The sequence below is a fragment of the Reyranella humidisoli genome (assembly GCF_019039055.1).
Taxonomy (GTDB): Bacteria; Pseudomonadota; Alphaproteobacteria; order Reyranellales; family Reyranellaceae; genus Reyranella; species Reyranella humidisoli.
Genome location: NZ_JAHOPB010000001.1, coordinates 1,339,249 through 1,452,621 on the forward strand (window position 1 = coordinate 1,339,249; position 113,373 = coordinate 1,452,621).

The 113,373-nt window shown below is 66.9% G+C and carries 101 protein-coding genes (2 of these 101 cut by a window edge); 46 read left to right on the plus strand and 55 right to left on the minus strand.

The window, feature by feature from the left end; translation table 11 throughout:
• A protein-coding gene (locus KQ910_RS06550) for an amidase (RefSeq protein WP_216957661.1) crosses the window boundary here: on the minus strand, positions 1-422 show its 5' portion. Its footprint begins 976 nt before the window's first position; the window shows 422 of its 1,398 coding nt (coding positions 1-422); the start codon lies at positions 420-422; the stop codon falls past the left edge of the window.
• A gap of 9 nt (positions 423-431) precedes the next feature.
• Positions 432-626 carry a hypothetical protein gene (locus KQ910_RS06555; protein ID WP_216957662.1) on the minus strand — a complete coding sequence of 65 codons (195 nt, stop codon included), beginning with the start codon at positions 624-626 and terminating at the stop codon, positions 432-434.
• Between the two features lie 148 nt (positions 627-774).
• Here KQ910_RS06555 and KQ910_RS06560 point away from each other — a divergent pair, with 148 nt between their 5' ends.
• Genes KQ910_RS06560 through KQ910_RS06580 form a run of 5 tightly spaced genes read left to right on the plus strand, consistent with a single transcriptional unit; the run spans position 775 to position 6,281 of the window.
• A complete protein-coding gene (locus KQ910_RS06560; protein ID WP_216957663.1) occupies positions 775-2,379 on the plus strand; it encodes an ABC transporter substrate-binding protein in 1,605 nt (534 codons plus the stop codon).
• A gap of 31 nt (positions 2,380-2,410) precedes the next feature.
• The gene (locus KQ910_RS06565; protein WP_216957664.1) at positions 2,411-3,364 is read left to right on the plus strand and encodes an ABC transporter permease; all 954 of its coding nucleotides are present in this window, start codon (positions 2,411-2,413) and stop codon (positions 3,362-3,364) included.
• A 4-nt stretch (positions 3,365-3,368) separates the two neighbouring features.
• Positions 3,369-4,277, plus strand: coding sequence for an ABC transporter permease (locus KQ910_RS06570; protein ID WP_216957665.1), 909 nt, complete (start codon positions 3,369-3,371; stop codon positions 4,275-4,277).
• Between the two features lies 1 nt (position 4,278).
• Positions 4,279-5,313 (plus strand): ABC transporter ATP-binding protein, encoded by a 1,035-nt coding sequence (locus KQ910_RS06575; RefSeq protein ID WP_216957666.1) that lies wholly within the window; start codon positions 4,279-4,281, stop codon positions 5,311-5,313.
• Entirely contained in the window at positions 5,310-6,281 is a 972-nt protein-coding gene (locus tag KQ910_RS06580; protein ID WP_216957667.1) for an ABC transporter ATP-binding protein, read from the plus strand. The genes KQ910_RS06575 and KQ910_RS06580 overlap by 4 nt, the downstream gene beginning before the upstream one ends.
• A 288-nt stretch (positions 6,282-6,569) precedes the next feature.
• Here KQ910_RS06580 and dnaJ read toward each other — a convergent pair whose 3' ends face one another.
• The 5 genes from dnaJ to pip form a co-directional block, all read right to left on the minus strand.
• On the minus strand, positions 6,570-7,691 hold the full coding sequence (gene dnaJ, locus KQ910_RS06585; RefSeq protein WP_216957668.1) for a molecular chaperone DnaJ: 1,122 nt from the start codon (positions 7,689-7,691) through the stop codon (positions 6,570-6,572).
• A gap of 89 nt (positions 7,692-7,780) precedes the next feature.
• On the minus strand, positions 7,781-9,718 hold the full coding sequence (dnaK, locus tag KQ910_RS06590) for a molecular chaperone DnaK (protein ID WP_216957669.1): 1,938 nt from the start codon (positions 9,716-9,718) through the stop codon (positions 7,781-7,783).
• A 220-nt stretch (positions 9,719-9,938) separates the two neighbouring features.
• On the minus strand, positions 9,939-10,541 hold the full coding sequence (locus tag KQ910_RS06595) for a nucleotide exchange factor GrpE (RefSeq protein WP_216957670.1): 603 nt from the start codon (positions 10,539-10,541) through the stop codon (positions 9,939-9,941).
• Between the two features lie 94 nt (positions 10,542-10,635).
• A complete protein-coding gene (locus KQ910_RS06600; protein WP_216957671.1) occupies positions 10,636-11,691 on the minus strand; it encodes a TauD/TfdA family dioxygenase in 1,056 nt (351 codons plus the stop codon).
• A gap of 27 nt (positions 11,692-11,718) precedes the next feature.
• Positions 11,719-12,729, minus strand: a complete 1,011-nt coding sequence (gene pip, locus KQ910_RS06605; protein ID WP_216957672.1) for a prolyl aminopeptidase — start codon at positions 12,727-12,729, stop codon at positions 11,719-11,721.
• A 123-nt stretch (positions 12,730-12,852) separates the two neighbouring features.
• Between pip and KQ910_RS06610 the strand changes: the two genes are divergently transcribed.
• Positions 12,853-14,262, plus strand: coding sequence for a M48 family metalloprotease (locus KQ910_RS06610; RefSeq protein ID WP_216957673.1), 1,410 nt, complete (start codon positions 12,853-12,855; stop codon positions 14,260-14,262).
• Position 14,263: 1 nt separating this feature from the next.
• On the opposite strand, the gene KQ910_RS06615 is transcribed toward KQ910_RS06610, so the two are convergent.
• From KQ910_RS06615 to KQ910_RS06640, 6 genes are all read right to left on the minus strand, one after another.
• Positions 14,264-15,073, minus strand: a complete 810-nt coding sequence (locus KQ910_RS06615; protein WP_216957674.1) for a hypothetical protein — start codon at positions 15,071-15,073, stop codon at positions 14,264-14,266.
• 107 nt (positions 15,074-15,180) lie between these two features.
• Positions 15,181-15,708: a CarD family transcriptional regulator gene (locus KQ910_RS06620; protein WP_068199172.1), complete on the minus strand. Its 528-nt coding sequence runs from the start codon at positions 15,706-15,708 to the stop codon at positions 15,181-15,183.
• Between the two features lie 288 nt (positions 15,709-15,996).
• Positions 15,997-16,332 carry a ferredoxin FdxA gene (gene fdxA, locus KQ910_RS06625; protein ID WP_216957675.1) on the minus strand — a complete coding sequence of 112 codons (336 nt, stop codon included), beginning with the start codon at positions 16,330-16,332 and terminating at the stop codon, positions 15,997-15,999.
• A gap of 91 nt (positions 16,333-16,423) precedes the next feature.
• On the minus strand, positions 16,424-16,678 hold the full coding sequence (locus KQ910_RS06630) for an RNA-binding S4 domain-containing protein (RefSeq protein WP_216957676.1): 255 nt from the start codon (positions 16,676-16,678) through the stop codon (positions 16,424-16,426).
• Positions 16,679-16,702: 24 nt separating this feature from the next.
• Positions 16,703-19,993 carry a helicase-related protein gene (locus tag KQ910_RS06635; RefSeq protein ID WP_216957677.1) on the minus strand — a complete coding sequence of 1,097 codons (3,291 nt, stop codon included), beginning with the start codon at positions 19,991-19,993 and terminating at the stop codon, positions 16,703-16,705.
• Positions 19,994-20,051: 58 nt separating this feature from the next.
• Positions 20,052-20,810: a DUF1223 domain-containing protein gene (locus KQ910_RS06640; RefSeq protein ID WP_216957678.1), complete on the minus strand. Its 759-nt coding sequence runs from the start codon at positions 20,808-20,810 to the stop codon at positions 20,052-20,054.
• Positions 20,811-21,067: 257 nt separating this feature from the next.
• Here KQ910_RS06640 and KQ910_RS06645 point away from each other — a divergent pair, with 257 nt between their 5' ends.
• Genes KQ910_RS06645 through KQ910_RS06655 form a run of 3 tightly spaced genes read left to right on the plus strand, consistent with a single transcriptional unit; the run spans position 21,068 to position 23,711 of the window.
• The gene (locus tag KQ910_RS06645; protein WP_216963645.1) at positions 21,068-21,811 is read left to right on the plus strand and encodes a metal ABC transporter ATP-binding protein; all 744 of its coding nucleotides are present in this window, start codon (positions 21,068-21,070) and stop codon (positions 21,809-21,811) included.
• Between the two features lie 16 nt (positions 21,812-21,827).
• Positions 21,828-22,697 (plus strand): metal ABC transporter permease, encoded by an 870-nt coding sequence (locus tag KQ910_RS06650; RefSeq protein WP_216957679.1) that lies wholly within the window; start codon positions 21,828-21,830, stop codon positions 22,695-22,697.
• A gap of 39 nt (positions 22,698-22,736) precedes the next feature.
• Positions 22,737-23,711, plus strand: a complete 975-nt coding sequence (locus KQ910_RS06655; protein WP_216957680.1) for an alpha/beta fold hydrolase — start codon at positions 22,737-22,739, stop codon at positions 23,709-23,711.
• A 19-nt stretch (positions 23,712-23,730) separates the two neighbouring features.
• Here the strand turns inward: KQ910_RS06655 and KQ910_RS06660 are convergent, their stop codons facing one another.
• The gene (locus KQ910_RS06660) at positions 23,731-28,554 is read right to left on the minus strand and encodes an NAD-glutamate dehydrogenase (protein WP_216957681.1); all 4,824 of its coding nucleotides are present in this window, start codon (positions 28,552-28,554) and stop codon (positions 23,731-23,733) included.
• A gap of 449 nt (positions 28,555-29,003) precedes the next feature.
• On the opposite strand from KQ910_RS06660, the gene KQ910_RS06665 reads away from it, so the two are divergent.
• Together KQ910_RS06665 and KQ910_RS06670 are read left to right on the plus strand one after the other, a co-directional pair.
• Complete coding sequence (locus KQ910_RS06665; RefSeq protein ID WP_369408291.1) at positions 29,004-30,869, plus strand: ribonucleoside-diphosphate reductase subunit alpha; 1,866 nt, start codon at positions 29,004-29,006, stop codon at positions 30,867-30,869.
• A gap of 105 nt (positions 30,870-30,974) precedes the next feature.
• The gene (locus KQ910_RS06670; RefSeq protein ID WP_216957683.1) at positions 30,975-31,937 is read left to right on the plus strand and encodes a ribonucleotide-diphosphate reductase subunit beta; all 963 of its coding nucleotides are present in this window, start codon (positions 30,975-30,977) and stop codon (positions 31,935-31,937) included.
• Between the two features lie 187 nt (positions 31,938-32,124).
• Here KQ910_RS06670 and KQ910_RS06675 read toward each other — a convergent pair whose 3' ends face one another.
• Entirely contained in the window at positions 32,125-32,862 is a 738-nt protein-coding gene (locus KQ910_RS06675; RefSeq protein ID WP_216957684.1) for a pyridoxamine 5'-phosphate oxidase family protein, read from the minus strand.
• Between the two features lie 104 nt (positions 32,863-32,966).
• Here KQ910_RS06675 and pdxR point away from each other — a divergent pair, with 104 nt between their 5' ends.
• Positions 32,967-34,508, plus strand: a complete 1,542-nt coding sequence (gene pdxR / locus KQ910_RS06680) for a MocR-like pyridoxine biosynthesis transcription factor PdxR (RefSeq protein ID WP_229600345.1) — start codon at positions 32,967-32,969, stop codon at positions 34,506-34,508.
• 6 nt (positions 34,509-34,514) lie between these two features.
• Here pdxR and KQ910_RS06685 read toward each other — a convergent pair whose 3' ends face one another.
• The 6 genes from KQ910_RS06685 to KQ910_RS06710 form a co-directional block, all read right to left on the minus strand.
• Positions 34,515-35,600, minus strand: a complete 1,086-nt coding sequence (locus KQ910_RS06685; protein ID WP_216957685.1) for an ABC transporter ATP-binding protein — start codon at positions 35,598-35,600, stop codon at positions 34,515-34,517.
• Complete coding sequence (locus KQ910_RS06690; protein ID WP_216957686.1) at positions 35,597-36,583, minus strand: ABC transporter ATP-binding protein; 987 nt, start codon at positions 36,581-36,583, stop codon at positions 35,597-35,599. Before KQ910_RS06690 ends, KQ910_RS06685 begins: the two co-directional genes overlap by 4 nt.
• Positions 36,583-38,154 carry an ABC transporter substrate-binding protein gene (locus KQ910_RS06695; RefSeq protein WP_216957687.1) on the minus strand — a complete coding sequence of 524 codons (1,572 nt, stop codon included), beginning with the start codon at positions 38,152-38,154 and terminating at the stop codon, positions 36,583-36,585. The genes KQ910_RS06690 and KQ910_RS06695 overlap by 1 nt, the downstream gene beginning before the upstream one ends.
• 65 nt (positions 38,155-38,219) lie before the next feature.
• Positions 38,220-39,107 carry an ABC transporter permease gene (locus tag KQ910_RS06700; RefSeq protein ID WP_216957688.1) on the minus strand — a complete coding sequence of 296 codons (888 nt, stop codon included), beginning with the start codon at positions 39,105-39,107 and terminating at the stop codon, positions 38,220-38,222.
• Entirely contained in the window at positions 39,104-40,042 is a 939-nt protein-coding gene (locus KQ910_RS06705) for an ABC transporter permease (protein ID WP_216957689.1), read from the minus strand. Before KQ910_RS06705 ends, KQ910_RS06700 begins: the two co-directional genes overlap by 4 nt.
• Before the next feature lie 143 nt (positions 40,043-40,185).
• Positions 40,186-40,920 carry an SDR family oxidoreductase gene (locus KQ910_RS06710; RefSeq protein ID WP_216957690.1) on the minus strand — a complete coding sequence of 245 codons (735 nt, stop codon included), beginning with the start codon at positions 40,918-40,920 and terminating at the stop codon, positions 40,186-40,188.
• A 25-nt stretch (positions 40,921-40,945) separates the two neighbouring features.
• Between KQ910_RS06710 and ubiE the strand changes: the two genes are divergently transcribed.
• The 10 genes from ubiE (at position 40,946) to rho (ending at position 49,674) form a co-directional block, all read left to right on the plus strand.
• Positions 40,946-41,743 carry a bifunctional demethylmenaquinone methyltransferase/2-methoxy-6-polyprenyl-1,4-benzoquinol methylase UbiE gene (gene ubiE / locus KQ910_RS06715; protein ID WP_216957691.1) on the plus strand — a complete coding sequence of 266 codons (798 nt, stop codon included), beginning with the start codon at positions 40,946-40,948 and terminating at the stop codon, positions 41,741-41,743.
• Positions 41,744-43,267, plus strand: coding sequence for a 2-polyprenylphenol 6-hydroxylase (gene ubiB, locus KQ910_RS06720; RefSeq protein WP_216957692.1), 1,524 nt, complete (start codon positions 41,744-41,746; stop codon positions 43,265-43,267).
• Between the two features lie 3 nt (positions 43,268-43,270).
• Positions 43,271-44,011 (plus strand): sulfite exporter TauE/SafE family protein, encoded by a 741-nt coding sequence (locus KQ910_RS06725; RefSeq protein ID WP_216957693.1) that lies wholly within the window; start codon positions 43,271-43,273, stop codon positions 44,009-44,011.
• A gap of 13 nt (positions 44,012-44,024) precedes the next feature.
• Complete coding sequence (gene coaBC / locus KQ910_RS06730; RefSeq protein ID WP_216957694.1) at positions 44,025-45,251, plus strand: bifunctional phosphopantothenoylcysteine decarboxylase/phosphopantothenate--cysteine ligase CoaBC; 1,227 nt, start codon at positions 44,025-44,027, stop codon at positions 45,249-45,251.
• 37 nt (positions 45,252-45,288) lie between these two features.
• On the plus strand, positions 45,289-45,771 hold the full coding sequence (dut, locus tag KQ910_RS06735; RefSeq protein WP_216957695.1) for a dUTP diphosphatase: 483 nt from the start codon (positions 45,289-45,291) through the stop codon (positions 45,769-45,771).
• 16 nt (positions 45,772-45,787) lie between these two features.
• Positions 45,788-46,249 (plus strand): RrF2 family transcriptional regulator, encoded by a 462-nt coding sequence (locus KQ910_RS06740; protein ID WP_216957696.1) that lies wholly within the window; start codon positions 45,788-45,790, stop codon positions 46,247-46,249.
• Between the two features lie 36 nt (positions 46,250-46,285).
• Complete coding sequence (locus tag KQ910_RS06745; RefSeq protein ID WP_068195818.1) at positions 46,286-46,720, plus strand: carboxymuconolactone decarboxylase family protein; 435 nt, start codon at positions 46,286-46,288, stop codon at positions 46,718-46,720.
• Positions 46,721-46,723: 3 nt separating this feature from the next.
• Positions 46,724-47,197 carry a GNAT family N-acetyltransferase gene (locus KQ910_RS06750; protein WP_216957697.1) on the plus strand — a complete coding sequence of 158 codons (474 nt, stop codon included), beginning with the start codon at positions 46,724-46,726 and terminating at the stop codon, positions 47,195-47,197.
• Positions 47,194-48,108 (plus strand): NAD(P)-dependent oxidoreductase, encoded by a 915-nt coding sequence (locus KQ910_RS06755; protein WP_216957698.1) that lies wholly within the window; start codon positions 47,194-47,196, stop codon positions 48,106-48,108. Before KQ910_RS06750 ends, KQ910_RS06755 begins: the two co-directional genes overlap by 4 nt.
• Positions 48,109-48,294: 186 nt before the next feature.
• Positions 48,295-49,674, plus strand: a complete 1,380-nt coding sequence (gene rho / locus KQ910_RS26680; protein WP_229600346.1) for a transcription termination factor Rho — start codon at positions 48,295-48,297, stop codon at positions 49,672-49,674.
• Positions 49,675-49,818: 144 nt separating this feature from the next.
• On the opposite strand, the gene KQ910_RS06770 is transcribed toward rho, so the two are convergent.
• Genes KQ910_RS06770 through KQ910_RS06790 form a run of 5 tightly spaced genes read right to left on the minus strand, consistent with a single transcriptional unit; the run spans position 49,819 to position 54,076 of the window.
• On the minus strand, positions 49,819-51,027 hold the full coding sequence (locus KQ910_RS06770) for an MFS transporter (protein WP_216957699.1): 1,209 nt from the start codon (positions 51,025-51,027) through the stop codon (positions 49,819-49,821).
• Positions 51,024-51,443, minus strand: coding sequence for a PaaI family thioesterase (locus KQ910_RS06775; protein ID WP_216957700.1), 420 nt, complete (start codon positions 51,441-51,443; stop codon positions 51,024-51,026). Before KQ910_RS06775 ends, KQ910_RS06770 begins: the two co-directional genes overlap by 4 nt.
• Before the next feature lie 2 nt (positions 51,444-51,445).
• Positions 51,446-52,336, minus strand: a complete 891-nt coding sequence (locus KQ910_RS06780) for a shikimate dehydrogenase (protein ID WP_216957701.1) — start codon at positions 52,334-52,336, stop codon at positions 51,446-51,448.
• Positions 52,333-52,932: a Maf family protein gene (locus KQ910_RS06785; RefSeq protein ID WP_216957702.1), complete on the minus strand. Its 600-nt coding sequence runs from the start codon at positions 52,930-52,932 to the stop codon at positions 52,333-52,335. The genes KQ910_RS06780 and KQ910_RS06785 overlap by 4 nt, the downstream gene beginning before the upstream one ends.
• A gap of 4 nt (positions 52,933-52,936) precedes the next feature.
• Positions 52,937-54,076: a PQQ-dependent sugar dehydrogenase gene (locus KQ910_RS06790; protein ID WP_216957703.1), complete on the minus strand. Its 1,140-nt coding sequence runs from the start codon at positions 54,074-54,076 to the stop codon at positions 52,937-52,939.
• 114 nt (positions 54,077-54,190) lie between these two features.
• On the opposite strand from KQ910_RS06790, the gene KQ910_RS06795 reads away from it, so the two are divergent.
• From KQ910_RS06795 to dnaQ, 3 genes are all read left to right on the plus strand, one after another.
• On the plus strand, positions 54,191-55,168 hold the full coding sequence (locus KQ910_RS06795) for a quinone oxidoreductase family protein (RefSeq protein WP_216957704.1): 978 nt from the start codon (positions 54,191-54,193) through the stop codon (positions 55,166-55,168).
• Between the two features lie 156 nt (positions 55,169-55,324).
• Positions 55,325-55,987 (plus strand): dephospho-CoA kinase, encoded by a 663-nt coding sequence (coaE, locus tag KQ910_RS06800; protein ID WP_216957705.1) that lies wholly within the window; start codon positions 55,325-55,327, stop codon positions 55,985-55,987.
• A gap of 26 nt (positions 55,988-56,013) precedes the next feature.
• Entirely contained in the window at positions 56,014-56,697 is a 684-nt protein-coding gene (dnaQ, locus tag KQ910_RS06805) for a DNA polymerase III subunit epsilon (protein ID WP_216957706.1), read from the plus strand.
• Positions 56,698-57,010: 313 nt separating this feature from the next.
• On the opposite strand, the gene secB is transcribed toward dnaQ, so the two are convergent.
• Positions 57,011-57,532, minus strand: a complete 522-nt coding sequence (secB, locus tag KQ910_RS06810; RefSeq protein WP_216957707.1) for a protein-export chaperone SecB — start codon at positions 57,530-57,532, stop codon at positions 57,011-57,013.
• Positions 57,533-57,706: 174 nt separating this feature from the next.
• Between secB and KQ910_RS06815 the strand changes: the two genes are divergently transcribed.
• Both KQ910_RS06815 and gtdA read left to right on the plus strand, forming a co-directional pair.
• Positions 57,707-58,525 carry a gamma-glutamyl-gamma-aminobutyrate hydrolase family protein gene (locus KQ910_RS06815; protein ID WP_216957708.1) on the plus strand — a complete coding sequence of 273 codons (819 nt, stop codon included), beginning with the start codon at positions 57,707-57,709 and terminating at the stop codon, positions 58,523-58,525.
• A 4-nt stretch (positions 58,526-58,529) separates the two neighbouring features.
• Positions 58,530-59,573 (plus strand): gentisate 1,2-dioxygenase, encoded by a 1,044-nt coding sequence (gene gtdA / locus KQ910_RS06820; protein WP_216957709.1) that lies wholly within the window; start codon positions 58,530-58,532, stop codon positions 59,571-59,573.
• A 30-nt stretch (positions 59,574-59,603) separates the two neighbouring features.
• Here the strand turns inward: gtdA and KQ910_RS06825 are convergent, their stop codons facing one another.
• Together KQ910_RS06825 and KQ910_RS06830 are read right to left on the minus strand one after the other, a co-directional pair.
• The gene (locus tag KQ910_RS06825; RefSeq protein WP_216957710.1) at positions 59,604-60,449 is read right to left on the minus strand and encodes a class I SAM-dependent methyltransferase; all 846 of its coding nucleotides are present in this window, start codon (positions 60,447-60,449) and stop codon (positions 59,604-59,606) included.
• A 415-nt stretch (positions 60,450-60,864) separates the two neighbouring features.
• Positions 60,865-61,677, minus strand: coding sequence for a LytTR family DNA-binding domain-containing protein (locus KQ910_RS06830; RefSeq protein WP_216957711.1), 813 nt, complete (start codon positions 61,675-61,677; stop codon positions 60,865-60,867).
• A 119-nt stretch (positions 61,678-61,796) separates the two neighbouring features.
• Here KQ910_RS06830 and KQ910_RS06835 point away from each other — a divergent pair, with 119 nt between their 5' ends.
• Positions 61,797-63,275, plus strand: a complete 1,479-nt coding sequence (locus KQ910_RS06835; protein WP_216957712.1) for an alpha/beta fold hydrolase — start codon at positions 61,797-61,799, stop codon at positions 63,273-63,275.
• 15 nt (positions 63,276-63,290) lie between these two features.
• On the opposite strand, the gene KQ910_RS26685 is transcribed toward KQ910_RS06835, so the two are convergent.
• From KQ910_RS26685 to KQ910_RS06855, 4 genes are all read right to left on the minus strand, one after another.
• Positions 63,291-63,644 carry a hypothetical protein gene (locus KQ910_RS26685; protein ID WP_229600812.1) on the minus strand — a complete coding sequence of 118 codons (354 nt, stop codon included), beginning with the start codon at positions 63,642-63,644 and terminating at the stop codon, positions 63,291-63,293.
• 117 nt (positions 63,645-63,761) lie between these two features.
• Positions 63,762-64,151, minus strand: coding sequence for a hypothetical protein (locus tag KQ910_RS06845; protein WP_216957713.1), 390 nt, complete (start codon positions 64,149-64,151; stop codon positions 63,762-63,764).
• Between the two features lie 9 nt (positions 64,152-64,160).
• Entirely contained in the window at positions 64,161-64,856 is a 696-nt protein-coding gene (locus KQ910_RS06850) for an EI24 domain-containing protein (RefSeq protein ID WP_216957714.1), read from the minus strand.
• Between the two features lie 9 nt (positions 64,857-64,865).
• On the minus strand, positions 64,866-66,017 hold the full coding sequence (locus KQ910_RS06855; RefSeq protein WP_216957715.1) for a CaiB/BaiF CoA transferase family protein: 1,152 nt from the start codon (positions 66,015-66,017) through the stop codon (positions 64,866-64,868).
• Positions 66,018-66,142: 125 nt separating this feature from the next.
• Here KQ910_RS06855 and KQ910_RS06860 point away from each other — a divergent pair, with 125 nt between their 5' ends.
• Genes KQ910_RS06860 through KQ910_RS06870 form a run of 3 tightly spaced genes read left to right on the plus strand, consistent with a single transcriptional unit; the run spans position 66,143 to position 69,512 of the window.
• Positions 66,143-67,825 carry an NHL repeat-containing protein gene (locus KQ910_RS06860; protein WP_216957716.1) on the plus strand — a complete coding sequence of 561 codons (1,683 nt, stop codon included), beginning with the start codon at positions 66,143-66,145 and terminating at the stop codon, positions 67,823-67,825.
• 10 nt (positions 67,826-67,835) lie between these two features.
• On the plus strand, positions 67,836-68,726 hold the full coding sequence (locus tag KQ910_RS06865) for an MBL fold metallo-hydrolase (protein ID WP_216957717.1): 891 nt from the start codon (positions 67,836-67,838) through the stop codon (positions 68,724-68,726).
• A gap of 12 nt (positions 68,727-68,738) precedes the next feature.
• Positions 68,739-69,512, plus strand: coding sequence for a short-chain dehydrogenase/reductase (locus tag KQ910_RS06870; RefSeq protein WP_216957718.1), 774 nt, complete (start codon positions 68,739-68,741; stop codon positions 69,510-69,512).
• A 9-nt stretch (positions 69,513-69,521) separates the two neighbouring features.
• Here the strand turns inward: KQ910_RS06870 and KQ910_RS06875 are convergent, their stop codons facing one another.
• Positions 69,522-69,875, minus strand: a complete 354-nt coding sequence (locus tag KQ910_RS06875) for a hypothetical protein (RefSeq protein WP_216957719.1) — start codon at positions 69,873-69,875, stop codon at positions 69,522-69,524.
• Positions 69,876-70,103: 228 nt separating this feature from the next.
• Between KQ910_RS06875 and KQ910_RS06880 the strand changes: the two genes are divergently transcribed.
• Positions 70,104-78,659: a GH36-type glycosyl hydrolase domain-containing protein gene (locus KQ910_RS06880; RefSeq protein ID WP_229600347.1), complete on the plus strand. Its 8,556-nt coding sequence runs from the start codon at positions 70,104-70,106 to the stop codon at positions 78,657-78,659.
• Between the two features lie 3 nt (positions 78,660-78,662).
• Here KQ910_RS06880 and KQ910_RS26925 read toward each other — a convergent pair whose 3' ends face one another.
• Positions 78,663-78,797, minus strand: a complete 135-nt coding sequence (locus tag KQ910_RS26925) for a hypothetical protein (RefSeq protein WP_255560184.1) — start codon at positions 78,795-78,797, stop codon at positions 78,663-78,665.
• 104 nt (positions 78,798-78,901) lie between these two features.
• A complete protein-coding gene (locus KQ910_RS27350) occupies positions 78,902-79,135 on the minus strand; it encodes a DUF3309 family protein (protein WP_216957721.1) in 234 nt (77 codons plus the stop codon).
• 152 nt (positions 79,136-79,287) lie between these two features.
• On the opposite strand from KQ910_RS27350, the gene recQ reads away from it, so the two are divergent.
• Positions 79,288-81,108 (plus strand): DNA helicase RecQ, encoded by a 1,821-nt coding sequence (gene recQ, locus KQ910_RS06890; protein ID WP_216957722.1) that lies wholly within the window; start codon positions 79,288-79,290, stop codon positions 81,106-81,108.
• Positions 81,109-81,280: 172 nt separating this feature from the next.
• On the opposite strand, the gene KQ910_RS06895 is transcribed toward recQ, so the two are convergent.
• The 8 genes from KQ910_RS06895 to KQ910_RS06930 all read right to left on the minus strand — a co-directional run bounded on the left by KQ910_RS06895 (position 81,281) and on the right by KQ910_RS06930 (position 87,481).
• Positions 81,281-81,670, minus strand: a complete 390-nt coding sequence (locus tag KQ910_RS06895) for a DoxX family protein (protein ID WP_216957723.1) — start codon at positions 81,668-81,670, stop codon at positions 81,281-81,283.
• The gene (locus tag KQ910_RS06900; RefSeq protein WP_229600348.1) at positions 81,667-82,083 is read right to left on the minus strand and encodes a VOC family protein; all 417 of its coding nucleotides are present in this window, start codon (positions 82,081-82,083) and stop codon (positions 81,667-81,669) included. Before KQ910_RS06900 ends, KQ910_RS06895 begins: the two co-directional genes overlap by 4 nt.
• A gap of 77 nt (positions 82,084-82,160) precedes the next feature.
• Positions 82,161-83,405, minus strand: coding sequence for an RNA polymerase sigma factor (locus tag KQ910_RS06905; RefSeq protein WP_216957725.1), 1,245 nt, complete (start codon positions 83,403-83,405; stop codon positions 82,161-82,163).
• Entirely contained in the window at positions 83,402-83,791 is a 390-nt protein-coding gene (locus tag KQ910_RS06910; protein WP_216957726.1) for a YciI family protein, read from the minus strand. The genes KQ910_RS06905 and KQ910_RS06910 overlap by 4 nt, the downstream gene beginning before the upstream one ends.
• A gap of 75 nt (positions 83,792-83,866) precedes the next feature.
• A complete protein-coding gene (locus KQ910_RS06915) occupies positions 83,867-84,724 on the minus strand; it encodes a metallophosphoesterase (protein WP_216957727.1) in 858 nt (285 codons plus the stop codon).
• Positions 84,725-84,741: 17 nt separating this feature from the next.
• Positions 84,742-85,545, minus strand: a complete 804-nt coding sequence (locus KQ910_RS06920; protein ID WP_216957728.1) for a mechanosensitive ion channel family protein — start codon at positions 85,543-85,545, stop codon at positions 84,742-84,744.
• A gap of 60 nt (positions 85,546-85,605) precedes the next feature.
• Entirely contained in the window at positions 85,606-86,826 is a 1,221-nt protein-coding gene (locus KQ910_RS06925; RefSeq protein ID WP_216957729.1) for a polyhydroxyalkanoate depolymerase, read from the minus strand.
• 76 nt (positions 86,827-86,902) lie between these two features.
• Complete coding sequence (locus KQ910_RS06930) at positions 86,903-87,481, minus strand: SCO family protein (protein ID WP_216957730.1); 579 nt, start codon at positions 87,479-87,481, stop codon at positions 86,903-86,905.
• Between the two features lie 66 nt (positions 87,482-87,547).
• Between KQ910_RS06930 and KQ910_RS06935 the strand changes: the two genes are divergently transcribed.
• Both KQ910_RS06935 and KQ910_RS06940 read left to right on the plus strand, forming a co-directional pair.
• On the plus strand, positions 87,548-88,738 hold the full coding sequence (locus tag KQ910_RS06935) for an NAD(P)/FAD-dependent oxidoreductase (RefSeq protein WP_216957731.1): 1,191 nt from the start codon (positions 87,548-87,550) through the stop codon (positions 88,736-88,738).
• A gap of 10 nt (positions 88,739-88,748) precedes the next feature.
• Entirely contained in the window at positions 88,749-89,384 is a 636-nt protein-coding gene (locus KQ910_RS06940; protein WP_216957732.1) for a flavin reductase family protein, read from the plus strand.
• A 162-nt stretch (positions 89,385-89,546) separates the two neighbouring features.
• On the opposite strand, the gene KQ910_RS06945 is transcribed toward KQ910_RS06940, so the two are convergent.
• The 6 genes from KQ910_RS06945 to acnA form a co-directional block, all read right to left on the minus strand.
• Complete coding sequence (locus tag KQ910_RS06945) at positions 89,547-90,902, minus strand: amidase (protein WP_216957733.1); 1,356 nt, start codon at positions 90,900-90,902, stop codon at positions 89,547-89,549.
• An 8-nt stretch (positions 90,903-90,910) separates the two neighbouring features.
• Positions 90,911-92,848 (minus strand): acetate--CoA ligase, encoded by a 1,938-nt coding sequence (acs, locus tag KQ910_RS06950; RefSeq protein ID WP_216957734.1) that lies wholly within the window; start codon positions 92,846-92,848, stop codon positions 90,911-90,913.
• 87 nt (positions 92,849-92,935) lie between these two features.
• Positions 92,936-93,607 carry a nitroreductase gene (locus KQ910_RS06955; protein WP_216957735.1) on the minus strand — a complete coding sequence of 224 codons (672 nt, stop codon included), beginning with the start codon at positions 93,605-93,607 and terminating at the stop codon, positions 92,936-92,938.
• 6 nt (positions 93,608-93,613) lie between these two features.
• Complete coding sequence (locus KQ910_RS06960) at positions 93,614-94,735, minus strand: alpha/beta fold hydrolase (protein ID WP_216957736.1); 1,122 nt, start codon at positions 94,733-94,735, stop codon at positions 93,614-93,616.
• Positions 94,735-95,289: a DinB family protein gene (locus KQ910_RS06965; RefSeq protein ID WP_216957737.1), complete on the minus strand. Its 555-nt coding sequence runs from the start codon at positions 95,287-95,289 to the stop codon at positions 94,735-94,737. Before KQ910_RS06965 ends, KQ910_RS06960 begins: the two co-directional genes overlap by 1 nt.
• Positions 95,290-95,309: 20 nt before the next feature.
• Positions 95,310-97,997, minus strand: a complete 2,688-nt coding sequence (gene acnA / locus KQ910_RS06970) for an aconitate hydratase AcnA (protein ID WP_216957738.1) — start codon at positions 97,995-97,997, stop codon at positions 95,310-95,312.
• A 123-nt stretch (positions 97,998-98,120) separates the two neighbouring features.
• Between acnA and KQ910_RS06975 the strand changes: the two genes are divergently transcribed.
• A complete protein-coding gene (locus KQ910_RS06975) occupies positions 98,121-99,119 on the plus strand; it encodes a tetratricopeptide repeat protein (protein ID WP_216957739.1) in 999 nt (332 codons plus the stop codon).
• Here KQ910_RS06975 and KQ910_RS06980 read toward each other — a convergent pair whose 3' ends face one another.
• Positions 99,120-99,917 carry an alpha/beta fold hydrolase gene (locus tag KQ910_RS06980; RefSeq protein ID WP_216957740.1) on the minus strand — a complete coding sequence of 266 codons (798 nt, stop codon included), beginning with the start codon at positions 99,915-99,917 and terminating at the stop codon, positions 99,120-99,122.
• A gap of 223 nt (positions 99,918-100,140) precedes the next feature.
• Here KQ910_RS06980 and KQ910_RS06985 point away from each other — a divergent pair, with 223 nt between their 5' ends.
• Entirely contained in the window at positions 100,141-100,824 is a 684-nt protein-coding gene (locus KQ910_RS06985) for a response regulator (RefSeq protein WP_216957741.1), read from the plus strand.
• The gene (locus KQ910_RS06990) at positions 100,821-102,173 is read left to right on the plus strand and encodes a sensor histidine kinase (RefSeq protein WP_229600349.1); all 1,353 of its coding nucleotides are present in this window, start codon (positions 100,821-100,823) and stop codon (positions 102,171-102,173) included. Before KQ910_RS06985 ends, KQ910_RS06990 begins: the two co-directional genes overlap by 4 nt.
• Positions 102,174-102,188: 15 nt before the next feature.
• On the opposite strand, the gene KQ910_RS06995 is transcribed toward KQ910_RS06990, so the two are convergent.
• Positions 102,189-102,662: a carboxymuconolactone decarboxylase family protein gene (locus KQ910_RS06995; RefSeq protein WP_216957742.1), complete on the minus strand. Its 474-nt coding sequence runs from the start codon at positions 102,660-102,662 to the stop codon at positions 102,189-102,191.
• 102 nt (positions 102,663-102,764) lie between these two features.
• Between KQ910_RS06995 and KQ910_RS07000 the strand changes: the two genes are divergently transcribed.
• Positions 102,765-103,559 (plus strand): SDR family NAD(P)-dependent oxidoreductase, encoded by a 795-nt coding sequence (locus KQ910_RS07000; protein WP_216957743.1) that lies wholly within the window; start codon positions 102,765-102,767, stop codon positions 103,557-103,559.
• 3 nt (positions 103,560-103,562) lie between these two features.
• Here the strand turns inward: KQ910_RS07000 and KQ910_RS07005 are convergent, their stop codons facing one another.
• Positions 103,563-104,567 (minus strand): Bug family tripartite tricarboxylate transporter substrate binding protein, encoded by a 1,005-nt coding sequence (locus KQ910_RS07005; protein WP_216957744.1) that lies wholly within the window; start codon positions 104,565-104,567, stop codon positions 103,563-103,565.
• 166 nt (positions 104,568-104,733) lie between these two features.
• Between KQ910_RS07005 and KQ910_RS07010 the strand changes: the two genes are divergently transcribed.
• The 7 genes from KQ910_RS07010 (at position 104,734) to KQ910_RS07040 (ending at position 112,527) form a co-directional block, all read left to right on the plus strand.
• Positions 104,734-105,603: a protein-L-isoaspartate O-methyltransferase family protein gene (locus KQ910_RS07010; RefSeq protein WP_216957745.1), complete on the plus strand. Its 870-nt coding sequence runs from the start codon at positions 104,734-104,736 to the stop codon at positions 105,601-105,603.
• Positions 105,604-105,818: 215 nt separating this feature from the next.
• Entirely contained in the window at positions 105,819-108,479 is a 2,661-nt protein-coding gene (locus tag KQ910_RS07015; protein ID WP_229600350.1) for a spermidine synthase family protein, read from the plus strand.
• Positions 108,476-109,540 (plus strand): alpha/beta hydrolase, encoded by a 1,065-nt coding sequence (locus KQ910_RS07020; RefSeq protein ID WP_369408292.1) that lies wholly within the window; start codon positions 108,476-108,478, stop codon positions 109,538-109,540. Before KQ910_RS07015 ends, KQ910_RS07020 begins: the two co-directional genes overlap by 4 nt.
• A complete protein-coding gene (locus KQ910_RS07025) occupies positions 109,537-110,085 on the plus strand; it encodes an HD domain-containing protein (protein WP_216957746.1) in 549 nt (182 codons plus the stop codon). Before KQ910_RS07020 ends, KQ910_RS07025 begins: the two co-directional genes overlap by 4 nt.
• Positions 110,086-110,221: 136 nt before the next feature.
• Positions 110,222-111,145 (plus strand): serine/threonine dehydratase, encoded by a 924-nt coding sequence (locus KQ910_RS07030; protein ID WP_216957747.1) that lies wholly within the window; start codon positions 110,222-110,224, stop codon positions 111,143-111,145.
• Between the two features lie 302 nt (positions 111,146-111,447).
• Entirely contained in the window at positions 111,448-112,044 is a 597-nt protein-coding gene (locus KQ910_RS07035) for a hypothetical protein (protein ID WP_216957748.1), read from the plus strand.
• Positions 112,045-112,125: 81 nt separating this feature from the next.
• Positions 112,126-112,527 carry a hypothetical protein gene (locus KQ910_RS07040; RefSeq protein WP_216957749.1) on the plus strand — a complete coding sequence of 134 codons (402 nt, stop codon included), beginning with the start codon at positions 112,126-112,128 and terminating at the stop codon, positions 112,525-112,527.
• Positions 112,528-112,535: 8 nt separating this feature from the next.
• Here the strand turns inward: KQ910_RS07040 and KQ910_RS07045 are convergent, their stop codons facing one another.
• A complete protein-coding gene (locus KQ910_RS07045; protein WP_216957750.1) occupies positions 112,536-113,090 on the minus strand; it encodes a hypothetical protein in 555 nt (184 codons plus the stop codon).
• Between the two features lie 19 nt (positions 113,091-113,109).
• Positions 113,110-113,373 carry the final stretch of an ABC transporter ATP-binding protein gene (locus KQ910_RS07050; RefSeq protein ID WP_216957751.1) on the minus strand. Its footprint extends 678 nt past the window's final position, so the window shows 264 of its 942 coding nt (coding positions 679-942); the start codon falls outside the window, past its right edge; it ends in the stop codon at positions 113,110-113,112.

Sequence of the window (113,373 nt, forward strand, 5' to 3'; positions counted from 1 at the left end):
GGCGGAAACGGCTGGTCCGGCGTCATCGCGCCGTTGGCGAACTCGTGGGTGCCGAGTTTGCCCAGGATCACGGCGCCGCCGGCCTTCAGGCGCCGCACGGTCTCCGCATCGATCGCCGGCACATAGTCGATCCTGAGATGCGAGTGGCCGGTCGTCTTGATGCCGGCCGTCTCGTAGATGTCCTTCAGGCCGATCGGGATGCCGTGCATCGGCCCGCGCCGCAGGCCGCCGCTCATCTCCATGTCGGCCTGGCGCGCGGCATTGAGCGCGATGTCCGCCGTCACGGTGACGTAGCTCGAGAGGTTGCGATCGACGGTGGCGATGCGCGCGAGGAAGGCCTCGGTGAGCCTGGTGGAAGTGAGATCGCCGCGTGCCATCAGGCGACCTGCCTCGGCAATACGGAGCGTCGTGAGATCGGTCATGGGACCCTCCTACTCGTCGGCCCGGAAGATCTGCGGCGGCTCGGCTGCCCAGGCCCAGCGCTGGGGGATGCGATCCATCAGGCCGAGCAGCCCGACATAGCCCTTGTGCAGATGCCCGATGTCTTCCTCGGTCAGGGTGAGACCGGTCAGCGCGGCGCGTGCCCGAAACTCCTCGAGCGTTGGCGCCTTGATCGACGATGTCATGAGAATCCTCCGCCCGGCCGAACATGCAATCGACATGCCGCGTGATTCGCGGTGGCCGGCATCGCGTTGGCTTGGCGCTTGCATGATGGAAGGCGCGAGCGTCTCCCGGTGGGGTTGTCGACGCGATCGCCGAACTCAGGAGCGATGAATGTTCAAAGGCCTTCGTATCGCCGTTGCCGGCTTCGGCGTTCTCGCAGCGACCGCGTTGCCTGCCTTCGCACAAGGCACTCTGCGCATCGGCATGACAGCCGCCGACATTCCCCTGACCACAGGGCAGCCCGACCAGGGCTTCGAGGGTTTCCGCTTCGCCGGCTATACGATCTATGACGCACTCGTGAACTGGGACCTGTCGAAGGCCGACACGATCGCCGACATCCGCCCGGGTCTTGCGCTGTCCTGGGCGCCGGTCGAGGGCGAGCCGACCAAGTGGGTCTTCAAGCTGCGCGAGGGCGTGAAGTTCCACGACGGATCGGACTTCGACGCCGATGCGGTGATCTGGAACCTCGACAAGGTCCTGAACGACAAGTCGCCCCAGTTCGACAGCAAGCAGCTCGCCCAGGTGCGCGCGCGCATCCCGACGCTGGTCGGCTACAAGAAGATCGACAAGAACACGGTCGAGCTCACCACCCGGATCGTGAACTCGCTGTTCCCGTACGACATGTCCTACGTCTTCTATTCCAGCCCGGCGAACTGGGAGAAGCAGGGCAAGGACTGGAACAAGGTCGCGCTGAACCCGTCGGGCACCGGCCCGTTCAAGGTCGACCGCGTCGTGCCGCGCGAGCGCCTGGAACTCTCGCGCAACGCCGAATACTGGGAAAAGGCGCGCGTGCCGAAGGTCGACAAGGTGATCCTGTTCCCGATGCCGGAGGCCGCGACCCGCACGGCCGCCCTCCTGGCGGGCCAGGTCGACTGGATCGAAGTGCCGGCGCCCGACGCCATCCCGCGCCTCAAGCAGGGTGGCATGACCATCGTCACCAACAAGTATCCGCACAACTGGGCCTATCAGCCCAGCATGGTCGAGGGCTCGCCGTGGACCGACATCCGGGTGCGCAAGGCGGCCAACCTCGCGATCGATCGCGCCGGAATCAACAAGCTGCTGGGCGGCCTGATGATCGAGTCCAAGGGCCATGTCTATCCGGGCCATCCGTGGTTCGGCTCGCCCTCCTTCGACATCAAGTACGATCCGGCGGCGGCCAAGAAGCTGCTGGCTGAAGCGGGCTACAGCGCGACCAAAAAGCCGAAGATCAAGATCGCGATCTCGACCTCGGGTTCGGGCCAGATGCTGCCGTTGCCGATGAACGAATACGTGCAGGAGAACCTGAACGCCGTGGGCTTCGACGCGACATTCGAGGTCATGGAATGGAATGCGCTGGTGACCTTCGCTTTCCAGCCGGTGACGGGCGACAACGCCAAGAAGGCCGGCGTGAACGGCATCAACATCAGCCGCGCCACGGTCGATCCCTACTCGGCTTTCACGCGCCTGATGAACAGCAACTTCGTGCCGCCGGTTGGCGCCAACTGGGGCGTGCTGAAGGACGAGAAGCTCGATGCCATGATCAACAAGGCGCACACCAGCTTCGACAAGGCCGAGCAGACCAAGGCCCTGTCCGAGGTCCACACCTACATCGTCGACCAGTCCTACTGGGTCTGGATCGCGCACGACCTCAACCCGCGTGCGATGAGCCCCAAGGTGAAGGGCTTCGTGCAGGCGCAGAGCTGGTTCCAGGACCTGACGCCGGTCGAAATCAAGTAGCGCAACACGCATCAAAGAGAGGCGGGCCGCAATGCTCCTCTACGCCCTACGCCGCCTGATCTACCTCGTCCCTGTCGCCTTCGGCGTGTCACTGCTCGTCTTCGCGCTGGTGCACCTGGCGCCGGGCGATCCGATCTCCGCGATCGTGCCGCCGGATGCGCCCAAGGAAGTGGTCGACAAGCTCAAGGAGTATTACGGCTTCGACAAGCCGCTGCCGGTGCAATACCTGCGCTGGCTCGGCGTGACGCTGACCGGCGACCTCGGCACCTCGATCGGGACCGGCCGGTCGGTCGCGGCCGAGGTCGGCAGCGCCTTCGGCAACACGATCATCCTGGCGATCGCCGCCACGCTGTTCGCCTTCACGCTGGCCGTGATCCTGGGGACCGCGGCGGCCTATGCGAAGTCGCGCATCGTCGACCGGCTGGTGACGCTGATCTCGCTGATCGGCGTCAGCGTGCCCCACTTCTGGCTGGCCATCGTGCTGGTCATCATCTTCGCGGTGGAACTGGGCGTGCTGCCGCCCATGGGCATCGGGCCGGAAAACTCCACCGGCTGGACGTTCGACCGGGCGCACCTCGCGCACATGGTGCTGCCGACCATCGCACTCTCCGTGATCCCGCTCGGCGTCGTCACCCGCACGGTGCGATCGACCGTGAAGGAAACGCTCAGCATGGAGTTCGTGACGGCGCTGCAGGCCAAGGGCATGCGGGACAGCCGGATCCTGCTCCATGTGCTGAAGAACGCCGCGCCGACCTGCCTCGCCGTGATGGGCCTGCAGGCCGGCAACCTGATCGGCGGTTCCATCCTGATCGAGACGGTGTTCGCCTGGCCAGGTACCGGCTTCCTGCTGAACAGCGCCATCTTCCGCCGCGACCTGCCGATCCTGCAGGGCACGACCCTCGTGCTCGCCGGCTTCTTCATGTTGCTCAACCTGACCGTGGACATCATCCAGACCATGGTCGATCCGCGCATCAAGCGAGGCTGAACCCATGGCCCTGCAAAGTCCCTCGCTCGACGTCGGCGGCGCCGTCCTGATGGCGCCGAAGCCCACCGCCGGTGGTCGCGGCTACTGGCAATCGGTCGGGCGGCGCCTGCGCCGCGACCCGGTCACGCTGATCTGCGCGGCGATCCTGATCCTGCTGGTGCTGGCCTCGATCGCCGCGCCCTACCTCTATCTCGCAGACCCCTACAAGACGTCGATGATCCGCCGTCTCTATCCGCTCGGCTCGCCCAATCACTGGCTGGGCACCGACGAGCTGGGACGCGACATGTTCGCCCGCCTGATCTATGGCGGCCGCCTGTCGCTGTTCATGGGCGTGACACCGGTCGTCTTTGCGCTGCTGATCGGTGGCTCGCTGGGCATCCTGGCAGGCTTCGTCGGCGGCAAGACCAACATGGCGATCATGCGCATCATGGACGTGTTCTATGCCTTCCCGTCGGTGCTGCTGGCGATCTCGCTGTCGGGCGCACTGGGCGCCGGCACCGAGAACACGCTGCTGTCGCTTACCCTCGTGTTCATTCCGCCGATCTGCCGCGTCTCGGAGAGTGTCACCACCCAGGTGCGCGGCTTCGACTTCGTCGACGCGGCCAAGGCCAGCGGTGCCTCGGCCTTCACCATCGTGCGCGTCCATGTGCTGGGCAACGTGCTGGGACCGATCCTGGTCTATGCGACCTCGCTGATCAGCGTGGCGATCATCCTGGCCGCAGGCCTGAGCTTCCTCGGTCTCGGCGTCAAGCCGCCGGAGCCGGAATGGGGCCTGATGCTGAATACGCTGCGGCAGGCGATCTACGTCAACCCGGTCCTCGCGGCCCTGCCGGGCGTGATGATCTTCATCACCTCGATCTGCTTCAACCTGATGAGCGATGGCCTGCGGGCGGCCATGGATGTGAAGGCCTGACATGGACACGCTGCTTCCCATCCAGGACCGCGGCGGCCCCGCCCAGCCGCTGCTGCTCGCCACCGGCCTGCGCAAGCACTTCCCCGTCGCGGGCGGCCTGCTCGGCCGCACGACCAAGGTCGTGCGTGCCGTCGACGATCTCACCCTGTCGGTTGCCAAGGGCGAGACTCTGGGTGTCGTGGGCGAGTCGGGCTGCGGCAAGTCGACGGTGGCGCGGCTCCTCATCCGCCTCATCAAGCCGGACAAGGGCACGATGGTGCTCGACGGCGATCCGGTCGACGAGCCGCACGGCATCACCGTGAACGAACTGCGCCGCCAGGTGCAGATGGTGTTCCAGGATTCCTACGCCTCGCTCAACCCGCGCCTCACCATCGCCGAGACTCTGGCCTTTGCACCGCGCGCCCACGGCCTGCCCGCGGCCGAAGCGCGCGAGCGCGTGCGCGACCTTCTAAGCAAGGTGGGCCTCGATCCGGCAAACTACGCCACGCGCTATCCGCACGAATTGTCGGGCGGCCAGCGCCAGAGGGTGAACATCGCGCGTGCCCTCGCGCTCCGGCCGCGCCTGATCATCCTCGACGAGGCGGTATCGGCGCTCGACAAGTCGGTCGAGGCGCAGGTGTTGAACATGCTGGTCGACCTCAAGACCGAGCTCGACCTCACCTACGTTTTCATCAGCCACGATCTCAACGTCGTGCAGTATCTCAGCGACCGCGTGCTGGTCATGTATCTCGGCAAGATCGTCGAACTGGGTCCGGTCGAGGCGATCTACGGCAATCCGCAGCATCCCTACACACGCGCGCTCCTTTCGGCGCGGCCATCGATGGACCCGCGCAAGCGGACCCACGAGGCGCCCATCCAGGGCGATCCGCCCAATCCGATCGATCCACCCTCGGGTTGCCGCTTCCGCACGCGCTGCCCCTTCGCCGAAGACGTCTGTGCCCGCCTGGAACCACCGCTGGCCGATGCCGGCGCCCAGGCCGTGGCCTGCCACATGCGCGTGCCCGGTTCGGGACATTCCAAGGCGGTGGCCGCATGACCGACCAGACCAACCTCCTCGAGGTCCGCGACCTCCACGTCACCTTCGTCACGCCAGACCGCACGGTGCACGCCGTCAACGGCGTCAGCTTCGATCTCGCGCGCGGCGAGACGCTCGGCATCCTGGGCGAATCCGGCTCAGGAAAAAGCGTCACCCTGCGCTCGATCCTGCGGCTCCATCCCGAGCATCGCACACGCTGGTCCGGCAGCATCAAGCTGCAGGGCGACGAGGTGCTCGAGATGGGATCCAAGGCGCTGTCCGACCTGCGCGGCCAGCGTGTCTCGATGATCTTCCAGGAGCCGGCGACGGCGTTCGATCCGGTCTTCACCATCGGCCAGCAGATTGCCGAGACGGTGCGCCGCCATACCGGCAAGAGCGAAACCGAGGCCATGAAGCGGGCCAAGGACCTGCTGGAAATGGTGCGCATCCCCTCTCCGGCGCAACGGCTCAAGGCCTATCCGCACGAGATGTCGGGCGGCATGCGCCAGCGCGCCATGATCGCGCTCGCGCTCTCCTGCAATCCCACCCTGCTGCTGGCCGACGAGCCGACCACGGCGCTCGACGCCACGGTGCAGATCCAGGTGCTGCTGCTGATCCGCGAGCTGCAGCGCGAGTTCAACCTCGGCGTCATCTTCGTCACCCACGATATCGGCGTGGCCGTCGAGGTCTCCGACCGGATCGGCGTCATGTATGCCGGCAAGCTGGTGGAGATGGCGCCGGTCGAGCGCATGGTCGACGCGCCGCAACATCCCTACAGCCGCGGCCTGCTGGCTTCGACCGTCCATGACGGCATGCGCGGCCAGCGTCTCGAATCCATCCCGGGCGCGCCGCCCGATCTCGCGGAAGTCCCGTCCGGCTGCAGCTTCGCGCCGCGCTGCAAGTTCGTCCGTCCCGATTGCACGACGGCGGTCCCGTCGCTGCGCGACGTCGAAGCCGCGCACGCGGTGCGCTGCGTGCTGGCGGCGTAGAGTCTTTCCGGCGAATTTGAATCAGTCGAGCAATTGCCTCACCCTGAGCAGCATCGCGCAGCGATGCGTCTCGATCGCGCGGGGTAACCCCCGCGCTTTGGTGGGGGCGCGCAACCAGCCAGTTGCCCATCCTTCGAGACGCGCCGCTTCGCGGCGCTCCTCAGGATGAGGTAGGTGCTTGAATCGATTCAATTCATTTCCGGCCAGCCTCTCAGGATGAGGTGGGGCGGGTGAACTTGAAGCGGAAAGACTCTACCGGTAGCCCAGTGAGCCTGAATGTCGGCGGCCTCAGCCGCCGAACATCTCCTTCACCTTGCTGAAGAAGCCTTCGGATTCGGGGCTGGTCTTGCCGGCCTTCTCGAATTCCTTGAGCAGTTCCTTCTGCTTGGAGGTGAGGTTGGTGGGAGTCTCGACGTTGATCTCGATGTACATGTCGCCGTGCTGGCTGGAGCGCATGATCGGCATGCCCTTGCCGCGCATGCGGAACTGGTGCCCGTTCTGTGCCCCGGCGGGAATGTTGACGCGGGCCATCTTGCCGTCGAGCGTCGGCACTTCGATGTTGCCGCCCAGCGTGGCCTGCACCATCGAGATCGGCACTCGGCAATGCACGTCGGCGCCCTCGCGCTCGAAGAGCTGGTGGCGGCGCACCGACAGAAACACGTAGAGATCGCCGGCCGGACCGCCGCGCGCACCGGCCTCGCCTTCGCCGCTGAGGCGAATGCGCGTGCCGTCCTCGACGCCGGCCGGGATGTTGACCTTGAGGGTCTTCTCGCGACGGACGCGGCCCTGGCCCGCGCAGCTCTTGCACGGCTTGTCGATCACCTGGCCTGCGCCGTGGCAGGTATGGCAGGCGCGTTCGACGGTGAAGAAGCCCTGCTGCGCCCGGACCCGGCCGCGGCCCTGGCAGGTCGGACACTGGTGCGGCTTGGAGCCGGCCTCGGCGCCGCTGCCGTGGCAGACTTCGCAGGAGACCGAACTCGGCACGCGCACCGTGGCTTCGGTGCCGCCATAGGCCTGTTCGAGCGTGATCTCGAGATTGAAGCGCAGGTCCTGGCCGCGCATGTCGGCGCGTCCGCCGCGCCCGCGCTGGCCGCCGGCGCCGAACATCTCCTCGAAGATGTCGCCGAACACCGAACCGAAATCGAAACCCTGTCCGCCCTGGAACGGACCGCCCGGACCCGCGCCGCCCTCGAAGGCGGCGGCGCCGTAGCGGTCGTAGGCCGCACGCTTCTCCGGATCCTTCAGGATGTCGTAGGCGTGGTTGATTTCCTTGAACTTCCGTTCCGCTTCCTTGTCGCCGGGATTGCGGTCGGGATGGTGCTGCATGGCGAGCTTGCGGTACGCCTTCTTGATGTCGTCGGCACCGGTCGTGCGCTCAACTCCAAGCAGCTCGTAAAAGTCTTGCGACATAGCGGTTTACGCAGCCCCCACTGGCCCCTTGCAGATCGGCCTCCCGCTCGCGCGAGAGGCCGTCGTCCCATCTAGCCGGGTGTCCCCGATCAGGATCCCGTCTTCTTGTTCTTGTCGGTGACGTCCTCGAACTCGGCGTCGACGACCTTCTCGCCCTTGGCGTCGGTCGCGCCGCCGCCGGGCGCACCGCCCGCGGCCCCTGCACCGGCCTGCGCCTCGGCCTGCTGGGCCTTGTACATGGCCTCGCCGAGCTTCATCGCCGCCTGGGTCAGGTCGTTGGTCTTGCCCTTGATCGCCTCGACGTCCTCGCCCGCCAGAGCGGTCTTGAGGCCCTCGAGCGCACCTTCGATCTCGGCCTTCTCGGCGGGGCTCACCTTCTCGCCGTACTCCGCCAGGTGCTTGGTCGTGGAGTGGACCAGCGCCTCGCCCTGGTTGCGGGCGTCGATCAGCTCGCGCTTCTTCTTGTCCTCCTCGGCATGCAGCTCGGCATCCTTAACCATCTTCTGGATGTCGGCCTCGCTGAGGCCGCCCGAAGCCTGGATGCGGATCTGCTGCTCCTTGCCGGTGGCCTTGTCCTTGGCCGAGACCTGCACGATGCCGTTGGCGTCGATGTCGAACGTGACTTCGACCTGAGGCACGCCGCGCGGTGCCGGCGGGATGCCGACCAGGTCGAACTGGCCCAGCATCTTGTTCTGGGCGGCGATCTCGCGCTCGCCCTGGAACACGCGGATGGTCACCGCGGTCTGGTTGTCGTCGGCCGTCGAGAAGGTCTGGCTCTTCTTGGTCGGGATGGTCGTGTTGCGCTCGATGAGGCGCGTGAACACGCCGCCCAGCGTCTCGATGCCGAGCGACAGCGGCGTCACGTCGAGCAGCAGGACGTCCTTGACCTCGCCCTTCAGCACGGCCGCCTGGACTGCCGCGCCGACCGCGACGACTTCGTCGGGATTGACGTTGCGGGCCGGCTCCTTGCCGAAGAACTGCTTAACGACCTCGATGACCTTCGGCATGCGCGTCATGCCGCCGACCAGGATGACCTCGTCGATCTGGCCGGCCTGCAGGCCGGAGTCCTTGAGCGCCGCCTTGCAGGGCTCGAGCGTCCGCTGCACCAGGTCGTCGACCAAGGCCTCGAGCTTGGCGCGCGAGAGCTTGATGACGAGGTGCTTCGGGCCCGACGCATCGGCCGTGATGAACGGCAGGTTGATCTCGGTCTCCTTGGAATTGGAGAGCTCGATCTTGGCCTTCTCGGCCGCTTCCTTCAGGCGCTGCAGGGCCAGCTTGTCGTTGCGCAGGTCGATGCCCTGCTCCTTTTTGAACTCGTCGGCCAGGTAGCTGATGATGCGCTGGTCGAAGTCCTCGCCACCCAGGAAGGTGTCGCCGTTGGTCGCCTTCACCTCGAACACGCCGTCGCCGATCTCGAGGATCGACACGTCGAAGGTGCCGCCGCCCAGATCGTAGACTGCGATCGTGCCCGTCTTGCGCTTGTCCATGCCGTAGGCAAGGGCAGCCGCCGTCGGCTCGTTGATGATGCGCAGCACTTCAAGGCCGGCGATGCGGCCGGCGTCCTTGGTGGCCTGGCGCTGGGCGTCGTTGAAGTAGGCCGGGACGGTGATGACCGCCTGGTCGACCTTCTCGCCGAGATAGGCCTCGGCGGTCTCCTTCATCTTGCCCAGGATGAACGCCGAGATCTGGCTCGGGCTGTACTGTTCGCCGTTCACCTCGACCCACGCGTCGCCGCTCGGCGCCTTGTCGATCTTGAAGGGGACCAGCGTCTTCTCCTTCGCGACCATCGGATCGTCGAAGCGGCGCCCGATCAGGCGCTTCACGGAATAAAGGGTCTTCAGCGGATTGGTGACCGCCTGACGCTTGGCCGACTGACCGACCAGGCGCTCGCCGCCGTCGGTGAAGGCGACCATGGACGGCGTGGTGCGCGCGCCCTCGGAATTCTCGATGACCTTGGTGTCGCCGCCTTCCATGACCGCGACGCACGAGTTGGTCGTACCCAAGTCGATGCCAATGACTTTCGCCATGATTCTACTCTCTTCCCTCGGCAGGCCGTTTCGGACCCAAAGGCGTCCGATCAGCCCCCGTAATATGGTTACCTGCCGGAAAAACCGGATCAGGACAGGGGCTATATAGGTCCTGTCCGGCCGCCTGCAATGGACTTAAGGACCAAAATCTCCGCTGGAAAGTGCCGTCTGACGCACTACCAGCGATTCAGCCGGAAAGGCCGGTGCGACCGGCCCGACCCTAGTTTTCGTTGCCAGCCGAAGGGCTGGAGGCGGGGCCGCCCTTGGACACCGCGACCATGGCGGCACGCAAGAGGCGGCCGGCGATCAGGTATCCCGGGATCAGTTCCTGCACGACGGTGCCGGACGGAACGTCGGGGTTCTCGATCTCCATCATGGCCTGATGGAACTCGGCGTTGAACGGCTTGCCCAGGCTCTCGATGCGGGTGACGCCATGGCGCTCCAGCACCGACTGCAGCTCGCGATCGGTGGCCTGGATGCCGACGATCACGTTGCGCAGGGCCGGGTCCAGGGAGTCGAGGTCCGCCGGCAGCGCCGACAAGGCGCGGCCGAAATTGTCGGCCACGGAAAGCACATCGCGGGCGAAGCGCTCGTTCCCGAACTTGCGCTCCTTCTCGACGTCCTGCTGGGCGCGGCGGCGCACGTTCTGCGCCTCGGCCAGGGCCCGGAGCTGCTTGTCCTGGAGATCGGCCTTCTCGGCCTGGAGCTGCTCGACGAGACGCTGCCATTCGGCGGCGCTTTCGGGCCGCGGCGGAATGTCGATATCGTCGGGGTCGACCGGCCCATCCGCCGGCGTGCCGCCCGCGGTTGGATCGCTGGCCATGTGTTGTCCCTTTTGTTGGTCTGTTGAAGCGACCTTCACTTAGGGATGACCCCGGCCCGGGTCAACTGCACGCGGCCGATCGTCCGGACGCGGATCAGACGGCCTGCAACGGAGCCTGAAGCCGGGTGCCGCGAACGATGATGCCGCCCCGGTCTCCGATGGTCACCGTGCCGTAGCGCTGGGCGAAAATCTCCGGCAGCGGCCGGGCGCGCTCGGCGGCCAGCCACAGTCGCAGAAGATGGCGACGGCGCTCCGGCTCGGGCCAGTCCTCGAATCCGGTGCGGTCGTGCAGCATCGTGTGGTTGTGAACGAGCTGCACGTCGCCCGGCTTGAACTCCATGAACGTATTCAGCGCCGGGTCGTTGGCCAGCGAGTCGAACATGTCGAGCGCCTCGACGAGTTCCGGCGTGTGGCGCGGCGCTTCGGGAAACCGCTGGGCCGAGTCGATGTACTGGCGCTGGTAGATCGCGGTCAGGTAGCCCTGGTGCCAGTTGAACACCGGAATCTCGAAGAACGGCTTCTGGCCCTCCGGCACTTCGCCGCGCCGGTCGGTGGCGATCGGCTGGAACAGCAGCTTCAGCAGGTCGGGTCGCCGCCGGCGCATCTCGTTGAAGATCGTGGTGGAGCTCACCAGCGCCGAGAGGCCGCCGGACTTCGCGGTCTTGAGGCAGAGCAGGCCGACGATGTCGCAGGAATCGGTGTGATAGGTCTGGCGCTCGTGCGTCTGGTAGATGCGGACGTTGGGATCGTTCACGTCCATGCCGAGATCCTGGACGTGGCCCAGCACATGGCCCTTGCCGTTCTGCGAGCGCGCGCTGCCGAGATGGGCGCCCAGCCCGAAGAAGGCCGTGGCCGCTTCGCGCATCGACCAGCGTTCGACCGGCAGGCCGCGCAGAAGCAGAAAGCCACGCCCGTTCAGCACCTCGTCGTCGATCCGCGCCCTCAGCCGGGCGCCGAGCGTCGGCAGGGGGAAATCCCGCGGCTTCAGCACGGCGATGTCGGCATCGCGCGCCACGAGCGCCCGCGTGGCGGCCTCTATTTCGGCCACCTCGGGGGCACCGAGCGGCATCATCCAGTCGTCGCGCTTGGCGATCTCCGGTCCATACCATGCGGCGGCGCCGGTCTGTTCCGGTGGCAGTTCGAACGACATGATGGGGTTTCCTCGTTTTCTTTTGGCTCAAGCGTCCCAGGGGAACCTTGGGGCGAAGAGTTCGGTGTCGCTGGTCGAGAGCCGGTAGCTCTCGGTGGCGTTGACGAGCGCGGCGCGGATGCCCGGTTCCAGCGCGCTGTGGCCGGCATCGGGCACCACGACGTAGCGCGCCTCGGGCCAGGCGCGGGCCAGCGCATCGGCGGTCACCGGCGGACACACGATGTCGTAGCGGCCCTGCACGATCGTGCCGGGCAGATGGCGGATGCGGCCGAGATCGGCCCAGGGCCAGCCTTCCGGCAGGAAGGTGCCGTTGGCGAAGTAGTGAGCCTCGATGCGCGACAGCGCCAGCGCGAAGCCGCCATGGTCCGTATCGAACGGCGCCCGCACCGTCGGATAGAGCGTCGAGCAGGCCGCCTCGTAGCGGCTCCAGGCGCGTGCCGCCGGCCGATGCAGGTCGGGATTGCGGTCGATCAGCCGCCGGTAATAGTTGCCCAGCAGGTCGCTGCGTTCTTCTTCCGGCAGGTGCCCGGCGAAGTCGCGCCACGCCTCGGGGAAGATCGTGCGCATGCCATGGAGGAACCAGTCGATCTCGGGCCGTGCGCCGAGGAAGATGCCGCGCAGGATGAACCCCGTCGCGCGCTCGGGATGGGCGAGCCCGTAGGCGAGCGCGAGCGTGCTGCCCCAGGAGCCGCCGAACAGCAGCCAGCCCGGGATGCCGAGATGCTTCCTGAGCTTCTCCATGTCGGCCACGAGCGCGGTCGTGGTGTTGTCGTGCAGTTCGCCGAGCGGCACGGAGCGGCCGCAGCCGCGCTGGTCGAACACCACGATGCGATAGAATTGCGGGTCGAAGAAGCGGCGATGCACGGGTGCGGAGCCGGCGCCGGGTCCCCCATGCAGGAACACGACGGGGACGCCCTCGGGATTGCCGCTCTGTTCCCAATAGATCGTGTGACGACCGTCGACCGCCAGCATGCCGCTGGCATAGGGCGATATCTCGGGAAACAGATCGGAGCGAAGCGGGGTTTCAGAACGCGGCATGCGATTGTCCTTTGGCATCACTGCCATAGCGACGCGAGTCATGCCAGCCTTGCAATGCCAGCCTTGCAATGATTGCCGCGTCCGCGCCCGAGCGTCTAAGGTCGAGACGTCCCAGGAGGATTCGTGGAATTTCGCCGCATTCTGGCACTGGTCGCGGTGCTGGCCGCAGCCGTCGCCTGCACGCCGCCCGCAGAACCGCCGGCATCGACCACGGGCGGGCGCGGCGCCACCGCCCTGCCTCGCGACATCGAGAAGCTCGTCGGGCCGGCCGACCGCGATGCCGCCCTGCAATCCTACGTCGATCGGGTGGGGCAACGGATCGTCACAGCGGCAGGCCTCTCGGGGGGCTATCGCTTCCTGGTCCTGGATTCACCGGTCGCCAATGCCCACGCCGTGCAGTCCTATGTCTTCGTCACGCGCGGACTCCTCGCGCTCCTCGAGAACGAGGCCGAACTGGCCGCCGCGGTCGGCCACGAACTCGGTCATCTGGTCCAGCGTCATGCGGCCCAGCGCGCCCGGGTCCGCCAGGGGGTGCTCGACGCCGCCGTCCAGGCCGCTGCCACCAGCGGTTCGGTCAATGTCGGCCGTTCGGTCGCCCAGGACGGGCTTCTGGCGCTGCGGCGATATTCGCGCGAGCAGGAGCTGGAAGCCGACCGGCTTGCGCTGGGCTACATCGTAAAGGCCGGCTATCCCGGCAGCGCGATGGCATCCCTGATCGACCGCCTGCGACGCCAGTCGGCGCTCGAGGCCCAGATCATGGGCGAGTCCCCGGATATCGGCGACAGGCCGAGCGCGTCGTCGACCCACCCCGCGCCGATGGAGCGCACGTCGGCCATCGAAGCGCTGCCGCTGGCGAAGGCCCCGGGTGACTCGAACCAGAAAGGCTATTTCGCCGCCATCAACGGCATGTCGGTCGACGACCCGCCGAGCGAAGGATTCATCCGCGGCCGGTCGTTCCTGCATCCTGTGCTGAGGATCGCTTTCACGGCACCGCCCGGGTTCCGCCTGTTCAACGAAAGCGACGGCGTGCTCGCGGTCAATCGGGAGCGTTCGCTGATGGGCTTCTCCTGCCTGTCGACGCCGGTGACGGGGCCGCTCGACGACTGGATGCGCAACAGGCTGAAGCCCACGCCGACCGACATCCAGACCTTGGAGATCAACGGTGCAGAGGCGGCGATCGGCGCCCGGCCGCGCGGCTCCGATACCGGTCTCGGCCAGGCGCGCTACGTCGCGGTTCGACAGGGCGGCCGGGTCTGCAACTTCGCGATGGTGAGCGAGGGTGTGGATCAGGACCGCCAGATCGCGGCCATGATTGCGTCGGCGCGCACCTTCCGGACCCTTTCGGCGGCCGAGGCGGCGGCGCTGCAGCCCTACCGGCTGCGCATCGTCTCGCCGGCCGGGTCGACGCCAGCGTCGCTCGCCGCCTACATGCCCTATCCCGATCTCAAGATGGAACGCCTGCTGGTCCTCAACGCCGCGCAATCGCCGGCCGAACTCGGCAGCCGGGCGCAGATCAAGGTCATCGAGCCCTAGCTCAGGGCTCCATCCTGTCGATCACCGCGCCGTCGGCGTCGATCGCCACGGCGGCCGGCGTCTCGCGCGTGACGGTGAGGATCCGGCCCTCGTCCCGGGCGGCGTTCCTCGAAGGCCCGCTGCCGCGCACGACCCGCACGATGTCGGGCCAGCCGCCGTCGGTCGCCTTGCCCAGCGCCTCGTCGAGCTGCGTGTCCGTTTGCGCGTTCCACCAGAAAGCGTCGGCCTGCTCTCCCAGCGGACGGCCCGGATCGACGCCGTTGGCGGCGAAGACCACGCGGCCGTCGGCGCTGAGCGCGGCCCGCGACAGGGCGTTCAGGAGATCGCCGTGGCCCGGCTGGTGGGTCTGCCGTTCGCGCAACCCCGTGGTCCACCGGGCGATCGCGAGGGGCCCGTTGCGGCAGGCGATGCGTCCCTCGGCGATCGAATAGCCGTAGGCTTCGATGACGGCTGCGAGGCCGCGCGCCAGCATCCAGTCGAGCACGTCGAGGGGTGACAGGGCGAACTGGAGCTGCAGCACCTTGTGCCAGATCTCCTCCTGGGCGCCGCGCAGGAAGACGAAATCCTCGACCTCGGCGCCGGGGCGGGCGAGCAGGCGCCGGCGCAGCAGCAGCATGAGATCGATCGTGCGGGGGGTATTGCCGGCCGCGCCCAGCATGTTGCCGAGAACGACCAGCCGGTCGCCCGGCGTCCATCGCTGCATCAGCGCGCCGCCCAGCCGTTCGAGGGCGGCATCGTCGCCGGCCAGGGCGCCGAGCGCCCATGTGGTGCCGCCGTCACGCAGACGGGCGATCGAGGCGACTTTGCTCATGGGTCTGATGGGTCGGGCTCGGGCCGGATGCTGGAGGTGCGGACATGAAAAAGGCGGCGCGACAGAGGTGTCGCGCCGCCTTTTATCTCATTCCGTGCCAGAACCGGCTAGGCGACCTTCTGCAGAACGCTGTTGAGCTTCTGGGTCGCCAGCTCCTTGTCGATCCGCTCGACGGCGGCGAGTTCGCGCGCCAGCCGGTCCAGCGCCGCTTCGTAGATCTGGCGTTCGCTGTAGGACTGGTCGGGCTGGCCGGCATTGCGGTGCAGGTCGCGCACGACTTCGGCGATCGACACCGGGTCGCCGGAGTTGATCTTGGCTTCGTATTCCTGGGCGCGGCGGTTCCACATCGCGCGGCTGACGCGGCTGCGGCCCTTCAGGGTGACAAGCGCGCTTTCCATGATCTTGCGCGAGCTGAGCTTGCGCAGGCCGGAAATCTTCGCCTTGGCCACCGGAACGCGCAGCATCATGCGCTCCTGCTCGAACGAGATGACGAACAGGTCGAGCTTGTGACCTGCGATCTCTTTCGCCTCGATATCAATCACGCGGCCGACGCCATGCGTCGGGTACACCACGAAATCGCCCTTCTCGAAGGCATATTCCTTCGGCTTGGCGGGCGCCTTCTTCGGCTTGGCCATATCGTCTAGTCCCTTCACAACAGCCCCGCTTTCTGCGATACCGCGACCCACCGCATACGCTCCCCTGCGTATTCGGCCCGGCATCGCAAGCATCGGTAAGTTTCTTTCGGATACCGATACGGATACCGAGCCAGCGGCGGACCGGACCCCGGACCGCTTCCAGCCACTGGGTTATACCAGAAATTCCACGCGGAGTCGCGCCCGATGTTGCATTTGAGCAACGGTCTGGCTATGCAATAACTGCATGGCTATTGCAAAAGGTACAATAAAAGACTTGCGAGAGTAGTCTCAGCGCGCGGCGGGCTTGTCGCTGAAATACTTCTCGAACTTGTCCTTCTCGTCCTTGAACTGCTCGGCATCGCCCGGGGCCTCGCCCTTGCGGGTGATGTTCGGCCATGTGACCGACAGGGTACGGTTCAGCTCAAGCCACTTCTCCAGGCCCTTCTCGGTGTCGGGCAGGATGGCATTGGGCGGGCACTCGGGTTCGCACACGCCGCAGTCGATGCATTCGTCCGGATTGATGACCAGCATGTTCTCGCCCTCGTAGAAGCAATCCACGGGGCAGACTTCAACGCAATCCATGTACTTGCACTTGATGCAAGCTTCGGTAACGACATAGGTCATAAAGGCTCCAGAAACGAGCGGCGGCTGCTTAACGCGCGAACTCCGGTGACGCAAGGCATACGACGGAATGGCCGCAATCTAGCGGCCCTTTTCACGGCGAGTCGATCTCCTCATACAACGTGCGTGCCTCTGGCGCAGGGCCGCGCCGTTCGCCGAGCGCGATGACGCGCACGACCTTGACGTTGGGACCCAGCGCGAAGGTAAGGACCATGCCAGGACTGACCGCCGCATGCGCCTTGTCGACGGCGCGGCCGTCGATCCGGCAGCGGGACTTCTCGACGTAGCGGGCGGCCAAGGTGCGTGTCTTGAAGAAACGCGCATGCCAGAGCCACTTGTCGAGCCGCATCGCGCGTCAGGACCTCAAGAGCGGCTACTTCTTCCCGCCGAGCTTGAGCTCGAGCAGCTTGGCGAATGGCGAATCCGCCGTCGAATCGCCCTTCGTCTCGGTCGTCGCGTAGAGACGCAGCGCCGGACCGCCATTGTCGCGTCGCGGTGGGCGCGGCCCGCGCCGATCATCGCGTCCCTTGTTGTCGTGAGGCGGACGCCCGTCCTTGCGATCCTGTCTCGGCCCGTCAGGACGTGGTCCATCGGAACGCGGCCCGTCGCTGCGTGGGCCGCCGCCGGGGCGGGGTCCGCTGCGGGGGCCGTCGTCCCTGCCGCGTGGCGGGCGGGGCGTGTCGGAAAAGAACTGACGCTCGTTCGGCCGCTCCGGCCGGTCGCGGCGGCGCTGGTCACGCTCCTCGCGCTGTTGCTTCTGCTGCAGTCGCTGGCGCTCGCGCTGCTCCTCGCGCTCACGCACGAAGCGCGGCTTGATCGAGAAGGCGTGGAGCGGGCCGTTTTCCTCGGACGGCGGATGGACGCGATAGCCCAAGCCACGCAGCACGTTGGCCATCTCGGGCTCGGAGCAGCCGACCAGCGACATCATCTGCGGCGTCGCGCGGAACCAGCCCGGCGGTAACGGCCGTGGCTCCTTCTTCGCGGGCTTGGCGTCTTCCGACGCGGCGCCGGTATCCGAGGCGGATGGCGCCGTCTCGGACGCTGTATCCGGGGCAGGCGGCTCAGAAACGGACGGATCGGCCACTTCCTCTGCCGGAGCGGCTTCGGCAGCCGGGGCAGACTCCTCCGCCGGCGCTTCGGCGACCGGTTCCGGGGAAACCGTGTCGGCAACAGCAGCCGGGGCTTCCACCTCGGTCTCCGGTGCGGTCGCGGTCTCCGCCTCCGCGGCGGCTTCCGGCTCGTTTTCGCCGAAGGCGGCCGCGACGATCGCCCATTCGCTGATCTCGTCGGCGGTCGCGGCTGCGGGGATCGCCGGTGCCTCACCGGCGGCCGGCCGCTTCTCCCGCTTCTCGGGTTTTTCCGGCTGTTGCGCGCGGCGCGCCGATTCGCGGCTGTCGCGCACGGCGCCGCGGGCCATCGCGGCCAGGCGCTCCACCATGTCGGCCCGGATCGCGTGGTCGCCCAGCGGCAGATAGCCGATGGCACCGTAGAAATCGCGCTCGGCATCGCGCGGCAGGTCCATCGACGTGCGGCCCTCGGCTGGCAGCGGCGGGATGGTTTCGCGATTCTTGGCGATCATCCAGAGGCCGGCGCGCAGGCGAATCGGCACCGGCTTCAGCATGCTCGGGAAATAGAGCGAGAAGACGCCGACGCGAACGCCCAGGCGCGCCAGGGCCTTGCGGTCTTCCTCGCTGAGCTGGGCGAGCTGCTCCTCGACGGGTCGGCGGGGCAGCACGCCCAGACCCTCGCAGAGCTGGAAGATCACGCCGCGGGCGCCGGCCGGCAGTTCGGCGGTGGCGCGCGCGTCCATCAATTCGCTGAGGCCGAGGCGGATTCGCGTCTCGACCCAGGTCGCGGCGCGCTTGCGCACTTCCTCTCGCTGCGGGCCATCGAGCAGGTCGGAGGCGATGGCCTCGACCTTGGGCGCCAGCACGTCGCCGGACGGCAACAGGCGCGCGACGGGGCCGCCGCCCCAGCAGACCCGGAGCAGGCCGTCGAAGACGATCTCGCCATCGGGACTGTTCACGAAAGCCTGCAGGCGATCGGGCAGATCCTGGCGCAGCGCGCGCAGGGCCGCGCTCAGCACCGCCTTCTGGTCGGTCTGTCCTTCGGTTGCATCCGGCACAAAACGAAAGCCCTCGATGCGTCCGAGATGCTCGCCTTCAACGATGACTTCGCCGGCTGCGGCGATTGTCGAATTCATTTCACCCTCATCGCGCAATCTTCGTACAAGCAAAGCCGCGCGTCTATCGACAAACCGTTGCGTCAGCCGCTGATGCAGAACGTCGGAAAGCCTGTCCTCGATGGCGCGGGCGCGTTCCTGCCAGTGGACGGCGCGCTGAATCCAGTCGGGACGATGCGAAATATAGGTCCAGGTGCGAACGTGCGCGATGCGTGCCATCAACGTGTCGATGTCGCCGTCAAAGTGCTCCAGGCGCTTCACATGGCTCTCGATCCAGTCTTCGGGCAACCGCTCGCCGCCCTGCGTCAGGTGGCCGAAAATCTGGCCCAGCAGAGTCGTGTGCTCTTCCGTCATCGTCTTGCGGAAATCGGGAACCTGGCAGACCTCCCACAGCAGCCTGACGCGCTTGGACGAGTGAAGGCGCGGCAAAAAAGCCGACTGTGCCGCCAGGGTCTGCAGAGCGAGCTGGTCGTCCTGCTCGCGTACGCGCTGGAGCGCGGCATGCGGCGGGCTGGCGTTCAACGTGGCGATCAGCGACGGCACCGAGCGGAAGTCGAGATCGGTATTGCGCCATTGCAGGTCGCGCAGCGGATCGAAGCGGTGGTTCTCGATCGCCTCTACGACGTCCGGCTCTAGGCCGCTGATGCCGGCCGTCGTGCCGAAGGTGCCGTCGTTCATGTGGCGTCCGGCGCGGCCGGCGATCTGCGCCAGTTCGCCGGTGCGCAGCGGGCGGGAGCTTCGGCCGTCGTATTTGCGCAGGGAAGCGAACCACACATGGTTCACGTCCATGTTGAGGCCCATGCCGATCGCGTCGGTCGCCACGAGGTAATCCACCTCGCCCGACTGGAACATGTCGACCTGCGCGTTGCGCGTGCGCGGGCTCATCGCCCCCATGACGACCGCCGTGCCGCCGCGCTGTCGGCGGATCAGTTCGGCGATCTCGTAGACTTCGTTCGCGGAGAAGCCGACGACCGCGGAGCGGCGCGGCAGGCGCGTCGCCTTCTTCGGGCCGACATAGGTGAGGTTGGAGAAGCGCGGGCGTGCGACGACGTCGATGTCCGGCAGCAACCGGTTCAGCACCGGGCGGATCGTGTCCGCCCCCAGCAGCATGGTCTCGTTCAGCCCGCGCGCATGCAGCAGCCGGTCGGTGAAGAAATGGCCGCGCTCCGGATCGGACGCCATCTGCACTTCGTCGACCGCAAGGAAGGAGACCGGCCGGTCGACCGGCATCGACTCGACGGTACAGACGAAATAGCGCGCGCTCGCGGGCGCGATCTTCTCCTCGCCGGTGATCAGCGCGACCTGGGCGGCGCCCTTCAGCTTGACGATGCGGTCGTAGTTCTCGCGCGCCAGCAGGCGCAGCGGGAAGCCGATCATGCCCGAATCGTGCCCGAGCATGCGCTCGATCGCGAGGTAGGTCTTGCCGGTGTTGGTGGGACCGAGGACGGCGGTCAGGCGGCCGGAGGCGCCGGAAAGCGACATGGTCGGCACCTTCGCTTGCAGCCGCGGCGGAAGCAAGGCGATCGGCCGGCGCCTGAACTCAGCCCGAGTAGGCGGGTTCCAGCTTGTTGCAGCCGATCATCGGACCGTGGTCGGTCTCCTGCACCAGCACGGCCATGCCCTGGGTGGGTCCGATGCGGGCGCCGGGGATCGTCCAGCTCCTGGCCGTACCGTCCCAGCGATCGACCAGCTCGATGTGGCGCACGGTGTTGAAGTTCTCAATCATGCGGCCCTGGTTCTCGCCGCTTTTCACCGGTGTCGTATGCCGGCGATCGTAGATCGCCAGCGTTACGTCGGCGACGCGACCGCCGAGCGGGAAGGCGTCGAGTTTGATCGAAAGCGGGCCGCCGAGGGACCGCGAAAGGTCGGGGGTCGCGCGTCGCGTCGCGCGGGCTTGGGCGCGGGCCAGCAGCGCCTCGATCGGCGCCCGATCGCGCCCGGTATCGTGGCCTATTCCCTCGACCACCATCTCGGGCGTGTAGACGTAGCGTTGTTTCAGGGTCCGCGCATAGGCGCGCTGGCGCTCCGTGGTCTCGCGCGACGCGAACGGATCCCGCCAGCCGATATAGTCCCAATAGTCGACATGGAAGGCGAGGGCCACGATGTCCGGCCGCTTCGAAAGGCGGCCGAGATGGGCATCCGCCGGTGGACAGGAGTTGCAGCCTTGCGAGGTGAAGAGTTCGACCGCCCAGGGACCTTCGGTGGCGGGTCGCGCCGAGACCTCGCGCGACAGGCCGGCCGCAACGGCAGCGGCGCCGATCAGCACCGATCTGCGGCCGGGAGAGGAGGCAATCGACATGATGGACAGGATGCGCGCGCCGGCCCTCGCCTGCCAATCAACAATCGGTCACTGACCGGTGACGTACTGATCACGTCGCGCGGTTCGCCTCGTCTGGACTCGACAAGGGTAATATTATAACAATCTATTCCCATGCCCCACCCTCGTTCTCCCGGCACGACCCTGCTGGCCATGAGCGCGCCGGCTCGCGTTTCAGCCGCGCTCGGCCTTTCGGCCCTGCTGTGGCTCTGCGCCTGGTGGGCGCTGTGATGAGCGACATGACGGCCGCGCTTCGCTTGACCAACCTGACCGTCAGCTACGACCGCCATCCGGCCGTCCATCACGTGTCGGCGGAGATCCCGGCCGGCGAGATGACCGCCATCGTCGGCCCCAACGGCGCCGGCAAGAGCACGCTGCTGAAAGCCCTGCTGGGCCTGGCGCCGCGGATCGAGGGCCGCATCGAGTGCACGGCCAAGCGCATCGCTTATCTGCCGCAGCAGGCGGAGATCGACCGCTCCTTCCCGATCTCGGTGCTCGACACGGTGCTGCTCGGCCGATGGTCGCGCTTCGGCGGCTTTGGTGCCGCCAAGCATGTCGACCTGCACGATGCCCATCATGCCATCGAGGCGGTTGGGCTCGGCGGCTTCGAGCGCCGTCCGATCGACACGCTCTCGGTCGGCCAGTTCCAGCGCGTGCTGTTCGCGCGCCTGCTTCTGCAAGACGCTGATCTTGTCCTGCTCGACGAGCCGTTCGCCGCGATCGACAGCAAGACCGTTGCCGACCTGATGGTGGTGATCCGCCGCTGGCGGGAAGAGAAGCGTACCGTCGTGGCAGTGCTGCACGATTTCGACCAGGTGCGACGCGACTTCCCGCATGCGCTGCTGCTGGCGCGCGAACTGGTCGACGTCGGTCCGACCTCGCGCGTGCTCTCGTCGGAGAACCTGCTGCGTGCCCGCGCCATGGCGGAAGCCTGGGACGAGCATGCCGGCGCCTGCGAAGTGCCGATGCGGCTCAGCGCCTGATCGAAGGCTGCGTCCGATGTTGTACGAGTATGTGATCGCGCCCTTCGCCGATTTCGGCTTCATGCGCCGCGCGCTGGTAGCGAGCCTGGCGTTGTCGGTCGGCGGTTCGGCGATCGGCGTGTTCCTGATCCTGCGCCGCATGAGCCTGATGGGCGATGCGCTGGCACATTCGCTGCTGCCCGGTGCGGCCATGGGCTTCCTGATCGGCGGCCTCTCTCTGCCGGCAATGAGTCTCGGCGGCTTCATCGCCGGCGTTGCGACGGCGCTCCTGTCGGGCGTGATCGCGCGCTTCTCCAGCATGCGCGAGGATGCGAGCTTCGCCGCCGCCTATCTCACAGCGATGGCGCTGGGCGTGCTCATCGTCTCGCTGCGCGGGTCGGCGGTCGACCTGATGAACATATTGTTCGGCGCGATCCTGGCGGTCGACGACGGCGCGCTGATCCTCGTCGTGTCGACGGCGACGGCGACGCTGGTCGGGCTTGCCGCCATCTATCGCCCGCTGGTCGTGGAGTGCTTCAACCCCGGTTTCCTCGCCGCCATGGGCGTGCGTGGCTCGCTTTATCACTACCTCTTCCTGTCGCTCGCCGTGCTGAACATGGTGGCGGGCTTCCAGGCGCTGGGCACCCTGATGGCGCTGGGCCTCATCCTGTTGCCGGCCGTTGCCTCGTCCTTCTGGGCGCGCGAAGTCTGGTCGATGAGCCTGGTCGCCGCGCCAATGGCCTTCGCGTCGGCGGCGGTCGGTCTCCTCGTTTCGTTCCATGCCGGTCTGCCGTCGGGTCCGGTGATCGTGCTGTTCGCCAGCTGCTTCTTCCTGCTGTCGCTGCTGTTCGGCACGCGCGCCTCGGTGCGGGCGCGCCTGTCGCGACCGGTTCACTTGCGCGGGTAACGCGGCAGGCTAGGGTGACCTCCGCGGAGGAAACCTGAAATGACCAACTCACCGGTGCCGGGCGTCACGCTCAAGACGACGACGGCCAACAACATCCACATGCGTTACGCCGAGGCCGGCAGCGGACCGCTCGTCCTGTTCTGCCACGGCTGGCCCGAGAGCTGGTATTCGTGGCGCCATCAGCTCCAGGCGGTGAGCCAGGCCGGCTTCCGCGCCGTCGCGCCCGACATGCGCGGATATGGCGGAACGCAATCGCCCGAACCGATCGACCAGTACACGCTCTATCATCTGGTGGGCGACATGGCCGAGCTGGTGAAGGCGCTGGGCGAGACGAAGGCGGTCATCGTGGGGCACGACTGGGGCGCGCCCGTCGCCTGGCATGCCGCCCTCTGGCGGCCCGATCTCTTCACTGCGGTCTCGGCCATGAGCGTGCCCTACGCGCCGCCGGGCTATGTCGACATCCTGTCGGCGCTGGAGAAGCTCGGCATCGACAATTTCTATCTTCAGTACTTCCAGAAGCCGGGCGTGGCCGAGGCCGAGCTGCAGCAGGACATTCGCGGTGCCCTGCGCAAGCTCTACTATACGGCCGGCGGCGAGATGACGGAGAAGGACAAAGGCTTCGGCCGTCTGACCGGCGGCACGCTCCTGGCCAATACCGTCGATCCCGAGAAACTGCCCGCCTGGCAGAGCGACGCCGATCTCGATTACTACGCCGCTGAGTTCGCGCGTGCTGGCTTCCGCGGCGGGCTCAACTGGTACCGCAACCTGCGGCGCAACTGGGAGCTCAGCGGTCCCTGGCGCGGCCAGCCGATCCGCCAGCCCTCGCAGTTCATCGCCGGCAGCCGCGACGGCGTGCTGCGCTTTCCTGCGGCCAAGAGCCAGCTCGAAGCCTATCCGAAGACCCTGCCCGGCCTGCGCGGCAGCCACATCCTCGACGGCGCCGGCCACTGGGTGCAGCAGGAGCGTGCCGCCGAGGTGAACCGCCTGCTGATCGAATTTCTGAAGGGCCTTTAAGTCGAGCGACGCGCCGCCGCTAGACCAGCGTACGCAGTTCGGCGGTGGCGACCGACAGCATGGCGAGGTCGATCGTTCCCGCCGCGGCAAGGTCCTCCTTCAGCAGCCGGTCGACCCGTTCCAGCGCCAGCTTGCGCGGTTCGCTCCAGGCGGCGAGAGCCGCTTCGGGATTGCAGTCGTTGCCGCCACCGGCCCGCAGGGCCGACCGCAGCAGGTCGGCGTGCAGGGCGGCCAGTTCATCCTGCAAGGCGAGCGCGGCCTGCGAGGGCCACAACCCATCGCGCGGCAGCTTCTGCGCGGCATTGGCCAGCAGAGCGAGCGACAGCCGCTCGCCCAGCTTGAAGTAGAGCCTTGCCGCGTTGCCGATGGAGCAGCCGTTGGCTTCGGCGGCCAAGGCGAGATCGCCGGCCGCGGACAGCGTCTCGAGCGCCGCGGCGCGGCGGGCGAGATCGGCCGGCGCGCCCATCGCCTCGAAGGCGGCGGAGCGTTCGCCCAGCGCCGCGCCTTCGGCTTCGCCAATCAGGTCCGCGCGCAGGTCGCCCAGTTCGGCGACGGCTCGGCCGAGCTGCGCGGTCGCGGCGGTCGTGTCGAGCGGCTGTGGCAGGCGGCGCAGGGTCCACTGGACGGTGCGCACGACGAAGCGCTGCGAGGCGACCAGCATGCGAAGCTGCGCCTCGGCCCTGAGCTGCCCGTCGAGTGCCTCGATGTCGACCCACAGGTCGCGCAGCTTCCAGGCGTCGCGCACGACGGTGAAGGCCTGGGCGATGGGAGCGGCCGTGGCGCCGGTCCGCTGCGCGACGGTGTGCACGAAGGTCGGGCCGCAGCGGTTGACCAGCGAGTTCACGACCTGAAGCGCTGTGATCTCGCGGCGCAGGCGATGTCCCCGGAGGGCGGCCGCATGCTTCTCCTGCAGCGGCGCCGGGAAGTAGCGCAGCAGTTCCTCCTCCAGGCGCGGATCGTCGGGCAGGTCGGACGCCAGGATCTCCTCGTGGAGGTCGATCTTGGCGTAGGCCAGCAGCACGCACAGTTCAGGACGCGTCAGCGGCTGGCGATTCTGCGCGCGCACGCGCATCGCCGCCGAGTCGGGCAGGTATTCGACGGCACGGTCGAGCCGGCCCTTGCGCTCCAGCGCGCGCATGAAGCGTTCGAGGCGGTCATGCTCCTCGGCCGCCTGGCCCTCGGCGACGCTGATCGCCTGGCTCTGCTGGTAGTTGTGTCGCAGCACCAGGGTCGCGACTTCGTCGGTCATGGAGAAGAGCAGCGGATCGCGCGCCTCGACCGTGAGCGCCCCCGAGGCGATGGCGCCGCCGGTCGCGATCTTGATGTTGACCTCGTGGTCCGACGTGTCGACGCCTGCCGAGTTGTCGAGCGCGTCGGTGTTGATCCTGCGCCCCCCGAGGGCGGCTTCGACGCGACCGCGCTGCGTGAAGCCGAGATTGGCGCCCTCGCCGATCACGCGCGCGCGCACCTGCGCGGCATCGATGCGGACGGAATCGTTGGCGCGGTCGCCGGCATCGGCGTTGGTCTCGCTCGACGCCTTCACATAGGTGCCGATGCCGCCGAAATAGAGCAGGTCGACCGGCGCCGTCAGGATGGCGCGCAGCAGGTCGAGTGGCGCCATGGCCGGCGCCTCGATGCCCAGCACCGCGCGCGCCTCGGGCGACAGCGTCACCGACTTGGCCGCCCGGTCGATGATCGCCCCGCCGGCCGACAGCAGGCTCTGGTCGTAGTCCATCCATGACGAGCGCGGCAGGGCGAACAGCCGCTGCCGCTCGGCGAAGCTGGTCGCCGGATCGGGCGAAGGATCGATGAAGATGTGGCGATGGTCGAACGCCGCCACCAGCTTGATGTGCGGCGACAGCAGCATGCCGTTGCCGAACACGTCGCCCGACATGTCGCCGACGCCTGCGACGGTGAACGGCGTCTCCTGGATGTCCTGGCCAAGCTCGCGGAAGTGGCGCTTCACCGATTCCCAAGCGCCGCGCGCGGTGATGCCCATCTTCTTGTGGTCGTAGCCGGCCGAGCCGCCCGAGGCGAAGGCATCGTCGAGCCAGAAGCCGTAGTCGCGGGCCAACGCATTGGCGATGTCTGAGAAGGTGGCCGTGCCCTTGTCGGCGGCAACCACGAGATAGGGGTCGTCGGCGTCGTGGCGCACCACGTCGGCCGGCGGCACCACGCTGCCACCCGCATAATTGTCGGTGATGTCGAGCAGGCCGCGGATCAGGGTCTGGTAGCAGGCGATGCCTTCGGCCTGGATCTGCTCGCGGGTGCCGCCTGCGGGGGGCTGCTTCACGTAGAAGCCGCCCTTCGATCCCACCGGCACGATGACGGCGTTCTTCACCATCTGCGTCTTCATCAGGCCGAGGATCTCGGTGCGGAAGTCCTCGCGCCGGTCGGACCAGCGGATTCCGCCGCGCGCGACGCGTCCGCCGCGCAGGTGGATGCCCTCCATGCGCGGGCTGTAGACGAAGATCTCGACCAGTGGCCGCGGCGCCGGCAGTTCGTCGATCGCACGGCTGTCGATCTTGAAGGAGATCCAGTCCTTCGTGCCGCCCGACTGCCAGTAATTGGTGCGCAGCGTGCAGAGCACGGCATTGTGGAAGCGCCGCAGGATGCGGTCCTCGTCGAGCGTGCCGACCGCTTCGAGCGCGGTCGCGAACTCCGTCTCGATCGCGGCGATCCTGTTGCCGCGGTCATCGGCAGCGGCATCGCCCAGCGACGGATCGAAACGCGCCCTGAAGAGGTCGACCACCAGGCGCGCCACCTTCGGGTAGGCGGCGAGCGCACGCTCCATATATTCCTGGCTGAACGGGATGCCGGCCTGTCGCAGATACTTCGCATAGGCGCGCACGATGGCGACCTCGCGCCAGGCCAGTCCGGCGCCGAGCACGAGCCTGTTCAGCCCGTCGTTTTCGAGCGTGCCCGCGCGCAGCTTCTCGATCGCCTCGACGAAGCGCGGTCCTGCGGCGTCGAGATCGACGGGCGACTTGTCCGCGGTTTCCACGCGCAGCACCTGCATGGCCACGCCATGGCTCTGATCGTCGCCGCCCTCCTTGCGCAGCAGGAACGGCGCCTCGCTGATGACGCGCAGGCCGAGGTTTTCGGCGAGCGGCAGGATGTCGGACAGCGCGATCGGCTTGCGCGGATGGAACAGGCGGAGCGCAAAGCGATGTGCCGGCATGCCGCTCCGTCGCCCGACCTGCACGCCGAACCCGGCGCCGTCCACGATCGTCTGCAGCAACTCGATGTCGATGAGAGCCTGTGCCGCGTCGAAGGTCTCCCGATAGACGGCGGGAAACCAGTCGCGCCAGCGACGGGCGGCGGCACGGCCCTCGGCTTCGCCGAATTTGGCCTGAAGGGCGGCGCGCAACCGGTCGTTCCACGAGGTCGCCGCGTCCATCAACGCGCGTTCGAGCTCGACGAGATCGGGGCCCGCCTGCTCCGGCGCGTGGAGCTTCAGCGTATAGAGCGACTGGACCAGCGCGGAATTGCTGCCGACCGAGGAGGCGACAGAAGTGACGTGGCCGTTCCAGGTCTTCTCGAGGATGGCGGCGAAGCGGGCCGAGAGCGTCTCGTCGAAGCGCTCGCGCGGCACGAAGACCAGCGCGGTGGCGAAGCGGCCGACCGTGTCCAGGCGCGAGAACAGCGCGACGCGCCGTCTTTCCTGAAGCTGCAGGATGCCGAGCACATGGTCGTAGAGCGTATTCTCGTCGACCTGGAACAGCTCGTCTCGCGGATAGGCATCGAGGATCGCCAGCAGCGTCTTGCCGTCATGTCCGTGGCGATCGAAGCCCGACCGTCGCAACAGGCTCTCGATCCGGCCGCGCAGCAGCGGCACGTCGTGAACCGGCGCGTGATAGGCCGCGGAGGTGAAGAGGCCGACCAGCCGGTGTTCGCCGGTGACGCGACCGTCGGCGTCGCAGGTCTTCACGATCACGCAATCCATCGCGCCGCTGCGATGGACCAGCGATTGCCGGTCGGTCTTCACGACCAGGATGTTGTGCGGTCCACGCGCGAAGCGGGCCATCGCCTCGCCGCTGCCGACGCCGGGCTCGAACAGGCGCACCTCGTCGCGGCGCAGGATGCCCAGCGCCGATCCCGGCACGATCTCGTAGCGCAGGCCGGCGGGCTGGCTCGCATCCTCGACATAGCGGTAGCGGCGATGACCGAGGAAGGTGAAATGGTTGGCCTCGAGCCAGCGCAGGAAATCCTCGTACTCGGCCAGGTTCGGCGCGTGGCCGGGCGCGAGGTCGAGGATGGCGTCGAGGCAGGCGCGGCGCATCGCACGCCAGTCGTCGACCGCGACGCGCACCTCGGCCAGCACGCGGGTCAGCGCCGCGGCGATCTCGTCCAGCAGCACCGGATCGGTCTGGCGATCGATCTCGATGTGCATCATCGATTCGGCGCGCGCGCGTTCGCCGGTTTCGAGCGCGATGCCCACCAGGTCGCCGTCGAGATCGCGTCGCGCCGCCAACACCGGATGAGCGAGCAGGTGGACGGAAATCTCCCGGCGATTGAATTCGTTGGTGATCGAATCGACCAGAAACGGCATGTCGTCGTTCACGATCTGCACGATCGTGTGACGGCTCTCGAAGCCGTGGTCGTCGAGTGCCGGATTGAAGATCCTTATCTTGGCGACGCCGGGCAGGCGGCGGCGCGCGAACGACAGGAGCGAGACCGCCGCCGCGGCCCGCTGCTCTACCGGCGCGGCCGCCAGATCCTTGTCGGATACGCGGCTGAACAGGCGGCGTGCGAATTGTGCGGCTTCCTCGCCGCCGGGCTGAAGGGCGGCGGCGCAGATGGCGTCCAGCCCATAGACACGCGGCGTCGACGAATTGGCCATATTTTGTGCATTCCTCGCGAATCCGGGACGGATGTTACGCCTGACCATGACATTCTGACGACGGAGTCTTGGCGAAGCCGAGAATGCCCACCGAATCGCGGCTTTGGCGAGGTGGTCCCGCGCGGGCGAGCCGATTCGCTGCGGTTTCTGTCCTGGGCCCACGGAATCCGCGGGGAAGCGCGTTTTGTTCTCATGCTATGCTGCACATGCGAAGGTGAAAAACAGGTGCTTGAAACAGAATTTCAAACCGATTTTTCGCCCGATCTTTCAAGAGGTTAACCAACCATTCTTGAGATTCACATACGGGGAATAAATTTCGCAATGACAGGGTCGGCGCCACGCGTACTATCTATGGATAGTGGGGAGAGACGAACCGCTCCCTACATCTAGGTGTCTTCCACAGAGTGTTCTATCCACAACTGTGGACAAAAAGAAAAAGGGGACCGCAAGTGTTTGATGTCGTTCAAGTTCGAAGCGGTGCGCGGGTTGTTACCGATTCATCGCGGGATGCCCGCCTGACCGTTTTCGGCAAGGCCACACTGAACGACCGGTATCTGCTGCCGGGCGAAAACTACCAGGACATGTTTGCGCGAGTCGCCTCGGCCTATGCCGACGACGACGCCCATGCCCAGCGTCTCTACGACTACATCAGCAATCTCTGGTTCATGCCGGCCACGCCCGTGCTGAGCAACGGCGGAACCAGCCGCGGCCTGCCGATCTCGTGCTTCCTCAACGAGGCGAATGACAGCCTCGAGGGCATCGTCGGGCTGTGGAACGAGAACGTGTGGCTGGCGTCGCGCGGCGGCGGAATCGGCTCCTACTGGGGCAATCTCCGTTCGATCGGCGAAAAGGTCGGCATGAACGGCAAGACCTCGGGTGTGGTCCCGTTCATCCGCGTGATGGACTCGCTCACGCTCGCAATCAGCCAGGGCTCGCTGCGCCGCGGATCGGCCGCCGTCTACCTCCCGGTGAACCATCCCGAGATCGAGGAGTTCATCGAGATCCGCCGCCCGACCGGCGGCGACCCCAACCGCAAGGCGCTGAACCTGCATCACGGCCTGCTGATCTCCGACGCCTTCATGCGCGCGGTGGAGAACGACGAGGAGTGGGCGCTGGTCAGCCCGAAGGACGGCGCCGTCCAGCGCACTGTCTCGGCGCGCGCTCTGTGGATCCGCATCCTGACGGCCCGCGTCGAGACCGGCGAGCCGTACCTCGTGTTCGTCGATCACGTGAACAACGCCCGGCCCGAGCACCACAAGCTCGCCGGCCTCGAGGTCAAGACCTCGAACCTGTGCAGCGAGATCACGCTGCCCACCGGCATCGACCATCACGGCAAGCAGCGCACTGCCGTCTGCTGCCTGTCGTCGCTCAACCTCGAGACCTATCTCGAGTGGCACGAGCATCCGCACTTCATCGAAGACGTGATGCGCTTCCTCGACAACGTGCTGCAGGGCTTCATCGACACCGCCGGCTCCGACTTCGCGCGCGCGACCTATGCCGCGATGCGCGAGCGTTCGGTCGGCCTCGGCGTGATGGGTTTCCACTCCTTCCTGCAGGCCAACGGCATCCCGCTCGAATCGGTGATGGCCAAGGTGTGGAACAAGAAGATGTTCAAGCACATCCGCGCCCATTGCGACGAGGCGTCGATGACGCTCGGCAAGGAGCGCGGCGCGTGCCCGGATGCCGCCGACTTCGGCTTCCAGGACCGCTTCTCCAACAAGCTCGCGATCGCGCCGACCGCGTCGATCTCGATCATCTGTGGCGGCGCCTCGCCCGGCATCGAGCCGTCGGCGGCCAACGTCTACAACCACAAGACCCTCTCGGGCTCCTTCGTGGTGCGCAACCCGTACCTCGAGAAGGTTCTGGCCCAGAAGGGCAAGAACGACGAGGACACCTGGACGGCGATCATGACCGACCAGGGTTCGGTGCGTAATCTCGACTGCCTCGACGATCACGAGAAGGCGGTGTTCAAGACCGCGTTCGAGATCGACCAGCGCTGGCTGGTCGAGCATGCCGCCGACCGCACGCCCTATATCTGCCAGAGCCAGTCGCTGAACATCTTCCTGCCGGCCGACGTGCACAAGCGCGACCTGCACCAGATCCACATGATGGCGTGGAAGCGCGGCGTGAAGAGCCTCTACTACTGCCGCTCCCTTTCCATCCAGCGCGCCGAGAGCGTCGCGGGCGAAGCCCTCGCCGCACCGCTCGGCGACCATGCCCTTACGGCGCCCAAGACCGATGCTCCCTCTCCTCTGTTCCCCGGAACGCCGCCGGCACAGAGCAATGACTACGAAGAATGTCTTAGCTGCCAGTAAACGAGCGTTGTCCCCCTGTCGCGTTCCCGGCGTTCGGGACCGCGGCAGGGGATTTTAATTTCAAGCGACCCCATTCATTCGCCCGACATATTGGACGCCCGCGCCATGTCACTCCTCGACGCCAAGCCGATCTACAAGCCGTTCCACTATCCCTGGGCCTACGACGCCTGGCTGACGCAGCAGCGCATCCACTGGCTGCCCGAGGAAGTGCCGCTGGCCGACGACGTGAAGGACTGGCGCAACAAGCTGACCGACAGCGAACGTCACCTGCTGACGCAGATCTTCCGCTTCTTCACCCAGGCCGACGTCGAGGTGAACAACTGCTACATGCGGCACTACAGCCGCGTCTTCAAGCCGACCGAAGTGCAGATGATGCTGGCCGCCTTCTCGGCGATGGAGACGGTGCACGTCGCCGCCTACAGCCACCTGCTCGACACGATCGGCATGCCCGAGACCGAGTACTCCGTCTTCCTCACCGTCAAGGAGATGAAGGACAAGTACGACTATATGCAGGGCTTCAACGTCGACTCGAAGGCCGACATCGCCAAGACGCTGGCCGTGTTCGGCGCTTTCACCGAGGGCCTGCAGCTGTTCGCCAGCTTCGCGATGCTGATGAACTTCCCGCGCTTCAACAAGATGAAGGGCATGGGCCAGATCGTGACCTGGTCGGTGCGCGACGAGACGCTGCACTGCAATTCGATGGTCAAGCTGTTCCGGACCTTCATCCAGGAGAACCCCGAGATCTGGACCGAGGAGCTGCAGCGCGAGATCTACGTCGCCTGCTCGACCATCGTCGACCACGAGGACGCCTTCATCGACCTCGCCTTCGAACTGGGCGGCATCGAGGGCATGACCGCCGTCGACGTGAAGCGCTACATCCGCTACATCGCCGACCGCCGCCTGACCCAGCTCAGCCTCCAGCCCATCTATCGCGCGGATGCCAAGAATCCGCTGCCGTGGATGGACCAGATGCTCAACGCCATCGAGCACACCAACTTCTTCGAGAACCGCTCGACCGAATACTCGAAGGCTTCGACGCGCGGCACCTGGGACGAGGCGTTCAGCTAGCGCCTGGATGTGATCACTGACCTACCCATTCGGGTGGGGGTTGTCGTCGCCATGCGCGACGGAGGGGCCATGACCCCATCGCCCTCGAAGACGAGGGCACTTCCCCTTTGCGGGCTCCGCAAAGGGGAAGGAACCGAAGTGATCCTTCAACGGCCGCCTGAAAGACAACAGGCCGCCCCCGCGCGGCTCAGCCTTCGCCGAAGGTCCGCTTGTAGGTCCTGGTCATCACCTCGTCGAAGCGCGAGCCGGGAACGAAGTCGGACATCTCGTCCGGCCGCGTGAGACCGGGGAGCTGGCGCGCGCAGTCCGAAGGCTCGCCGAGCACCTGCGTGATCGGATAGAGCGCCGACCAGGCGGGGACGCCCTCGTAGTCTTCCTCTTCGTCGGCGACATGCTTGTCGCGGATCTTGCCCGAGGCCGTCTCGATCTCCATGCCGATCATGGTCGTGGCCTTGAACTCCTGCTTGTTCGGCTGGCGAATGAGCTTGGAGCGGCCGGGATAGATGCGGTCGATGAAGCGGTCCATCAGCTTCAGCTTCTCGTCCGGATCGTCGATCACATGCGCCTTACCGAAGGCCATGACGGCACGGTAGTTCACCGAATGATGGAAGCCCGAGCGCGCCATCACCAGCGAGTCGAGATGCGTGACCGTGAGGCAGACGTCGACGCCTTCCTTCTGGCTGCGGATCATGCGGCTGGCCGACGAGCCGTGCCAGTAGAGGTGACTGCCCTCGCGCCAGAAGCCGGTTGGCGTGCAGTAGGGGCGGCCGTCGATCACGTAGGCGATGTGGCAGACCAGGGCGGCATCCAGAATCGCATGGATGCTCTCCTTGTCGTAGCGGCCACGATCGTGGACGCGCTTCACCTTGTTCACGTTGGTGACGGGGTAGCTGTCGGGAGGATTGACCGAATCGGGAGGGCTCATGGCTTGACCTTTGGCGCACCGGGAAGGGGGTTGCTTGCCGGAAGACCATCGTCGGGATACGGATCAGGTGAAAGAGCCAGTTTGGCGGAAAGAGACTGGACCAGTTGAACCCCCGACCGACGTCCCGTTCCCGGCGTGCTCCGCCGCTCGGCCTTGCGCTCGATCCGACGTCGGCCGAGCCGCTGCATCGCCAGATCGGCGAGCAGATGCGGCGCGCGATCCTCGATGGACGGTTGAAACCCGGAACGCGGCTGCCCTCGTCGCGCCTGATGGCCCAGGACCTCGACTGCGCGCGCGGCACGGTGGTGCTGGCCTTCGATCAGCTCGTCGCCGAGGGCTATGTCGTGAGCCAGGCCGGCTCGGCCATGTCGGTCGCGGCCGACCTGCCCGACGAGATGCTGACCGTGCCGCGGTCCGGCACGCCACCGCAGGGCAAGACTGTCGCCAGGCCCGCCGTGGCGCGTCGGGCGCGGGCCCTGCTGGCGGAGAGTCCAGCGCCCGTTTCCGCCGGGCCGCCTCTGGCCTTTCCCACCGGACAGCCGGATCGCGAGGCGTTTCCCTTCGCGCTGTGGGCCAAGCTGCTGGAGCGCGAGTGGCGGCGGCCCGGCGTCGAGGCTGCGAGCGCCGTCCATCCGTTCGGCCATACCGGTCTGCGCGAGGCGATTGCGGCCTATCTTGGCGTGGCGCGCGGCTTCACCTGCGATCCGGGCTCGGTCGTCGTTACGACGGGCATCCGTCACGGGCTCGCGCTGTTCGCGGAAGTCGTGCTCGATGCCGGCGACACCGCCTGGGTCGAGGAGCCGGGCTTCATCGGCGTGCGCGACGCGCTGGCGACGTCGGGCGTGCGCGCCGCGCCGGTCGCCATCGACGGATCGGGCTTCTCGCTGGAGACGGCGCTGGCCCAGGTCCCCGAAGCGCGCCTGGCTGTCGTGGCGCCGGCCCATCACTTTCCGCTCGGGACCGTGCTCAGCCTGCAGCGGCGCCTTGAATTGCTGAGCTGGGCCGAGCGCACCAAAGGCTGGATCGCCGAGGACGATTTCGACGGCGAGTATCGCTACAGCGGCCGCCCCCTGCCGCCGCTGCGTTCGCTGGACCGGGCTGGCCGCGTCGCCTACTTCAGCAGCTTCTCCAAGCTGCTCTTCCCGGCGCTGCGTCTCAGTTTCCTCGTCCTGCCGGCCTCGCTGGTCGAGGCCACCGAACGGATCATGGACCGCGTGTCGGTCCGCGCGCCGCTGCTGGGCCAGGGCGCGCTGGCGCGCTTCATCGCCGAGGGCCATTTCGCCACCCATCTGCGCCGCACGCGCCAGCTCTATGCCGGCCGCCACGAGGCCTTGCTCGATGCAGCCGCGCGCCATCTCGACGGCCTGCTCATCGTGGCGCCCGATCCCGGAGGCATGCACCTGATCGCCAGCCCGACTCCCCGGCTCGGGCCGCGCTTCGACGATGTCGTGGTGACGGCGGCCGCGGCGGCCGCGGGCCTGATCGTCCAGCCGCTCTCCGTCTGCTATGCCGGCCCGGCGCGGCGGCACGGGCTGATCCTGGGCTATGCGGGAACGCCCGAGGCGGAGATCGATCGTGCGGTCCTGAAGCTGCGGGACGTGGTGCTCGGCGCGACCGGCCAACCGAGGCGTGGCCAGCGGCGCTGAGCATCGTCAGCCGGTGCGCGCCGCCTTTGCGGCCTCGAAGGCGGCGAGGCGTTCGGGGAGCTTGCCGAGCGAGGTGCTTGCCATCGAGGCGGCCGCGGGTTTCGGCAGCGTCTCGTAGAAATGGCAGGCGACGCGATGGCCGTTACCGGCGTCGCGCAGCTCGGGCTGCTCCTGGCGGCAGCGCGGCTGGGCGTGGATGCAGCGCGTGTGGAAGCGGCAGCCCGGCGGCGGGGCAAAGGGGCTGGGCACGTCGCCGGCCAGCAGCACGCGCTCCTTGCGCACGCTGGGGTCGGGGCGCGGGATCGCCGACAGCAGGGCCTGCGTATAGGGATGTAGCGGCCGGTCGTAGAGGTCGCGCTTGTTGGCGATCTCGACCAGCTGGCCGAGATACATCACCGCGACCCGATCGCTGATGTGCTTCACCACCGCGAGGTCGTGGGCGATGAAGAGGTAGGAGAGGCCGAAACGCTGCTGCAGGTTCTGCAGCAGGTTGACGATCTGCGCCTGGATCGACACGTCGAGCGCGGAGACCGGCTCGTCGCAGACGATCAGGTCGGGATTGACCGCCAGCGCGCGGGCGATGCCGATGCGCTGGCGCTGGCCACCCGAGAACTGGTGCGGATAGCGCCTTGCGTGCTCGGGCAGGAGGCCCACCACGTCGAGCAGGTCTTTCACGCGCGTCGCGCGCTCGGCCTCGGTGTGGAGGTCGTGCACCGCCATCGGCTCGGCCAGGATCTCGCCCACCGTCATGCGCGGGTTGAGCGACGCATAGGGGTCCTGGAAGATGATCTGCATGTGGCGGCGCAGGCGGCGCAGAGCGTTCTTGTCGAGGTCGGCAATCTCCTCGCCCTTGAAACGCACCGAGCCCGCGGTCGGGTCCATCAGGCGCAGCACGAGGCGGCCGGTCGTCGACTTGCCGCAGCCCGATTCGCCCACCAGCGCCAGGGTCTCGCCGCGCGCGATCTCGAAACTCACGCCCTCGACGGCGCGCACCATGCCGATCACCTTGCGGCGGATCAGGCCACGGCTCACCGGGAAGTGCTTCACCAGCCCGTCGACCTGCAGGACGGGTGTTGCTTCGGTGGCGCTCATGCCGCCCTCGCCAGTTCCACGGGCGCCTTCCAGCAGGCCACGCGATGCTCCGGTCCGAGGTCGCGCAACGGCGGCGGCTCGACATGGCAGCGCGGATCGGCGAAGGGGCAGCGCGGCGCGAAGCGGCAGCCCTTGGGCTGGTTGTTGGGGCTGGGCACCGAACCTTCGATGGTCGACAGGCGTTCGCGGTCGACCTCGATGCGCGGGATCGAGCCCAGCAGGCCGATCGTGTAGGGGTGCTGCGGATCGGCGAACAGGGCGTCGACCGGCGCGCTCTCGACGATCTTGCCGGCGTACATCACCACCACCTCGTCGGCGATCTCGGCGATGACGCCGAGATCGTGGGTGATGATCAGCATCGCCATGCCGAGCCGGCGCTGCAGGTCCTGCAGCAGGTCGAGGATCTGGGCCTGGATGGTGACGTCGAGCGCCGTCGTCGGCTCGTCAGCGATCAGCAGCGCGGGCTCGCAGGAAAGCGCCATCGCGATCATGACCCTCTGGCGCATGCCGCCGGAGAGCAGGTGCGGATAGTCGTCTACGCGCTGTTTGGCCGAGGGGATGCGCACCAGCTCGAGCATTTCGATCGCGCGGGCCTTGGCGGCCTGCGGCGACAACTGTGTATGCGCCATGATGGCTTCGACGATCTGCTGGCCGATCGTGTGGACCGGATTGAGCGAGGTCATCGGTTCCTGGAAGATCATCGACATCTTGCCGCCGCGCAGGCGCCGGCGTTCGTCGGCGGAGAGGCCGAGAACATCCCGGCCTTCGAACAGGATCGCGTCGGCCTCGACCTGGCCCGGTGGGCTCGCCACCAGGCCCATGACGGAGAGCGAGGTCACGCTCTTGCCGCAGCCGGATTCGCCGACCAGCCCGACGGTGCGGCCGCGCCCGACGGAGAAGTCGATGCCGTCGACCGCGCGGAAGAGGCCGCGGTCGGTGTGGAAATGGGTCCGGAGACCGCGGACCTCGAGGAGCTTTTCCATCAGAAGGAGTAATCCAGGCCCTTGTAGAAGGTGTTCTGGTAGAGCATGTGCGGCCGCACGCCCTTCAGCTTCTTGAGGCTGGTCGTGTACATCGCGATGTTCATGACCGGCATCCAGAGGTGCTCCTCGGTCACCCGCTGCTGGGCGAGCGCATAGTACTTGGCGCGGTCGGCTTCGGAGATCGAGGCGCGGCCCATCTTCAGGTACTCGTCGGTCTTGGCGTCGTTCCAGTTCATGCGGTTGGGCGCCGGGATGTTCTTGGAATCGAAGTAGAAATTCAGCAGGTCGCCCGACGAGATATAGGGGAAGGTCACCGTCCACAGCTCGAAGTCCTGCTTGCCCATCTCGGCCGGCGCGATGGTCGAGTCGTAGCCCACGATCTTCCAGTCGATGCCGATCTTGCGCATGTAGCCCTGGATCGCCTCGGAAACGCGCGGGAAGTAGGCGACCTGGGTGAACAGGACCCGCGGCGCCAGCTTGACGCCGTCCTTCTCGCGGATGCCGTCGGCGCCGACCTTCCAGCCGGCCTCGTCGAGCAGCTTCTTCGCCCGCTCGACATCCTCCTTGATGAGACTCTTGGTCGAGTCGGCGAAGTCTAGCGCTTTGGGATCGATGAAGGTGTAGGCCGGCTCGGCGTTGCCCAGCATGATGCCCTTGACGATGTCGGCGCGGTTGATGGCGATGTTCATCGCCTCGCGCACGCGCTTGTCGGCCACCATCGGGCGCGTCGTCTTGTAGCCGTAGTACATCAGCTGGAAGTTCGGCTTCGCCTCCTGGACGTTGAGGTTGGGCGACGCCTTCACCTGCTGGATGAACTGCAGCGGGATCTGGTGCGTGACGTCGAACTGCCCGCCCATCATCGCGGCCACGCGGCTGGAATCCTCAGGGACTATCTTGATGCTGAGCTTCTCGAACTTCACCGGCCCCTTGTTGGCGTACATCGACGGCCCCCATTTGTAGGCGTCGTGTCGCTTCAGCACGATCTCGGTGCGTGGCTGCCAGCTCTCGAAGCACCAGGGCCCGGTGCCGTCGATCGCCTTGACGCCGTAGTCCTTGCCCAGCGCCTCCACGCTCTCCTTGTTGTGAATCGCCGTCGTAAACATGGTGAGCTGCAGCAGCAGGTCGGCGAAGGGCTCGTTCAGCTCGTACTCGACCGTGTAGGGATCGGGTGCGCGCAGCTCCTTGATGTTGCCGGCCCGCCAGGCAAGTGGCGCCTTGAGTTCGGGGCTCTTCAGCCGCTTGAAGCTGTAGATGACGTCCTCGGCGGTGAACTTCTTGCCGCTGCAGAAGCTGACGTCGTCGCGCAGCTTGAAGGTGTAGAGCTTGCCGTCGGGACTCACCGTCCACGACTTGGCGAGATAGGGGATCGCCGTCTTGCCGTCCCAGTCCATCGCCACCAGCGTGTCCTGGAACATGTTCACGATGTCGGAGGTCGGCGACCACGTCGTGCGCTGGCCGTCGTAGTGCGGTGCATCGAGCGACTTCATCATCCGCAAGGTCTGCGCCTCCGCCACCGGGGAGAGGCCCATCACGCCAAGCAACGCCGTTACGCCCTTCAGGAACTTACGCATCGCTTCCTCGCCTTGTTGTTGTTCAGTGCGTCACGTCGGGACCCTTGTCGAAGGAGTGTGCAGGATCAGCTCTGCAGTCTTGGATCGAGGACGTCGCGCAGGGCGTCGCCCAGAAGATTGGCGGCCAGCACGATCACGAAGATCATGAAGCTGGGGATCGTCGCGATGTGCGGCGCCATGAACAGGAAGTCGCGGCCTTGCGCCGCCATCATCCCGAGCTCGGCGGTCGGCGGCTGGGCGCCCATGCCGAGGAAGCCCAGCGCCGAGCCGATCAGGATGATCTGGCCGAAGCGCAGCGTCAGGAATACGAAGATCGTCGAGATGCAGTTGAGCGTGAGGTAGCGCCAGATCAGCGTGCGGTCGGAGACGCCGACGGCGCGGCCGGCTTCCATGAACTCCTGGCTCATGATGCCGATCGCCGCGCCGCGCGCCACGCGCGCCACGTCCGGCACGGTCGCCACCACCAGCGCAATCACCACGGCCGTGAGGCCGGCGCCGAAGATCGCCGCCACGGCGAGGCCGATCAGGATCGCCGGGAAAGCCAGCATCACGTCGACCAGGCGCATGATCCAGCCGTCGAGGCGGCGATAGTAGGCCGCCAGGATGCCGAGAAAGCCGCCCAGGAAGCCGCCGACGATGACGCCGACCAGGCCGAGCATCAGCGTGTTGCGCGCGCCGTAAATGACGCGGCTCAGTATGTCGCGGCCGGTATTGTCGGTGCCGAACCAGTGCTCGGCGCTGGGCGGCTGCATCACCTTGGTGAGATCGGTGAGGTAGGGATCGTAGGGCGCAACCAGCGGCGCGAAGACGGCGGCGAAGCCGATCGTGGCCAGCAGCAGGGCGGCCACCATGGCGACCTTGTCGCGCATCAACCGGCGCAAGACGCCGGACCGGGAGAAGAGGCCGTTCTCTTCGGTGCGGGCGGGGGCGGCGTTGAGGGCTTCGACGCTCATGACCGCTGCATCCTCGGATCGAGATAGACGTACAGGACGTCGACGATCAGGTTGATCGACAGGAAGGCGATCGCGAGAATCATGATCGCGCCCTGCGCCGTCGGGAAATCGCTCGAGACGATGGCGCCGACCGCCAGGCGTCCGACGCCCGGCCACGAGAACATCGTCTCGGTCACGACGGCGCCGCCCAACAGGAACGCCGCCTGCAGGCCGATCAGCGTGACCACCGGGATCATCGCGTTGCGCAGCGCGTGGTGCACGATCACCACCGTCTCGCGTAGGCCCTTGGCGCGCGCGGTGCGGACATAGTCGGCGCCCAGCACCTCGAGCACGGCGGTGCGCGTCAGCCGCGCAATCGGACCGATCAGCACGCTGCCCAGCGTGAGCGCCGGCAGCACGAGGCTCGGCAGGCCGCCGTCCCAGATCGGGCCGGTGCGGCCGGTGAAGGGGAACAGGCCCCACTGGAAGCCCATGTACTGGATCAGGACCAGGCCGATGAAGAAGACCGGCATCGACACGCCGGCGACGGAAACGGCCATGATCGCGCGGTCGACCAGCGTGCCGCGCCGCACGGCGGCGAGCGTGCCCAGCGTCAGGCCGAAGGGAATGGCGATCAGCATGCCGCCCAGCATCAGCTCGACCGTCGGGCCGATGGTCAGCGCCAGCTCCTCGCTCACCATCTTGTTGGAGATGATGGAGCGGCCGAGATCGCCGCGCAGGACGCGGCCGATATACTCGGCAAACTGGACCGGGATCGGGCGGTCGAGGCCGAGCTCCAGGCGGATCGCTGCGATGGTCTCGGCCTTCGCGTCGGGCCCGGCGATGATCATCGCCGGGTCGGCGGGCACCACCTGCAGCAGACAGAAGCACAGGAAGAGAACCCCGAGCAGCGCGGGAAACGAGATCAGCAGGCGGTGGACGATCTGTCTTCCCATGCGCCGTCCTCGGACTGGTTCGGCCAAGGCGAAGCGCGCCGGTTTCCCGACGTGTCTCGACGTTTCTCCCTGGCAGCCGCTGCTTCGGTCAGACCAGCGCGGCGTTTATTATGCAGGGATAGTGCATGCGAAATTTGCCGATGTCACGCCCAGCCTCCGGCGTGAGGAAGAACGTGTCCGGTAATGAAGCCGGCGCCATCGGAGCAGAGAAAGCAGATCGTCGCGCCGAGTTCGTCCGACTTGCCGAGACGGCCGAGCGGAATCTGCGCCGTCATCTTGGCCATCGCCTCGCGGTTGGCGAGCAGCGCCGGCGGGAAGTAGTCGGGGTTCTCGACGTAGTTCGAGCCGACCGCATTCACGGTGATGCCGTCGCGTCCCAGTTCCTTGGCGAGCGAGGAGACGAGGCCGTTCCCCGCCGCGCGCGCGGAGACATAGGGCGCATAGTTCGCGATGCCGCGCAGCGGCGCCGCCGAGGAGACGAACACGATGCGGCCGGACTTGCGCTTGCGCATCGACGGCGCGACGAGCTGCGTCAGCCGGAACGGCGCCACGGCCATGACTTCGAGCGCGTCGCGGAAATCCTCGATCCGCGCCTCGCCGAGGGGTGCGCGCAGGGCCGGGTAGGCGTCGTTGTTGACCAGCGCGTCGATATGACCGTGTCGCTTCACCGCCAGCTCGACCATCGCCGCCGGCTCGACGGCCGACAGCGCATGGGCGCCGGGAAACTGCGATTCGTACTTGTGGCGTGCGCTCGGCGTGTCGAACGACGGATCGTGCGCCAGCACGGTCGCACCCTGGGCCAGCGCGACCCTTGTGGTGCCGTGCCCTGCGAATTTCTCGACGTTGGTGATCAGGATGACCCGGTCTTTCAGCAGCATGGCGATTCCTCTAGGTTGCGGCCCCATGGACCCAGCCGTTCCCGACGATCCTAGCGCAGCCCGCCCCGAGGGACAGGCCCCGGACGGTCGAGCGTCCTTCGGATTCCGCGACGTGCCGGCGGCGGAGAAGGCCGGCATGGTGCGCGAGGTCTTCGCCAGCGTGGCCCCGCGCTACGACCTGATGAACGACCTGATGTCGGGCGGCGTGCACCGGCTCTGGAAGAACACCATGGTCGACGTGGTGAACCCGCGTCCGGCTGAGAAGCTGCTGGATGTGGCCGGCGGTACCGGCGACATCGCCTTCCGCCTGCTGCGCCGCCAGGGCGATCGTCCCGACGTCACCATCTGCGACATCAATCCCGCAATGCTCGAGGTCGGCCGTGACCGCGCCGTCGATCGTGGGCTGCTGCACGGGCTCACCTGGGCGACCGGCGATGCCGAGCACCTGCCGTTCCCCGATCGCTCGTTCGACGCCTATACGATTGCCTTCGGACTGCGAAACGTCACCGACATCGATCAGGCGCTGCGCGACGCCCATCGCGTGCTGAAGCCGGGCGGCCGCTTCTACTGTCTCGAATTCAGCAAGGTCACCTCGGCGCCGGTCGGCCGCGTCTACGACGCCTATTCCGAACGCGCACTGCCGTTCTTCGGCAGGGTCATCGCCCGGGACGCCGACTCATACCGTTATCTGCACGAAAGCATCCGCCGCTTCCCGCCGCAGCGCGAGCTGGCGGCGCGCATGCGGGCCGCCGGGTTCGCCAACGTCTCGTGGCGCGACATGTCGCTGGGAGTCGTGGCGCTGCACCAGGGCTGGCGTATCTAGATGTTCCGCGCACTTCGAAACGGTTGGCGCCTGCTGCGCATGGCGGTGAGCTTCGCGCGTCACGATGCGCTGTTTCCGCTCGAGTCGCTGGGCATCGCGCCGGCGCTGATCGCCTGGGCGCGCCTGTTCGCGCCGCGCGGCGACACGCGCCGTCCGGGCGAACGGCTGGCGGCGGCACTGCAGGACATGGGCCCGTCCTTCATCAAGCTCGGCCAGGCGCTGTCGACCCGCGCCGATCTGTTGAGCGAGGAAGTGGCGGCCGATCTCGCGCGCCTGCAGGACCATATCCCGGCCTTCCCCGGCGCCGAGGCGCGACGGATCATCGAAAGCGAGCTGGGCCAGCCGCTCGCCGCCGTCTTCTCCAGTTTCGACGACGTGCCGGTGGCGGCCGCCTCGATCGCTCAGGTCCACTTCGCGGTCACGACCGACGGCCGCGACGTCGCCGTGAAAGTGCTGCGGCCCGGCATCGGGAAGGCCTTCGAGCAGGATCTCGACCTTTTCTACTGGATGGCCGAACTGGTCGAGCGCACCCAGCCGCGCTTCCGCCGCCTGAAGCCGGTCGAATCGGTGCGCGCCTTCGCCGACGTGGTGCGGGTCGAGATGGACCTGCGCATGGAAGCGGCGGCCGCCGAGGAGCTGGGCGAGAATTTCGCCGACGATCCCAACTACCGCGCGCCCCGGATCGACTGGGACCGCACCGCCGAACGCGTGATGACGCAGGAGCGCGTCGACGGCATCCCGATCGGCGACCGCGACGCCATCATCGCCGCCGGCCACGATCCGCACGAGATCATGCGCAAGTGCGCCGAGGCCTTCTTCTACCAGGTGTTCCGCGACGGCTTCTTCCATGCCGACATGCATGGCGGCAACGCCTTCGTCGATCGCCAGGGCACCATCGTGCCGGTCGACTTCGGCATCATGGGCCGCGTCGACGAGGATACGCGCGGCTATCTCGCCGAGTTGCTGGTGGCCTTCCTGCGCCGCGACTACCACGCCGTCGCCGAGGTCCAGTTCCGGGCGGGCTACGTCCCGCCCGACCAATCGCTCGAAACCTTCGCCCAGGCCTGCCGGTCGATCGGCGAGCCGATCTTCGGCAAACCCAGCCACCAGATCTCGATCGCCCGCCTGCTGGCCCAGATGCTGCGTGTCACCGAACAGTTCGAGATGAGCGCACAGCCGCAGCTCCTGCTGCTGCAGAAGACTATGCTGATGGCCGAGGGCATGGGCACCAAGCTCAATCCCAACGTCAACATCTGGGAACTGGCGCGGCCGCTGATCGAGGACTGGATGGTCACGCATTTCGGTCCGCGTGCCACGGTGAGCCGCGCCGCCCAGGACCTTGCGCAGGGTCTGCGCCGATTGCCGCGCCTGATCGACAGCCTGCACGTCGTGGCCGAGCACGAACGGCGCAAGGCCGAGCGCGACGCCGAACAGCCGACACAAGCCAGCCGGTTCAGGGCGCGCTTCGCGGAGGTCGTCGCCATACTCGCCCTGATCGCGGCCATCGCGGCGTGGTGGCACTGACCCGTGACGACCGACCAGATCGTCATCGGCCTCGCGATCTTCCTGCTCGCCGGCACCGTCAAGGGCCTGGTGGGGCTCGGCCTGCCGGCTATTTCGATCGCCTTGACGTCGCTGTTCCTGCCGCTGTCGGAGGCGATCGCGCTGATCGCCCTGCCGACCATCGTCACCAACGTCTGGCAGGCGGCGGTCGGCGGCCATTTCTGGCACATCGTGCGCCGCCAGTGGCCGCTCATGCTGCCGCTCACGGTCGTGCTCTATCTCACGGTCTGGCTGATCGGCCAGAAGGGCCCCGACTGGGCCTTCGTCGTGCTCGGCACCGTGCTGATCATCTACGCCGCCCTCGGCCTTTTCCGCATCCGGCTCACCATCCATGCCGATCTCGAGAAGCCGCTGGCACCGGTCATCGGCGTGGTCTCGGGCTTCGTGGCGGGGCTGGTCGGGGTGCCGATCGTCCCCCTGATGCCCTATCTCCAGGGCCTCGACATCAAGCCGGTCGAGCTGGTCCAGACGCTGGGCGTCGTCCTGTGTGCCACGTCGCTCACCCTGACGGCGTCGCTGCTGTTCTTCGGCGTGCTCGACGGGCCGCGCGCCATGGTCTCGGGTGCCGCGGTCCTGCCGGCCCTCGGCGGCATGTGGCTCGGCCAGCGCATCCGCTCGCGCCTTTCGGTCGAGCAGTTCCGCCTGGCCGTGTTCTGGGCGCTGCTGGCCACCGGCCTCTATACTGTCGCCACCCGCCTCTTGTGATAGGCTCAAGGCCATGTTGCACGGCAAGCGTATCCTGCTGATCGTCGCGGGCGGAATCGCGGCCTTCAAGTCGGCGGAACTGATCCGGCTCCTGCGCGGGCGCGGCGCCTCGGTGCGTTGCGTTCTCACGGAAGCGGGCGCGAAGTTCGTGACGCCACTCACCTTGCAGGCTTTGTCCGAGGACCGCGTCTACGGCGACATGTTCTCGCTGACCGACGAGAGCGAGATGGGCCACATCCAGCTTTCGCGCGATGCCGACCTGCTGGTTGTGGCACCGGCCACCGCCAACATGCTGGCCCGCATGGCGGGTGGCCTGGCCGACGATCTTGCCTCGACCGTCCTGCTCGCAACGGACAAGCCGGTGCTCGCGGCGCCCGCGATGAACGTGCGCATGTGGACCCACGCCGCGACCGTGGCCAACGTCGAGACGCTGAAGAAGCGCGGCGTCAGCTTCGTCGGACCCAACGACGGCGCCATGGCCTGCAACGAGCACGGCCCCGGCCGCATGTCGGAGCCGGCCGAGATCGTGGCCGCCATCGAATCTCTGCTGGTGCGCGACCGGCCCCTCGCTGGCAAACGCGCGCTGGTGACCTCCGGCCCGACGCGCGAGGCGCTCGACCCGGTGCGCTTCATTTCCAACCATTCCTCGGGCAAGCAGGGCCACGCCATCGCCGCCGCGCTGGCTGAACTCGGCGCCGACGTGACGCTGGTGAGCGGGCCGGTCGCCGTGCCCGATCCGCACGGCGTGAAGGTCGTGAAGATCGAATCGGCCGACCAGATGCTGGCCGCCTGTCTTGACGCCGGCGCCCTCGACATCGCCGTCTGTGCCGCCGCCGTCGCCGACTGGAAGGCGGCCCGGCCGGCCACCGGCAAGATCAAGAAGAAGGCGGGCGCCCCGCCGCCGGCCCTCGAACTGGCGCCCAATCCCGACATCCTGGCGACGCTGTCCAAGGCCGGCCCCAAGCGGCCGGCGCTGGTGGTGGGCTTTGCCGCCGAGACCGAGAACGTGGTGGCCAACGCGATCGACAAGCGCATCCGCAAGGGCTGTGACTGGATCGTCGCCAACGACGTGTCGCCGGCCACCGGCACCTTCGGCGGCGAACGCAACACGGTTCACCTGATTACCGCCGCCGGCACCGAGGACTGGCCGCCGCTGGGCAAGGGCGATGTCGCGGGCCGCCTTGCCGGCCGTATCGCACTTCATCTGGCGGAAGCGGCCAGGAAGCAGGCGGCGGAGTGATCGGGTCCAGCGCAGGCGGGCATTTGACGGGGGAACGATGAAGGGCGTCGAGAGCATCGAGATCGAGGTGGTGCGGTTGCCGCATGGTCGCGACCTGCAGCTTCCCGACTACGCGACGGCCTCGGCCGCCGGCGCCGACCTGCTGGCCGCCATCGACCAGGACATCGAGCTCGGGCCGCTGGAGCGGAAGATCGTGCCGACCGGCATCTCGATCGCGCTGCCGGTGGGATTCGAGGCCCAGATCCGGCCGCGTTCCGGGCTGGCGGCCAAGCATGGCGTGACGGTCGCCAATGCCCCCGGCACAATCGATGCCGACTATCGCGGCGAGGTCGGCGTGATCCTGATCAATCTGGGCAAGGAGCCTTTCCGCATCGAACGCGGCATGCGAATTGCACAGATGGTCGTTGCACGCCATGCCCGTGCCGTCTGGCGAGAGGTCCCGGCCCTCGACGAGACGGCCCGCGGCGCGGGCGGCTTCGGATCGACAGGGGTCGTGACCGGCTCGAGCAAGAGAGCCTGACAGGGACGAGAACGGGATGCCTCGCCTCAGCAAGAAGACGATGTTCGCGATCGAGGCGGTCCTCGACGTGGCCTTCCACGTCGGCGAGCACCCGGTGCGCAGCGGTGACATCACCGAGCGCCAGCGTATTCCCAAGCGCTATCTCGAGCAGGTTCTTCAGCATCTGGTGCGGGCCGGCATCCTGGCCGGCAAGCGCGGTCCCCGCGGCGGTTATCGCCTGGGACGGGACAGATCGACCATCACCCTGGGGGAAGTCGTGAGGGTGGTGCGCAATCTCGAAGTCGAGACCGAGCCCAGCGATCCCTCGATCGGCTCGCCGCTGGCCCACGAGGTCGTGTGGCCGCTGTGGGAGAAGCTGCGCGAGGAGATGATGGCGCAACTCGACCGCGTGACCATCGAGGATCTCTGCCAGCAGGCCCGCTCGAAGGGGCTCAACGTTTCGGAAACGGCACAGCACGCAGGCCACGCGACGATCTGATATACAGCTCCCCGGTTTCATCCGGAGGAGCAAGACATGGCCAAGAAGACCGCCGTTGCGAAGGCTAAGAAAGCCAAGCCGCTGCCGCGCAACAAGAAGCTCTACGACGAAGGCATGAAGATGCGCAAAGCCGTGCTTGGCGCGGCCTACGTCGACAATTCGCTGGCCGGCGCGGCCAACGACGAATTCATGATGGCCTTCCAGGACATCACCACCGAATATTGCTGGGGCTATGCCTGGACGCGGCCGGGCCTGTCCAAGAAGAACCGCTCGATGCTGAATCTCGCCATGCTGGCGGCACTCAATCGCGGCCCCGAGCTCAAGCTCCACATCAACGGCGCGCTGAACAACGGCCTCACCAAGGACGAGATCAAGGAGATCTTCCTCCAGGTCGCGATCTATTGTGGCATCCCCGCCAGCCTCGACGCCTTCAAGACCGCCAGCGGCGTGTTCAAGGACCGCGGCATCTGAGCCATGGCCGAGGTCCGGCCGGCACGGGCCGGTGAGGCGGCCAGCCTCACCGCGCTCTGCCTGCGTTCGAAGGCACACTGGGGCTACGACGCGGAGTTCATGCGGCTCAGCGCTCGCACGCTGAAGGTGCACGAGACCGACATCGCCGCCGGCCGCGTGCTGGTCGCGGCGGACGGCGGCGACCGGCCTCGCGGCGTGGCCTGCGTCCAGGGGGAAGGCGAAGTCGTCGATCTCGCCGACATGTTCGTCGACCCGCCGGCCATCGGCAGCGGCGCCGGCCGACTGTTGTTCGACGCTTCTGTCGTGCTGGCGCGGGGGCTCGGTGCCCGGCGCATGACCATCCTGGCCGACCCGAACGCTGCTCCGTTCTATGAGCGGATGGGCGCGCGCTTCCTGCGAAACGCGCCGTCCGACGCCATTCCCGGGCGGCGGCTGCCGCTCTATGAATACGATCTCACTGCAAGGGTTGAACCATGACGACGACGCTCGCGCCTCCCGCCACCATCGCTTTCATCGGTCTCGGCATGATGGGCCGCCCGATGGCGAAACGCCTGATCGAGGCGGGCTTCACGCTGCGCGTGTTCGACGTCTCGCAGAAGGCGGTCTCCGATTTCGTCGGCGCCCATCCCTCGGCGCTGGCCACCGCCTCGGCGAAGGCCGTGGCCCAGGGTGCCGCGGCGCTGATCACCATGCTGCCCGACGGCAAGATTGTGCGGCAGGCCGTGCTCGAAGGCCAGGATCCCGCGATCGAGGGGCTGGAGGCTGGCGCGGTTGTCATGGACATGAGTTCGTCCAATCCGGTCGACACGCAGAAGCTGGCGCGCGACCTCGCGGCGCGCGGTGTCGCGCTGCTCGATGCGCCGGTGTCGGGTGGCGTGAAGCGTGCCATCGACGGCTCTCTCAGCATCATGGTGGGCGGCGCGGCCGCTGACCTCGAACGCACGCGCCCCGTGTTCGGCGCCATGGGCAAGACCATCACGTTGTGCGGTCCCGCCGGCGCCGGGCATGCTCTGAAGGCGCTCAACAACTATCTCTCGGCCGCCGGCCTCGTCGCCATGTGCGAGGCGCTGGTCGTCGGCGAGGCGTTCGGCCTCGACCCCGGCACGATGGTCGATGTGTTCAACACCTCGACCGGCAAGAGCAACGCCACAGAGGTCAAGGGTCGGCAGTTCGTCGTGCCGCGCAACTTCTCGGCCGGTTTCACGACGGCGCTGATGGCCAAGGACCTGCGCACCGCGGGCGACGTGGCCAGGCATCTCAAACTCAAGATGCCGCACCTCGAGCAGGCGGTGTCGTACTGGACGGCGGCCGACGGCAAGCTGGGCAAGGGCGCCGATCACACCGAGATCTTCCGCTACGCCGAGATGCTGGCCGAGCAGGACGACTGAGGCTGCCGGCCCTTTGACAGGGCGGGGGCCTGCCCCTATAAAATTGCCGCACGGGACCCTTGGCGTCGTCTCCCCGGCGGCAACTCGATAGGGCCCATCCAGTACGATACAGCGCTGTTTTCCAAGGCTCGACCGACCCGGTCGGGTCAAGCGCGTGCGTCATTTCCCCCACAAGATCGAAGACCCATGAATCTCCAGGACCTCAAGAAGAAGAAGCCTCCCGAACTCCTCGCATTCGCCGAAGAGCAGGGCGTCGAGGGTGCGGCGATGATGCGCCGCCAGGAGCTGATGTTCGCCATCCTCCAGAAGATCGCCGCCGCCGACCAGGCGATCTTCGGCGTCGGCACCATCGAGGTGATCCCCGACGGCTTCGGTTATCTCCGCTCGATGGAAGCCAACTACCTGCCTGGCGCCGACGACATCTACGTCAGCCCCCAGCAGGTCCGTAAGTTCGGCCTGCGCACCGGCGATACGGTCGAAGGCGAGATCCGCGCGCCCAAGGACGGCGAGCGCTATTTCGCCATGGTGCAGATCAACAAGATCAACTTCGACGATCCCGACGCGCTGCGCCACCGCATCAACTTCGACTCGCTGACGCCGCTCTATCCCGACGAGAAGCTGAAGCTCGAACTCGACGGCGGTGCCGCCGCCATGGCGCCGGTCGTCACCGAGGAAGCGGTGGGCGGTTCGAAGGCGACTTCGTCGGGCCGCGTCGGCACGCGCCGCACCGGCACGCTGACCAAGAAGGCCGGCACGACGGCGCAGCAGCAGCTCGACATCTCGACCCGCGTGATCGACCTGATCGCGCCGATCGGCAAGGGCCAGCGCGCCCTGATCGTGTCGCCGCCGCGTACCGGCAAGACGGTGCTGCTGCAGAACATTGCGCACGCCATCACGGCCAACAATCCCGAGGTCTTCCTCATGGTGCTGCTCGTCGACGAGCGCCCCGAGGAAGTGACCGACATGCAGCGCACCGTGAAGGGCGAGGTCGTGAGCTCGACCTTCGACGAACCGGCCAGCCGCCACGTCGCCGTCGCCGAAATGGTGATCGAGAAGGCCAAGCGCCTGGTCGAGCACAAGAAGGACGTGGTGATCCTGCTGGATTCCATCACGAGGCTGGGTCGCGCCTACAACACCGTGGTGCCGAGTTCCGGCAAGGTGCTGACCGGCGGTGTCGACGCCAATGCGCTGCAGCGCCCGAAGCGCTTCTTCGGCGCGGCCCGCAACGTCGAGGAAGGCGGCTCGCTGACCATCATCGCGACCGCCCTGATCGACACCGGCAGCCGCATGGACGAAGTGATCTTCGAGGAGTTCAAGGGCACCGGTAACTCGGAAATCATCCTGGACCGCAAGGTCTCCGACAAGCGCACCTTCCCCGCGATCGACATCACCAAGTCGGGCACCCGCAAGGAAGAGCTGCTGGTCGATCGCGCGACGCTGTCGAAGATGTGGGTGCTGCGCCGCATCCTCATGCCGATGGGTGCGGTGGATGCCATCGAGTTCCTGCTCGACAAGCTGCGGACCTCGAAGACCAACCAGGATTTCTTCGGGTCGATGAATCAGTAACGCGCCTTCAGAGGCGCGGGTGGGCGGCAGCGCTTGTAACCAAGCGCGAGTCAGGCGCTGTAAACAGCGCCGACCCACACGGCCCAGAACGGACAAGAACTCAAAAGAGCGCCGCACCCCGGCGCTCTTATCTTTTGGGAAGACCTACGGCAGATCCCGAGCCTCCCGGCTCATGGCAAACCACGCCCAGGCAACCGCCTGAATCACCAGCAGCGCCACCGTCACGACCTGATACGCCTCGGCGCGTGCCAGCCCCTGCGTCGTCTCCATCCAGGCCAGTGCCGGCCCGATCGCCGCCTGCACCACGAAGGCGATCAGCATGCAGATGAGGTTGAGCGTGGTGTTCACCCGGCCGGCCAGTCCGGGGGCGAAGGCCCGCGTCACAAGCGCGTAGCAGACGACCGTCATGCCACCGAACATCACGTAGGTGAACCACAGGAGCTTGGGTATCGCCGTGACGTTGAGCGCGATCGGCACGTGGATGGCGAGGAACAGCAACCCGTAGACCAGCAGCACGCGGCCGCCGCGCACGCCGCGCCTGTGCAGCAGGTCGACGATCATGCCGCTGAAGAAGTAGCCCGGCACGATGGCGATGGAGAGGGCGAACAGTGCGACGCCCACCGAGGGCTCGTCGAGATGCGCCACGTCGCGCAGCCAGCCCGCGGCCCAGAAGCTGGTGTAACAGACCCAGACGCCCAGCGAGAAGGTGGGAGCGAGGCCCGCGCGCCAGAAGAGCGGCGCCCGCAGGACGCCCATCAGGCCGCGCAGCTCGTCCGCCAGCCGGCCCTTGCCGCCGCGTTCGTAGGCGGGTGCGGCAAGGAGCTGGTAAATCGCCACCGCGACCGTGATGCCGGCGAGGCCCAGGAAGACCTGTCGCCAGTCGAAGTCGACCAGCAGCCATTGCGCCGGCCGTGTCGCCATGGCGGCGCCCAGTCCGCCGAACGTCATCATGACGGCGTTGACCAGCGGCAGCCGACCGAGCGGCCAGTAGAGGACGTTGGCCTTGAACCCGCACATCAGGGCGACCGAGAGGCCGAGCCCGATCAGGGCGCGGCCGATACCCAACGTGACGACATCGTGCCCCAGTGCGAAGACGGCGGCGCCCAGCGCCGTGACGAGCAGCATGACCGGTGCCACGCGGCGCGGCCCGAACCGGTCGAGCGCCACGCCGGCCGGCAGTTGGGCGAGCACGAAGGTCGCCAGATACATCGAGGTCACGATGCCGATGGCCGCATCGTCGAGGCCGAGCTCGGAACGCAGCGCCGGCGCCACCACGGCGTTCAGCGAGCGGAACAGGAAGCTCAGGAAGTAGCCCAGCGCAAACGGCAGGAACGCCGTGAAGACGAGCTTCAAGTACGATCGCCCGTCCGCGCGAAGACCGCGCTCGCATGCACGATGCGCTCCTCGCCGACTTTCAGGTAGCAGTTCGCGAAGGCGAGCCGGCCGCCGACCTTGTGGACGTCGACATGGGCCTCGACCCAGTCGCCGATCTTCGCGGAACCGGCGAAGTCGGTCTTCACGCTGGCGGTGACGATGAGCGGCGAGGGCGTCTGGCTCCGTGTCGTGCGATAGCCCAGCGAGATGTCGCACAGGGTCATGAGGATGCCGCCGTGCGCCACGCCGCGCGCGTTTGCGTGCTTCGGCTGGATGCGCAAGCCGACGACGAACGTGCCGTCGCCGATCTCGCGATAGAAGAACGGCCCGTTGTGGTCGAGGAACGGGCTGGTGCGGAACAGCGGCTTGAAGCCCTCCGGCGGATCGCTCTGCATGGTCATGCTCCGAGATCGGCGGCGACGGCGCGGCGCTGCTCAACCGTGACGTCGACCTTCGGGCCGAACCAGGCCTCGAAGCCCGGCCGGCCCTGATGCAGCAGCATGCCGAGTCCGTCGACGCATCGGTTGCCGCGTGAGCGCGCGGCCGCCAGCAGGTAGGTCTCCAGCGGCACATAGACGATGTCGTAGACCACCGCCTCGTGCGGCAGTCTTGCGAGGTCGATGTCGAGACCGGGCTGGTCCTTCATGCCGAGCGAGGTCGTGTTGACCAGCAGGGTTGCCCCATCCAGCAGTTCGCTGCGCGCGTCCCAGGAGCCGACCACGATGCGCTGGCCACCCGTGGGCGTGAAGGCGACGCCGAGATCGACCGCGGTCTCGCGCGTGCGATTGGCGAGCCGCAGTTCCGGGACACCCGCGTCGATCAGGCTGGCCACGACGGCCCGCGCGGCGCCGCCGGCGCCGAGCACGACCACCGGACCGGTGTCCGCCATCCAGTGCGGGGCGTTGTATTTCAGGGCTTCGAGGAAGCCGAACCCGTCGGTGTTGCGGCCTTCGAGCGTGCCGTCGGCCTGCTTCACGACCGTGTTCACCGCCCCGATCCGCCGGGCCACCGGATCGATGCGGTCGAGCAACGGCATGATCTCGATCTTGTGCGGCAGCGTGAGATTGCAGCCGCGCGCGTTGGGCGTCGCGCGCAGGAAGGCGACCAGCTCCTGGAGCGCGGCCTGGTTTGGCTTGACGGGCAGGCGGCCGTAATGAGCGTCGATGCGATGCTGTTTCAGCCAGTAGCCGTGCAGTGCGGGTGAGCGCGAATGCTCGACCGGCCAGCCGACGATGGCGGCGAAGGGCCGGCCGGCGGCTTCGGCGAGAAGCGTGTCGTATGCGCTCATGCGGCTTTCTCCAGGCCGATGCCATGTCCGGCGAGGAACGAGAGCAGTGGCAGCAGTGGTAGGCCGAGGATGGTGAAGTAGTCGCCCTCGACCTTCGTGAAGAGATGCGCGCCCACGCCTTCGAGCTGGTAGGCGCCGACAGACGTCAGCACCGCGTCGCCGGCCCGTGCGAGGTAGGCGTCGAGGAACGCATCGTCGAGCGACCGCATGGTGAGGCGCGCATGCTCGTTGCTGTGCCACAGCCTTCGGCCGCCCCTGGCGACGACGACCGAGGAATGAAGTTCGTGCGTCTGGCCGCCCAGCGCCTGTAGCTGCGTGCGCGCCGCCGCCATCGTCGGCGGCTTGTCGAACAGCCGGCCGTTGCAGGCCAGCGTTGAATCCGCGCCGATCACCATGGCGCCGGGGTTCCGCTCGGAGACGCGCTGCGCCTTCAGTTCGGCCAGCGTCTCGGCGATGTCCCGCGGCGTGGCCTTCTCGGCCGCAAGGCTGAGCTTCACCTCGTCCTCGTCGACGCCGGAGGTTTCGACGGTGAAGTCGAGGCCGGCATTCTGCAGCATCTGCCGGCGCGAGAGGCTGGCGGAGGCGAGGATCAGCATGGTTCTACGCAGGCTCCAGGCGATAGAGGCCGCCACTGTCGGTGTGAGTGACGAGGTAGATGAGGCCGTCCGGCCCCTGACGAACGTCGCGGATATAGGGAAGCACGTCGACGAGCAACCGCTCCTCGCCGACGTACTTGTCGCCGTCGAGTTCGATGCGATGCAGAGCGTTGTCGGACAGGGCGCCGGTGAAGACCGAGCCCCTCCAGCCGGGGAAGCGGTCGCCGTCATAGAAGGCGAGTCCGCTCGGCGAAATCGACGGCACCCAGACGCGCACCGGATCTTCCATGCCGGGAAGACTCTTGTTCGGGCTGATCGTCGAGCCGCTGTAGTCGATGCCGTGGGTGGCCAGCGGCCAGCCGTAGTTGGCGCCGGCCTTCAGCAGGTTCAGTTCGTCGCCGCCACGCGGCCCGTGCTCGGCCAGCCAGATGCGTCCGGTGCCGGGGTGCATGGCCATGCCCTGCGGATTACGATGGCCATAGGTAAAAATCTCCGGCCGCGCGCCTGCACGGCCGACAAATGGATTGTCGGGTGGGATCGAGCCGTCGTCGCGCAGCCGCACGACCTTGCCGCCGAGATCGGCCAGGTTCTGGGCGCGCTGCATCTGGTAGCGCTCGCCGCAGGTGACGTAGAGGAGGCCCGCCTTGTCGAAGACGATGCGCGAGCCGAAATGCAGACCGCCGGACGTGCGCGGCAGGGCCTCGAAGATGCGCTGCAGGCCGACCAGCGCATTGTTGCGGAATTCGGCCCGCGCCAGCACCGTCGCCGCGCCGCCGTCGCCCTCGCCGGAATAGGTGAGATAGAGCAGGGAATTGCGGGCGAAGTCGGGGTGCAGGCAGACGTCGAGCAGGCCGCCCTGGCCGCGCGCATAGACCTTTGGCAGACCGCCCACCGGCGCCCGTTCCAGCCGGCCGTTGGCGAAGATGCGCAGCCGGCCCGGCCGCTCCGTGATCAGCATCCGGCCGTCGGGCAGGAAGGCCATGCCCCAGGGCTGTTCGAGGTCGAGGGTGAGCATCCTGAGGCTGTAGGACGCCTTCGTGCTGCGCTGGACCTGCTGCGCCCGCACGATGGCCGGGCTCGCCAGTACCGCGCTGGTGGAGGCGGCGAGAAGGCCGCGGCGTCCGATGAGGAGCTTCCTGGGCATAAACTCTCCTGACGAAGGCCGCGCCGGGCTGGCGCCTGAAAGGCCGGTCACTATACTCGACGCCCGCAAGCAGGCGACGTTCCTCGGTCGCCGCTGCAAGGGGAGAAATTTCAGATGTCCAAGTCCATCCTGATTCACGAAAACGGCGGCCCGGAGAAGATGAAGTTCGAGGACGTCGAGGTCGGCAAGCCCGGTCCCGGCCAGGTCAAGCTGCGTCACACCGCGATCGGTCTCAACTTCATCGACGTCTACACCCGTTCGGGCCTCTACCAGACGCCGATGCCGAACGCGGTCGGCCGCGAGGCGGCGGGCGTCATCGTCGAGGTCGGCCCCCGGGTGAAGGGTTTCCGCAAGGGCGACCGTGTCGCCTATTGCGGCGTGCTGGGCGCCTACTGCCAGGAGCGCGTGATGGGCGTCGACCAGCTCGTGCAGGTGCCGAAGGGCGTGAGCGACGAGCAGGCCGCGGCGATCATGCTGAAGGGCATGACGACGGAGTACCTGGTCGACCGCACCGCCAAGGCGTGGCTGAAGAAGGGCGATACGATCCTGTTCCATGCCGCCGCGGGTGGCGTCGGGCTGCTGTTCGGCCAGTGGGCCAAGGCCCGCGGCTACAAGGTCATCGGCACGACCTCGTCGCCCGCGAAGGCCGCGCTGGCGAAGAAGAACGGCTACAAGTGGGTGATCGACTACACCAAGCAGGACATCGTGGCCGAGGTGAAGAAGATCACCAAGAACAAGGGCGTGCCGGTCGTGTTCGACGGCGTCGGCAAGGACACCTGGGCGGCCTCGCTCGACTGCCTGCAGCCGCGCGGCCTGATGGTCTCGTTCGGCAACGCCTCGGGCGCCGTCGCACCGATTCCGATCGGTATCCTCAACGCCAAGGGCTCGCTCTACGTCACGCGCCCCAGCCTCGGCGCCTACACCGCCACCCGCGCCGACCTCGAAGCCAGCGCCCGTTCGCTGTTCAAGATGGTGAAGAGCGGCAAGGTGAAGATCTCGATCGACCAGCACTACCCGCTGGCCGAAGCCGCGCAGGCGCACATCGACCTGGAGAGCCGCAAGACCACCGGCCAGACGGTCCTGGTTCCGTAGAGCCCAACAAAGCCTCACCCTGAGGAGCGCTCCGGAAGGAGCGCGTCTCGAAGGGTGGGCACGAGCACCGCGTCTGTTGCCCATCCTTCGAGACGGCCGCTGCGCGGCCTCCTCAGGATGAGGTAGTGGGGGCACCTTGAGACGGAAAGACTCTAGATGGTCATCGTCGGACTGACCGGTTCGATCGGCATGGGCAAATCAACCGCAGCGACAATGCTGCGGGAGATGGGCGTGCCGGTGTACGACGCCGATGCCGCCGTCCATACGCTGCAGGCACCGGGCGGCGCCGCGCTGCCTGGTATCGAGGCGGCGTTCCCCGGCGTGGTGAAGGCGGGCGTGCTCGACCGTCAGGCGTTGGGCGCACGCGTCTTCGGCAACAAGGAGGCGCTGCGCCGGCTGGAAGCGATCGTGCATCCGCTGGTCCATCGCATGCAGCGCGCCTTTTTGCGGCGCGCGGCGCTGGCCGGCGAAAAGCTCGTTGTGCTCGATATTCCGTTGCTTTTCGAGGGGCTGGGCGACCGGCGCGTCGATGCCACGCTGGTGGTGAGCGCACCGGCCTTCCTGCAGCGCCGCCGCGTCCTGGCCCGCCCCGGCATGACCGCCGACAAGTTCGAAGGCATCCTGCGCCAGCAGGTGCCGGACGCGCTCAAGCGCCGCAAGGCCAGCCTCGTGATCCCGACCGGCATGGGGCTGGCGCCGACGCGCGCCGCGCTCGGTCGGGCGGTCGCGGAGTTGCGCGGCCTGCACGGCAATTTCTGGCCGTCCAATCCGTGGCGGGAGAAATTCACAGCCCGGCTCGCGCGCGCGCGTCGCAAGTAGGCGGGCACTTGCGCTAAAAGATCGGGATGCGTGAAGTCGTCCTCGATACCGAGACCACGGGCCTCGATCCTCTCGCCGGCAACCGCGTGGTCGAGATCGGCTGTATCGAGCTGGTCAACCTCGTGGCCACCGGCCGCTCGCTGCAGCTCTACCTCAACCCCGAGATGCCGATGCCGGCCGGGGCGCAGGAAGTACACGGGCTCTCCGACGAGTTTCTGGCCGACAAGCCGCTTTTCGCCGACAAAGCCGAAGAGCTGCTCGAATTCCTGGGCGATGCTCAACTCGTCATTCACAACGCACAGTTCGACCTGGGCTTCCTGAACGCCGAACTCGCGCGCGTCGGCAAGCCGAAGCTCACGAATGACTATGTCGACACCGTCTCGATGGCGCGGCGCAAGTTTCCCGGCCAGCGCGCCAGCCTCGACTCGCTGTGCGACCGGTTCGGCATCGACAACACCAAGCGCACCAAGCACGGCGCCTTGCTCGATTCGGAACTGCTGGCGGAAGTCTATCTGGAGCTGAGCGGCGGCCGGCAGCGCGATCTCGGCCTCGCGCCGGAGATGGCCGCGGCGGGCGTCCAGGGCATCATGGCCCAGACCCTGACCCTGCGGCCGCCGCGCCCGCACACGGCAAGCGCGGCCGAACTGGCCGCGCACGCGGAATTCCTGAACAAGATCAGCGAACCGATCTGGCTCAAGGTCGAAGGCTAGAGTCTTTCCGACGTGGATTGAACTGCTGGAAATCAGGATCAATTTCTTCCCCCTTCAGAGGGGGAAGTGCCCCGTCATACGGGGCGATGGGGTCATGGGGCGTCGCAAAGCCTATGACCCCTCCGTCGACGTAAGACGTCGACACCTCCCCATTTGAATGGGGAGGCAATTCTACTTCGCTCGGGAGAAAGCTAGTTTTCCTCCGTCCGTTCGACGGAGCGCATCGCTGATGAGTAAGGATCCTTCGCTGCGCTCAGGATGACACCTCTTGTGTCATCCCGAACGAAGTGAGGGATCCTTGTCGGCGGTCGCCTCAGGCGTGGCCGACCGGGCCGGACTGGATGCCGGGCGCCTGGCCGCCATTGGCTTCGAGCTGCTGGCGATAGAGCGCCACGAAGTCGACCGGGGCGATGTTGAGCGGCGGGAAGCCGGCCTCGCGCGTGGCGTTGGCCACGATGGCGCGGGCGAACGGGAAGAGCAGGCGCGGCGTCTCGATGAAGAGCATCGGCCCCGTCGCTTCCGGCGGCAGGTCGCCCAAGGTCACCGTGCCGGCATAGATCAGCTCGAGCATGAACAGTGGCTCTTTCTCCGGCGTATGCGCGGAGGCCTCGATGGTGATCGACACCTCGAAGGTCTTGGCGTCGAACTGGCGGTTGGCCACCTGCACGTTCAGCGTGAGCTGCGGCTGCGTCTGCTCGATCAGGCTCTGCGGCGCGCGCGGGTTCTCGAAGCTGAAGTCCTTGATGTACTGGCCGTGCATGGTCAGCGGCGCGGCGGGACCGGCCTGGGCGGTCTGGCCGGAGGGCGGGGCGGACGGCGGAGGGGTGGTCGTCATGGCGCTCTTTCCGATGTTTCTGGCGAATGGACGGGGCAAATCTTGCCGCGGCGCGGCGGTACCATGCAGGGCTGCACTGCACAAGCTGCGGGCAGGTTCAGGCACCGGGCAATTGCCAAGATGCGGCGCGGCGGCGACAATGAAACCCCCGCTATTTGCACGCTCCGGCAGACTATGAATCGCTCGTCTTCGCGCCCCCTGATCGGTGTTTCGGCCTGTCTCAAGGAAAACGGACGGGGCGGCTGGCATCACACCGTGGGCGAGAAATACGTCCAGGCGGCGCTTCGCGCCGTCGGCGGCCTGCCGGTCCTGATCCCCGCCATCGGGCCGGAATTCGGCGACGACGAGCCGGGCTTCCTGGAAGCAATGGACCGCTTGCTCGACAGTCTCGACGGCGTGCTGCTGACCGGCAGCCCCTCCAACGTCGAGCCGCATCACTATGGCAAGCAGAGCCGCGAGGGCACGCTGCACGACCGGGCGCGCGATTCCACGACCCTGCCGCTGATCCGGCACACGATCGACCGCGGCGTCCCGCTGTTCGCGATCTGTCGCGGTCTTCAGGAGGTGAACGTCGCGCTGGGCGGCTCGCTGCACCAGCATGTCCACGAGGTCGAGGGCCGGCGCGATCATCGCTCGCCCAAGTCGCCGGACATGGACGTGAACTATGCGCCGACCCACGACATCGACGTGACCGAAGGCGGGATGCTGCAGCGCCTGCTGGGCGAGAAGCGCGTGCGCGTGAATTCGCTGCACGCGCAGGGCGTCGACGTGCTGGCGCCGCGCGCGCGGCTCGAAGCGACCTGCTGCGAAGACGGACAGGTCGAGGCGTTGAGCGTGCCGGATGCGCCGGGCTTCGTGCTCGCGTTGCAATGGCACCCCGAATACAAGGCGCTCGAGAATCCGGTGTCGATGAAGCTGTTCGACGCCTTCGCCGCCGCCTGCCGCGCCCGAATGATGGCTCGTTCGGGTCCATTGCTGCGCGCCGCCGAGTAGCAGCATGTCCGCGTCGACGACGGGCAACAACGCGCGGCGCGATTTCTACGAACGCATCGGCGGCCTCTCGATGGCGCCGCTGTGGGAATCGCTGCACCAGCTCGTGCCGCCGCAGCCGGCGCCGAAGTACCGGGCCGCGCACTGGGACTACGACAGGGTGCGGCCGTTCCTGATGGAATCGGGCTCGCTGATCACGGCGAAGGAAGCCGTGCGGCGCGTGCTGATCCTCGAAAACCCGGCGATGACCGGCAGCGCCTGCATCACGCCCACCCTCTATGCCGGGCTGCAGCTCATCCTGCCGGGCGAGGTTGCGCCCAGCCATCGTCACACCCAGTCGGCGCTGCGCTTCATCGTAGAAGGCGAAGGTGCCTACACCGCGGTCGATGGCGAGCGCACGATCATGCACGAGGGCGACTTCGTCATCACGCCGACCTGGACCTGGCACGATCACGGCAACGAATCGTCGAAGCCGATGGTGTGGCTCGACGGGCTCGACATCCCGCTGGTCGCGATGTTCAACGCGGGCTTTGCCGAGAACGGCGAGACCGACGAGCAGGTCGTGACGACGCCCCAAGGCACGTCCGACGCGAAGTATGCCAGCGGCCTGCTGCCGGTGGACTGGAAGCCGGCGAAGCAGACCTCGCCGATCTTCAACTATCCCTATGCGCGCACGCGCGAGGCGTTGCAGGGTCTCGCCAAGGCCGGCGCACCCGACGCCTGCCATGGCTACAAGCTGCGCTACGTCAATCCGGCGAGCGGTGGCGCGCCGATCGCCACGATGGGCACCTTCATGCAGCTCCTGCCGAAGGGTTTTACGACATCGCCCTATCGCTGCACCGACGGCACGGTCTTCTCGGTCGTCGAAGGTGACGGCGAGAGCACGATCGGCGACACGGTGATGCGCTGGAAGAAGCGCGACCATTTCGTCGTGCCGAGCTGGGCCAGGGTCGAGCATCGCGCCGCCAGCGACGCGGTCCTGTTCTCGTTCTCCGATCGCCCGATCCAGGAAAAACTCGACCTGTGGCGCGAGGATCGCGGCGGCAAGTAGCGAGATCCGACTTCCAAAGAATCCTGACGCTCACGGAATGCGAGCTGCCCGCATCATATGCCCCCCGGGACCACTTTTGGACGCGCCGGGGGGCGCGCCCAGATAGCGAACGGCCATTTGGGACATGCCGAGGTCTTCGATATCCCCGAAGCCGTATCCGCGGAGTTCCTGCGCGATCTCGTCGGGATCGAAATGACTGAGCCAGGGTTCGCCGATTTCAGCCGTATAGGCCCCGAGCGCGACAATTTCGGTCCGCTGCTCCGGCGGATAGTTCTCCAGCGGTTCGCTGTAGTCGAACACCACCTCGGATTCGGGGATGCTCGCAATGTAACGCAACGTGGCCGCTATGGCTGTTCGCCCTAGATAGGGGACGACGCCGAGCCAGATGAAGAACGCAGGGCGATCGGGATCGAAACCGGCATCACGCAGCCCGAGACCAAGATCATCGTGTTCGAAGTCGATCGCCGCAAAGATCAGAGACGCCGGAATAGCGAGGCCGACTTCGGACAGACGCTTTCGTTTCCAGGCTTGGGTCGCGGGATGATCGACCTCGAAAACCCGCAACCCCACATCCGAATGGGGATTGCGCAGCGCGAATGTATCGAAGCCGGCGCCGAGAACCACCGCCTGTCGCACGCCGCGTGACACCGCGGCGCCGAGGCAATCCTCGGCAAAACGGCTGCGCATCGCCATGAAGATGCGCATGCGCTGTTGTGCCGGGCCTGCCGATAGTCCCGCGATAATCGCGTCGGCGCCGTCACCGAGAATGGTGCGAGCGAAAGGATCGGAGAATACCTTGCCGCCCTCTAGTAACTGATGGGCGGCCCGATATCCGGCTGCGCCGAGTGCGGTCCGGCTTGGCTGTCGTTCGTTCATGGATTCACCTCTGTCTGGAGAACAAGCGATTTCGTTCGCTCACGTTGAGATCAATCATGATCCCGCGCGACAACGCTGCCTGGAGGACGAATAGATGCGAGAAGTGTTTGGTTTTGGGAAACTGGCGAAGGAAAGCCGAAAGAACAACTCTTGATCGAAACTATGTTTTGTCTACATTACTTAGGTAAAATGGCGTGATTTCTGTAGCGCGTGCATCTCCCGCGCTTCCTTCCTTTTGCTTGCCTTCCTCAAGTGCTCGCTGGCGCGGTTACAAGGCCTGCGAAGATCACTGTCGAGAGTACGGCCTCAAGCCATCAACGATCATCGTCGCCATGCCAACCTTGCGCAGCGAGGCGTAGCGCGGAGCCTGCCCCGAGGCTTTTCGAGGAAGCGCTCCGGTCGAGACGACGGCATCTTATTTTTCGAGCCAGCCCGCGTCCTTGATGCTGTCTCGATAGGTCTTGCTGACGGGGACCTTAAGTCCGTTGCGCAGAGTGAGCACGAGGCGGCCGCCCGTCCGGTCGACCGAGGCGATTGCGCCCGTCGCCACCCACCAAGACCGGTGGACCTGCTGGCCGCGCTCGGGGCCAAGCTCGGCCAGTGCGTCGCGAAGGCGCATCAACACGAGGTCGCTGCCGAGCGCTGTGTGGATGCGGAGGTAGTGATCCTCCATCTCGAGGGCCAGCAGGTCGCGGCCCAGGGCCGGCGGGACACGGCGCAGGAAGTCGGGTGAAGCCGGCGGGGACGTGGCGGCTTCCGGGAGGGCGGGCGGCGGCTGGGGCAGGGCGGCCACGCGGGCCAGTTCGGCATCGGCTTTGGCGCGCAGCCGCTGCTCGACGAACAGGCCGAACACCACGGCGATCGACGTGGTCAGCAGGGCGTTCTCGGGGAAGATGTACGGCGCCGCCCAGAGGGGAATCGGCCGGCCGAGCCAGGACTGGACGACGATGACCTCGAAGGTGCTCGGGATCGAGGCCAGCACGCCGACCAGCGCCATGCGGCCGGCGACGGGCCAGCGGTCGATCGGCTCGATGCGCCCGAACCAGGCCGCCAGGACCACGATCTGCAGCCAGCTCAGCCCGCCGATGATGCCGAAGTAGGCAATCCGCCGGCCGAGATCCATGTGCTCGTAAGTGCCGAAAGGCCCGGTGACGCCCAGGACGAGCGCGAGCCCGACGACCGCCGGCAGCTGGAATGGTAACGACCGGACGTAGGGCGATTCGCGCATCGTGAACGGATGAATGACGTCAGATCGCGAAAAACGCCAGCCTTTCCACGCAGGGAAGATGGTCCGCGAGCCGCGCGGCCCGGAAGGTGACGGCAACGCCGCTGTCTCCGGAGAACGCCATGCAGTCGCCTTTCGAAACCATCTTCCAGATCGTCACGCACACGCCTCTCTGGGTGTGGCCGCTGATGGCCCTCGTCGTCTGGCTGGGCGTCCTGGGGCTGCGGCAGCGGACCCTGCCGCTGTGGCGGCTGGCCATCCTGCCGGTCGTCGGGCTGCTCTTCTCCGTGGCCGGGATCGGACAGTTGCCTCGGCCGGCGCTGGCTTCGGTCACCTGGCTGGCAGCTCTTGCCGTCGGTCTGCCATTGGGACTGTGGCTGGGCCGCCGTCGCGCCGTGCGGCGCCTCGACGACGGCCGTCTCGAACTGGCGGGCGGCTGGTTCATGCTCGCCTTCGGCCTGTCGATCTTCGCCGTGCGCTATGCGCTGGGCGTCGTCTTCGGGATGGCGCCTGCCCTCAGGGCCGAGCCGGCATGGATCGCCCTGGCCGGTGGCGGCGGCGGCCTGGTGGCGGGCATCGGCCTCGGCTGGCTGGGAGGCGTTGGCGCCGTCCGGTCGAGCCGGTGGATGCCGCGCCTGGCCTGGGCGCCCGCCGTGCTCGTGCTGCTCGTGGTCGCGAGCTTCGCCGGCGTCATTGCCTTGAGCACCCCCGGCGAGTTGCCGCGCCTGGCGGCGGGCGACTCGCTGCCGGGCAGCGACAAGTGGAACCCGGCCGAGATCCCCGCCGTCCGGCGCGTCGCCGCACGCGATGGCGCGCCGCTCACCTATCGGCTCTATCCGGGCAGCGTGGATCGCGTGGTTGTGCTGGTCCACGGATCGTCAGGCGCGAGCATCTCGATGCACAAGTCCGCGCAGGCTCTCCAGGCAGCAGGCGCGACCGTCTACGCCATCAGCCTGCGGGGCCACGGCGGCAGCGGTACCGTCAATGGCGACACTTCATATCGCAGCCAGCTCGACGACGACCTGATGGATTTCATCAAGGCGACCGGCCTCACCGATCCGAAGATCAAGCGGACGCTGATCGGCTTCTCGTCGGGCGGCGGCTTCGTGCTGCGCACGGCCAGCGGTCCGAATCGTCATGCGTTCGACGCCTACCTCGCAATATCGCCCTACATTGCGCAGGACTCGCCGACCAACCGTCCCGCTTCGGGCGGCTGGGCGAGCGTGGCCGTGCCTCGCGTCGTGGCACTCTCCATTCTCGACGGCCTGGGCTTGCCATTGTTCCAGAACCTGGAGGTCGTTCGCTTCGCCACGGCCGCGCGTCCGAGCGAGAACCGAACGCCGGTCTATTCCTTCAGGCTCGCGGTCGGCCTCCAGCTCAGCCGCGAATGGCGGGCTGAACTGGCGCGCATCGACCGTCCGACGGCCATCGTGGTGGGTGCGCAAGACGAACTGTTCCGCGCAGAGCAGTACCGGCCTTTGTTCGGAACCCTCAACAAGCACGTCGTCGTGGAGATCGTCCCGGAGTTCGGTCACCTCGACATGATCGCGCAGGAGCAAGCGGTTGCAGCCGTCGCCCTGTTGTGGCGACGGCTGCTTTAAAGGCTCCTCTCAGCATCAACCCTTGTTGGTGCCACCCTTGACCGAGGTGAGTTGTTCGTCCTCGGGCTTCACGGGCGCCGCCTGGACGAACGACACGGGATCGCTGCCCGGGAAGCTCTCCTTCAGCGCGGCATCGAGCTTGCGGTCGAGAAGCTTCTCGGCCGATTCGCCGGGCCTGGCTGTGACGCCAGCCGGTTCTGGTTCCTTGCCGGCTTCGCGCTTCACCTGAAGACGCTGTGCCTGAACTTCCTGCTCGAGGATCTTGAGGTCCGCGGCGTCGCGCTCAGAGGCCGCTGGTGCCGCTGCCATCTTTTTGGCATTGCGCAACTTTTCGACGTTGTCCTTGAGTTCCGTGCGGGCACTGTCCATGCCGCCCTCCTGTAATTTCGGGCGCCGGTCCTGAATGACGGCGCCCCGATACAACAGAATCGAAGGACAAAAGTTGCGGTCGTGCCGTGCCGGAATTTGACGGGGGACGGAACCGGTTCAGGCGACCCGCTTCTTCTGGGCGGCAATCGAACCGGCGCACTGGTCGGTCGGCAGCGGCCTCAGGTGCGTGTCGTAGGCGTCGGTGAACTCCGCTTTGAAGGGCTGGCCGTCGCGCTGGTACATCGAGACGAACAACGTGCAGGCGTCCGAATGGTAGCGCAGGACGCGCGCCGATCCGTCCTTGCGGTCGAGCTGGGGGGCACCGAACAGGGCGACGAGCTGGGACTCGTCCAATCCCTTGATGCGATCCGCCGGGATCGGCGAGCCGGCGTTCCGCGAACTGAAGACGCCCGTCTCCCCGGCGCCCAGCGAATATTCCTGGGGACCACCCGTCTGACAGCCTCCCAGCAGAAGGGTGACGGCCAGCGCCCCGTATGCAGCTTTCATGGTGCGAGTTTAGCGCGACGGGGCCGCCCGGTTAAGGGGCGGCTTCAGGCCCTGAGCGACATGAACCATCATCGCGACGCCCAGCACCGGCACGATCAGGTTGAGGATCGGGATTGTCCCCAGGAAGACGATCACGACACCGGTCAGCCACAGCGTCCCGCCGTTGGCCTTGCGCCAGGCCTTCACCTCGGCCGGATCGCGCCGGCGCAGGGCGACCTGCTCGTAGTACTCGCGACCCGCCAGCCAGCCGTTGACGCCGTAGAACAGGGCCGCGCCCAGCCCGGCGACGAAAAGGGCAACCAGGTAGAAGGGAAGCATCACGAGGTTGATCGCCACGAGCATGGCCAGGAAGACGATACCCGACCACAGGCCGGTCCAGAGCGGGATGCCGCGCGCCGGCCCGAGCTGCGGATAGTGGCGGGCCTCCACGATGTCGGCGATCCGCTCCATGAAGATCGAGATCACGATGCCGAAGCTTGCCGGGAACAGCATGAGCGCCAGCACCGTCACGGCACCGCCGCCCAGCCAGCGGATGGTCTCGTTCAGCCACGTCCACTGGAACGTGGCGAACGATTGCAGCGCCCACCAGGCGAGTACGCCGAGGGCGATCTGCAGCACCAGCGACAGCGCCAGCGATTGCCAGACGATGCTGCGCAGCTTGGGATCTCCAAGCTGCTGCACCGCCAGTTCGAAGGCGCGGATCATGGGCTGCCGTCAGGCCTGCGGGCCGACGACGCCGGCCGCCTTGAGCTCGCCGATCTCCTTCGTCGAGAAGCCGCGCTCACCCAGGATCTCGTCGGTGTGCTGGCCGCGCCGGGCGGCGGGCCCCTTCACGCTTTCCTTGGTGCGCGAGAAGCGCGGGGCGGCGGCGGGCTGCGCGAAGCCGGCCACGTCGACATAGGCGTTGCGCGCCTTGGCGTGCGCGTGATCCGGCGCTTCCTTCATGGAAAGCACCGGCGCGAAGCAGATGTCCGTGCCCTCCATGATCGCGCACCATTCATCGCGCGTCTTGGTCTTGAAGATACCGGCCAGCTTCGTCTTGAGCTGGGTCCAGGCCTTGCGGTCCATCTGCGCCGGTAGCGTCTCGCCTTTCAGGCCGGTCTTGTCGAGCAGCAGGTCGTAGAATTGCGGCTCGATCGAACCGATGCAGACATGCTTGCCGTCCTTGGTCTCGTAGGTGCCGTAGAAGTGGGCGCCGCCGTCGAGCATGTTGCTCTCGCGCTCGTCGCTCCACAGGCCTGCGCCCGCCATGCCGTAGATGCCACCCAGCAGCAGGGCCGCGCCGTCGACCATCGCGGCGTCGACCACCTGGCCCTTGCCGGAGCGCTGCGCCTCGAGCAGGCCGCAGACCATGCCGAAGGCCAGCAGCATGCCGCCGCCGCCGAAATCACCCACGAGGTTGAGCGGCGGCATGGGCTTGTCCTTGCTGCCGATCGCGTGCAGCGCGCCGGTCAGCGCGATGTAGTTGATGTCGTGGCCGGCCGCCTTGGCGAGCGGGCCTTCCTGGCCCCAGCCGGTCATGCGGCCGTAGACCAGCTTCGGATTGCGCGCGAGGCAGATGTCGGGACCGAGGCCCAGACGTTCCGCGACACCGGGGCGGAATGGCTCGGTCATGCCGTCGGCCTTGTCGATCAGGCGCAGCACCACCTCGACGCCTTCCTTCTTCTGCAGGTCGATCGACACCGAGCGACGGCTGCGATTATGGACGGCGAATTTCGGGTCGGCGAGACGATCCATGACGTGCGCCTTCGTACGGTCGACGCGAATGACGTCGGCGCCCATGTCGCCCAGCATCATCGAGCACATCGGCGCCGGGCCGATACCGGCCAGCTCGACGATCGTCAGTCCCGAAAGCGGACCCGCCATGTTTTTTCTCCTGCAGAATGCGCGTTTTCTTGTCGGAACGATGGTAGCCGAAGGGTTCGGCGTTACAAAACCCGTACTCCGGTCTAAAGTCCGCGCCGCGAGAGAGACGGTCGGAGGAAAACGGGATGGGGTTGGGCCGCATTGTCGCTACGGCGGTGCTTGCGTTCGGCATGGCTGGCAGCGCAGGGGCGCAGCAGGCGGTAACGCCGCCGCCCAAGGAATATGGCCAGCAGTTTCTGGTGCAGGGATCCTGGTTTCACGGCGTGCATGGGCTTGCCTTCAACAAGGACGATCAGCTCTTCGCCGGCTCGGTGATCGGCCAGACCCTCTACCGGGTGCAGGTCGATTCGGGTGAGGTCGACCGCGTGATCGATCCGCCGACCGGCATGGCCGACGATATCGCCTTCGCCGATGACGGCACCATGGCGTGGACGGCGTTTCTCATCGGCAAGGTCTACGTCCGCAAGCCGAACGGCAAGACCATCGAGGTCGCGCACGGCATGAGCGGTCCCAATTCGCTCGCCTTTGGCAAGGACGGAAGGCTGTTCGTCTCCGAGGTCTTCCTCGGCGATGCGCTCTATGAGATCGACATCAAGAACGTCGACAAGCCCGACTTCAAGCCGTTCGCGCGCGGCGAGCTGCGCCGCATCGCCGAGAAGCTCGGCGGTCTCAACGGCTTCGAGGTCCATAAGGACGACGGCTTCCTCTACGGTCCGCTGTGGTTCAAGGGCGACATCGTCAAGGTCAACCTCGAAACCGGCGCAACCGATGTGATCGCGTCTGGTTTCAAGACGCCGGCCGCCGCCAACATCGATCCGCAGAACCGCGACAACGTCTATGTCGTCGATACCGGCACCGGCGGCATCTGGAGCGTGAGCCTCACCAGCAAGGCCAAGAAGCTGGTCGCCTCGATGAAGCCCGGCCTCGACAATCTCGCCTTCGATTCGCGCGGTCGCCTGTTCGTCTCCTCGATGACCGACAACGGGATTTACCTTGTCGACAAGCAGACCGGCGCCTGGCGCACCATCGTCGAAGGCAGGCTCGCGGTCCCGGCCGACCTCGCCGTCTCGACCGACGGCGGCAAGGACACGGTGCATGTCGCGGATGTGTTCAGCTATCGCACGGTCGACAGTGCAAACGGCGCAGTGACCGATGTGCTGCGCGTGCATGGCGAGACGCACGCCTATCCGATCGGCATCTCGCTCGGCCCGAAGAACGTGCTGCTCTCGAGCTGGTTCTCGAACACCGTGGAGAAGGTCGACCGCAAGACGGGCAAGCTGACGGCGACTCTGGGTGAGTTCTCGGCGCCCGTCGATGCCGTGGAGTTTGCCGACGGCACGATGTACGTGGCCGAGCTGGCCAGCGGCAACCTCGTGAAGGTCAGCGCCGACGGCAAGGAACGCAGCATCGTCGTCAAGGAGCTGCGCGGCCCTGTCGCCATGGCGCACGGGCCGGGCTCGCTGGTCTACATCACAGAGATCGCCGCCGGTGCCGTCAGCCAGATCGACGTCGCCACGGGTGCGCGCAAGGTGGTGGCCGACAATCTGACCGGTCCCGAAGGCATCGACATCGGTCCCGACGGGCGTCTGTACGTGGCGGAGGTCGGCCAGAAGCGCGTCGTCGCCATCGACCCGGCAACCGGTGCGAAAACGGTGATCGCCTCGAACCTCGATATCGGCCTGGCGCCGTTCCCCGGCGGCCCGCCTGCGCTCGTGCCCACGGGCGTCGCGGTCGGCCGCACCGGCATCGTCTATGTCAGCGCGGATGTCCGGAACTCGCTCTACAAACTGACACCGCCTTCACCGTAAGGGTCTCGCGATGGCCGGCATTCCTTTCATCAGGGATTTCAAGTTCGACTACGGCACCGCGATGGAGGTGACGCCGCTCATCCGCCGCGTCGTCGCCAACAATCCGAGCGCCTTCACCTTCAAGGGCACCGGCACCTACATCATCGGCCACGGCAACGTCGCCGTCGTCGATCCCGGCCCCGACGACCAGGAGCATATCGATGCCGTGTTGCGCGCGCTGCGCGGCGAGACGGTGACGCACATCCTGGTGACGCACACCCATATCGACCATGTGCCGGCGACGCCAGCGCTCGCCAAAGCGACCGGCGCCAAGGTCTACAGCTACGGCCCGCATCCGACGCCGGAAGGCGTCACGACCGAGCAGGAAGGCGACTTCTCCTTCGCGCCGGACGTGAAGCTGAACGACGGCGACGTGATCCAGGGCGACGGCTGGAACGTCGAGGCGGTCTATACGCCGGGCCACATCTCCAACCATCTCTGCTTCGCGGTGAAGGAAGACAAGGCGCTGCTCTCGGGCGACCACGTCATGGGCTGGTCCACGGCGGTGATCTCGCCGCCCGACGGCAACATGGCCGATTACTTCGCGTCGCTGCGCAAGCTGCTGCCGCGCGACGAGAGCCTCTACATCCCGACGCACGGCGCGGAGATCCGCGATCCCAATTCGTTCGTGCAGGCCTATATCGAGCATCGGCTGGGCCGCGAGGCGCAGATCATCGCGCGCCTCAAGGACGGACCGCAGACCATCCCGCAGATGGTCGCCAAGAACTATGCCGACACGCCGGTCCATCTGCATCCGGCCGCCGGCCGTTCGATGCTCGCCCATCTGGTGCAGATGGTGAAGGATGGCCGGGTGAAGACCGAGGACGGCCGTGCCGCGATCGACAGCGTCTACCGGCTGTAGGGGGAACGACCAATGGACATGAAGCTTTCCGGCAAGACCGTGCTGATCACCGGCGGCAGCCGCGGCATCGGCTTCGCCTGCGCCATGGGCTTCGCGGCCGAAGGCTGCACCGTGCACATCGCCTCGCGCTCGAAGGAATCGCTGGAGGCGGCACGTGAGAAGATCCGCGCCCGTCACAACGTGCCGGTCGAGATCCATCCAGCCGACTTCTCCAATGGCGACACCGCCCGCCGCGTCGTCGAGGCGGTCGGCCATGCCGACATCCTGGTGAACAATGCCGGCGCCATCCCGCAGGGTGACGTCTTCGGCATGACCGAGCCCAAGTGGCGCGAGGCCTGGGATCTCAAGGTGTTCGGCTATGTGAACGCCACGCGCGCCATGCTGGAGAAGATGTACGCCCGAAAGGCGGGCGTGGTGGTGAACGTGATCGGCCTTGCCGGCGAGAGCTATAATTACGACTACGTCGCGGGCACGATGGGCAATGCCGGTATCATGGCGTTCACCCGCGCGGTGGGATCGAAGAGCGTCGATCACGGCGTGCGCGTGGTTGGGATCAACCCGCCGGCCACCCGGACCGACCGCATGCTGACGCGGCTGCGCAACGTGGCGGAGCAGAAGTTCGGCGATCCCGAGCGCTGGCCGGAGCTTACGAAGCACATGCCGTTCGGCCGCGCCGCCGAGCCCGACGAGGTCGCCGACCTCGCCGTGTTCCTAGCCTCCGACCGCGCCAGCTACATCAGCGGCGTGGTCATGACGCTCGACGGCGGGCAGGCAGCCCGCCATTAAAGCCTCAGATCAATAGACTTGGCGCATCACCTGGGCGGCGAAACCGTCAACCGCCGACTTCTTCTGCGCTTCGCTCAGCTTGTTGTTCGCCGCTACCGCCGGGCAGTAGGCGGTGACGAGATAGTTCACGACTTCGGCGCTCTCGACGCCGGGATAGCGGATGCGAAGATCGGCCGTCGCCGAGGCGATGGCGTTGAAAGTGTCGCCGCTGGCGAGCTGCTTGCCGACGGTCGCCATCTGGGCCGGGGTTTCCTTCAGGATGCCGGGCTTCGCCGTCGGCTGCGGCTTGGGGCAGTCGAGCGCCAGGGCAGGAAGGGCCGAGACGGCGAGGACGGCGGCGGCCAAGGTGACAACGCGAAGCATGATCGGTCTCCCGTGATGATCTCCGGAAAGCGATAGCAAAAACGGTTTCAATAGTCCCCTGGAACCGTGCAGGCGGTTTCACGTTGACGCGGCTGGCGCGATTCGTCGCCGCTGGCCGTTTGCTGTAGAAGATCATTCATAGCGGCCCCGCTTGCCGGAGGTCGCTTCATGCGTGCGCGAGACCAATTTTCGTCGCTTGCACGCCTTAGCCTGAAAGGCCTCATTTCCTTGAAATCGTTCGCGTGGCGCGCCTTCGGGCGCGCGCGACCCGCTTCCATTCGTGAAGACGAAGACGCCATCCGCAGCGAGCTGTTCAGCATCGAGCGGCTGGAGCAGCACGCCCAGAGCCTGGCGACCAGCCAGCCCGTCCATGCCGCCCTGACGTCGGGCAAGTCGCTCGTCGTCCGCCTGCGCGACAACGAGCGCGTCTTGCTGGCGGCCTACCGCTCGATCGCCGCGGCGGTCGATGCCGGCCGTACGATCACCCCGGCTGCGGAATGGTTGCTCGACAACTTCCATCTCGTCGAGAAGCAGGTGCGCGAAGTCCGAACAGACCTGCCGGCGGGTTACTATCGCCAGCTTCCCAAGCTCAGCGACGGCCCCTTGGCCGGCTACCCGCGGGTCTTCGGCCTGGCGTGGGCTTTCGTGGCCCATACCGACAGCCGCTTCGATCCCGAGACCCTCACCCGCTTCGTGCGGGCCTACCAGACGATCCAGCCGCTCAGCATCGGCGAACTCTGGGCCGTCGCCATCACGCTTCGCATCGTCCTGGTCGAGAATCTGCGCCGCTCGGCCAGCCGGATCGTGGATCGACGCTCGGCACGCGAACAGGCCGACATGGTCGCCGACCGCCTGCTGGGCCTCAAGGATCTCAAGGCCGATCCGACCGCTCTCCAGCCCTACGACCGCGAAGGCTTCTCCGAAGGTTTCGCCGTCCAGCTCGTGCATCGCCTGCGAGATCAGGATCCCGAGACGACTCCGGCGGTGGGCTGGCTCGAGAACCGTCTGGCGCGCGAGGGGACAAGCGCCGACGAGCTGGTGCGACGCGAGCACCAGCTCCAGGGCGCGACCAACGTCACGGTCCGCAACATCATCACCAGCATGCGGCTCATTTCCGACGTCGACTGGGCCAAGCTCTTCGAGACGGTGAGCCCGGTCGATGACGTGCTGCGGACCGACGGTGTGTTCGCCGAAATGGACTTCGCTACCCGCAATCTCTATCGCACGGCCATCGAGCAGATTGCGCGCGGCACGACCCTCGACGAGCCGGAGATCGCCCGCCGCGCCCTGGCGGCCGCCGCGGAAGCCGGCGTGTCGGGAGGAAGCGACGGCAACGGGGACGGACGGCGGCGCGAGCCCGGCTACCATCTGATCGGACGCGGCCGGCGGGCCTTCGAGCGGTCGGTGGGATTTCGCACCCGAGGTCTCACGGTTCGACGCCGCCTGCTGCGGACCGGCCTCGCCGGTTATGTCGCGAGTGTCGGTGTCACGGCGGGAATCGTGCTGCTGGTGCCGCTGCTCGGCCTGTCGCTGCTGGGGATACAAGGCCGCCTGCTGGTCGTCATGGCATGCGCGGGGCTGCTGCCGGCGCTCGATGCGGCGCTGCTGCTCGTCAACCGGCTGATCACCGGCGGGTTTGGCGCCACGCTGTTGCCGGGTCTCGAGCTGCGTGAGGGCGTGCCTGCGCATCTGCGCACGTTCGTGGCAATTCCCACCCTGCTCACGACGCAGGCCGCGATCGAGGAACAGATCGAAAGCCTCGAAGTCCATCATCTCTCCAATCCGGCCGGCGCCATACACTTCGCCCTGTTGTCGGACTGGACCGATGCGCCGGCCGAATCGATGCCGGGAGACGCCGCCCTGCTCGCGATCGCGGTCAAGGGGATCGCGCGCCTCAATCTTCGGTATCCGACGCCAGACGGCACCGATCGGTTCTTCCTGCTTCATCGCCGCCGCGGCTGGAACGAGGCGCAAGGCGCCTGGATCGGCTGGGAGCGCAAGCGCGGCAAGCTCCACGAGCTCAACCACCTCTTGCGCGGCTCGACGGACACGACCTTCGTCGTGGCGGCCGCGGGTGCGGTCCGGCCACTGCCCGCCGACGTGCGCTATATCGTGACCCTGGATTCCGATACGCGCCTTCCGCGCGATGCGATCGTGCGTCTGGTCGGCAAGATGGCCCATCCGCTGAACCGGCCGCGCTTCGAGGCCGCCGAGGGCCGCGTGGTCGAGGGCTACGGCGTGCTGCAGCCGCGCGTCACGCCCTCGCTCCCGGTCGGCGCCGAGGGCTCGAGGTTCCAGCGCATCTTCTCCAACAACAGCGGCATCGATCCCTATGCGTCGGCGGTGTCGGACGTCTATCAGGACCTGTTCGGAGAGGGATCCTACTCGGGCAAGGGCATCTACGACATCGACGCCTTCGAGGCATCGCTGCATGGCCGCGTTCCCGACAGCACGATGCTGAGCCACGATCTCTTCGAAGGAACCTTCGCGCGCTCCGGCCTGGCTTCCGACATCGAGGTCGTCGAGGAATTTCCCGCGCGTTACGACGTGGCGGCGGCACGCCAGCATCGCTGGGCGCGCGGCGACTGGCAGCTTCTGCCGTGGATGCTGGGAGTCGTGAAGGCGGCGCCCGGCAGGCGGTCGGGCTTCCTGCCAGCCATCGGCTTCTGGAAAATGTTCGACAATCTGCGTCGCACGCTGTCGGCGCCCGCGGCGATCGTCTCCCTGATGGTGGGCTGGACGCTGCCGCTGCCCGCGGCGCTGGTCTGGACAGGCTTCGTGCTTCTGGCCATCGCGATGCCCACGCTGCTGCCGGCGATGGCCGCGTTGTTCCCGCGACATGCGAAGATTACCACGCGCAGTCATCTCGATGCGCTTTGGAACGACATTGTGGCCGCGGCTTCGCAGACGGCCCTGCTCGTCGTCTTCCTGGCTCATCATGCCTGGCTGATGGTCGATGCGATCGGCCGGACGTTGTTCCGGCTCGTGGTCAGCCATCGCCGCCTGCTCGAATGGATCACGGCGGCCCAATCCAAGCAGAGCCTGCGGGCCGGCTGGCCCGGTCTCTACGGCAAGATGGCCGGAAGCGTCGTGGTCGCGCTGGTCGCTGCGGGGGTGGTCTGGCAGGTCGGCGCCGCGGCGGCGCCGGTTGCCGCGCCCTTCGTGCTGGCCTGGCTGCTGGCACCCCTCGTCGCCCACTGGGTGAGCCGCCCGCCCCACGATGCCGCCAGCCTGCGGATCAAGCCGGCGGAAGCGGCCTCGCTGCGCCTGATCGCCCGCCGGACCTGGCGCTTCTTCGAGACCTTCGTCACCGAGGCAGACAACATGCTGCCGCCTGACAATTTCCAGGAGACACCGGCGCCGGTCGTGGCCCATCGCACGTCGCCGACCAATCTCGGCCTGCTGTTGCTCTCGACCGCTTCCGCGCGCGAGTTCGGCTGGATCGGCACAACGGAAGCCGTCGAGCGCCTGGAAGCCACTCTCGCGACGATGGAGAGGCTGCAGCGCTTTCGCGGACATTTCTTCAACTGGTATGACACGAGCGACCTGCGCGCCCTCGAGCCGCGCTACGTCTCGACGGTGGACAGCGGCAACCTTGCCGGGCACTTGATCGCCCTGGCCAACGCCTGCGGCGCCTGGCGCACGCGGAGTGCCGCGGCGCCCGATGGCGCGCGTGGCGCAGCCGACAGCCTCGACCTCGCCCGCGAGGCGCTGGCCGGGCTGTCCGACGACCGTCGCACCCATCTCGTCACCCGGCCCGAACTCGTCCGCGCGTTCGACGGGTTGGCGGTGTCGCTGTCCGCGATCCCGTTCCGGCCGGCCGCTGTCCTGGCGATGGCGGAGACCGCCGTCGATCTCGCGCGCACGCTCGCCAGCGAGCGCGACGACCCCGAGAGCGCCGACATGCTGTTCTGGATCGAGGCCGCCCACCGGACGGTCGCAAGCCATCATCGGGACACAAGCCGGACCGATCAGATGACGGACGACCTGCATCGTCGCCTGTCGACGGTGGAGGCGTCGGCACGCGCCACGGCCGGCGCCATGGAGTTCGACTTCCTGTTCGACGAGAGCCGCCGGCTGCTGTCGATTGGCTTCCTGGTCGCCGAGGACCGGCTCGATATCAATTGCTACGACCTGCTCGCCTCCGAGGCGCGGCTGGCGAGCTTCGTGGCGATCGCGTCGGGTGAAATTCCGGCCCGCCACTGGTTCCGGCTGGGCCGCGAAGTGACACCGGTCGGCCACAGCGCGGCGCTGGTCTCGTGGTCGGGCTCGATGTTCGAGTACCTGATGCCGTCTCTGGTCATGCGCGCCCCGTTCGGCAGCCTGCTCGAGAAGACCAACCGGCTGGTCGTTCGGCGTCAGGTCCAGTACGCGACCGATCTCGGCCTTCCGTGGGGAATCTCGGAATCGGCCTACAATGCACGCGACAAGGAACTCACCTACCAGTACTCGAACTTCGGCGTGCCCGGCCTCGGCTTCAAGCGCGGCCTGAGCGACGATCTCGTCATTGCGCCCTACGCCACCGGACTAGCCGCCATGGTCGATCCCGCGGCCGCCGCCGCCAATTTCGACCGGCTGGCCGCGTTCGGCGCGCGCGGTCGCTATGGTTTCTACGAGGCACTCGACTTCACGCCGTCGCGCCTGCCGGACGGCGAGAGCCGGGCGGTCGTGAAGGCCTACATGGCCCACCATCAGGGCATGACGGTCGTGGCCATCGCCAATGCTCTTCTCGATGGCGTGATGCGGTCGCGCTTTCATGCCGAGCCGGGCGTGCAGGCGACCGAACTGCTGCTGCAGGAGCGCGCGCCGCGCGATGTCGCGGTCGCCCATCCGCGCGCTGAGGAAGTCGGCGCCAGCGTACTGGCCAGGGAGGCCGAGCCGGCGCTGGTGCGCCGCCTGCGCAATCCGCACGCCGCCAGCCCGTCCGTCCATCTCCTGTCGAACGGACGCTATTCGGTCATGCTGACGGCAGCGGGGTCCGGCTACAGCCAATGGGGCGCCCAGGCCGTGACCCGCTGGCGCGAGGACACGATCCGCGACGACTGGGGGAGCTACGTCTTCCTGCGCGATGTCGAGACGGGAGCCGTATGGTCCGCCACGCACCAGCCTTGCGGCCAGCGTCCCGACCGCTACGACGTGATGTTCGCGGAGGACCGCGCCGAATTCGTGCGCCGCGACGGCACCCTGGTGACGAGTGTCGACATCGTCGTGTCGCCGGAAGACGATGCGGAGGTGAGGCGCGTGACGCTGAGCAATGTCGGCGGCCTCGCGCGCACCGTCGAGCTGACGTCCTATGCCGAGATCGTCCTGGCGCCGCGCGGTGCGGATGCCGCGCATCAGGCTTTCTCCAAGATGTTCGTGCACACCGAGTATCTGCCGGCCATCGGTGCGCTGCTGGCGACGCGCCGTCGCCGCGGCCCGGGCGAGCCCGAACTCTGGGCGGCACATCTGGCCGTGGTCGAAGGAGAGGTTGTTGGCGAGATCGAAGTCGAAACCGATCGCGCCCGTTTCATCGGCCGCGGCAACGAGATCGGCGATGCGATCGCGGTGACCGACGGTCGTCGGCTCTCCGGCACGGTCGGGTCGGTGCTCGATCCGATCTTTGCATTGCGGCGCCGACTGCACGTACCGGCCGGAGGTCTCGCGCGGATCGCCTTCTGGACGCTGGTGGCTGCGTCCCGCGAAGCGCTGCTCGACGCGATCGACCGGCATCTCGACGCCAATGCCTTCACGCGCGCGGCGACGCTCGCCTGGACGCAGGGGCAGGTTCAGCTCCGCCATCTCGACATCGATGCGGTCGAGGCGAGTTACTTCCAGCGCCTGGCCGGGCATGTGCTTTACGCCAATCCGGCGCTGCGCTCTTCACCCGATGCGATCCGGCGCGGCCTCGCAGGCCCCCCCGTGCTGTGGTCGCAAGGCATCTCCGGAGATCTGCCGATCGTGCTGGTGCGCGTGGAGGAGATCGAGGACACCGGTATCGTGCGGGAGCTGCTGCGCGCGCGCGAATACTGGCAACTGAAGGGTCTGTCGGTCGATCTCGTGATCCTGAACGAGCGCAGCACGTCCTATGTGCAGGATCTCCAGTCCATGCTGGACACGCTCGTGCGGGCCAGCCGGTCCCGGACCCATCTTGGCGTCGAGAACGTGCCCGGTGGCATCTACGTCCTGCGGACCGATCTGATCTCGACCGAGACCCGGGCCCTGCTGCTTGCCCTGGCGCGCGTGGTGCTGCGCGGCGGGCGCGGCAGCCTGTCCGACCAGCTCGACCGCCTGAAGTCCCCGCGGGGCGTGGCGCCGCCGCTTCGTCGTGTTGCCAGGCCGGGTGACCGGGCGAAGTCGATGCCGCCGAAGCCGGTGGCGCTGGCCGCGCTGCAGTTCTTCAACGGCCTCGGAGGCTTCTCACCCGATGGTCGCGAGTACGTCACCGTGCTGGGGCCGGGGCAGTCGACGCCGGCGCCTTGGATCAACGTCATCTCGAATGCGTCGTTCGGCTTCCAGGTGGCGGCCGATGGCGGCGGTTATACGTGGTCCGAGAACAGCCGCGACAACCAGCTCACGCCCTGGTCCAACGATCCGGTCGTCGACCGGCCGGGCGAGGCACTCTACGTGCGCGACCTCGACAGCGGCGACGTGTGGACGCCGACGGCGCGACCGATCCGGGTCGAACAGGCGACCTATATCGTGCGCCACGGCCGCGGCTACAGCCGGTTCGAAGTGGTGGCCAACGGCATCGCGCTCGAATTGCTGCAATACGTCCCGATGGGCGATTCCATAAAGATCTCGCGGCTCACGCTGCGCAACATCTCCGACCGGCCGCGCCGGCTCTCGGTCACGGCCTATGCCGAATGGGTGCTGGGACTCGCCCGCGGCGCCTCCGGCCCCACGGTCGTCACCGAGCGGGATGGCGAAACCGGCGCGATCTTCGCGCGCAACAGATGGAACCTCCATCATGGAAGCCGCGTGGCCTTCGCCGATCTCGCCGGTCGCCAGACCACATGGACGGGCGATCGTGGCGAATTCATCGGCCGCAACGGCAGCATGGACAATCCCGCGGCCCTCAGCGCCGGCTTGCCGCTGTCGCAACGACTGGGCGCCGGGCTCGATCCCTGCGCGGCCCTGCAGTCCGCCATCGAGCTGCCGCGTGGCGGCGTGCATGAGGCGGTCTTCTTCCTGGGACAGGCGGCCGACGAGGCCGAGGCGCGCGCGCTGATCGGACGGTACCGGACGGCCGACCTCGCCGCTGTCCATCGCGAGACGGTGGGCTTCTGGGACGGCGTGCTCGGCACCGTGCAGGTGAAGACGCCCGATCCCGCGACCGACATCCTGCTGAACGGCTGGCTGCTCTACCAGTCGCTGGCCTGCCGCTACTGGGCGCGCGCGGCCTTCTACCAGGCAAGCGGCGCCTACGGGTTCCGCGACCAGCTCCAGGATGCGATGTCGCTTTCGGTGCCGATGCCGGCGCTGGCGCGCGCCCACATCCTGCGTGCGGCATCGCGACAGTTCGTCGAAGGCGACGTGCAGCACTGGTGGTTTCCGATCGCGGGCCAGGGCGTGCGCACGCGTATCTCGGACGATCGCGCATGGCTCGCCACCGTCGCGGCGCACTATGTCGAGACCACCGGAGATGCCGCGATCCTCGACGAATCCGTCTCCTTCCTCGATGGGCCGGCCCTGCGGGAGGGCGAGCACGATCTCTACTTCCAGCCGGGCCAGGCAGACGAGAGTGCGCCGCTGTTCGAGCATTGCGCGCGCGGCCTCGACCTCAGCCTCGCCACGGGCGCGCACGGCCTGCCGCTGATCGGCACCGGCGACTGGAACGACGGCATGAACCGGGTGGGCGAGGCGGGGCGCGGCGAGAGCGTCTGGCTGGGCTGGTTCCTGTATGCGGCGTTGCGGGCGTTCGCGCCGATCGCCGAATCACGCGGCGAGACGCGGCGGGCGGCCGCCTGGCTTGCGCATGCCGAGGCGCTGAAGGCCGCACTCGACCGCGAGGCATGGGACGGCGCCTGGTACCGCCGGGGCTATTACGACGACGGCACGCCGCTGGGTTCGGCCAGCAGCGAGGAGTGCCGCATCGATTCGATCGCCCAGTCGTGGGCGGCGATCTCGGGCGCCGCCGATCCCGCGCGGGCGGCACAGGCCATGGAGTCGCTCGACAGGATGCTGGTGCATCGCGGCGACCGGCTGGCGCTGTTGTTTACGCCGCCCTTCGACAAGACACCGCTCGATCCCGGCTACATCAAGGGCTATCCGCCCGGTATCCGCGAGAACGGTGGCCAGTACACCCACGCGGCGGCGTGGTCGATCATGGGATTCTCTGCGCTGGGCCTGGGTGACAAGGCCCACGAGCTGTTCGCGCTGCTCAACCCCATCAACCACACGGCCACCCGCGCCGGCGTGCTGCGCTACAAGGTCGAGCCCTATGTCGTGGCGGCCGACGTCTATTCGGTGGCGCCGCATGTCGGGCGCGGCGGCTGGACCTGGTACACCGGCTCGGCGGGCTGGCTCTATCGTGCCGGCATCGAGTCGATCCTCGGCCTCAGGGTCAAGGGCGATCGAATCGAGGTCGCGCCCTGCCTGCCGACGACATGGCCAGGTTTCGAGATGACTCTCACCCTGCGTGGATCGGTTTACGAGATCGAGGTGCGTAATCCGACCGGAGTCAGCCGCGGTGTCGTCGCCGTCGAGTTGGACGGCGAGACACTACCTGTCGTGGACGGCAGGGCGGTCGTTCTCCTGGACGAGGGTTCCGTCCGGCGCAGAGTTGTCGTTACGTTGGGCTAGGCGCTACTTGCGCTTGGCGGTGGAGGCCGGCTTTACCGGAGCCGCCATGGCGGACGCGAAGGTTGGCGCCACGACCTTTTCCTTGTTCTGCTTGGGCTTCTTCGTCTCGCGGTTGCCGCGGCGATGCTTCATGGACATGGGAGGGGTGGTTTCCTGGCGTCGAGCCGGGGAGAATCCCCGGATCGTCGGGCCATGGCGACGAGCTTACGCGCATTCCCCAGCGAAGTACGATTGATGGCCGGCTAGATCTCCGCCCGCGCGACCAGCCCTTGCGTGCGCGATAGCGGGATGCGCTCGGGCGTGGCCGATAGCGAGTGCGGCGTCGCGCGGTCGCCGATCGTGAGCGCCGCGACGAGGAACAGCAGCCCACCTGCCACGGTGCTTGGTCCATAACCCCAGCCGGCGCTGTACCGCCAGCATGGAAAGGCCGCGATGCCCGCGGCGGCCAAGAGCACGGCGAGGCTCAGTCCCAGCATTCGTATCCCCTCATTATTGTAAGTAAACGAGCACGAAGGGTGCGGGTTGCCTTGGTACGGTCGTTTTTCGGTAAGGTTCGTAAATGCCCCCTGATCGCGACGGCATTCCACATGGCCGCATCGGGGCGCGCGGGGGTAGGTTGCCGTCAATAATGGAAGATCCCCTCTCGAGCGCCCGGGCGCTGCTGCATTCCGTCTTTGGATTCAATGCCTTCCGGCCCGGGCAGGAAGAGATCGTTCGCGCCGTGCTGGACGGCGAGAACGTCATGGCCGTGATGCCCACCGGCAGCGGCAAGTCGCTCTGCTTCCAATTGCCGGCCCTCGTGCGCCCCGGCCTGACCTTGGTCGTGTCGCCCCTGATCGCGCTGATGCGCGACCAGGTCCAGGCGCTGACGGCCGCCGGCGTCTCGGCCGGCAGTCTCAATTCCAGCAACGAGCCGACAGAGAATACCCGCGTGCTGGGGCTGCTGCGCCGCGGCGAACTGCGGCTGCTTTACGTCGCGCCCGAGCGGCTGGCGCGGCCGGACACGGTCGAGATGCTGGCCGAAGCCGGGGTGTCGATGATGGCGATCGACGAGGCGCACTGCGTCTCGCAATGGGGCCACGATTTCCGGCCCGACTATCTGACGCTCGGCAATCTCGCGCGGCAGATCGGCGGGCGCCTGCAGACCCTGGCCTTCACCGCGACGGCGGACGCTCCAACCCGGGGCGACATCGTCGAGAAGCTGTTCGCCGCGCCGCCCCGCGTCTTCGTGCGCAGCTTCGACCGGCCCAACCTCCGGCTCGCCTTCAAGCCCAAGGAGCGCTCCACGCGGCAGGTCCTGTCCTTCGTGCAGTCGCACAAGGGCGAGAGCGGCATCGTCTACTGTTCGTCGCGCCGCAAGGTCGAAGAGCTGGCCGAGACCCTCAAGGAAGCGGGGATCAACGCGCGGCCCTATCATGCCGGCCTCGAGAAGGCGGCTCGCGACGCCAACCAGGACGCCTTCCAGCAGGAAGACGGGATCGTCATGACCGCGACGGTCGCCTTCGGCATGGGCATCGACAAGCCCGACGTGCGCTTCGTCTGCCACGCCGACCTGCCGTCGAACGTCGAGGCCTATTACCAGGAGATCGGCCGCGCCGGCCGCGACGGGCTGCCGGCCGACACGCTTACGCTCTATGGCCTCGGCGACATGCAGTTGCGCCGCCTGCAGATCGAGCAGGGCGATTCCTCGGACGAGCGCAAGCGCATCGAGCGTCAGCGTCTCGGTGCGCTGCTGTCGCTCGCCGAGGCGCCGCGCTGCCGGCGGCAGACCCTGCTCGCCTATTTCGGCGAGGCGTCGGAGATCTGCGGCAACTGCGATCTCTGCCAGGAAGGCGTCGAGCTGTTCGACGCAACCATCGATGCGCAGAAGGCGATGTCGGCCATCGTGCGCACCGGCGAGCGCTTCGGCATGGAGCATCTGATCGCCATCCTGACCGGCGATCTCACCGAAAACGTGTCGAAGTTCAATCACGACAGGCTGCCGACCTTCGGGGTCGGCAAGGACCGCAAGGCAACCGACTGGCGCTCGATCTTCCGCCAGCTCTCGGCGGTCGGCCTGATTGCCCAGGAACTGATGGAGCACGGCCGCTGGCGGGTCACTGACGAAGGCTGGGAGGTCCTGAAGGGCGGCCGCAGGGTCGAGCTTCGCAAGATCGTGGCGGCGCCGGCCGGCAAGGGCTCGCGCCGCGACCGACGCGAGGCGACGGCGGCGATTGTCGGCGACGCCGACGTCGCGATGCTGGACTCGCTGCGGGCCCTTCGCACCCGGCTGGCGCGGGAACAGAACGTGCCGGCCTATGTCGTCTTCTCCGACCGCACCCTGGTCGAACTCGCCACCCATCGGCCGACGACCCCCGCGGCGATGCGGGAAATCCATGGCATCGGCGACACCAAACTGGAGCGCTACGGCTCCGAATTCCTCGCCATCATCCAGCCCCGCAGGTCCTGACGAGGGCTGTTTCAGGGAACTTCTCCCGTCGTCTTGAAGGCGCTTTCACCCCCTCTGGGCAGGGCAATGGTGCCCACCTGTGGGAAGGCACGGATCAGAGGGGGATCATGAGCGCCGAAGTCAGCAGATGCAGCTCGCGGAGCAGATCCAGGGTCTGCTGGGCTGGTGGCCGTCAGGCGATGGACGGCATCACGCGCCGCACGCGCGGATCGCGCACCCACACGCCGCCCCACATGAGGATCCCGAGATTGAGGCCGAACAGCGTGTGGCTGAACAGCGGGCTGTCGAGCTTCAGATGGGTGCCGATCGCGCCGCCGAACAGTCCGGTCAGCAGGACCGCGCCCAGCAGGGCAGTGCGCGGCCAGGCGTAGAGAGCCGTGCAGGCGAGGGTCACGACGCCGAGGAAACGGGCGAAGGAGTCGGTCGCGGGCAATCCCATCTCCTTCGACGTGGCGATCACGATGTCCAGCGGCACCAGCTTGATCGTGCCATCGAAGAGCAGGAACAGGATGGCGAGGCCGCTCATGACGCGGCCCGCCCAGAGTGCCGGATGCGAGATCATGGTCGGGTGGCCTTGATCGGTGCGCCCATCGTCCACATGACCCCGAAGGGATCGCGCAGCTGGCCGTAGCGGTCGCCCCAGAACATGTCCTGTACGGGCATGGCGATCGTGGCACCGGCCTTCACCGCCTTGTCGAAAGCCGCGTCGACATCCTCGACCTGGAGGTGGAGCATGAAGCCGGCGGGCTTCTCCAGCGGTGCGCCGTGCTCGGGGAAGGCGTCGGCCAGCATCAGTGAGCCGCCGTTGATCACCAGATGGATGTGCATGTGGCGGCCCTTGTCGTCGGGCGGCATGCGCGCGACTTCCTTTGCGCCGAACGCCGCGACGTAGAAGTCCGCGGCCTTGCCGGCGTTGCTGACCGAGAGATAGGGGCAGGGGCCGCCGAGGACGGGGGGCTGCTGGGGTGCGGTCATGACGGTCTCCTTGGCTGATGATGTATCCCGAGGACGAACGGCCTGTTCCGATCCCGACATCGCCGGCGTGATTTTCTTCAGCCGGCGGACAAGCGGTCGAGATGCTGGCGGATGTGCGCGGCCTCCGCCGGCGTGTTGGCGAGCGCGATCGCCTGGCCGAAAGCCTTGCGGGCCTCGTCCGGCCGCTCGAGCTTCTCGAGCAGTGCGCCCTTCACCCCGTGGAAATGGAAATAGCTCCGCAGCCGCTCGCCGAGCGGCTCGATCATGTCCAGCGCGGCTTGCGCTCCCTTGACCTTGGAGACCGCCACGGCGCGGTTGAGCGTCACGACGGGCGAGGGCTGCAGGCGTTCGAGGTTGGCATAGAGCAGATCGATCTGCGCCCAGTCGGTCTCCTCGGCGTACTTCGCGCGGGCATGCAGCGCCGCGATGGCTGCCTGGATCTGGTAAGGCCCGGGCCGTCGATGGCGCATCGCCTTGTCGATCAGTGCCAGCCCCTCGGCGATGCGTGGCTGGCTCCACAGGCTGCGGTCCTGGTCTTCGAGCAGGACGATGTTGCCGTCCTTGTCGAAGCGGGCTTTTGTCCGCGACCGCTGCAACAGCATGAGGGCGGTGAGACCCATGATCTCGGGCTCAGTGGGAAACAGGCGCAGCAGCAGGCGGACCAGCCAGATCGCCTCCTCGGCCAAGGGCTTGCGCGCCTCGGCCTCGCGGCTGTTGCCCGACGAATAGCCCTCGTTGAACAGCAGGTAGATCATCGCCGCGACGACCGCGAGCCGCTCCGCCCGCTCCGGTGCGCCGGGCGTTTCGAAAGCGACGCCGGCAGAGCCGATGCGCGCCTTGGCCCGCGTGACCCGCTGTTCCATCGCGGCTTCACTGACCAGGAAGGCCTGGGCGATCTGCTTCACCGACAGTCCGCAGACGATGCGCAGCGCCATGGCGATCTGCTGCGTCGCCGGCAGATCGGGATGGCAGCACACGAACAGCAATCGCAGGATGTCGTCCTTGTAGTGCTCGCCGTCGAGCCGATCGGCGAGCGACGCCTCCGCGTCGTCGAGGTCGGAGAGGACTGCCTCGTCCGGCAGTTGCGTCATCCTCGTCTGTCGTCGGACCTGATCCAGCGCTGCGTTGCGGCCGACCAGGATCAGCCAGGCGGCAGGATCGCGGGGTGGACCGTTCTGCGGCCAGTTCTTCAACGCGCGCAGGCAGGCTTCCTGGAAGGCTTCCTCGGCGGTATCGAGATTCCGGAAGTAGCGCAGCAGCGCGCCCATGACCTGCGGTCGCGCGGCGCCGAGAACCGGATCGATCCAGCCGAGGTCATTCATGCAGCGGGCTTCTTCGCGTCGGGAAGCTGGCTGGGATGGAATTCGGCGACCGGGCGGATCTCGTAGCTGCCCGTGCCGGGATTGGCCTTGGCCAGTTCCCTGGCCGTCTCGATAGCCGTGTCGAGCGAAGCGCAGTCGATGACGTAGAAGCCGAGAAGCTGCTCCTTGGTCTCGGCGAACGGCCCGTCGATCACCATCTCCTCGCGCCCCTTGCGCAGGGTCGTGGCCGCGGTGGTCGGCAGCAGGCGGGCCACCGGCCCCAGCCGGCCTTCCTTGGCAAGCTTGTCGTTGACGGCGTAGAGCCTGGTCATCGTCTGGTCGTGATAGTCCTTGGACCACGCGCCAACGGCTTCCTCGGAATTGTAGCAAAGAATGGCGTAGAGCATGGGTCTGCGGTCCCTCTGTTACCCAGGACGTACGGGTGGGCCGCCTGCCGACAGCCCGATCGGAAAAATTATCGCCTATTCGGCGTCGGAAGAGGCGGGATTCTCGAAGGCGATGCCGGCCTTGAGGATGCGATAGCTGCCCTGCCGGATCTCGGCGGCCGCCACGATGCCGGTACGGGCGCTGCCGCCATCGAGGCACAGGCGGTCGCCTTCGAACAGATGCGTGTCGTCCATGCCGCTGATCGCCTTGTGCTTGTCGGGCGGCGTATGGCCGTGCACCACCAGCGTGCCGCCGAACCCCTGCTTCCAGTCAAGGAAGCCGTGGTTGATCCAGGCCCAGCGCGCCTCGGTGAAGATCAGCCAGGGGCGGGCCAGGAACTCTTCCACCTCGGCGTGCGGGTCGAGGCCGCCATGGACGAACACGGTGTTGCCGAGCCGCACATGTGAGCGCATGCCCTGCAGTCGGTGCACGACCGCCTCGCCCAGCGCCTCGCGAAGCAGGGCCTGATCGGCATGGGTCGCCGGATGCCCGGCGCGCGTGGCCATCTCGTCGAGCAGGATGTGCCCGCCCATGCGCTTGGATAGCCACATGGTCTCGGCCTTGTGCGCATGCGGCCCGCCGACGACGGTGAGCATCATCATGATCTCGTGGTTGCCCATCAGCCGGTCGACATGGTCGACACCATGAGCTTCCTCGCTGCCGGCCCATTGCTCCAGAACGCCGATACTGTCCGGTCCGCGATTGATCATGTCGCCGAGATAGATCAGGCGGCGCCGACCGTCTGCCTCGCCGGCAAGTCTCGCAATGGTCGCCAGCAATGCCTTGAGTTCGGCCGCGCAGCCGTGCACGTCGCCGATGGCGAACACGGTCTCTCCCTTCAGGTCGAAGGGCGCGGGCTTCCATTCGGAAATTTCGACGGGCAGGGCGCTCATGGAGGGCGAGGTTAGCCCTATCCGACGCGTCGCTCCACCATGGCGGGCGGCTTACGGTCGAACTCTTCCTTGATGCTGCGGTTGAGGTCGAATTTGAACGGGGTGGCGGCATCCCGTTGCACCCAGACCTGGGCCGCGAGTGTGTACTTGTCCGCCTCCAGCGTATCGATGCCGATGGCGCCGATGTTCAGCACCCGATGGTCTCGCTCGATCAGGCTCCGCAGCCGCGAGATCGCGGTGCCGACATCCTCGTTGGCGGGGCGGGGAACGCGGAATTCCAGGCGCGCCGTGTCGTTGCGGGTCGGCACCTTCACGATCTCGCCCCAAAGCTTGCCGTTGGGGATGATGACGCGCGTGTTGTCGTCACCGTCTATCTCGGTGAAGAACAGGTTGATCTCGCGCGCGATACCCGTGACCCCGCCGGTCTCGACGCGGTCGCCGATATGGAAGGGCCGGAAGACGACCAGCATGATGCCGGCCGCGAGGTTGCTCAGCGTCCCCTGCAGGGCGAGCCCGATCGCAATGCCCAGTGCGCCCAGGACGGCCACGAAACTGGTGGTGGCGATGCCGAAGGTCGTCAGCACCGCGACGAAGGTGAAGACGAGAACCGTGTAGCGCGCGGCGTTGCCGAGAAAGAGCGCCACGGTCCGGTCGATGCGTGGGGTTTTCTGGCACAGCCGCACGACGGCTGTATAGAGCAGCCGCGACGTCATCCAGCCGACGCACAGGATGATGATCGCGCCCACGACCCTAAGCCCGTAGGTCGTGATCAGGGCCACCAGCACGTTGGCGGCGTTATTCCACTGTTCCTCGATACCCATGAGGAACGCAACGCTGAGCGGACGAAGGTGGTTGCCTCGCTTCCGGCGGCAACGCGATCGCTACAGCGCGTCGTTCTCGCGAATGAAGGCGCGGACGCGCGGCATGATCTGCTCGCGCCACTTGCGGCCGTTGAAGATGCCGTAGTGACCGACCCGGGGCTGTTCCCAGTGTACGTGACGCGCGCCGGGAATGTTGGGCGTGAGCGCATGCGCGGCCTTGGTCTGGCCGACGCCGGAAATGTCGTCGAGTTCGCCCTCGACTGTCATCAGTGCCGTCTCGATGAAGGACGGATCAATCTTGCGGCCGCGGCTCACCCATTCGCCGCGCGGCAGCAGGTGTTCCTTGAAGACGACCTCGATGGTCTGGAGATAGAACTCGGCGCTGAGATCCATCACCGCGAGATATTCGTCGTAGAACGTGCGATGCGCGTCGGCCGGATCGTCGTCGCCCTTCACCAGGTGCTCGAACTGGCGCATGTGGGCGTTCACATGGCGGTCGAGGTTCATGCTGATGAACGAGGTCAGCTGCAGGAAGCCCGGATAGACGCGACGCAGGGCGCCCGGATAGTTGAGCGGCACCGTCGAGATGACGTTCTGGCGGAACCACATCATCGAGTTGCGCATCGCGAGGTCGTTGGGGACCGTCGGGCTGACGCGCGTATCGATCGGGCCGCCCATGAGGGTGATCGACTTGGGCTGGCGCGGCTCCTTCGCCTCGGCCATCAGCGCCGCGGCGCCCATCACGGGCACCGAAGGCTGGCAAACGGCGATGACGTGGACGTTGGGGCCGAGGTAGCGGCAGAAGTCGGCGACGTAGTCGATATAGTCGTCGAGGTCGAAGTTGCCCTGGGCGAGCGGCACTTCGCGCGCATCGATCCAGTCGGTGATGTGAACGTCGTGGTCGGGCAGCAGCGCCTCGACCGTGCCGCGCAGCAGGGTGGCGTAGTGGCCGCTCATCGGCGCCACGACCAGAACCTTGGGGTCGCGCCGGGTCGTGTCGCGATGGAAGTGCAGGAGCTGGCAGAACGGCTTGCGCAGCAGGATCTCTTCGTTGACCGCGACGGTCTCGTCGCCGACCTGCGTGGTCTTCAACCCGAACGCCGGCTTGCCGTAGTTCTGGGTCAGGCGGGTCATGATCTCGGCGCCGGCGGCGACCGATTTGCCCAACCAGGTTTCCGCCCAGGGATTGTAGGGGCTGGAATAGACCTGTTCGAGAGCGCTGGCCCACATCCGGATGGGGGTCGCGAGCTGGCGCTGGAATTCGTAGGCTTGATAAAGCATGGGGCGCGGATTGTACGCTCCGAACCGCCTATGTCACGCTTATAGTGCGTCGCAGCAATCGTGAAAAATCAATGACTTAGAGCAACCGCCCCACGGCATTTGCGATGGTTTCAGCTTTGGCATCGTGGGTGAAGTGGGTCACGAAGCGGCCGTTGCGGTCGAGCAGGTACACGATCGAGGAGTGATCCATCAGGTAAGGCGAGCCCTCCTTGCCCGGCACCTTCTGGTAGTAGACGCGATAGGCCTTGGCCACGTCGGCGATCTGTTGCGGCGTGCCGGTGAGGCCGATGATGCCCGCCCCGAAGTTGGGCACGTAGCCCTTCAGCAGTGCCGGCGTATCGCGTTCGGGGTCGATCGTGATGAACACGAGGTTCACCTTCTTGGCGGCGTCCGGTCCAAGCTTCTCGACCGCCGTCTCCATCAGCAGCAGCGAGGTCGGGCAGACGTCGGGACAATAGGTGAAGCCGAAGTAGATCAGAGTCGGCTTGCCCTTGAGCTGGTCGCTGGAGAACGGCCTTCCATCCTGGTCGACGAGCTGGAAGGGGCCGCCGATCGACGGCTTTCCGCCCTTGGTGGCGTCCCAGGCGATCCAGCCGGCGGCGACCGCGAGGGCCGCAATCCAGACGCCGAGCAGGGCCTTCATGGTGCGTGACATGCCGCGGAACATGGGCCGGACGGGCCGTCTCGACAAGCCGGACCGCTCGTCGCACAACTCGAAGTGATGACGGGACGCATCCTGGTTCTGGGCGGCGGGTTCGCCGGCCTTTGGAGCGCGCTGGCGGCGACACGGGCGCGCGCGATATTCGACGCCGATCTCGAGATCGTTCTGCTGAACGACACGCCCTGGCATTCGATCCGTGTGCGCAATTACGAAGCCGACCTGTCGGATACCCGCGTCGCGCTCGACGACGTGCTGGGGCCGGTTGATATCCGGCGTCTCCAGGGGAGGGTAACGGGCATCGACGTTCGGAGCCGGCGCGTGAGCTACGATGCCGATGGTGCGGCGCAAGGCATTGGCTATGACCGGCTCGTCTTCGCTCTGGGCAGCCAACTCGCAAGGCCGCCGATACCCGGCCTCGTCGAGCATGGCTTCGACGTCGACACCCATGACGCCGCGATGCGACTCAATGAACACATCGCTCGTCTGGGCTCCAGTGCGTCGACCGTGCTGGTGGTCGGCGGCGGACTGACGGGCATCGAAACCGCGGCCGAGATGCCGGGCAAGCTGCGCGCGGCTGGCGTGAGGACGCCGCGCGTGATCCTGGCCGACCATGCGCCGCGCATCGGCTCGGACATGGGTGCCGAAGCGATGTCGGTCATCGAGGAAGCCTTGGCGGCGCTGCGCGTCGAGACGCGCGGCGGCGTGTCGGTCGTCGCGGTCGATGCCAGGGGCGCGACGCTGGAAGGCGGCGAGCGTATCGAGGCCGCGACGATCGTGTGGTGCGCCGGCATGCGTGCCCATCCGCTCACGTCGGCCTTTCCCCTCGAACGCGACCGCCTCGGCCGCCTGCCGGTCGAGCCGACCCTGAAGATCAGGGGACTCGCCGCCGAGTTTGCGGCGGGCGACGTCGCGTCGTTCCTGATCGATGGCACGCACGATTGCGTCATGTCATGCCAGCATGGCCGGCCGATGGGCCGCTTTGCCGGCCACAATGCGGTCTGCGACCTGCTCGGCCGGCCGATGCTGCCTCTCGCCATCGGCTGGTACACGACCATCCTCGATCTCGGGCCGTGGGGCGCGCTTTACACCGAGGGCTGGGACCGCAGGCTGGTGTCGCGCGGCGCAACGGCCAAGCGCACCAAGGAACTGATCAACCGCGAACGCATCTATCCGCCGCGGTCGGGCGACCGGCAGGCGCTGCTTGATGCGGCGGCGCCGACAGTGCAGACACCACCGGTGAAATTCGGGTGAGGGAAGACAGATGTTCTATGATGCCTCGAAGCGCGACCATGGACTGCCGCAGGATCCGCTGAAGGCGCTGATCGTGCCGCGGCCGATCGGCTGGATCTCGACCGTCGACGGGCAAGGCCGGGTCAACCTCGCGCCCTACAGCTTCTACAACGGCGTCGGCGAGTTCCCGCCCATGGTCTATTTCGCCATCACCGGCACCTACGGTGACACGCCGACCAAGCACAGCCGCATGAACGCCGAGGAGACCGGCGAATTCGTGGTCAACATGGTGACCGCGGAGATGAGCGAGAAGATGAACATCACCACCGCGATGGTGGCCTACGGCATCGACGAGATGAAGCTCGCCGGCCTGACGCCCGAGTCCTGCCGCTTCGTGAAGCCGCCGCGGGTCAAGGAATCGCCTATCGCGCTCGAGTGCAAGTACTGGAAGACGATCGAGCTGCCGGAAGAGCCGGGACACGAAGCCAAGCGCGGTTCGATCGTGCTGGGACAGGTGGTCGGCATCCACATCGACGACGCCATCCTGAAGGACGGCCGCGTCGACATCATGTCGATGAAGCCGGTCGCGCGGCTGGGCTACAGCGAATACACGACGACCGACAACGTCTGGAAGATGCGCCGCCCCGACGATCCCCGGTATCAGTAACGCCTTGCTATCGGCTTGATAGAAAGCCGTCGTCTCGACCGTAGCCTCGCGCGGCGAGGCGGAGTGGAGAGACCTTCTCTCAACAATTTGCCGGCTTTTGGTGGAGAGAAGGTCTCTCCACTCCGCGCTGCGCGCTCCGGTCGAGACGACGGAGCTTTGCGGTTAGTGCGCCGCGACGACCGGCGCCACTGACCGCGCCATCGCCAGCACGCGCTTGTCGGCCATCGCTTCCCCCATCAGCATGAAGCCGACGGGCAATTCGCCCTGCGCATGACAGGGCAGGCTGATGCCGCAGCGGTCAAGGAAGTTGCCGACCGTGGTGTTGCGCAGCAGCAGCAGGTTCTTCTTGGTGAAGCCGTCCGGCGTCGAAATCTCCTCGATCGTCGGCGCGACGATGGCGCAGGTCGGCATGATCACCGCGTCGTAGTTCGAGGTGATGGCCGAGACGCGGCGGCAGAGGTCGGCGCGCCTGGCCAGCAGCTCGATATAGTCGGCGGCGGTCATGTCCTTGCCGCGCATGATGCGCGGATGGACGAACGGATCGTAGACGTTGCCGCGGCGCGCGATCAGGTCCTTGTGCCAGGCATAGGCCTCGGAGGCCGCGAAGCCGCCCTTGGCGTTGATGGTCGGCAGTTCGTTCAGCTCGGCGAGATCGATCTCCTCGATCTTCACGCCCTTGGCCGCCAGCGCCTTGCAGGCGCGCTCGAAGGCCTTGGCGACCGTGGCGTCGAGATCGCCCATCACGAAATGCTTCGGGATCGCGAAGCGCAGGCCGGCGAGCGGCGCCGCGTCGGGCACCGAGATCGGCCCCTTTCCGAGTTCACCGGCGAAGACGGCGTCGACGATGGCGCAATCCTCGACCGAGTTGGCGAGCGGGCCGATCGAGTCGAGCGAGGTCGAGAGCGGGACCACGCCGTCGATCGGCACGCGGCGCGCCGTCGGCTTGAACCCGACCACGCCGCAGACCGCGGCGGGAATGCGCACCGAGCCACCGGTGTCGGTACCCAGCGCGGCGACGGCCATGCGGTCGGCCACCGAGACGGCGGCGCCGGCCGAGGAACCGCCGGGCACGCGCGTGCGGTCGGCCGGATTGCCCGGCGTGCCGTAGTGCGGATTGAAGCCGACGCCGGAGAAGGCGAACTCGCTCATGTTGGTGCTGCCGACGATCACGGCGCCGGCCGCGCGCAGGCGCGCCACCACGGGTGCGTCCTCGGTCGCGGGCTTCGCGTCGTCGAGCGCCTTGGAGCCTGAGAGCGTCGTCTCGCCCGCGACGTCGCACAGGTTCTTGATCGAGATCGGGATGCCGGCCAGCGGCGAGGGCACGAGGCCCGCCTTGCGCAAGCCGTCGCTCGCCTCTGCGGCGGCCAGCGCTTGGTCCTTCCAGACCTTCACGAAAGCGCGCTGGCCTTCACCCTTGGGGTCCGCGATGCGCGCGAGCGCTTCCTCGATGAGCTTGCGCGAGGTGGTGCGGCCGGCGGCCAGATCCGCGGCGAGTTGGGTGATCGTCGGGTTGGCCATCGGGTTCCTTACTTGCCGCGGTTCTTGACGAGATCGTCGACCACCATCGGGTCGGCGAGCGTGGACGTGTCGCCCAGGTTGCTGAAGTCGTTCTCGGCGATCTTGCGCAGGATGCGGCGCATGATCTTGCCGGAACGGGTCTTGGGCAGGCCGGGCGCCCACTGGATGACGTCGGGCGTGGCGATCGGGCCGATCTCCTTGCGCACCCAAGCGACCAGCTCCTTGCGCAACTCCTCGGACGGATGCTCGCCGGCCTTCAGAGTGACGTAGGCATAGATGCCCTGGCCCTTGATGTCGTGCGGGAAGCCGACCACGGCGGCCTCGGCCACCTTGGTGTTGCCGACCAGCGCGCTCTCGACCTCGGCGGTGCCGATGCGATGGCCCGAGACGTTGATGACGTCGTCGACCCGGCCAGTGATCCAGTAGTAGCCGTCCTCGTCGCGGCGCGCGCCGTCGCCGGTGAAGTACTTGCCGGGATAGGTCTTGAAGTAGGTGTCGATGAATCGCTGGTGGTCGCCGTAGACCGTGCGCATCTGGCCGGGCCACGAATTGACCAAGCAGAGATTGCCGGTGCAGGCGCCTTGCAGTTCCTTGCCCTCGGCATCGACCATCACCGGCTGCACGCCGAAGAAGGGCTTGGTCGCTGAGCCGGGCTTCAGCGCCGTCGCGCCGGGCAGCGGCGTAATCAGGATGCCGCCTGTCTCGGTCTGCCACCATGTGTCGACGATCGGGCATCGGCTGTCGCCCACCACGCGGTGGTACCAGAGCCAGGCCTCTGGATTGATCGGCTCGCCGACCGACCCCAGCAGGCGCAGGCTCGCGCGTGAGGTCTTCTTCACTGGTGCCTCGCCCTCTCGCATCAGCGCGCGGATGGCGGTGGGGGCGGTGTAGAAGATGTTCACCTGGTGCTTGTCGATCACCTGCCAGAAGCGGCTGGAATCGGGATAGTTGGGCACGCCTTCGAACATCAGGGTCGTGGCGCCGTTGGCCAGCGGTCCGTAGAGGATGTAGCTGTGGCCGGTCACCCAGCCCACGTCGGCGGTGCACCAGTAGACGTCGCCGTCGTGATAATCGAACACGTACTGGTGGGTCATCGACGCGAAGACGATGTAGCCGCCAGTCGTGTGCAGCACGCCCTTCGGCTTGCCGGTCGATCCCGACGTATAGAGGATGAACAGCGGATCCTCGGCGCCCATCGGCTCGGGCTTGCAGTCGGCCGGCACCTTGGCGGCGATCTCGTGCCACCACACGTCGCGGCCGGCCTCCCAGGCGACCTTGCCGCCGGTGTGCTTCACGACCAGCACCTTCTTGACGCCCGGCGCCTTCTTGAGCGCCTCGTCGCAATTGGCCTTGAGCGGCACATGCTTGCCGGCGCGCAGGCCCTCGTCGGCCGTGATCACGACGTTGCTGTCGCAATCGACCAGGCGGTTCGCGAGGCTGTCGGGCGAGAAGCCGCCGAACACGACGGAGTGGATGGCCCCGATGCGCGTGCAGGCCAGCATCGCGTAGGCCGCCTCGGGGATCATCGGCAGGTAGATGGTGACGCGATCGCCCTTCTTGACGCCCAGTTCCTTGAGCGCGTTGGCCATGCGGCAGACTTCGCCGTGCAGCTCGCGGTACGTGATTTTCTTCGACTTCGCCGGATCGTCGCCTTCCCAGATGATCGCGGTCTGGTCGGCGCGCCTGGCGAGGTGACGGTCGATGCAGTTGGCCGAGACGTTCAGCACGCCGTCGTGGAACCAGCGGATGCGGACGTCGCCGTTGTAGTCGACGTCGCGCACGGCCGAGGGGCTGTAGGGCTTGATCCAGTCGATCCTCTTGCCGTGTTCTTCCCAGAATTTGGCGGGATCCGTGGTCGAGGCCTCGTACATGGCCTTGTACTTGGCGTCGTCGACATAGGCGCGCTTGGCCCAGTCCGAACTGACGGCGATCACCTCATCGGCCATGGCTTTTCCTCCGGCTTCGGCTTTATGCCCTGAATTGTCCGTGTTTTAGCGTGCGGTCGCCAGACCCGGCAATTCGACTTTAGGCCGTCATTCGCTGAACCAGGTCGTGAAGTCCCCGATCGGGGCGCGGTCGGTGATCAGGCTGTTGGGCACCACGTCGGGATCGGCGTGGCCCAGCGCCAGGCCGCAGATCACCGTCTGGTCCTCGGGAATGCCGAGCTCGCGGCGCACCACGTGCTGGTAGCGGCTGAAGGCGGCCTGCGGGCAGGTGTGCAGGCCCTTCTCGCGCGCCAGCAGCATGAGCTGGTCGAGGAAGATGCCGCAGTCGATCCACTGGCCGTTGCCCATGCGCTTCTCGACGCAGAGGATCATGCCGACCGGCGCGTCGAAGAATTCGTAGTTCTTGCGGAATTGTTTCAGCATGCCGGCCGCGTCGCCGCGCGGCACGCCGAGCAGGGTGTAGAGCTGCTTGCCGACCAGCTTGCGGCGCGCGTCATATACCGGCGTCATTTCCTGCGGATAGACGTTGTACTCCGCGCCCGGGCCGTTATCGCCGTCGTCCATCGCCTTCAGGATGGCGGCGGAGAGCCGCTTCCGCGCCGCGCCCATGGTCACGTAGAGCTTCCACGGCTGCAGGTTGCCGTTCGAGGCCGAGCGGTTGGCGTTCTCGATGATCCATTCGATGTCGGCCTTGGCCACCGGATCGGCCTTGAAGACGCGCATGGAGCGGCGGGAGTTGATGGCTTCGGACACGCGCATGGACGATTAGCTCCGGGTGAGATGACGACGCAGGAAGTCGAACAGCGTGCGCCGCGCGGCGGCATTCTGCTGCTCGGTGAAATAGTGCGTGGCGCCGGGGATCACGACGGCCTCGGCGTCCTTGCCGTGATTGCGCAGCGCTTCGGCCATGGCAAGCGACTGCTCGACCGGCACGTTCTCGTCGCGATCGCCGTGCAGAAGGAGGACCGGCGCATCGATCTGGGCCACACGCAGGATCGGCGAGCGCACCGGCAGTCCTTCCGGACCGCACAGGTCGTCGAGATAGTCGCGCATGAAGGGATTGGCCTCGCGCCAGCGCGCGAGATCGGTGGGCGCGAAGAAGGCGGCGACGGCGCGAACCGGCGGCTTGTGGGCGGCGGCGAGTAGCGCCACCTGTCCGCCCATCGAGGCGCCCACCAGCGCTATGCGGTCACGGTCGACCAGCGGTCGCTTGGCCAGCCAGTCGATGGCCGCCAGCACGTCGAGCGGCTGGCGCAGGCCCTGGTCGTTCTCGCCCTCGGAGCCCAGCCAGCCGCGCAGCGACAGCGAGAGCGCGGCATAGCCGTTCGCCGCGGCGGCACGCGCGAGACCCACCATGTTGTGGGCGTGGCCCGCGAAGCCGTGCAGCAGGATCAGCGCCGGATAGGGCGGCTGGCCGGCAACGGGCTTGAAGAAGTAGCCGCCCAGGCTGACGCCATGGCCGGGCACGCGCACATGCTCGGCATCGGGGACCTCGGGCAGGTCTTCCCAGCGATGCATGACCTCGATGGGCACGCCGTCGGGATCGCGGAAGCCCACGGAGTAGTAGCCGGGCGCGAGATAGTCGAGTTCCTGCGGCGGTTGGATGATCTCCGCGCCGGCGTCGCGCAGCTCGGCGAAAACCTGATCGACCTGGCCGCGGCTTTCGGCGGAGACCGCGAGCCACAGCGCGCCCGGCCCGTAGGAAATGCCGTCCTTGGCCTGGCGCATCACGAAATGGTCGTAGCCGCGCGACCACATCACCCGGTCGGGGCTGGTCCAGACGCGATGGAAACCCAACATCGGCAGCCACAGGCGGTGGAAGGCGACGGAGCGCGCGAGGTCGCTCACCTCGATTGCCGCCCCGGCAAAGGAAGAGCGGGGACGCATCAGGAGGGCTCGAGCCCCAGCGCCAGCAGCTCGTCGCGCCGCAGATTCTGCTCGCCCGCGAGGAAGAACTCGTCGAGTTGCGGCGGCTTCACGCGGGTCCCGGCCAGCATGGCATGCGCCTGGCCGCGATGGTGCGTCTGGTGCTGGAAGAGGTGCTCCAGGATCGAAATGACGCTCGACGGCGGCGGCGTGCGATTGGGCCGCGGCAGCGACAGGCCCCCGGCCAGGCTCGCCTCGGTCTGGCGCTCGCAGAAAGCGAGCAGGCGCCGGTCGCTCGCGATCTGCTGGTCGTAGAGTGACGCGGCGTCGGCGAAATCTGGGACCGGGTCATGATACCGCTGCAGCACCGTCGGATCGCGCTCGAGCGCGTCGATGTAATAGCGGTCGACCCAGAGGATGTGATTGAGCGTGGCGCGCAGCGACGGGAAGAAGCTCGTGCGCGGGGCGGCGAACTCCTCCGGCGTGAGGGCCTTGCAGGCCGTCAGCAGCCGGTGGTTCGCCCAGATGTTGTTGCGGGCCATGGCGACGGCATGGCCTGGAAGCCCCGTCGCCATGGTTCCCGTATCCGCCGGCGTCAGGCCGCTTGGGCCAGGTTGCGCAGCACGTAGTGCAGCACGCCGCCGTTCTTGAAGTAGCCGACCTCCTCCGCGGTATCGATGCGGCAGGTCAGCATGATCGTCTCCGACGCGCCGTCGGGGCGATGGATGGTCAGCGGCACGTCCATGCCGGGCTTCAGCTCGCCGTCGATGCCGCTCACGTCGAATGTCTCGCGGCCGGTGAGGTTCAGCGTCTTGCGCGTCATGCCGTCCTTGAACTGCAGCGGCAGCACGCCCATGCCGACCAGGTTCGAGCGATGGATACGCTCGAAGGTCTCGCAGACCACCGCCTTGACGCCCAGCAGATTGACGCCCTTGGCCGCCCAGTCGCGCGAGCTGCCGGTGCCGTATTCCTTGCCGGCGATCAGCACCTGCGGCGTGTGCTCCTTCCGGTAGCGCATCGCCACGTCGTAGATCGGCTCGGGCTGGTCGGTCGTGAAGTGATGCGTGAAGCCGCCCTCGATGCCCGGGACCATCTCGTTCTTGAGGCGAATGTTGGCAAAGGTGCCGCGCATCATTACCTCATGATTGCCGCGGCGGGTGCCGTACTGGTTGAAGTCCTTGGCCTCGACGCCTTCCTCCATCAGGTACTTGCCGGCGGGGCTGTCCTTGCGGATCGAGCCGGCGGGCGAGATGTGGTCGGTGGTGATCGAGTCGCCGAACTGGCCGAGCGGACGGGCGCCCTTGATGTTGCTGAGCGCCGACGGCGTCTTGCCCATGCCCTCGAAGTAGGGCGGGTTGCGCACGTAGGTCGACTTGTCGTCCCACGAATAGGTCAGGCTGGGCTTGGTCTTGATGCCACGCCAGAACCTGTCGCCTTCGAAGACGTTGGCGTAGCGCTTCTTGAAGGCCTTGGCGGTGACGTACTTGTCGACGGTCTTGGCGACTTCCATGTTCGAAGGCCAGAGGTCCTTCAGGTAGACCGGCTTGCCGCCCTTGCCGAGGCCGATCGGATCCTTGGTGATGTCGATCTTCATCGAGCCGGCCAGCGCGTAGATCACGACCAGCATGGGCGAGGCGAGATAGTTGGCGCGGGTCAGCGGATTGACGCGGCCTTCGAAGTTGCGATTGCCCGAGAGGACCGAGCTCACGACGAGGTCGCCGTCGCCGATCGCCTTGGTGACGGGATCGGGCAGCGGGCCGGAGTTGCCGATGCAGCTCGTGCAGCCGTAGCCGACCAGGTTGAAGCCGATCTTGTTCAGGTCCTTCTGCAGGCCCGAGGCCTCGAAGTACTCGGTCACGACCTGCGAGCCCGGCGCCAGCGAGGTCTTCACCCACGGCTTGACCTTGAGGCCGAGCTTCACCGCGTTGCGCGCGATCAGGCCGGCGCCCAGCATGACGTAAGGGTTCGACGTATTGGTGCACGACGTGATGGCCGCGATCACCACGTCGCCGTGGCCGAGGTCATAGTCGGCACCGTCGCACTTGATGCGCTTGCCGTCGTCCTTGCGGTCGAACTCCTTCTCCATGTTCGCGACGAACTGCTGGGCGGCTTCGTCGAGCGGCACGCGGTCCTGCGGGCGCTTCGGACCGGCGAGGCTCGGCACCACGTCGCCGAGGTCGAGCGACAGCGTGTCGGTGAAGACCGGTTCCGGCGACTTCTTGGAGCGCCAAAGGCCCTGCTTCTTGGCATAGGCCTCGGTGAGCTTGGCGGCCTGGCCGCGGTTGGTGGTCTTGAGGAAGCCCAGCGTGATCTCGTCGACCGGGAAGAAGCCGCAGGTCGCGCCGTATTCGGGCGCCATGTTGGCGATGGTCGCGCGGTTGGCCAGAGGCAGGTCCTCGAGACCCTCGCCGTAGAATTCGACGAACTTGTTCACCACGCCCTTCTTGCGCAGCATCTGGGTGACGGTGAGCACCAGGTCGGTCGCGGTCGCGCCTTCCTTCAGCTTGCCGGTGAGCTTGAAGCCCACCACGTCGGGGATGACCATCGGCTGCGGCTGGCCGAGCATGGCGGCCTCGGCCTCGATGCCGCCGACGCCCCAGCCCAGCACGGCCAGGCCGTTCACCATCGTGGTGTGCGAGTCGGTGCCGACCAGCGTGTCCGGATAGGCGATCGTCTCCTTGCCTTCCTTCTTGGTCCAGACGACCTGCGCTAGGTACTCGAGGTTGACCTGGTGGCAGATGCCGGTGCCCGGCGGCACGACGCGGAAATTGTCGAACGCCATCGAGCCCCAGCGCAGGAACTGGTAGCGCTCGAGGTTGCGTTCGTACTCGAGCTTCACGTTGGCGCCGAAGGCGCTCGAATTGCCGAAATTGTCGACGATCACCGAATGGTCGATCACGAGGTCGACCGGGACCAGCGGGTTGATCTTCTTGGGATCGCCGCCCAGCTTGCCCATCGCGTCGCGCATGGCGGCGAGATCGACCACGGCGGGGACGCCGGTGAAGTCCTGCATCAGCACGCGGGCGGGGCGGAAATTGATCTCCTTGGCGGAGCGGCCGCCATTCTTGATCCACTCGCCAAAGGCCGAGATGTCGGTCTTCTTGACCGTCGTGCCGTCCTCGTGCCGCAGCAGGTTTTCCATCAGGACGCGCAGCGAGAAGGGCAGGCGGGAGAGGTCGCCGACCTCCTTCTCGACCGCCTTCAGGCTGAAGTAGGTGTAGCTGCGGCTCCCGACCTTCAGCGTCTTGCGGGCTTTGAAGCTGTTGGGATGGGCGGCGGCCATATCTTTACTCCTGAAGGGTCGGTTCTATCCGGATGTGGGGCAAAATAGGGGCAGGGACCCTCACAGGCAATCGGGGATGCGGCTTTGGGGCCATTGTGCCAGATTGCCGGCATGCGACGTCGAATGGTCCAGGCAATTGGGGTTTTTTCGGCCCTGCTCGCCCTCTCGGGCGAGGCATCCGCACAGCGCAATGCGACTGAAGCGTGGGACCCCTCGGCGCGCGATTTCTCGTCCGGCACGCCGCTGGCCCCCTCTACACCCGGTGCGACGGGCGCGGCGGGCGGCAATTCGCTCGATTCCCTGAACAAGATCCTCTCCGCCTCCCAGCTCTCCGCGTTCGACCGCTCGATCTATCTCAGCATCCGGGCCTTCCAGCTCAGCCGGCTGGGCCGCGAGGCGGAGAGCCAGAAGGACATCGCCGAGATGGGCAAGGTCCTGCCCGGCAACTGGCAGGTCGTTTTGTCCAGCACCATGCCCGGCCTGGCCGGCAGCGGGGACCGGGCGGCCGCGTTGCGCACCCTCGACAGCGCCCTGCAACGAAAGCCCGGCGATCCGTCCCTGATGATGGCCCAGGCGCAGGTCTACATGCAGATCGCCGACTTCTCGCGCGCCCTCGGCCTGCTCGACACGGCCTTGGCTGCCGCTCAGACTCCCGTCGAGCGTCGCTCGGCTCTGTATTATCGAGGCCTCGCCAACTTGAATCTCGGCAACTTTCCGCAGGCCATCGAGGATTTCGGCGCGACCCTGGCGGACCGCCCCAATTTCAAGTCGAAACAGTCGCCGCTCCTGTGGCGCTATGCGGCGCAGGTCGGCGCCAGACGCGACGCGCGCACGGCGCTCACGCGGGAGGTCGGCACGGAAAGCCTCAACGAGTGGCCGGGCCCGATCATCCGCTACCTGATCGGCAAGGGCACGGCCGGCGAACTCGAGGTGGCGGCCGAAACCGACGACGCCGCCAAGCGCACCAACGGCAAGTGCCCGGCCGCCTTCTTCATGGGCGTGGAAGCGCTGCGCCGGGGCGAGAAGCAGCGGGCTCGCGAACAGTTCCAGCTCGCGCAGGCGCGCTGCCCGACAACCTCCGAGTTCAACTGGGCCGCGTCGAGCGAGCTAAAGCGCCTCTGATCAGCCGGCCAGAGCCAGCGGCGACACGAAGCGCGTGATCTCGGACAGGACGTAGGCAGGCTGCTGCAGGTGCGGACTGTGGCCGCAATCCGGCACCAGGCGGGTCTCGCAATAGCCGCCGACCTTGCCTGCGATGATGCCGAGCTGCAGCTCGCTGCCGTATTCGTCGTCCTCGCCCTGGATCGCCTGCACCGGCACCGCGACACCGGGCAGCCGGCCGTTGGCGTCCATCGGCTCGAATCCCGGCGCCACCCAGGCGTCGGACCAGAGGCGGAAGGCGCCGTCGACATTGTCGCCGTGATACTTCGCGAGCTTCTGGCGCAGGTCGCCGGAGGCGAACGCCTCGCGTGCGCGGGCGATGGCCTCGACGCAGACCGGTTCGTTGATCGCATGCGCCGCCAGGGTCACGACCGCGCGCAGCGGCTCCGGGTCGGTGGCGGCATAGTTCAATGCGATCGTGCCGCCGTCGCTGTGGCCGACCAGCACGCAATCCTCGACGCCGAGGGCCGCCAGCAGGCGTGGCAGGACGTCGTCGGCCTCAATCTCCATGTAGCGGAGCCCCGGATCGGACGGCCAGGCGCTCGATTTTCCGTAGCCGGTGCGGTCGTAGACGATGCCGGTGCAGCGCGTGGCGTCACAAAGCCGCTGGGGAAAGTCACGCCACATCTCGATGCAGCCCAGCCCCTCGTGGAGGAAGACCAGCACCGTGCGGTCGAAGCCGTCATCCTGCTTGGGCTCGAGTCGCCGCACCCGCAGGCGGCGATCGCCGAGATCGATCATTTCATCGGAGGAAGGCATCGTCCCCTTTTCAGCGGCGCCCAGGCTCCGGTCAAGACGAGGGATGACGGCGGTGGGGATGACGGTGATGGCGCCACCGCGCGATCCGGGCGAGCACGGAAACCTCGACCGGCGCGAAGTGCAGGCCGTAGGGATTTCAAACCACTTGTGCGGCCGAATCCGTTCCTCGAAGCGGTCCGTGCTAGGATCGGCCTGCTCGATCGCGCCCGGGGAGGGGGCATCCATGAGAGTCCTTCTCGTCGAGGACAATGCCGAACTCGTCGCCCTGCTGGTAAAGGGTCTGGCGCGCAGCGGTTTCGCGGCTGATTCCGTAGGCAATGCGGCCGACGCGGCTTACTCGCTGGCCGCCATGCGCTACTCGGCGATCGTGCTGGATCTCGGTCTGCCCGATCAGGATGGCCTGTCGCTCCTCCGGAGCATTCGCGGGCGCGGCGATTCGACGCCCGTGCTCGTCCTGACGGCGCGCGACGGCGTGAGCGATCGCGTGAACGGTCTCCACGCTGGTGCCGACGACTATCTGGTGAAGCCGTTCGCGATGGAGGAGCTGGTCGCGCGTCTGCAGGCGCTGCTGCGCCGACCGGGCAATCTTCTCGGCCGGGAGCTCATCTTCGGCAACGTCTCGCTCGAGACCGTGGGGCGCCGGGTCTTCGTCGATGGCGCCGTGCGGGTCTTTCCCGCGCGCGAGACGGCGATCCTGGAGATCCTGCTGCGACGGGGTGGCAACGTGGTGCCCAAGCGCCTGTTCGAGGACCAGTTGTTCGGCCTGTCGGGCGATGTCGGTTCCAACGCCGTCGAGGTTTACGTCCACCGCCTGCGAAAGATGCTCCAGGACTGCGGTGCGACAGTGAAGATCCACACCGTGCGCGGCGTCGGCTATCTGCTGGCTGAGGAAAAGGCGACCGCTTGAGGCGCTTCCGCTCGATCATCTCGCGGGTCGTCGCGCTGCACGTCGTGGCGATCGGCGTCACGTCGATCCTGATGCCCCTGGCGCTGTACTGGCTGCTCAACGAGGCCGCCAACAGCCTTCATCGCGACGCCCTGCGCGCCCAGGCCTACACGATCGCCAGCTTTCTCCGGCCGATGGCGAACGGCGACGTCACGCTGGACATCCCGCCGGAAGCCGAGCCGATCTACTCGGGCGGGTACGGTCTCTATGCCTATGCCATCCTCGATTCGAAGGGCAAGGTGCTGTTCAGTTCGCGACGCGACGATCTACCGCTCTCGGCCGTGGGTGAATCGCTGGCCAAGGATTCGTTCAGTCGGCGGCGCCGCAACGGCACGGTCCTGATCGGGGTGAACGTTCCGCGCGCCATCGACGATCGCCTCTACTGGATTCAGGTTGGCCAGGATCTCACGCATCGCGACGTCATCATCGACGACATCGTTGCCTCGTTCTTCCCGCGCGTCGCCTGGATCACCTTCCCGATCCTGCTGCTGCTTCTGGTGATCGACATCGTCATCTTCCGCCGGGTGCTCGATCCGGTGCGGAAGGCCTCCGACACGGCGGCCTCTATCGGACCGACCAGCACCGACGTCCGGCTTTCTGAGCAGTCAATGCCGACCGAGATCGTGCCTCTGGTCCATGCCGTCAACCAGGCGCTCGACCGGCTCGAAACCGGCTACCGTGCGCAACGGGAATTCACCGCCGACATGGCGCACGAGCTGCGGACGCCGCTCGCCATCATGCGCGCGCGCGTGGATACGATGGAGGATGCGCCGCTGCGGGGATCGCTGCGGACCGACATCGTGAACATGACCCGGACGGTGAACCAGGTCCTCGACATCGCCGAACTCGAGACTTTCGTCGTGGACGGCGATTCCACGGCCGATCTGCAGGCCGTCTGTACCGACGCTGTGGCTTTCATGGCGCCGCTGGCGGTGAACAGCGGCAAGACCATCTCGCTCACCGGGATGGAAACGCCGGTGTGGGTGCGCGGACATGCCGAGGCGCTGTTCCGGGCGGTGCGCAACCTCATCGAGAACGCCATTCGCCATACGCCGCCCGGCGGTTCGGTCGACGTCGATGTGGATGCCGAAGGCATCGTGCGCGTGCTCGACGAGGGGCCAGGCGTGCCGCTTGCCGAGCGCGAGACGATCTTCAAGCGCTTCTGGAGGCGCGATCGCTCGCGGCCCGAGAGTCGCGGTCTTGGACTCGCGATCGTCACTCGTGTGGCTGCCGCCCATGACGGCACCATCACGGTCGACGACCGCCCGCAGGGCGGTTCGGTGTTTACCCTTCGCCTTCGACTGGCCTGACCCTTTCGCGCGGGGTCACGCGGCCGCAGAACGCTTCTGGATCGGCGGGGCGAAGCGAAAGGCCGCGCCGAGGCGGTTCCAGGCGTTGATGGTGGCGATGGATACCGAGAGGAAGGTGACTTCCTCTTCGCTGAAGTGCCTGCGGATTGCATCGTAGGCGTCGTTCGGCACGCTGCGCCCCGCGAGCTGCGTCAGCGTTTCGGCCCAGGCCAGGGCCGCGCATTCCCTGTCGGAAAAGATGCCGGCCTCTTCCCAGGTCGCGACCAGGTCGAGCTTCTCCTGCGGCAGTCCGATCTTTCGCGAGACGTTGAGGTGGATCTGCAGGCAGAAGGCGCAGTTGTTGATCTGGGAGACGCGCAGCTTCACCAGTTCGACGATCTGCTTGTCTATGCCCGATTCGTCGGCCTGCCGGCCCATCGCGATCAGCGACTGCTGGGCGACCGGAGCGATCTTCGCGAAGGCATCGTAGGTGAGGCGGGGGTGGGACATCGACGGCTCCATATATCAGAGTGCTGATATTATGCTCGGGTCGCCGCTTGGCAAGGCCCGGAGCGCTGCCTACCGTGCCGCGGCCCCGAGGGAGAGAACGTCATGGATCTGGGACTGGCCAACAAGCATGCGCTGATTACCGGCTCGACCGCCGGCATCGGCTACGCCATCGCCAAGGGCCTCGCCGCCGAAGGCGCGAGCGTGGTGATCACGGGCCGTGGGCAGGCAGGCGTCGACGACGCGTTGAGGCGGCTGAGGGACGCCGTGCCGGAAGCCAAGGCCACGGGCATCGCGGCGGATTGCGCCACGGCGGAGGGCGCGAAGATCGTGTTCGGCAAGGTGCCGCATATCGACATCCTGGTGAACAATCTGGGTATCTATGGCCGCAAGCCCGCCTTCGAGATCGACGACGGCGAATGGCAGCGCTTCTTCGAGGTCAACGTCATGAGCGGTGTGCGCTTCACGCGCCACTATGCGCCCGGAATGGCCGGGCGTGGCTGGGGCCGTATCGTCTTCGTCTCCAGCGAATCGGCGCTGAACATTCCCAGGGAGATGATCCACTACGGCATGACGAAGACCGCGCAGCTTTCCCTGTCGCGCGGCTTCGCCATGGAACTCGCGGGCACGGGCGTCACCGTGAACGCCTTGTTGCCCGGCCCGACTCACACCGAGAACACCGACCGGATGCGCGCCGAGCGGGCCCAGGCCACAGGCGTGAGCGTCGCGGAAATCGAAGCGGGATTCCTGCGCGACTTTCGACCGACTTCACTGATCCGGCGCTTCACCTCGTCGGAGGAGGTGGCGGCGCTCGGGGTCTACCTCTGCAGCGAAGCCGCTTCCGGCACGTCGGGCGCCGCCATGCGTGTCGATGGCGGCGTGGTGAACCAGATTATGTGAGTCTCAGTTCACGTCGAGCTTCAGGCCTTCTTTGTCGATGACGCCCTTCCATTGTGCGATCTGGCCATTGACGAAGCTCTTGAACTCGTCGGGCGTGCCGTAGGCCGGGAAGCCCGCCATGGTCTTGAAGCGCTCCTTGGTCTTCTCGTCGCTGAGCCACGCCTTCATCTGGGCGTTGAACGAATCGACGATGGGCTTGGGCGTGTTGGCCGGCAGGAACACCCCGAACCAGGTCGACACGTCGAACGGCTTGAGTTCCGGCATGGTCTCGTTGATCGGGACGAGATCCGGCACCATCGGGTTGCGCTGGGCGGAGGTGAGCCCGAGCGCCCGCAGCTTGCCTGCGCGCACGAACTCGATGGCGGTGGTCAGGTTGTCGAAGAAGAACTGGGTGACGCCGGCCGTCAGGTCGACCAGCGCTGGCGCCGCGCCGCGATAGGGGATGTGCTCGGCCTTCGTGCCCGTGAGCTGCAGGAACCAGGCGCCGCAAAGGTGAGGGGACTGGCCGGTGCCGGAGGAAGCGTAGGAGGCTTTGCCGTTCTGCGCCTTCAGCCAGGCCACGAATTCCGGCACCGTCTTGGCCGGAACCGAGGGATGGACGACCAGCACGTTGGGCGCGGTGATGACGTTGGACACCGGGATGAGGCTGGCCGGCGTATAGGGCATGTTGCGGTAGAGCGAGTAGGCGATCGACTGCGGACCGATATTGCCCATCAGGACGGTGTTGCCGTCGGGGGCCGCCTTGACGACCTCGTTCGAGCCGATGACGCCGCCGGCGCCGGATTTGTTGTCGACGACGCAGGACTGGCCCCAGGCCTCGGTGAGGTAAGCGGCCAGCAGACGGGCCACGATGTCGGTGGTGCCGCCGGGCGCGGCCGGCACGATCATGCGGACGTTCTGGGTCGGCTTCCAGGCCGCCTGCGCCTGGACGCCGCGGGGCAGCAGGGCGGCGGCCGGCAGGGCCGCGGCGGCGCCCAGAGCGGCGCGGCGGGACAGATTACGGGTCATTTTCATTCCTCCCTCGATTCGTCTTTGTTCCCGACGAACTAGCACGGCCGCGCTGGCAAATCCGCCACAATTCCCGTATCTATTTGCTGTGCGGCCACCCCGAATCGCCGGGCTTTTCCGGCGGTTTATTCCCTCTCTCAACGGGTCCGCGCCAAGGAGGAATATCTTGAAGAGACGTACTTTCGTCTCCGGCTCGGTTGCGCTTGCCGCCGGTGCCCTGGCCGCCCCGGCCATCGCCGCCACGATCAAGCCCTACAGCTGGGACCTCAACCCGCCGATGGACTCGCGCGAAAACTTCATCGCCTGGGGCAAGGCCCGCGGTGAAGATCCCGTGTTCCTCGGCCAGCGCTGGGATCGCTTCCAGGCGCTGATCAGGAACAAGGACATCTGGGGCCAGGCGACGATGCGCGCCTTCCTGCTGACTCCGCGCGAGGAGTTCTCCGCGATCAGCCCGGCGATCCACAAGCGCGCCTACGAGCACGCCTTCCTCGACATCGGCTATGGCGTGACCATGTCCGGCCCGCACGTGCAGGGCCGCATGACCAACGTCATCGACGTGAAGCGCGGCGAGAAGGTGCTCGAGATCGGCACCGGTTCGGGCGTGCAGTCGGCCTACATCGCCAATCTCACCGAGAATGCCTACACGATCGAGATCATCGCGCCGCTCGCCCAGCGCACGCGCGGCCTCTACGACAAGCTGATCGACAAGGGCTACACCGAGTTCAAGCACATCAAGACGAAGGCCTCCGACGGCTTCTATGGCTGGGAAGACGCCGCGCCGTTCGACAAGATCATCGTGACCTGCGGCATCGACCACGTGCCGCCGCCGCTGCTGCAGCAGCTCAAGGCCGGTGGCCTGATGGTGATCCCGGTCGGCCCGCCGGGCGCGCAGCGCGTGCTCAAGGTCACCAAGACCCAGGGCGCCGACGGCTCCATCACCACGAGCCGCGAGGACATCTACGGCGGCAAGATCGTGCCGTTCGTGCCCTTCACCAAGCTCGACGGCGACAAGATCGTCGGCACGCACAACCGGTAATGGTCGTGCGGGCGGCGCTCGCGGGTGACGCCAGGGAAATGGTGCCATCCCGAGCGCAGCGAGGGATCCTTGATCGGGCGCAGTGAAGGATCCCTCGCTGCGCTCCAAAGGCGGAGGTTACTCCGCCTGAGATGACGCGAGTTTTTGGGATCGACTATCCGCTACCCCTCTAGAGATCGCACAAAGCGATCCAACAAAAACAACGGAGATCCCCCTTGTCCATCACGGTCGATCTCGATCATCGCCCGCCGCTCTCCTTCTATCTGTCCGTAGGTCTGGTTGCCGGCAGCATCATCGCGCTGCAGATCGGCATCATGCGCGTGTTCTCGGTCGGCAGCTGGGCGCATTTCGGCTCGCTGGTCGTGAGCCTCGCCATGTTCGGCTTCGGTCTCACCAGCGCCGTGATGTGCGTGGGCAAGGGCTGGTTCGAGCGGCACTGGGTGGGCTCGGTCAAGGGTGCGCTGCTGGCCTTCGGGCCGCTGATGGTGGTGTGCAACCTCGCCGCCCAGCAGGTGCCGTTCAACGCGATCTTCCTGATCTCCGACCCGATGCAGAAGTGGCGCCTGTTCGCCAACTTCGTGCTCTACTTCCTGCCGTTCCTGGCGGGCGCGCTTTATCTCGGCGTGATCTTCCTGAAGGCGCAGAAGACCTTCAGCCGCGTCTACTTCGCCGATCTCGTCGGCTCGGGCCTGTGCGGCCTCACCGTGCTGCTGGCGATGTACGTCTGGCGGCCCGACGACCTGATCATGGCGCCGCTGATCCTGTGGCTCGCCGGCGGCGTGCTGTGGTTCGTGGCGCTGGGCGATCGCCGCGGCACCCTGGCCATCGTCGTCGTCGCGATCCTGTCGGCCGCGGTGCATCACTTCGCGCCGCAGGTGCTGGGCATCCCCAAGCTCGCCGTGTCCGACTACAAGGGCGTTTCCTATGCCCGCAAGTTCCCCGACGCCGCGCGCGTTTACGAGCGCGCCTCGCCGTTCGGCTACATCGAGGTCTACTCCAGCTCCTACCTGCACTTCGCGCCGGGCCAGTCCGACAATGCGGCCTTCAACCTGAAGAAGATGCCGTCGAACGCCTATCTCGGCCTCTACATCGATTCCGAGGGGCCCGCCGGCATCATCAAGGACCTGCCGGCCGACCAGACGGCCTACTTCAGGTTCCTGCCGATGTACTACCCGTACCTGCTGAAGAAGGACCCGAAGACCTTCGTGGTGCAGTTCGGCGGCGGCATTTCGACGGCGGTGGCGCTGAAGTCGGGCTCCAGCCAGGTGACGGTGGCCGAGGGCAATCCCGCGCTGCTGACGGCTTTCCGCGAGGACAAGCACCTGCGCGACTTCACCGGCGACATCCTGAACAACCCCAAGGTCAACGTCATCGACTACGACGGCCGCCTCTACGTCGCCCATACGAAGAACCGCTACGACGTGATCGACCTGTCGCTGGCCGATTCGGCCGGCCTGTCGAGCCCCGGCGGCTTCTCGATTGTCGAGAAGTATTCCTACAGCCGCGAGGCGATGAGCGCCTACATGCGCGCCCTGACGCCGGGCGGTGTGCTCTCGGTGACCCTGTGGAACAAGGAAGAGCCGCCGAAGTCGGTGCTGAAGCTCTATGCCACGATGGTGGCCGCGGCGCGTGACGTGGATGGCGGCAAGGACATCGCCCAGAAGTTCTACGTGGTCTCGTCCTACCTCTCGACCGCCACCGTGCTCTACAAGCGCGACGGCTTCACGGCCGCGGAGATCGAACTGCTCAACGCCCACACCAAGGCGATGTCGTTCGACGAGATCTACTATCCGGGCTTCAAGGTCGACACGTCCGACCTGAAGCAGATCCTGTCCGACTATCGCGACCAGTTCTTCTTTGCGGGTGAGCCGTCGGACCCGACGGCGCCCTCCGAGAAGGAGCCAAACGACAAGCCGCCGCCGGGCGCGCCCGGGGCCGCCGAGGTCAAGTCCGATGGCCCGCCGCCGGCGCCCATCGTGCCTGCGACCATGCTGGGCCGCCTCGCCTGGCACTATCTGATCGAGGGCGGCTGGCAGAAGGTGGCGGACCAGTACGTCTTCGACACGCGCATCCTGACCAACCACCAGCCGTACTTCGCCGCCTACATCAAGGTGCCCGACCTGCTGAAGTTCACCGACCGGCTCGAGCTGGTGCAGGACGAATGGGGCTATCTGCTTCTGTGGGCGACGCTCGGCATCGCGACGGTCTTCGCGCTGACCCTGGTTCTGTTCCCGGTGATCTTCGGTTGGCGCACCATCTTCAGCCGCTATCCCGGCAAGGCCGGCACGATGATCTACTTCCTGTGCCTGGGGCTGGGTTACATCATCGTCGAGGTGGGCATGATCTCCCACTTCATCCTGGCGCTCTCCAACGCCACCGTGTCGGCGTCGGTGCTGATCACCGGCATGCTGGTCTTCTCCGGCATCGGCAGCTTCTTCTCCGAGCGCTTCCTCGACCGGTCGCGCACCTTCATGCCCAAGGTCTTCCTGGCGATCTTCGCGATCCTGGTGACCTACGCCTTCACCATCGACTACGCGCTCGACTGGATCGGCACGCTGCCCTACGCGCTGCGCATCCTGCTGTGCCTGCTGATCATCTTCCCGCCGGCATTCCTCATGGGCTTCCCCATGCCGACGGCGATGACGACGCTCGGCCGCCTGGGCAAGGACCACATGTTTCTGTGGGCCTGGGGCATCAACGGCTGTTTCTCGGTCATCGGCGCCGCACTGGTGCCGATCGTGGCGACCAGCTTCGGCCTGCCGGCCGTGGTTCTGGTCGGCGCCTTCGCCTACCTGATCGCATGGCCGACGTTCTTCTCCGTCCTCATGCCGCTCCAGTCCCAGGCCACGGGGGCAGGGCGGCCCGCCGCCGCGTGAAGCGGCGGGCGCTGCTGCTGCTGGGGGCTCTCCTGATGCCGACTGCCGCGCACGCCCAGCCGAAGAAACCCAAGAAACCTTCGAAGCGGCAGGCGACCAAGCCTGCCGCCAAGCCGACCCCAGTGCATGCGGCAAAGCCCGCCGCGCCGTCTCCCACGGCGGCGCTCAAGGAAGCGAAGACGCAGCTCGCAGCCTTCGACGCCTCGCCCTTCCCCTATCGTGGCTTCCTCCCCGACACGACGAAGCCGTTCCTCGACGCGCGCGACGGCAAGCGGCGCGGCCACACGACCGGGCGTGGCGACGTCTATTGGGAAGAGACGGCCTACAGCGACCGCCGCTCGCTGCTCTACCTGCCGCAGGGCTTCGACCCGACGCGGCCGGTCCTGATCGTGCTGTTCCTGCATGGCCAGGGCGCCACGCTGGAACGCGACGTGATGGTACGCCAAGCCGTGCCGCGGCAGATCGCGGAGTCCGGCCAGAACATCGCGCTGGTGGCGCCGCAGCTTGCGCTCGATGCGCTCGATTCCAGCGCCGGCAATTTCTGGCGCGGTGGGCACTTCGCCAAGTATCTCGACGAGGCGGCGGAGCGGCTGATGCGGCTCTACGGCAACCGGAGCGCCGGCCGCGGCTTCAACCTCGCCTCCGTGGTGATCGTGGCCTTTAGCGGCGGTTACCTGTCGGCGGCCTATGCGCTGCAGCGTGGCGGCGCCAACCATCGCGTGAAGGGGCTCATCCTCCTGGATGCGCTCTATGGCGACGAGGACAAGTTCGCCGCCTGGTTCGCCGCCCGCCGCCAGCAGGCCTTCCTGTTGAGCGCCTTCACGGAATCGACGAAGGACGAAAACGTGACGCTCCAGGGCCTGCTCGCCAAGCGGCGCATTTCGTTCGCGCGCGCCCTCCCGAAGAGCCTGACCCCGGGCACCGCGGCTTTCGTCGGACCCACAGGCGGGCTCGACATGCATGGCGAATTTGTTACGCGCGCGTGGCAGGCCGACCCCCTGCAACAGGCGCTTTCCCTGATTCCCGGTTACGCCCCGGTTCATGGTAAAAAGAACGCATGAGCGATCCGCTGCGCCAGGACCTCCTGGATATCTTCGTCGGCCGCGCCACGCGGCGCTACGGCCTCTCCGAGATCAACCAGCTCCAGCATGCGCTGCAGGCGGCGGCACTGGCCGAGGCCGACGGCGCGCCGCCGGCGACGGTGCTGGCCTCGCTGCTGCACGATGTCGGGCACATGATCCACCAGCTCGGCGAGGATCCGGCGTCACGCGGCGTCGACGACGTGCACGAGGAACTGGGCGCGCAGTGGCTGGCCGAGCGTTTCGGTCCTGCCGTCAGCGAGCCCGTCCGCCTGCACGTCACGGCCAAGCGCTATCTCTGTACCGTCGAGTCCGATTATTTCGGCAAGCTGGCGCCCGACTCGGTGCGCAGCCTGGAGCTGCAGGGCGGCCTGATGTCTCCCGACGAGGTCGAGGCGTTCCGCGCGAATCCCTATCACGCCGAAGCGGTCCGCCTGCGCCGCTACGACGAGGAAGCCAAGGACCCGCGCGCCCGCACGCCCGACTTCGACCACTACCTGCGCCACGTCCCAGCCTGCCGGCTTTGACTGCCTCCCCCGTCATCGGGGGAGGTGCCGCGTCGTACAGGGCGGAGGGGTCATAAGTGCCCCTTTGCCCATGACCCCTCCGTCCCCTTCGGGGACACCTTCCCCGATGACGGGGGAGGAGAAGCGAAGAAGCCCAATGATCTCCCGAACCGAAGTAGAGGCCGCCTGGGGCCTGATCCGTCCGCAGGTGCGTCGCACGCCGGTCATCGAGCTCGCCGCCGGTTCGCTGGGCGTGACGGCACCGCTGGCATTGAAGCTCGAATCGCTGCAGGTCAGCGGCTCGTTCAAGGGACGCGGCGCGTTCCACAAGCTGCTGGCCTCGAAGGTGCCGGCCGCCGGCATCGTTGCGGCCTCGGGCGGCAATCACGGCGCCGCCGCGGCCTATGCCGCGCATGCCCTGGGCCACAAGGCCGAGATCTTCGTGCCGACCATCGCTGCGCCCGCCAAGGTGGCGCGGCTGCGCAGCTACGGCGCAGTCGTGCACCAGATCGGTCCCGTCTATGCCGAGGCCCGTGCCGCCTCCGAGGCCCGCGCCGCCGAGATCGGCGCACTGATCGTGCCGGCCTATGAGGACGAGGTCGTGTTCGCCGGCGCCGGCAGTGTCGCGCTGGAATTCGCCGAGCAGGCGGCGTTCGACACGCTGCTGATCGCCGTCGGCGGCGGCGGCCTGATCGCCGGCTGTGCCGCCGCGATCGGATCGGTGAAGAAGATCGTCGCCGTCGAGACCGAGGGCACGCCGACCCTGCATGCGGCGCTGAAGGCCGGGAGGCCGGTCGACGTCGCGATCTCGGGCATCGCCGCCGACGCGCTGGGTGCCAGCCGCATCGGCACGCCCAACTTCGAACTCGCCCGCACTCTGGTCCGCGAGTCCGTGCTGGTCACCGACGATGCCGTGCGCGATGCGCAGCGCGCGCTGTGGGACGAACTGCGCATCGTCGCCGAACCGGCCGGCGCCACCGGCCTCGCCGCGCTGCGCGCCGGCGCGTATCGCCCCGCGCCGGGCGAACGCGTGGCGACGCTGATCTGCGGCGCCAACACCGATCCAAGTTCGGTGACGTAAGCCAATTCAGATTGAGCACATTTCTGCTATACTACCCGCAGGTCTCGACGCAATGCGTCGGCCGTTTCTGCCTGTCGCATTCCGTCTTTGAAGGTCTGAAAGCCCAGCCCGCCCTCATCAACGATGCGGTCGTGCCGGTGCGTTTGAGATGCGTCGTGAAGGCAGTGCCAGCAACACTCTGATTGCCGCCAAGTCGCGAACGGACTTGCCGCGAACACCTCCGCTTGTTGCGGATGGTTCGACGCGCGCGGATCCGTAGCCGTCGCTTGGCAAGCCTTGCAACCATTCCGAAGGAACGAACGATGACCGACCGTAGAGCCGCAGAGATTTTGTATCCGGACCAGGGAAAGGCTTGGCGGATCGAACTGAAGAGCCATCCGATACTTCATCGAGGGCACGCCTTTCTTGCCCTTGTAGATGGAAACGACAGGATCGTCGGCGAACTCCATGGGCTGAGCCATTCGAAGCACACGGGTGAGCCGATGATGGCCGGCATGGACGGAGCAGATCTACGAGGCGTTGCAACAGGACCAGGAGAGGGTTCGCCAATTGGCGGTAACAAGGTTCTCTTGGGAGAACTCCGTGCTGGTTCAAAGGATGAAATCGAACGCATCTGGGCTAAAGGCGTCGCAGCCGCCAGCGCCATCACTGAAACCAAGTTCGACTACAAGGCCCACGATCCATCGTACGAGCTTGGTACCGACGGCGGCCAGATCCAGAACAGTAATTCGGTCGCCTACACGGTCACCAAGGCCATGGGGCTGGCCGCTGACGCCGACCGCGTTCTGCAGGGGCAAAATGAGGGTCGACGCTTTTCGGGGTGGAATCGGGATCTGCTCGATCCGAAGTACAAGCGTTACGTGGCGCCACCGGTCTTCCCGGTACAAGATGCTCCGTGACGCTTCAGCTGGATTGCAACCATAGATTAGTGGAGCTAAGAGGACTTCCCGGCATGCTGCGCTTTCACAATGAGGTGCGGCATGCCGAGATTCTCCTGCGGTCGTCTCGCGTCAGTCTTTGTTCTATTGCTTGCCGTCGGAGGCTGCACGTTCTGCGGTAACGTCGAGAGAGCCTTTGTGGGCACTGTGTCCAAGGTGACCGGCCCATATCACTACACGCTGCCAGCCAACACATGGATCGACAACTCAAGAGTGGCTTCTTATCTGCATGAAGTCATCGAGAGAAGCGGGCGGCAGCAACTCGGTTACTCAGGGTACGATTGCGCACCACGACCGGTTGCAGACTGTCCTGATTGTCTTCTTTGCACCGAGAAAATCCGCGGGGTCAAAAATGGCGACTGCAAGCCCGAAGGCGACCTTTTGATCCGGGCCTATGTCGGTCCCGGCTCGAACGTGCAGGCCCAGACCTACTGGAAGAAGTAGGTTTCGATCTACCGCGTGACTTCGGTCACCACCGCACGGTTGGCCTTTCCGGCGCCGTCGCTGAAATCGTAGCGGATGGCGAACTTGTCGGACGGGGCGATCCACCAGCGAGAGATCGAGCGCTGGCCCTTGTCCCCGGTCTCGTTCATCTCGATCAGGAACGTGTCGATCATCTTCTCGCCCGGCCCGGTACGGCGTTCGTAGCGCACGACGGCGAGCGTGTAGGTCCAGGTGCCGCCACCGACCTTGTAGCTCGCCTCGATCTTCTTGCCGGCCTCGAGCGGCCACAGGCGTTCGGGGCGCAGGGCGGCGATGAAGGCGGTCGCGTCGTTGCCGTCGGCCGACGGATTGTCGAACAGCAGCGCGCGCAGCTTGAAGGGGCCGCCGCCCACGCGCTCCATGTTGCAGTCCATGCCGCTGCGTCCGCGCGCCACGACCTTGACGCCGCTGTCGTAGGTGAAGGTCGTGCCCGGGTCGGGGCAGGCGAACTCCATGGTCTGGGCGGAGGCGGCAGCGCAGAAGCCACCGGCGAGGAGCAGGGGGGCGATGAAGGCGAATCTCATGCGCCGGATCATAGCCAAATCAGACGAAATGGCACGCCGCCTGCGCGCCGTTGCCGACCGGCCGCAACACCGGCTTCTCGGCCCAGCAGCGGTCCTGTGCCAGGGGGCAGCGCGAATTGAAGGGACAGCCGGGGGGAGGGTTGAGCGGGCTGGGCAGCTCGCCCTGAAGGACGGTGCGCTGGCGGGCGCGGGCGAGCTTGGGATTGGCGATCGGCGCGGCGGCCAGCAGGGCCTTCGTGTAGGGATGCCGGGGGTCGCGCCAGATCTGGTCGCGGCCGCCAAC

What these genes read in the sequence shown, in the direction of transcription:
- KQ910_RS06555 (WP_216957662.1), bottom strand. Translation starts at nt 626, where the DNA reads ATGACATCGTCGATCAAGGCGCCAACGCTCGAGGAGTTTCGGGCACGC.
- KQ910_RS06560 (WP_216957663.1), top strand. Translation starts at nt 775, where the DNA reads ATGTTCAAAGGCCTTCGTATCGCCGTTGCCGGCTTCGGCGTTCTCGCA.
- KQ910_RS06565 (WP_216957664.1), top strand. Translation starts at nt 2,411, where the DNA reads ATGCTCCTCTACGCCCTACGCCGCCTGATCTACCTCGTCCCTGTCGCC.
- KQ910_RS06570 (WP_216957665.1), top strand. Translation starts at nt 3,369, where the DNA reads ATGGCCCTGCAAAGTCCCTCGCTCGACGTCGGCGGCGCCGTCCTGATG.
- KQ910_RS06575 (WP_216957666.1), top strand. Translation starts at nt 4,279, where the DNA reads ATGGACACGCTGCTTCCCATCCAGGACCGCGGCGGCCCCGCCCAGCCG.
- KQ910_RS06580 (WP_216957667.1), top strand. Translation starts at nt 5,310, where the DNA reads ATGACCGACCAGACCAACCTCCTCGAGGTCCGCGACCTCCACGTCACC.
- dnaJ (WP_216957668.1), bottom strand. Translation starts at nt 7,691, where the DNA reads ATGTCGCAAGACTTTTACGAGCTGCTTGGAGTTGAGCGCACGACCGGT.
- dnaK (WP_216957669.1), bottom strand. Translation starts at nt 9,718, where the DNA reads ATGGCGAAAGTCATTGGCATCGACTTGGGTACGACCAACTCGTGCGTC.
- KQ910_RS06595 (WP_216957670.1), bottom strand. Translation starts at nt 10,541, where the DNA reads ATGGCCAGCGATCCAACCGCGGGCGGCACGCCGGCGGATGGGCCGGTC.
- KQ910_RS06600 (WP_216957671.1), bottom strand. Translation starts at nt 11,691, where the DNA reads ATGTCGTTCGAACTGCCACCGGAACAGACCGGCGCCGCCGCATGGTAT.
- pip (WP_216957672.1), bottom strand. Translation starts at nt 12,729, where the DNA reads ATGCCGCGTTCTGAAACCCCGCTTCGCTCCGATCTGTTTCCCGAGATA.
- KQ910_RS06615 (WP_216957674.1), bottom strand. Translation starts at nt 15,073, where the DNA reads ATGAGCAAAGTCGCCTCGATCGCCCGTCTGCGTGACGGCGGCACCACA.
- KQ910_RS06620 (WP_068199172.1), bottom strand. Translation starts at nt 15,708, where the DNA reads ATGGCCAAGCCGAAGAAGGCGCCCGCCAAGCCGAAGGAATATGCCTTC.
- fdxA (WP_216957675.1), bottom strand. Translation starts at nt 16,332, where the DNA reads ATGACCTATGTCGTTACCGAAGCTTGCATCAAGTGCAAGTACATGGAT.
- KQ910_RS06630 (WP_216957676.1), bottom strand. Translation starts at nt 16,678, where the DNA reads ATGCGGCTCGACAAGTGGCTCTGGCATGCGCGTTTCTTCAAGACACGC.
- KQ910_RS06635 (WP_216957677.1), bottom strand. Translation starts at nt 19,993, where the DNA reads ATGTCGCTTTCCGGCGCCTCCGGCCGCCTGACCGCCGTCCTCGGTCCC.
- KQ910_RS06640 (WP_216957678.1), bottom strand. Translation starts at nt 20,810, where the DNA reads ATGTCGATTGCCTCCTCTCCCGGCCGCAGATCGGTGCTGATCGGCGCC.
- KQ910_RS06645 (WP_216963645.1), top strand. Translation starts at nt 21,068, where the DNA reads ATGACGGCCGCGCTTCGCTTGACCAACCTGACCGTCAGCTACGACCGC.
- KQ910_RS06650 (WP_216957679.1), top strand. Translation starts at nt 21,828, where the DNA reads ATGTTGTACGAGTATGTGATCGCGCCCTTCGCCGATTTCGGCTTCATG.
- KQ910_RS06655 (WP_216957680.1), top strand. Translation starts at nt 22,737, where the DNA reads ATGACCAACTCACCGGTGCCGGGCGTCACGCTCAAGACGACGACGGCC.
- KQ910_RS06660 (WP_216957681.1), bottom strand. Translation starts at nt 28,554, where the DNA reads ATGGCCAATTCGTCGACGCCGCGTGTCTATGGGCTGGACGCCATCTGC.
- KQ910_RS06670 (WP_216957683.1), top strand. Translation starts at nt 30,975, where the DNA reads ATGTCACTCCTCGACGCCAAGCCGATCTACAAGCCGTTCCACTATCCC.
- KQ910_RS06675 (WP_216957684.1), bottom strand. Translation starts at nt 32,862, where the DNA reads ATGAGCCCTCCCGATTCGGTCAATCCTCCCGACAGCTACCCCGTCACC.
- KQ910_RS06685 (WP_216957685.1), bottom strand. Translation starts at nt 35,600, where the DNA reads ATGAGCGCCACCGAAGCAACACCCGTCCTGCAGGTCGACGGGCTGGTG.
- KQ910_RS06690 (WP_216957686.1), bottom strand. Translation starts at nt 36,583, where the DNA reads ATGGAAAAGCTCCTCGAGGTCCGCGGTCTCCGGACCCATTTCCACACC.
- KQ910_RS06695 (WP_216957687.1), bottom strand. Translation starts at nt 38,154, where the DNA reads ATGCGTAAGTTCCTGAAGGGCGTAACGGCGTTGCTTGGCGTGATGGGC.
- KQ910_RS06700 (WP_216957688.1), bottom strand. Translation starts at nt 39,107, where the DNA reads ATGAGCGTCGAAGCCCTCAACGCCGCCCCCGCCCGCACCGAAGAGAAC.
- KQ910_RS06705 (WP_216957689.1), bottom strand. Translation starts at nt 40,042, where the DNA reads ATGGGAAGACAGATCGTCCACCGCCTGCTGATCTCGTTTCCCGCGCTG.
- KQ910_RS06710 (WP_216957690.1), bottom strand. Translation starts at nt 40,920, where the DNA reads ATGCTGCTGAAAGACCGGGTCATCCTGATCACCAACGTCGAGAAATTC.
- ubiE (WP_216957691.1), top strand. Translation starts at nt 40,946, where the DNA reads ATGGACCCAGCCGTTCCCGACGATCCTAGCGCAGCCCGCCCCGAGGGA.
- ubiB (WP_216957692.1), top strand. Translation starts at nt 41,744, where the DNA reads ATGTTCCGCGCACTTCGAAACGGTTGGCGCCTGCTGCGCATGGCGGTG.
- coaBC (WP_216957694.1), top strand. Translation starts at nt 44,025, where the DNA reads ATGTTGCACGGCAAGCGTATCCTGCTGATCGTCGCGGGCGGAATCGCG.
- dut (WP_216957695.1), top strand. Translation starts at nt 45,289, where the DNA reads ATGAAGGGCGTCGAGAGCATCGAGATCGAGGTGGTGCGGTTGCCGCAT.
- KQ910_RS06740 (WP_216957696.1), top strand. Translation starts at nt 45,788, where the DNA reads ATGCCTCGCCTCAGCAAGAAGACGATGTTCGCGATCGAGGCGGTCCTC.
- KQ910_RS06745 (WP_068195818.1), top strand. Translation starts at nt 46,286, where the DNA reads ATGGCCAAGAAGACCGCCGTTGCGAAGGCTAAGAAAGCCAAGCCGCTG.
- KQ910_RS06750 (WP_216957697.1), top strand. Translation starts at nt 46,724, where the DNA reads ATGGCCGAGGTCCGGCCGGCACGGGCCGGTGAGGCGGCCAGCCTCACC.
- KQ910_RS06755 (WP_216957698.1), top strand. Translation starts at nt 47,194, where the DNA reads ATGACGACGACGCTCGCGCCTCCCGCCACCATCGCTTTCATCGGTCTC.
- rho (WP_229600346.1), top strand. Translation starts at nt 48,295, where the DNA reads ATGAATCTCCAGGACCTCAAGAAGAAGAAGCCTCCCGAACTCCTCGCA.
- KQ910_RS06775 (WP_216957700.1), bottom strand. Translation starts at nt 51,443, where the DNA reads ATGCAGAGCGATCCGCCGGAGGGCTTCAAGCCGCTGTTCCGCACCAGC.
- KQ910_RS06780 (WP_216957701.1), bottom strand. Translation starts at nt 52,336, where the DNA reads ATGAGCGCATACGACACGCTTCTCGCCGAAGCCGCCGGCCGGCCCTTC.
- KQ910_RS06785 (WP_216957702.1), bottom strand. Translation starts at nt 52,932, where the DNA reads ATGCTGATCCTCGCCTCCGCCAGCCTCTCGCGCCGGCAGATGCTGCAG.
- KQ910_RS06790 (WP_216957703.1), bottom strand. Translation starts at nt 54,076, where the DNA reads ATGCCCAGGAAGCTCCTCATCGGACGCCGCGGCCTTCTCGCCGCCTCC.
- KQ910_RS06795 (WP_216957704.1), top strand. Translation starts at nt 54,191, where the DNA reads ATGTCCAAGTCCATCCTGATTCACGAAAACGGCGGCCCGGAGAAGATG.
- coaE (WP_216957705.1), top strand. Translation starts at nt 55,325, where the DNA reads ATGGTCATCGTCGGACTGACCGGTTCGATCGGCATGGGCAAATCAACC.
- dnaQ (WP_216957706.1), top strand. Translation starts at nt 56,014, where the DNA reads ATGCGTGAAGTCGTCCTCGATACCGAGACCACGGGCCTCGATCCTCTC.
- secB (WP_216957707.1), bottom strand. Translation starts at nt 57,532, where the DNA reads ATGACGACCACCCCTCCGCCGTCCGCCCCGCCCTCCGGCCAGACCGCC.
- KQ910_RS06815 (WP_216957708.1), top strand. Translation starts at nt 57,707, where the DNA reads ATGAATCGCTCGTCTTCGCGCCCCCTGATCGGTGTTTCGGCCTGTCTC.
- gtdA (WP_216957709.1), top strand. Translation starts at nt 58,530, where the DNA reads ATGTCCGCGTCGACGACGGGCAACAACGCGCGGCGCGATTTCTACGAA.
- KQ910_RS06825 (WP_216957710.1), bottom strand. Translation starts at nt 60,449, where the DNA reads ATGAACGAACGACAGCCAAGCCGGACCGCACTCGGCGCAGCCGGATAT.
- KQ910_RS06830 (WP_216957711.1), bottom strand. Translation starts at nt 61,677, where the DNA reads ATGCGCGAATCGCCCTACGTCCGGTCGTTACCATTCCAGCTGCCGGCG.
- KQ910_RS06835 (WP_216957712.1), top strand. Translation starts at nt 61,797, where the DNA reads ATGCAGTCGCCTTTCGAAACCATCTTCCAGATCGTCACGCACACGCCT.
- KQ910_RS26685 (WP_229600812.1), bottom strand. Translation starts at nt 63,644, where the DNA reads ATGGACAGTGCCCGCACGGAACTCAAGGACAACGTCGAAAAGTTGCGC.
- KQ910_RS06845 (WP_216957713.1), bottom strand. Translation starts at nt 64,151, where the DNA reads ATGAAAGCTGCATACGGGGCGCTGGCCGTCACCCTTCTGCTGGGAGGC.
- KQ910_RS06850 (WP_216957714.1), bottom strand. Translation starts at nt 64,856, where the DNA reads ATGATCCGCGCCTTCGAACTGGCGGTGCAGCAGCTTGGAGATCCCAAG.
- KQ910_RS06855 (WP_216957715.1), bottom strand. Translation starts at nt 66,017, where the DNA reads ATGGCGGGTCCGCTTTCGGGACTGACGATCGTCGAGCTGGCCGGTATC.
- KQ910_RS06860 (WP_216957716.1), top strand. Translation starts at nt 66,143, where the DNA reads ATGGGGTTGGGCCGCATTGTCGCTACGGCGGTGCTTGCGTTCGGCATG.
- KQ910_RS06865 (WP_216957717.1), top strand. Translation starts at nt 67,836, where the DNA reads ATGGCCGGCATTCCTTTCATCAGGGATTTCAAGTTCGACTACGGCACC.
- KQ910_RS06870 (WP_216957718.1), top strand. Translation starts at nt 68,739, where the DNA reads ATGGACATGAAGCTTTCCGGCAAGACCGTGCTGATCACCGGCGGCAGC.
- KQ910_RS06875 (WP_216957719.1), bottom strand. Translation starts at nt 69,875, where the DNA reads ATGCTTCGCGTTGTCACCTTGGCCGCCGCCGTCCTCGCCGTCTCGGCC.
- KQ910_RS26925 (WP_255560184.1), bottom strand. Translation starts at nt 78,797, where the DNA reads ATGTCCATGAAGCATCGCCGCGGCAACCGCGAGACGAAGAAGCCCAAG.
- KQ910_RS27350 (WP_216957721.1), bottom strand. Translation starts at nt 79,135, where the DNA reads ATGCTGGGACTGAGCCTCGCCGTGCTCTTGGCCGCCGCGGGCATCGCG.
- recQ (WP_216957722.1), top strand. Translation starts at nt 79,288, where the DNA reads ATGGAAGATCCCCTCTCGAGCGCCCGGGCGCTGCTGCATTCCGTCTTT.
- KQ910_RS06895 (WP_216957723.1), bottom strand. Translation starts at nt 81,670, where the DNA reads ATGATCTCGCATCCGGCACTCTGGGCGGGCCGCGTCATGAGCGGCCTC.
- KQ910_RS06900 (WP_229600348.1), bottom strand. Translation starts at nt 82,083, where the DNA reads ATGACCGCACCCCAGCAGCCCCCCGTCCTCGGCGGCCCCTGCCCCTAT.
- KQ910_RS06905 (WP_216957725.1), bottom strand. Translation starts at nt 83,405, where the DNA reads ATGAATGACCTCGGCTGGATCGATCCGGTTCTCGGCGCCGCGCGACCG.
- KQ910_RS06910 (WP_216957726.1), bottom strand. Translation starts at nt 83,791, where the DNA reads ATGCTCTACGCCATTCTTTGCTACAATTCCGAGGAAGCCGTTGGCGCG.
- KQ910_RS06915 (WP_216957727.1), bottom strand. Translation starts at nt 84,724, where the DNA reads ATGAGCGCCCTGCCCGTCGAAATTTCCGAATGGAAGCCCGCGCCCTTC.
- KQ910_RS06920 (WP_216957728.1), bottom strand. Translation starts at nt 85,545, where the DNA reads ATGGGTATCGAGGAACAGTGGAATAACGCCGCCAACGTGCTGGTGGCC.
- KQ910_RS06925 (WP_216957729.1), bottom strand. Translation starts at nt 86,826, where the DNA reads ATGCTTTATCAAGCCTACGAATTCCAGCGCCAGCTCGCGACCCCCATC.
- KQ910_RS06930 (WP_216957730.1), bottom strand. Translation starts at nt 87,481, where the DNA reads ATGTCACGCACCATGAAGGCCCTGCTCGGCGTCTGGATTGCGGCCCTC.
- KQ910_RS06935 (WP_216957731.1), top strand. Translation starts at nt 87,548, where the DNA reads ATGACGGGACGCATCCTGGTTCTGGGCGGCGGGTTCGCCGGCCTTTGG.
- KQ910_RS06940 (WP_216957732.1), top strand. Translation starts at nt 88,749, where the DNA reads ATGTTCTATGATGCCTCGAAGCGCGACCATGGACTGCCGCAGGATCCG.
- KQ910_RS06945 (WP_216957733.1), bottom strand. Translation starts at nt 90,902, where the DNA reads ATGGCCAACCCGACGATCACCCAACTCGCCGCGGATCTGGCCGCCGGC.
- acs (WP_216957734.1), bottom strand. Translation starts at nt 92,848, where the DNA reads ATGGCCGATGAGGTGATCGCCGTCAGTTCGGACTGGGCCAAGCGCGCC.
- KQ910_RS06955 (WP_216957735.1), bottom strand. Translation starts at nt 93,607, where the DNA reads ATGCGCGTGTCCGAAGCCATCAACTCCCGCCGCTCCATGCGCGTCTTC.
- KQ910_RS06960 (WP_216957736.1), bottom strand. Translation starts at nt 94,735, where the DNA reads ATGCGTCCCCGCTCTTCCTTTGCCGGGGCGGCAATCGAGGTGAGCGAC.
- KQ910_RS06965 (WP_216957737.1), bottom strand. Translation starts at nt 95,289, where the DNA reads ATGGCGACGGGGCTTCCAGGCCATGCCGTCGCCATGGCCCGCAACAAC.
- acnA (WP_216957738.1), bottom strand. Translation starts at nt 97,997, where the DNA reads ATGGCCGCCGCCCATCCCAACAGCTTCAAAGCCCGCAAGACGCTGAAG.
- KQ910_RS06975 (WP_216957739.1), top strand. Translation starts at nt 98,121, where the DNA reads ATGGTCCAGGCAATTGGGGTTTTTTCGGCCCTGCTCGCCCTCTCGGGC.
- KQ910_RS06980 (WP_216957740.1), bottom strand. Translation starts at nt 99,917, where the DNA reads ATGCCTTCCTCCGATGAAATGATCGATCTCGGCGATCGCCGCCTGCGG.
- KQ910_RS06985 (WP_216957741.1), top strand. Translation starts at nt 100,141, where the DNA reads ATGAGAGTCCTTCTCGTCGAGGACAATGCCGAACTCGTCGCCCTGCTG.
- KQ910_RS06995 (WP_216957742.1), bottom strand. Translation starts at nt 102,662, where the DNA reads ATGTCCCACCCCCGCCTCACCTACGATGCCTTCGCGAAGATCGCTCCG.
- KQ910_RS07000 (WP_216957743.1), top strand. Translation starts at nt 102,765, where the DNA reads ATGGATCTGGGACTGGCCAACAAGCATGCGCTGATTACCGGCTCGACC.
- KQ910_RS07005 (WP_216957744.1), bottom strand. Translation starts at nt 104,567, where the DNA reads ATGACCCGTAATCTGTCCCGCCGCGCCGCTCTGGGCGCCGCCGCGGCC.
- KQ910_RS07025 (WP_216957746.1), top strand. Translation starts at nt 109,537, where the DNA reads ATGAGCGATCCGCTGCGCCAGGACCTCCTGGATATCTTCGTCGGCCGC.
- KQ910_RS07030 (WP_216957747.1), top strand. Translation starts at nt 110,222, where the DNA reads ATGATCTCCCGAACCGAAGTAGAGGCCGCCTGGGGCCTGATCCGTCCG.
- KQ910_RS07035 (WP_216957748.1), top strand. Translation starts at nt 111,448, where the DNA reads ATGACCGACCGTAGAGCCGCAGAGATTTTGTATCCGGACCAGGGAAAG.
- KQ910_RS07040 (WP_216957749.1), top strand. Translation starts at nt 112,126, where the DNA reads ATGCCGAGATTCTCCTGCGGTCGTCTCGCGTCAGTCTTTGTTCTATTG.
- KQ910_RS07045 (WP_216957750.1), bottom strand. Translation starts at nt 113,090, where the DNA reads ATGAGATTCGCCTTCATCGCCCCCCTGCTCCTCGCCGGTGGCTTCTGC.